Source organism: Pseudomonas sp. UMAB-08, assembly GCF_900095225.1.
Taxonomy (GTDB): Bacteria; Pseudomonadota; Gammaproteobacteria; order Pseudomonadales; family Pseudomonadaceae; genus Aquipseudomonas.
In genome coordinates this window covers 216,518-326,652 of the sequence record NZ_LT607417.1, presented here as the reverse complement: position 1 = coordinate 326,652, position 110,135 = coordinate 216,518, and the positions used below count along the sequence as shown (strand labels likewise).

Genomic DNA, 110,135 nt, shown 5'->3' with positions numbered 1-110,135 from the left:
GGTGCCTTGCCCGGCAATGGTGTCCGGGTCGTCATACGGGTGGACGTAGACGTAGCCTTTTTCTTCGACCAGCTTCAGGGAAAACGCCAGCGCCTCGGGGAACGAATCACCGTGCAACACCACCTTGCCGCCGCGTGAACGCACACCTTCGACCTTGATCTCGGGGGTGGTTTTGGGCATGACGATGGTGGCTTTGACCCCCAATACCTTGGCCGCCAGCGCCAGCCCCTGCGCGTGATTGCCGGCCGACGCGGTGACCACGCCCTTGGCCCGTTCGGCTTCGCTCAGTTGCGTCAGCTTGTTGTACGCGCCGCGAATTTTGAACGAGAACACCGGCTGCAAGTCTTCGCGCTTGAGCAATACCTGATTGCCGAGGCGCTCGGACAGCTGGCGGGCCTGCTGCAAGGGGGTTTCAACGGCCACGTCGTAGACGCGCGAGGTGAGGATTTTTTTGGCGTACTGCTTGAGCAAATCGCTCATTGATGGGCTCCTGGTGCGAGAGGTGTTGCCCAGGAGACAGAAAAAACCCGCCTCGAGGGCGGGTTGGGTGCAGCCGTCAGCTAGCCCGCCAAGATAGGAATGGCGGTAATAATAATCGGGCGGACGACATGCGGGGTCAGGTTCATGTCTCGAAGATTATTTCGGATGGCGTAGGCAAGTCAAGCCTGCACAGGCCGTGTCGAGGTGTTCGATGCATTCATTTTTCCGTCACGTTGGCACTTTAAGGTGAAGGCCGTGGTCAGTAATAAAACCAACAGTGAGCATCAGCCAAAGAGGGCATGCGTAATGGACGAATATCAGGAAGAACTGCTTGAATATCAGGCCTTCGAACTCGATCCACTGGAACCGGCCGACGACGCTACCGAGCTGTAAGCGTCAACCGGCTTGACGCTGGCTGCGGCGGAACTCTCCCGGGGTGTGCCCGTTCCAGCGTTTGAAGGCGCGTTGAAAAGCCTCGGCCGAGGCAAAGCCGAGCAAGTAGGCGATTTCACCGAAGGCCAGCTCTGTATCACGGATATAGGTCATCGCCAGGTCGCGGCGGGTGTCATTGAGAATGGCGCGGAACTGCGTGCCTTCGTCGGCCAATTTGCGACGCAATGTCCAGGTCGGCAGCTTCAGTCGTGCGGCCACTTCTTCCAGATTCGGTTCCCGCCCCCCATTCAATAACGGCCCGAGCAACTGAGTGATGCGCTCTCGCAGGCTGCGGGTGCGGGTGAGCTGTTCCAGTTCCTTCTCACACAATTGCAACAAATGCCGCCAAGTGCTGGGGCAGTGGTCCGGGTTGCGTAGCCCGAGGCTCGACTGGCTCAGGCGCAGTTGATTGATGTCGGCAGCAAAACTCACAGGGTTATCGCTCAAGTCGTTGTAAGACACGGCGTAGGCCGGCGCAGGAAACTCGATGTCGACCTTTTCCGCCCGCAGGCGGCAACCGGCCAGACTTGAAAGCTGCTGAATCCAGCTGGCGAGAATCGAATCCACCACAAAGCGGTTGTAGGCGTTGTACGGGCTGATGGAATAGAAACGCAGCCATGCGCCTTGGGCGTCCTCATGAAAGCTCGACTGCCCTCGGTAATTCGAACCGTACAGCGCTTCAAAACGGATCAGGCAGCGTGCCGCCTCGCGCACGGTGGGCGCCTGCGCGGCAGTGACGCCCGCCAGTCCTGCCTGGCTGATACGACTCAACCGGCCCATGCGCAGGCCCAGCCCCGGTTCGCCGGTCAGCTGGATGGCGGCATGCCCAAGGCGCATGTAGCGCGGGATCGACAGGCGTGCACCCGGCTCAGCCAGGCGTGCCGGGTCCAGCCCGTATTGTTCCAGCAACGGCTCCGGGTCCTGGCCGAAACTGCGCACAGCGTCGGCCAGGCTGTGCACGAAGCCTACTGACAAATCACCCAAGCGCACCCGTGGCGAAGTCATCGACTCACAGCCAGAGGTTGATCAAGCGCGCACCATGCCCAGGCTGGTTGGCGCTGATTTGATCGGTGCCGGTCAGCCCTTGGCGATTGGCAAAACTATCGCCGGAGCTGCCCTGATCCCAGAACTGGCCACGCATGAACACACTGATCCCCGCACGTGCGGTACTGGCCGCTGCATGGCCAGTCAGGGTCAGGCGGCGCCAGGCTTCGCCTTCGCTGGTTTCTCCCGGCTTGAGGCTGACGCCCTCAGGTGTCGAGGCACTTTTATAACCCCGCCAGGGTTTGGACCAGAGGCCATGGCCCACGACGAACGCCGGTATGGCAATCAATTCGGCGCCGTTGTTGTTCAATTGTGCGTAATTACGCGGATACCAGCTGTCACTGCCGATCAGCACCCCCAGACGTCCGGCCGGGGTGTCGACGACATTCAGCGCAGCCGGTGTCGCTGGCTGGATGTAATTGCGCTCCGCGAACGTCGGATACAGCTGACGTTGCGGCTGGCCAATTGGCAGGCCGTCGCTGCCGAACACCAGGCTGCTGTTGTACAGAGGGCCTGCGCCGATGTGCAGTTGGCCGTTATCGATGCTCGGTTCGGGCAAAACGATTGAGCCTGCCACCAGTGTCACGGCGAACTCTTTGGCCAGACCGCCGAACAGTGCCTGGTAATCCTTGGCCATGGCCCGTGCTTTCATGCGCAGATGAGCGTCGTCGAGCCGGTTGCTGCCCTTGGCCCGTATCAGCGCGTTGAGGAATTGCAGGGGGTTGCTGACCGACAGCCAGTTCATGGCTTCATTGATCGTCGTGGCTTGATACAACTCATCTTTTTCGCCTCTGGCAAACAGCCAGGTACCGATGTGCTCAGGCAACACCACGATGGTTTTGTCGTTAAGCAGGCCTTGGTCACGGGCTTGTTGCAGGTAGGCCGCCAGCTTGCGGTGCAGATGCTCGAGGCTTTGGTAATCGGTGGGGAACAGCTCTGGCTGGATACCCAGCAGGTTGCCGCGCTCGCCGGGTTGGCCGTCATTCACTGCCAGTTGAATGCGCAGATCCGAAAGATAATGGCCTACGGGGCGTTGCCCGGTCCAAATGGCATAACCGGTGATCATGGCGATCAGCAGCAGGGCAATGGAGACACTGAAAATTTTGCGCATGGGAGACACAGAGAGCAGCCGTGAGCAGGATTCACCGACTAGGGTAGGGCGATGAGCCGCGCTTGCCAACCCTCGCTGTACGTTTGGATCAATAATTTGTCACTTTCAGTCATTGAGTGTGACCGGGCGGCTCTTTAATGTTTGCGCTATGAACAGGTCAGTGGCGTTTGCCTCCTGCCTGAATAATTGACGGGAGCCCATAGAGGCCCCCGCATCCGTGATGACGTTCGATGGAGTTTCTATGGCCGCCGCTCTCTACCCGCACCTGTTGGCCCCGCTGGATCTGGGATTCACCACGCTGCGCAACCGCACCCTGATGGGCTCGATGCACACAGGCCTTGAAGAAAAGCCCGGCGGATTCGAACGCATGGCGGCTTACTTCGCTGAGCGGGCCCGTGGTGGTGTTGGCCTGATGGTGACCGGCGGTATCGGCCCCAACGATGAAGGCGGGGTGTATTCCGGCGCGGCCAAGTTGACCACGGTTGAAGAAGCGGACAAACATCGCGTCGTCACCAAGGCCGTGCACGAGGCGGGCGGCAAAATCTGTATGCAGATCCTCCACGCCGGACGCTATGCCTACAGCCCCCGGCAAGTCGCTCCAAGCGCGATTCAGGCGCCGATCAACCCGTTCAAGCCCAAAGAGCTGGACGAAGAGGGCATCGAAAAACAAATTCAGGATTTCGTCACCTGTTCGACCCTGGCGCAGATCGCCGAGTACGACGGCGTTGAAATCATGGGCTCGGAAGGTTATTTCATTAACCAGTTCCTGGCCTCTCACACCAACCATCGCACCGATCGCTGGGGCGGTAGCTATGAAAATCGCATGCGCCTGCCAGTGGAAATTGTCCGTCGCGTGCGCGAGGCGGTAGGCCCGAACTTCATTATTATCTATCGCCTGTCGATGCTCGATCTGGTGGAAGGTGGCAGCGTCTGGGAAGAAATCGTGCAGTTGGCCAAAGCCATCGAGGCGGCTGGCGCAACCCTGATCAACACCGGCATCGGTTGGCACGAGGCACGAATCCCGACCATCGCGACCAAGGTTCCGCGCGCGGCTTTCAGCAAGGTCACGGCTAAATTGCGCGGCTCGGTGAGCATTCCGCTGATCACCACCAACCGCATTAACACCCCGGAAATCGCAGAGCAGATCCTCAGCGAGGGCGATGCCGACATGGTGTCCATGGCGCGGCCGTTTCTGGCGGATGCGGATTTCGTCAACAAGGCCGCCGCCGGTCGCAGTGACGAAATCAACACCTGCATCGGCTGTAATCAGGCCTGTCTGGACCATACATTCGGTGGCAAATTGACCAGTTGTCTGGTCAATCCGCGCGCCTGCCACGAGACTGAGCTCAATTACCTGCCCGTGCAGCAGATCAAGAAAATCGCGGTGATCGGTGCTGGTCCCGCCGGTCTGGCTGCGGCAACGGTGGCCGCCGAGCGTGGGCATCAGGTGACATTGTTCGATTCTGCCAGCGAGATCGGTGGTCAGTTCAACGTTGCCAAACGGGTGCCGGGCAAGGAAGAGTTCTCCGAAACCCTGCGCTATTTTTCTCGCAAGCTGCAAACCACGGGTGTCGAGGTCTGCTTGAACACCCGGGTGGCGGTCAGCGATCTGCTGGGTGCCGGTTACGACGAGATAATTCTGGCGACGGGCATTGCCCCGCGTACTCCGGCTATTCCCGGCGTCGAGCATGAAAAAGTGCTGAATTACCTCGACGTGATTCTGGGGCGTAAGCCAGTAGGGAAAAGCGTCGCAGTGATCGGCGCGGGCGGTATCGGTTTCGACGTGTCGGAATATTTGGTGCACAAGGGTGTGTCCACGAGTCTTGATCGCGCTGCGTTCTGGAAAGAGTGGGGCATCGACGCGACGCTGGAAGCGCGTGGTGGCGTCGCCGGAATCAAGGCCGAGCCGCAGGCTCCGGCGCGTCAGGTGTTCCTCTTGCAGCGCAAGAAAACCAAGGTCGGTGATGGCCTGGGTAAAACCACTGGCTGGATTCATCGCACGGGCTTGAAGAACAAGCAGGTGCAAATGCTCAACGGTGTCGAATACCTGAGCATCGACGATGCAGGCTTGCACATCCGCATCGGTGAAGGTGAACCGCAGCTTTTGCCTGTGGATAACATTGTCATTTGCGCGGGTCAGGACCCGTTGCGCGAGCTGTATGACGGCTTGGTCGAAGCCGGACAGAACGTGCACCTGATCGGCGGCGCGGACGTCGCTGCCGAACTGGACGCGAAGCGCGCGATCAATCAGGGTTCGCGGTTGGCGGCCGAGCTCTAATGCCCCTTTGTCGCGAATGAACCCGAGTCGCCGCTCTGCCTGAAAAAACCAAAGAGGCCGCAATGCTAGACTGCGGCCTCTTTGGTTCACCGACTCAATCGCAATGTTCCCGCCACTCCCCAGCCCACCGAGCGCTCCCCTTGAACCCTTGCATCTGCCCTGGCTAAAACAGGCCGGTGTCGAGGTGGCTGTCCTGCGTCTGGACTTGATCGACCCGCTGATTTCCGGCAACAAGTGGTTCAAGTTGACTCATCATCTGGCGGCGGCAGCCGAGGCCGGTGCTGAAGGCGTGATCAGCCTGGGTGGTGCGCATTCCAACCATCTGCATGCCTTGGCCGCCGCGGGCAAACGCTTCGGTTTTCCCACCGTCGGCCTGCTGCGCGGCCATGCGCAAGACACCCCGACAAGTCTTGATTTGCAAGCATTTGGCATGCAGTTGCACTGGCTGGGTTACGCCGGTTATCGCGCTCGGCATCAGGCGGATTTCTGGTTGCCATGGCAAGCCCGTTACCCGCACCTGCACCCGGTACCCGAAGGCGGCGGTGGATTGCTCGGTGCTTTGGGGTGTGCCGATTTGGTGGTTCAAGCGCGCCGCCAATTGAGTCAACTGGGTTGGGACGACTATCACGCCTGGTGGTTGGCGGCAGGCACCGGAACCACCCTGGCCGGGCTGGTCCTGGCCGAAGCAGGCGCCCACCCGGTCTATGGCGCGCTGGCGGTGCCGGACGACCACGGTGTCGCCGAGCACGTCTCTGCTGTCATCGAGCAGGCTAACGAGCGCCATTGCAGCTATTACCTGCAGGACGCGAGCCGCGGTGGCTTTGCCAAGACCGATCCGCACTTGCTGGACTTCATCTCCGCCAGCGAAGCCGACAGCGGCCTGCCACTGGAGCCGCTGTACACCGGCAAAGCGCTACTGGCTTTGCATGATCAGGTGGCGGCGGGGTTATTGGCCCGAGGCACTCGCTTGATTTTTGTGCACTCCGGCGGCTTGCAGGGGCGGCGCGGGATGGAGGCGAGGACCCCGCTCTGATTCTCATGGCATGAATCCTGCGACCTTCATTCGGTCACGGGTCGGCCCTGAGTACGCGGATGACACTTCTGGAGTCAGTAGATCTCGGCGCGGCCCCGATAATCGATAACGTGTAATCGATACCTTCCTGATGAGCGCGCCGAGGTCAGTATGACAACCCAAGCAATGAAGGCGGTAGACCCTGCTACCTTGAGACGCGTGATCTGTGCGGCGGCCATCGGCAACTTCGTCGAGTGGTTCGACTTTGCGGTGTACGGCTTTTTGGCGACGACTATCGCTCAGCAGTTTTTCCCCAGCGGTGACCCCAGCGCCGCGTTGTTGAAGACGTTCGCTGTCTTTGCCGTGGCGTTCGCTTTTCGGCCCTTGGGCGGTATTTTCTTCGGCATGCTCGGTGACCGGGTAGGGCGCAAGAAAACCCTGGCCTTGACCATTCTATTGATGGCGGGTGCGACCACGCTGATCGGCGTACTGCCCAATTACGCGGCAATTGGCGTGCTGGCGCCGGTGTTGTTGACCTTGATCCGCTGTGCCCAAGGGTTTTCTGCCGGGGGCGAATACGCAGGCGCCTGTGCTTATCTGATGGAGCATGCACCGCGCACCCAACGCGCCTGGTATGGCAGCTTTGTGCCGGTCTCGACGTTCTCCGCCTTCGCCTGCGCGGCGGTGGTGGCCTATGCGCTGGAGTCGTCGTTGTCGCTGGATGCCATGAGCACTTGGGGCTGGCGCTTACCGTTTCTGCTGGCGGCTCCGTTGGGGCTGGTCGGGTTGTATCTGCGCTGGAAGCTGGATGAAACCCCGGCGTTTCAGGCCGTCGCCAATGAGGCGGCGGTGGCCCATTCCCCATTACGCGAAACCTTGCGTACCCACGGTGCTGCGATCTGCTGCCTGGGCGCGTTCGTGTCGCTGACGGCGCTGTCGTTTTATATGTTCACCACCTACTTCGCCACGTACCTGCAAGTCGCAGGCGGCCTGAGCCGGGCCACGGCATTGCTGGTGTCGGTGATCGCGCTGATTTTTGCCGCGGCGATCTGCCCATTGGCCGGGATGTTTTCCGACAGGGTCGGGCGGCGGGCGACAATGGCGAGCGCTGGCGTGTTGTTGCTTGTGGTGGTGTATCCCGCATTCCTGATGGCCAGTTCCGGCTCGTTCATTGCGTCGATCATTGGCGTGATGTTGTTGGCGGTGGGGGCGGTGCTCTGTGGTGTGGTCACGGCGGCCTTGCTCTCCGAAACGTTCCCTACACGTACGCGTTACACCGCCTCGGCGATTACCTACAACATGGCCTACACGATTTTTGGCGGTACCGCGCCGCTGGTTGCCACCTGGTTGATCACCACGACCGGTAGCAACCTGTCCCCGGCTTTTTACCTGATGGCCGTTGCGGTGCTGGCGCTGGCGGGTGGATTGGCGCTGCCGGAGACATCGAAGATTTCACTGCACGGCGCTGATGGCTCAGATGAATTTGAAGTGTCGCCGCTGGGATCTGTCGCTTAGCGAATACCCCTACTGATGCTTTTGGATGCACTGGCATCAGGGAGAATAAACCTTGCCTGCCAGGCAAAGTCCGCAACAAAAAATGGCATTCATGCGCTAAAAAGTGGCACATTGGCGCCGCCACTGTCGGCGGCATCCTTTGCAATCACGGTTGTAAAGCGCATACCCATTGTTACGGATGATCTTCATGGCTATCAGCAATACTCAGTCCAGCCCGGTCCCGCCCTTGGCCGCGAGCCAAAGCAGTCCGCTGGTCATGCGCATCATTGGTGCCGTGGCCCTGGCGCATTTGATCAACGACCTGATTCAGGCAGTACTGCCGTCGATCTATCCGATGCTCAAGGCCAATTACGGGCTGAGTTTCACTCAGGTTGGATTGATTACCCTGACCTTTCAGATCACTGCATCGCTGTTGCAGCCGTGGGTGGGTTATTACACGGATCGTCATCCGAACCCGCTGTTATTACCGGCCGGTGCTATTTGTACGTTGGTGGGGATTGTCATGCTGTCGATGGTCGGCAGCTTTCCGCTCATTCTGCTGGCGTCGGCATTGATCGGCGTCGGTTCTTCGACGTTTCACCCGGAGGCGTCGCGTATCGCCCGACTGGCCTCGGGTGGCCGCTTTGGCCTGGCCCAGTCCACTTTTCAGGTCGGTGGCAACGCAGGGTCGGCATTTGGCCCTCTGCTGGCAGCCGCCATCATCATTCCGTTTGGTCAGGGCAATGTCGCCTGGTTCGGGCTGTTTGCGGTGTTTGCCATCGGCTTGCTGTACGCGATCAGCCGCTGGTACCGCGCGCACCTGAACCTGTTCAAACTCAAGGTAGGGCAGCAAGCGACCCACGGCCTGTCGAAAAACCGGGTGATCGGCGCGTTGATGGTCCTCGGCTTTCTGGTGTTTTCCAAATACTTCTACATGGCCAGTTTCACCAGTTATTTCACGTTTTACCTGATCCAGAAATTCGACCTGTCGGTGGCCAGCTCGCAACTGCACCTGTTCCTGTTTCTCGGTGCGGTGGCCGCCGGTACGTTCTTTGGCGGCCCTATCGGCGACAAAGTCGGGCGTAAAACGGTGATCTGGTTCTCGATTCTTGGCGTGGCGCCGTTCACCTTGATGCTGCCTTACGCGGACCTGTTCTGGACCAGCGTGCTGAGCGTGATCATCGGCTTCATTCTGGCCTCGGCGTTTTCGGCCATTGTGGTGTTTGCTCAAGAGCTGGTGCCAGGCAACGTGGGGATGATCGCCGGGGTGTTCTTTGGCTTGATGTTCGGTTTCGGCGGGATTGGCGCGGCGTTGCTCGGTTACCTGGCGGATATCCACGGGATCATCTACGTGTACTCGCTTTGCTCGTTCCTGCCACTGCTGGGGATTTTTACGGTTCTGTTGCCCAACACCAGGAAAGTCTGATCACCGATCACTGCATAGATTCCGGTCGAACGCTCAGACGGACGGCATTGGCACGGCGATTGAGGCGACGGCATTAGTGGTGTTCCCCAGATAGGGCCACTGATCCGAGACCAGAAACAGGCGCTCGGCCTCTTCCCAATCGCCGCCACCGTTTTCGGTCAAACGCACCAAGAGCTGTGCTGGCGCCAGCGGGTCCAGTTGCAGCAGCCACTCCTGCAACTGATCGGCCTGCCAGGTCTGCGCTTCGCTGTAATGAGCCGGGGCCAGCCAGGCATGGCGCGGCAGGGGTTGCCAGCGGCCTGCGGGGCTTTGCGCGATGAAATCCGGCCAGTCATGCTGATGCAGCCAGCGTCCGTTCAGGTGCTGACGGTGCGCGCCCGCCGGTGATTGTGCTTTTCCGGGCCATGGATAAAGCAGGTAACCCCCCAGCCACAGTTCAGCGCTGAACTGGCGAATGTCCAGCGCATCAAGGGCTTCACGGGCTTCGGGTCGTGCCGAGATCGGCAGTTGGTGCTGGCTCAGGTGCGCGAGCTTGCGGTCCAGCCGGTCATGACAACCCGGTCCCAGCCATTGTGCGGGGTCCTTGCCATTGCCCCGTTGCGGCCCCAGATAGAGTTTGATCGCCAACTCCACGTGGTGCACGCCGTCCCGGTCACGCAGGAGCATGTCCAGCTCCCCCAGCGTGTGACCGGCCAGGCGAATGGGTAAATTGGCGGCGATCATTTCAACGCCGGGTGCCTGCTGCACGGCAAATTGCCAAAGCCGCTCGTAATACAGACCCAGGCGTCGGGTGGCGCCCAGTGCCAGCCAGTGATTCAGGGCGCTGCTGTTCTGATCCAGGCGCAATAACCAGTCGGCCAGCACGTGCGGCGCCTGCACCCAATCACTGCCGGTCAATGGGTGACGTTGCGGCCAGGGCGTTTCGGCGAGCATCGGCGGCGCGAGGATGACCCACGCCAGGTCGCGCACTTCGGGGTGGCGCAACTGGCGGGGCAGGTCGAGTAGGCTCGGGAATAAAGTCATTCAGCGAGAATAGCCTGTGTTGACGGGGTTGCGTCATTCGCGAGGATGGCCGGGCAGGCAAATAATCCGCGCCGGTTTGCCGCTGGGCAGGCCTTTCACCCATAATCGCTTTCTTTGAGTCGTATCGAATCCCGCAGGAGCCCCATGGAGCAATTTCGCAATATCGGCATCATTGGTCGCCTCGGCAGTTCGCAGGTGCTTGATACCGTTCGCCGACTGAAGGCGTTTCTGCTCGAGCGGCACATGCACGTGATCCTCGAAGACACCATCGCCGAAGTCTTGCCGGGGCATGGTCTACAGACATCGACGCGTAAAATGCTCGGCGAAGTCTGCGACATGGTCATCGTCGTCGGCGGTGATGGCAGCCTTCTGGGTGCCGCCCGGGCCTTGGCGCGTCATAACGTGCCGGTGCTGGGGATCAACCGGGGCAGCCTGGGGTTCCTCACCGATATCCGTCCCGACGAGCTGGAAGTGAAAGTCGCCGAAGTGCTCGACGGCCACTATCTGGTGGAGAATCGCTTCCTGCTGCAGGCTGAAGTGCGGCGCCATGGCGACGCCATCGGTCAGGGGGATGCGCTCAACGACGTGGTGCTGCACCCCGGCAAATCGACACGGATGATCGAGTTCGAGCTGTATATCGACGGCCAGTTCGTCTGCAGCCAGAAGGCCGACGGCCTGATCGTTGCCACGCCGACCGGCTCGACTGCCTACGCGCTCTCGGCGGGCGGGCCGATCATGCACCCCAAACTCGACGCTATCGTCATTGTGCCGATGTACCCGCACACCCTGTCGGGCCGGCCGATCGTGGTCGATGGCAACAGCGAATTGAAGATCGTCGTGTCCAAAGACATGCAGATCTACCCGCAAGTCTCGTGTGACGGGCAGAACCATTTCACCTGCGCGCCCGGTGATACGATCAACATCAGCAAGAAGCCGCAAAAGCTGCGGCTGATTCATCCTCTGGATCACAATTATTACGAAGTCTGCCGCACCAAGCTTGGCTGGGGCAGCCGGCTCGGTGGTGGAGGCGATTGATGCTCGATCCCGCGCGTAGCTATGATCTGATCGGTGACGTGCATGGTTGTGCCCATACCCTTGAGCACTTGCTCGACACCCTCGGTTACCGTTTTCAGGCGGGCGTCTGGCGCCACCCTGAACGTATCGCGCTGTTTCTTGGCGACATCATCGACCGTGGCCCGCGGATCCGCGAAGCACTGCACATCGTTCATGACATGGTCGAAGCGGGTCAGGCCCACTGCATCATGGGCAACCATGAATTCAATGCGCTGGGCTGGAGCACGCCGGCTTTGCCGGGCAGCCACAAGCAATTCGTGCGCGAACATACACCGCGTCACGCGCGGCTGCTTGAGGAAACCCTGAGCCAGTTCGACCAGCATCCTCAGGACTGGCATGACTTCCTCGCGTGGTTCTACACGATGCCGCTGTTTATCGATGCCGGCCGGTTTCGCATGGTTCACGCCTGTTGGGACGCGGGTTTGATCGAGCCGCTGCGGGCGCAGTACAGCGACGGTTGCATTGATGAGCACTTTGTTCAGGCATCCGCCGAGCCAGGCAGTTTCGCCAGCAACGTTTTCGACCGTCTGCTGCGTGGGACAGACATGCGCCTGCCGCATGGCCTGACCCTGACCGGCGGCGATGGCCTGACCCGTGCGTTTTTCCGCACCAAGTTCTGGGAAGACGACCCGCAAACGTACGGCGACGTCGTGTTTCAGCCGGACGCCTTGCCGGATCTGGTCGCGAAGACACCGTTGTCGCCTCTCGAAAAAAATGCCTTGTTACGCTACGGCATCGACGAGCCCTTGCTGTTCGTGGGTCATTATTGGCGCAGTGGCAACCCCGCCCCAATCCGGCCGAACCTGGCCTGTCTGGATTACAGCGCCGTGCTTTACGGCAAACTGGTCGCCTATCGGCTGGACCAGGAAACCTGCATCGACCCACGCAAATTCGTCTGGGTCGATGTTGAACGTCCAGAGGCTGTGCAATGAGTCCTGTTGCAGTACTACGCTTGCCGTTGACCACTGATTTGAGCGGCTTCGTCGGCTTGTTGCGACGTCTGCGCGTGCCTCATCGCGTCAGTGAAGAGGCGGGCGAGCAAGTCTTGTGGGTGCCAAATGCGCAGTTGGCAGATGACATTCGAGTGCTGTATCAACGCTTCCCCGAAGGCGATCCTACCTACGAATTGCCCGCTGCCGAGCTGGGGGCTACCTACGCCCGGCCTGGCTTTGTCCAACAATTGCGCAACAGCCCGGTTACAACCCTGGTGTTGCTGCTGTGCCTGGTGGTGGGCGCCGTTACCCTGCTCGGTGATCAGTTCGACACCCTGAGCTGGCTGACTTTTCTCGACTTCCGCGTGCGGGGTGACTACATCACCTTCATGCCACTGGCCGACAGTCTGGCAGCGGGGCAGTGGTGGCGGCTGGTCACACCGATGCTGGTGCATTTCGGTATTCTCCATCTGGCGATGAACGGCATGTGGTACTGGGAACTGGGGCGGCGGATCGAGTCGCGCGAGGGCAGTTGGCACTTGCTCGGGCTGACGTTGCTGTTCAGCCTGGTGTCCAACTACACCCAATATCTGGTCAGTGGGCCGACCCTGTTTGGTGGTCTGTCGGGAGTGCTCTACGGCTTGCTCGGCCATTGCTGGATCTTCCAGTGGCTGGCGCCGAACCCTGTTTATCGTCTGCCCCGTGGCGTGCTGATCATGATGTTGGTCTGGCTGCTGCTGTGCCTGTCGGGTCTGATCAGCATGCTGGGCTTCGGCGCCATCGCCAACGGCGCTCATGTCGGCGGCCTGATCATCGGTTGTATTACGGGCCTTGTAGGCGGAGCTTTAGCTCGCCGGGCTGGTTAAAATTGCGTCCTTACTGTGGAGAGTGGTATGTCCTCTTTTGTTGAAATGATCGAAAACATTACCCCGGACATTTACCAAAGCCTGAAATTGGCAGTGGAAATCGGCAAGTGGTCCGACGGTCGCAAGCTGTCCCAGGAGCAGCGTGAGTTGTCCCTGCAAGCGTTGATCGCCTGGGAAGTCCAGAACTTGCCCGAGGAACAACGCACCGGCTACATGGGGCCGCAGGAATGCAGCTCAAAATCGATAACAGTGCCTAACATCCTGTTCAAATCGGATGCTATCCATTGATCGAGATTGGCCGCGGTGCAATCAGCAAAATGTCGGTGCGCCTGGACGCGCCCTTAGTGCAGTACGGTTTTCGTCTGGGTGACGCGGACATACCGGTCAACCCCATGATCGGCAAGACCGTGCGCCTGGAATACCTGGGCGCGATCAATTGCACCCATTGCGGGCGCAAGACCAAGACCAGCTTCAGCCAAGGGTATTGCTACCCGTGCATGACCAAACTGGCGCAATGCGATATCTGCATCATGAGCCCGGAGAAATGCCACTACGAACACGGTACCTGCCGTGATCCGGCATGGGGCGAGCAGTTCTGCATGACCGATCATGTGGTTTATCTGGCCAACTCTTCCGGGGTCAAGGTCGGCATCACCCGCGCCACGCAGTTGCCCACCCGCTGGCTCGATCAGGGTGCCAGTCAGGCGGTGCCGATTGTGCGCGTCGCGACGCGTCAGCAGTCCGGTTTCGTCGAAGACCTGTTGCGCAGTCAGGTGGCCGACCGTACCAACTGGCGCGCCTTGCTCAAGGGCGATGCCCCGCCGGTGGACCTTAAAGCCGTTCGCCAGCAACTGTTCGACACCTGCGGCGAAGGCTTGCTCGGCTTGCAAGAACGATTCGGCCTGCAGGCCGTCCAACTCTTGCATGACGTCGAGCCGATTGACATTCGTTACCCGGTCGAGGCTTATCCGACCAAGATCGTCAGCTTCAACCTGGACAAGAACCCGATCGCTGAAGGCACGCTGATGGGGATCAAGGGGCAGTACCTGATCTTCGATACCGGCGTGATCAATATTCGTAAATACACGGCTTATCAGCTCGCCGTGCATCAGTAAGGACTCCAGCATGCGCACAGAACAACCGAAAATGATCTATCTGAAAGACTATCAGGCGCCTGAGTACCTCATTGACGAGACGCACCTGACCTTCGAACTGTTCGAGGACCACACCCTGGTCCATGCGCAACTGGTGATGCGTCGCAACCCGGCGCGCGGTGCCGGTTTGCCGCCGCTGGTACTGGACGGGCAGTTGCTCGAACTGCTGTCGCTCAAGCTCGACGACACTGAACTGGGTATTGGCGACTACCAACAGACCCCCGATCACCTGAGCGTGCAACCCAAGGCTGCGAAGTTCACTCTCGACACCTCGGTACGGATCCACCCGGAAACCAATACCGCGCTGGAAGGCCTGTACAAGTCCAGCGGCATGTTCTGCACCCAGTGCGAGGCCGAAGGCTTTCGCAAGATCACCTATTACCTCGACCGCCCTGACGTGATGAGCAAGTTCACCACCACCGTAAGCGCCGAGCAGCACAGCTATCCGGTGCTGTTGTCCAACGGTAACCCGATTGCCAGTGGTCCGGGAGAAGACGGTCGGCATTGGGCGACCTGGGAAGATCCGTTCATGAAACCGGCGTACCTGTTCGCGCTGGTGGCCGGTGATCTGTGGTGCATCGAAGATGTGTTCACCACCATGAACCAGCGCGACGTGACACTGCGCATTTATGTCGAGCCTGAAAACGTCGACAAGTGCCAACACGCCATGAACAGCCTGAAGAAGTCCATGCGCTGGGACGAAGAGACCTACGGTCGTGAATACGACCTGGACATCTTCATGATCGTAGCGGTCAACGACTTCAACATGGGCGCGATGGAGAACAAGGGCCTCAACATCTTCAACTCCAGCTGTGTGCTGGCCCGTGCCGAAACCGCCACCGATGCCGCGCACCAGCGGGTCGAAGCGGTGGTCGCCCACGAATATTTCCACAACTGGTCGGGCAACCGCGTGACCTGCCGCGACTGGTTCCAGCTGTCGCTCAAGGAAGGCTTCACGGTCTTCCGTGACGCTGAGTTCTCGGCCGACATGAACTCGCGCACGGTCAAACGCATCGAAGATGTCGCTTACCTGCGTACCCACCAGTTCGCCGAAGATGCCGGCCCGATGGCCCACGCCGTGCGCCCGGCCAGCTTCATCGAGATTTCCAACTTCTATACCCTGACCGTGTACGAAAAGGGCTCGGAAGTGGTGCGAATGCTGCGCACCTTGCTCGGTACCGAGGGCTTCCGTAAAGGCAGCGACCTGTACTTCGAGCGCCATGATGGTCAGGCCGTGACCTGTGACGACTTCATCAAAGCCATGGAAGACGCCAACAGCGTCGAGTTGACCCAGTTCAAACGCTGGTACAGCCAGGCGGGCACCCCACGGTTGGCGGTCAGCGAGGCGTATGACAGCGCGGCGAAAACCTACAGCCTGACCTTCCGCCAAAGCTACCCGGCGACCCCGGACAAGCAGGAAAAACAACCCTTCGTGATCCCGGTGGAACTCGGGTTGCTGGATGCACAGGGCGGCGAAATCGCCTTGCGCCTGTCCGGCGAAGCAGCGGCGGCGGGTACCTCGCGGGTGATTTCGGTGAGCGAAGCCGAGCAGACCTTCACCTTCGTCGACATCGCTGAAAAGCCGCTGCCGTCGTTGCTGCGTGGTTTCTCGGCGCCGGTAAAACTGAGCTTCCCGTACAACCGCGATCAACTGATGTTCCTGATGCAGCATGACAGCGACGGCTTCAATCGCTGGGAAGCCGGGCAGCAGCTGTCGGTACAGGTGCTGCAGGAATTGATCGGCCAACACCAGAAGGGTGAGGCCCTGGTGCTTGATCAGCGTCTGGTCACTGCGTTGAACAGCGTGCTGGCTGACGATCAGCTTGATCAGGCCATGGTCGCCGAGATGCTGTCGTTGCCGGGCGAGGCCTACCTGACAGAAATCAGCGAAGTCGCCGACGTGGACGCGATCCATGCCGCCCGCGAGTTTGCCCGCAAGCAATTGGCCGACAGCTTGTTCGAAGGCTTGTGGCAGCGTTATCAGGCAAACCGCGCGCTGTCGAAAAAGACCGCTTATGTCGCCGAGGCCGAGCATTTTGCCCGTCGTGGCCTGCAAAATATCGCCCTGTCGTACCTGATGCTCAGTGGCAAACCGCAGGTGCTCGCGGCGTGCCTTGAGCAATTCGATACCTGCGACAACATGACCGAGCGCTTGACCGCACTCGCGGTGTTGGTGAACTCGCCATTCGCCGAAGAGAAAGCCAAGGCCCTGGCCACGTTCGCCGACAACTTCAAAGACAACCCGCTGGTCATGGACCAATGGTTCAGCGTCCAGGCTGCAAGCACCTTGCCCGGTGGCCTGCAACGGGTTAAAGCGTTGATGACGCACCCGGCCTTCACGATGAAAAACCCGAACAAGGTTCGTGCGTTGGTCGGCGCGTTCGCCGGTCAGAACCTGATCAACTTCCATGCGGCGGATGGCTCGGGCTATCGCTTCCTGGCGGACCTGGTGATTCAACTGAACGCCTTCAACCCACAGATCGCCTCGCGCCAATTGGCACCGCTGACACGCTGGCGCAAATACGACAGCGCCCGTCAGGCGCTGATGAAGGCCGAACTGGAGCGCATCCGTGCTTCGGGCGATCTGTCGAGCGACGTGTATGAGGTGGTGAGCAAAAGTCTGGCTTGATTCATCGCCTTCGCCAGCAAAGGGCATAACAGAAAGTCCCCTCTGAAAAGTGTTACCCGCAAACAATGGGGTAGCACTTTTTTATTGCGTAAAGAAAATATTGGCTGTCTGTCTCGGGCGGATAACTTACATTCAGTTACTAACTTTTAGGGGTGTGTCGGATTGTATTCTCTCCTGAAACACTCCTCGGGATATTCCCTGCGCGTTGAGCTGCGCATGTTATTGCTTTAATGATTGGTTTTTTGTTCTGTAACACTTATCCTCGCTTTTATTATTACATTTGGCATCCGGGTTGCGGGTTTTCAACTTGAAAGCGGCTCGCGTACGTTTAACTTGTGAAATTTCCTACAAGCTAAAGGGATGTTTCTTATGGAAATAATTAATGTATAAAAATAAGTAACTTCAGGGAGCAAGTCATTATGGAGATGAGACCTTTCAGTGCGCGGCTGCGTTTCGCGCCAAAGGTTGCGGGCTTCACCTTGGCTGGGCTTTTGCCCTTGCTGGGCGGCGTCGAGGTCGAGGCTGTCGAGTTCAGTTTTGCCGATGATGAAATCAAAGGCTCGTTCGATACCACATTGTCTTATGGTCAGTTGTGGCGAGTGCAAGGCCAGGACAAAACTAATGATGACGTCAATATCAATGACGGTAATCGTAATTTTGATACCGGATTGGTTTCGGAAGTTTATAAAGTTACGAGCGACTTGGAAGTTTCCTACAAGAACTATGGAGCTTTCGTACGCGGCTCAGCGTTTTATGACACACGGATTATGGATAAACGTACCGATTACTCCGGTAGCAATAACCCGTCGCAACCCAGTCAGAACTTTCCGGATAACAACAGCTTCACCTATGACACTCGTCACAGTGCCGGGCGCGATGCGCAAATTCTCGATGCTTATGTCTACGGTAATTGGGAGATCGGTGATTTGCCGCTGACGGCGCGTCTGGGCCGACAAGTATTCAATTGGGGCGAAGGGCTGTTCTATCGAGGTGGAGTCAACACCACCAACCCGATCAATGCTGCGCAATTCCGTTTGCCGGGCTCTGAACTCAAGGAGGTACTGGTGCCCATCGAGGCGCTGAACTTCAACGTGGGGTTGAGCGACAACCTGTCGATGGAAACCTTTTACCAATTCAACTGGAAGGAAACCCAGGTTGATCCGGTAGGCACCTATTTTTCGGAGACCGACCTGTTTGCCGATGGCGGTAATACGGCCTATGCGGTGATGCCGCAGTTGACTGCACTCAACGGTTTGTATCAGGGCCTCAGTGCCGCGGGTGCCGGGGGCCTGCAAGGCGGGGGTGGTGCTGACGCCGTCGGCAATTTCAAAGTGGCCTCTATCGGGCCGGATATCAACGCAAAAAATGACGGGCAATACGGCGTGGCTTTCCGCTATCTGGCCGAACAGCTCAACGCCACCGAGTTCGGCTTCTACTTCGTCAACTACCACGCCAAGGAACCGACCATTTACGCGGACCTGGGCAGCTACAGCGGGTTGAATCTGGCCGAACTGACCGCGGCGACCACACCTGCGATTCAACAGGCGGTGGCCGCGCAGGCCGGTATCAGCGTGGCGCAATTGCAGGCTGCCCTGGCTGCCGCCCCCAATTCGCCACTGGCCCAGGCCTATCGCAGCACCCTGACCTCTGCGGTGGGCGGGATAGCCACCATGGACGTCGCCAATCAGGTCCAGGGGCGTCGCGAATACGCTGAAGACATCCGCATGTTCGGTGTCAGCTTCAACACGACGCTGGGTGACGCCTCGTTGTTCGGGGAACTGGCTTATCGGCCGAACATGCCGATCGGTATCGCCACCACCAGCGATTTGCTCGGCGATTTGCTGATGCAGGCCCCCCAAATGGCCTCGGGTGCCCACGTCAATATCGGCGGCAATGACGTGGGGCTGGGGGACAAGATCCATAACGCCGAGCGCGTCGAAATGTTCAACACCTCATTGGGCACCATCTACAACTTCGGCCCACGAATGAGCTTTGATTCGTTGACCGGCGTCGCCGAGCTGTCTTCCGAGCACTTGCGCGGTAGCAGCTTGAAATATACCGCTTGGGATGGCAGCACCCGCTATTACTCCAGCCGCGGCAACGTTCCGTACATCAACGGCCATGACCGGAACGATCAGGTCAACAAAAACGCTTTTGGCTACACGTTGATGCTCCAGGGCACCTGGAACGATGCGTATGCGGGGGTCAACCTGTCGCCCTTCGTGATCTACAAGGATGACTTCGAGGGCAACTCCCACCAGACCGGCAACTTTATCGAGGGACGCAAGGCTTACACCCTCGGCGTCAGGGCCAGCTACCAGAACCGCCTGGAAGCGGAGCTGCAGTACACCGAATTCTATGGGGCAGGGCAGAACAGTGCCATTCGCGACCGGGACAACATCGGGTTGAACGTCAAATATTCGTTTTGAAATCAAGGAGAGCGCAGATGTTCATGAAACAGATGCTCAAGACGCATCGGTCAATGGCAGTCGCCTTTGTCCTGACGCTGACGGCCAACACTGCCCAGGCCGCGGACGCTGCTGCATGGGATAAAAGCCTGACCCCATTGGGTGCTGAAAAGGCTGGCAACGCTGCGGGCACCATTCCGGCCTGGAGTGGTGGTCTCACCCAAGCGCCTGCGGGTTACAAAGGCCCCGGCAAACCGCATGTCGATCCCTTTGGCACAGACACGCCGTTGTTCACGATCACCAAGGCCAATCTGGATCAATACAAAGCAAGCCTGACGCCGGGCCAGATCGCGATGTTCGAGGCATACCCGAACAGCTACCAGATGCCGGTTTACACCACTCGCCGTAGCGGGGCGGCGCCGCAATGGGTTTATGACAACACCCGCAAGAACGCCGGCAGCGCCAAATTGATCAGTGGCGGCAACGGCTTTGTCGATGCATACGGAGGTATTCCGTTCCCGATGCCGCAAAGCGGGGTTGAAGCGCTCTGGAACCACATTGCCCGCTACCGCGGTACCTATGTGGTGCGTCGTGCGTCGGAAGTGGCTGTACAGCGTAATGGCAGTTTCAGTCCGATCACGTCGCAGCAGGAGGCCAAGTTCAAGTTCTATGAACCCGATGGCTCGTACGCCGGCTTGGGCAACGTGATGTTCTATTACCTGTCGTTCACCAAAAGCCCGGCGCGCCTTGCCGGTTCTGCGGTGCTGGTGCATGAAACCCTTGATCAGGTTAAGGAACCGCGTCAGGCCTGGGCGTATAACGCCGGCCAGCGCAGGGTGCGACGCGCGCCGAATCTGGCTTATGACACGCCCATCCCCGCTGCCGACGGTTTGCGCACGGCTGATGACACCGACATGTTCAACGGCTCGCCGGACCGTTACGACTGGAAGCTGATGGGCAAGAAGGAAATTTACATCCCTTACAACAATTACAAGGTGTCCAGCCCTGAGGTCAGCTACAAGCAGTTGTTGCAGACGGGCCATCTGAACCCTGCCTATACGCGTCACGAGTTGCATCGGGTGTGGGTGGTGGAGGGCACGCTCAAACCCAACGCACGGCACATCTACTCCAAGCGGACCTTGTATCTGGACGAGGACAGCTGGCAAGCGGCGGTGGTCGATCAGTACGACAGCCGCGGTGAGTTGTGGCGGGTATCGATGGCCTACCTGAAGAACTTCTACGAGCTGCCCACCACCTGGTCCGCACTGGATGTGTTCCACGATCTTCAGGCCCGTCGCTATCACGTGCAGAACCTGGACAACGAGGAGCCCAATACCATCGACTTCAGCCAGATCAGCCCTGAGGAAAGCGAGTTCACACCCGCGGCCTTGCGCCGGCGCGGTACCCGGTAGGGGGCGGCGAGACTGCGCTGGCCCCTTCATCGCAGTCTCGCGTGCCACCCCAGAGATACGCGATCTGCCGGGATGCGCAGGCTTGCGATCAGATGTGCCCTTGTCGGTACGGTATGTCTGCTCGCACCTCGGTCATCAGGCAAACGAATAAGCCATCAATCACGCACGCCCGGCTTAACAAAAGATAACGTCATGTCGATTGTCATACGTTTCTAAAGCTGGATAGGATAGGTCTGCTTCCAAAGGGTTTTTCTAGAGCGGTTGCGGCCCTCTGGGACACCTTGAGGTCGACCTAATAACAATAACGGGGGAGAGGTCTATGAGTGAGCCTGTAAATCGGCGCACCCAGTCCGGTGTGGATGTGGCTATAAGCCGTCCATCGGCGTTACGTAAAGGCAAGTCCCTGGCGGCAGCACTCTCAGTGTCCATCTCGCTGCTCGGCGCGCTGTCGGTATCTGGTTTTGCCGCGCCCTTGCAGGCTGCGCAAAGCACGGCTGAAGACTCTACTTTTTCCATCGAATCGCCCAAATCCTCTCGCGGGTTATTGCTCGACGTGACCCATGCCGGTGCGCGGCTGGTCGTCGTGGGCGACCGGGGCCACATTCTGTATTCCGATGATCAGGGCAAGACCTGGACTCAGGCCAAAGTGCCGAGCCGGCAGTTGCTGACGGCGGTCTATTTTGTCGACGACACGCATGGCTGGGCGGTCGGGCACGATGCACAGATTCTTGCCAGTGCCGATGCAGGCGCGACCTGGACCAGGCAGTTCGAAGACCTCAACCGCGAAGCACCCTTGCTGGATGTCTGGTTCAAAGACTCCCAGACAGGTTTTGCCGTGGGTGCCTATGGCGCCTTGCTGACGACCACTGATGGCGGCGCGCATTGGGCCGATGTCAGCGACCGCATCGACAACCAGGACCAGTACCACTACAACGGCATCGCCGAGATCAAGGATTCCGGTCTGTTCATCGTGGGGGAAATGGGCAGCATGTTCCGTTCTGCCGACGAGGGACAAACCTGGGAGCGCGTACAGAGCCCTTATCAGGGTTCCCTGTTTGGTGTGATCGGCACTGCCAAGTCCGGCACGCTGTTGGCCTATGGCCTGCGCGGCAACCTGTTTCGGTCCACTGACTTCGGCACTACCTGGACTGCCATTGAGCTCAAGGGCGCACGCGGCCCGCTGGAGTTCGGCCTGTCGAATGCGGCCTTGCTGCCGGACGGCTCGCTGGTGGTGGTGGGCAATGGCGGCAGTGTGATGCGCAGCACTGACGACGGTGTTTCGTTCAAGGTGTCCAATCGCCCTGACCGCATCTCCCTGGCAGGTGTGACCGCCGACGACAAGGGCGATCTGATTCTGGTAGGACAAGGTGGCGTTCGCGTTACCTCGCCAACCGGCGCTGAGCTGGTCCAACAATAAGACCTATTAAGGCGAGGAAGTTTTCGCATGACCAATCATCAACCACTTCATCATCAAGACAAGGCGACGCTCCTTGAACGGTTGATTTTCAACAATCGCCCGGTAGTGGTCTTCATCTGCCTGCTGGTCAGTGCCTTCCTGTTCTATCAGGCGACGTTGGTCCGGCCCTCGACCAGTTTCGAAAAAATGATTCCGCTCGAGCATCCCTTTATCCAGAAGATGCTTGAGCACCGTAACGATCTGGCCAACCTCGGCAATACCGTGCGCGTTTCCGTCGAAGCGGTGGACGGCGACATCTTTACGAAGGAGTACATGGAGACCCTGCGACTGATCAATGACGAGGTGTTCTACATCTCCGGCGTTGATCGATCCGGGTTGAAGTCGCTGTGGAGTCCCAGCGTGCGCTGGACCGAAGTGACCGAAGAAGGGTTTGCCGGTGGTGAAGTCATCCCGCAAAGCTACAACGGTTCCGAAGACAGCCTCGATCAGTTGCGCAACAACGTGCTCAAATCGGGTCAGGTCGGTCGACTGGTGGCCAACGATTTCAAATCGAGCATCGTGGACATTCCGTTGCTCGAGTCCTACCCGGACCCGAATGATCAAGGCAAGCTGCTTGCCCTCGATTACCGGCAGTTTTCCCATCAGCTCGAAGAGAAAATTCGCGACAAGTTCCAGGCGCAGAACCCTAATGTGAAGGTGCACATCGTCGGTTTCGCCAAGAAAGTCGGCGACCTGATCGATGGCCTGATCATGGTGGTCCTGTTTTTTGGTGTGGCTTTCCTGATCACCCTGGTGCTGCTCATCTGGTTCACGCGCTGTATCCGCAGCACGATCGCGGTGCTCAGTACCACGCTGATTGCGGTGGTCTGGCAATTGGGGTTGATGCACGTGGTGGGCTTCGGCCTGGACCCGTATTCGATGCTGGTCCCGTTCCTGATTTTCGCCATCGGTATTTCCCACGGCGTACAAAAAATCAACGGTATCGCCATGCAGTCCAGCGACGCCGACAACGCGTTGACCGCTGCTCGACGGACGTTCCGCCAACTGTTTTTGCCGGGGATGATCGCGATCCTTGCCGACGCAGTGGGTTTCATCACCTTGCTGATTATCGACATCGGCGTGATCCGCGAGCTGGCCATCGGCGCGTCGATTGGTGTGGCGGTCATCGTTTTCACCAACCTGATCCTGTTGCCGGTGGCGATTTCCTATGTCGGCATCAGCAATAAAGCCGTTGAGCGCAGCAAAAAGGATGCGGTGCGTGAGCATCCGTTCTGGCGCCTGCTGTCGAATTTCGCCAGCGCGAAAGTTGCTCCGGTGTCTATCGTCCTGGCGCTGTTGGCCTTCGGTGGTGGGCTCTGGTACAGCCAGAACCTGAAAATCGGTGACCTCGACCAGGGTGCGCCGGAACTGCGTCCGGATTCGCGCTACAACAAAGACAACAGTTTCATCATCAAAAACTACTCCACCAGCTCGGATGTCCTGGTGGTGATGGTCAAGACCCCGCCAGAAGGCTGCTCGGCCTACCCGACGATGTCTGCCATCAACGAACTGACCTGGAAGATGGAGAACACCCCAGGCGTGCAGTCGGCGATTTCCCTGGTGACTGTGTCCAAGCAGATGATCAAGGGCATGAACGAGGGCAACCTGAAATGGGAATCCCTGTCGCGTAACAAGGACGTGCTGAATAACTCCATCTCCCGCGCTGACGGCCTGTACAACAACGATTGCTCGCTGGCCCCGCTGTTGGTGTTCCTCAATGACCACAAGGCCGAAACCCTTGACCGCGCGGTGCATGCAGTCAAGGACTTCGCCAGGGACAACGACAGGGACGGTCTGCAATTTCTCCTCGCCGCGGGCAATGCCGGGATCGAGGCGGCCACCAACGAAGTGATCAAGGAGTCGGAGCTGACGATTCTGATCCTGGTCTACATCTGCGTGGCGACCATGTGCATGATCACCTTCCGTTCGTGGGCGGCGACCTTGTGCATCGTCTTGCCGCTGGTGCTGACGTCGGTACTGGGCAACGCCTTGATGGCCTTCATGGGCATCGGGGTGAAAGTCGCGACCTTGCCGGTGGTCGCGCTAGGTGTGGGTATCGGTGTGGATTACGGCATCTACGTTTACAGCCGTCTGGAAAGCTTCCTGCGTGCGGGTCTGCCCCTGCAAGAAGCGTATTACGAGACCTTGAAGTCCACCGGTAAGGCGGTGCTGTTTACCGGCTTGTGCCTGTCCATCGGGGTTTGCACCTGGATCTTCTCGGCGATCAAGTTCCAGGCCGACATGGGCCTGATGCTGACCTTCATGCTCCTGTGGAACATGTTCGGCGCTCTGTGGCTACTGCCAGCACTGGCGCGGTTTCTGATCAAACCGGAGAAAATGGCGGGCAAGGTCGGGAACTCGTTGTTCTCTCACTGAAGTCGTCCGCAATAAAAAAACCGCAGCTCAAGGGCTGCGGTTTTTTATTGCCGAGTCAGGATTGGTTTCTGTTACAACGCCACATCCTGCCCCAGGACCACGTTCAGGGCGCTTCTTGCGTCATCCAGTTGCACCAGCGTGGCATGGCGTGCGCCGAGGGCGTCGCGGCTTTCGATGGCGGTGAGAATCGCTTTGTGACGAGGCATCGCCAGTTCATGCAGGTTCGGCCGTTGGTTGGAGTGTTTCAACGCTTCGCGCAGGGCCAGCGACAGCATGTTGCACAGGTGTGCGAGCAGGTCGTTATGGGTGGCGTCGGCGATCCGGCTGTGGAAGTCCAGGTCTGGCTGCAACAGTGCTTCAGGCGTCGGCGCGGCTTCCATGCGTTGGTAGGCTTCACCAATCGATGCAATGTCCTGATCGGTCGCGTACTGGGCGGCGAGGGCGGCCGCAGCGGGCTCGATGATGCTGCGTACGCTGGTCAGCAGGTTGAAAAATTCATTTTGCGGGCTGCTTTGCATGACCCAATGCAGCACGTCCGGGTCAAGCAAATGCCATTCGCGACGTGGTTTGACCACCGTGCCGACCCGCGGCCGGGAATACACCAGACCTTTGGCAACTAACACCCTCGTGGCTTCACGTAGCACTGGCCGGCTAACCGCGTACTCTTCGCACAAGGTCGTTTCGGCAGGCAGTTTATCGTCGGGCTTGAAGCGGCCGGATACGATCTGCATGCCGATGTCCTGAACGATTCGGGCATGCATGCTTTTGCGGACGGAGGGCTTACGGTAGTCCATGAGGGGCGGGTCGTTCCTGAGCAATAAGTGCTGCGCATAATAGCATCGCGCAGGGGGCCAGACAGGGCGACGATAGTATCGTCGCCCTGTTATTTATCCCGCAGACTCAGTGCGAATGACGCGGTACTTCGGCGCCACGACAGCCAACCAGAAAGTCGAAATCGCAACCTTGATCGGCTTGCATCACGTGGTCGATGTACAGCTGGCGATAACCACCCAGCAGTAATTTCTCTGGCGCCTGCCAGTCGGCCAGACGCCCGGCCAGTTCGGCATCGGAGATGTCCAGGTGCAAACGGCCGTTGGCGCAGTCGAGTTCGATCCAGTCGCCTTCATGCACCACCGCCAATGGTCCGCCCGCGGCGGCTTCCGGTGCCACATGCAAGACCACCGTGCCATAAGCGGTGCCACTCATGCGCGCGTCGGAGATGCGCACCATGTCGGTCACGCCCTGAGCCAACAGTTTCGCGGGCAAGCCCATGTTGCCGACTTCGGCCATGCCTGGATAACCCTTCGGTCCGCAGTTTTTCATCACCATGACGCAGCTGGCGTCGATGTCCAGTTCAGGGTCGTTGATCCGTGCCTTGTAGTGGTCGAAGTTCTCGAACACCACGGCACGGCCACGGTGCTGCATCAATTCGGCGCTGGCAGCCGACGGTTTGAGTACGGCCCCCAGTGGTGCAAGGTTGCCGCGCAGCACACAGATGCCGCCGTCGGCGCGAATCGGGTTGTCGATCGTGCGGATCACTTCGTCCTCGCCATAGATCGGCGAGGCTTTGTTGTTGTCGCGGAGGGTTTTACCGTTGACGGTCAGGGCGTCCGGGTTGGGCAGCAAATTGGCTTCATCGAGACGACGCAGCACCGCAGGTAGACCGCCCGCGTAATAGAACTCTTCCATCAGGAAGCGCCCCGAGGGCTGCAGGTCGACAATGGTCGGTATACCGCGACCCATGCGGGTCCAGTCGTCGAGGTCCAGTTCGACGCCGATACGTCCGGCAATCGCCTTCAAGTGAATGACCGCATTGGTCGAACCACCGATGGCGGCGTTGACGCGAATGGCGTTTTCGAAGGCTTCTTTAGTCAGGATTTTCGACAGGCGCAGGTCTTCACGGACCATCTCCACCGCACGCATGCCGGACATATGCGCGAGCACGTAGCGTCGGGCATCGACTGCGGGAATCGCCGCGTTATGGGGCAGCGACGTACCGAGTGCTTCGGCCATGCAGGCCATGGTCGAGGCGGTGCCCATGGTGTTGCAGGTACCTGCCGAACGGGACATGCCGCCTTCTGCTGCAAGGAAGTCGTCAAGGCTGATCTGCCCGGCTTTCACTTGTTCACTGAGTTGCCAGACCACGGTGCCGGAGCCGATGTCCTTGCCTTTGTGCTTGCCGTTGAGCATCGGCCCACCGGTGACGACGATGGCAGGCACGTCGCAACTGGCGGCGCCCATCAGCAGTGCCGGGGTGGTTTTATCGCAGCCGGTCAGCAGCACTACGCCATCGATAGGGTTCCCACGGATCGCTTCTTCGACATCCATGCTCGTCAGGTTGCGGGTGAACATGGCGGTAGGGCGCAGGTTGGATTCGCCATTGGAAAACACCGGGAACTCCACCGGGAAGCCGCCAGCTTCGATCACCCCACGTTTGACGTGCTCGGCGATCTGCCGGAAATGCGCGTTGCACGGCGTCAGTTCCGACCAGGTATTGCAGATACCAATGATGGGCTTGCCATGGAATTGATGATCGGCGATGCCCTGGTTCTTCATCCAGCTGCGGTACATAAAGCCGTTTTTGTCGGCAGTACCAAACCATTGGGCAGAACGCAGGGGTGGTTTTTTTTCGGAATCAGACATGATCATCACTCTTATTGTAAGACTTAATGGCGTTTACTTTGGTTAAAGTAAGCCTAAAAACCTGTATTTGGAAGAGTTGTGGCTTAAATAGTAATACTATATAGTCGATTTCCAGTGAGGGACGACCCTGCCAGTGCTGTAAGGTGCAGAGGCGATCCCCGAGGTTCCATAACAAAAACAATTGGAGACCACCTTCATGAGCCAGGAACTCCGGCTTATACGCCGCATCACCCTGAAACTGATTCCCTTCCTGATCCTGCTGTACCTGATCGCTTACGTGGATCGCTCTGCCGTCGGTTTCGCCAAGCTGCACATGGGCGCGGACCTGGGCATCGGTGACGCCGCCTACGGGTTGGGCGCCGGGCTGTTTTTTATCGGCTACTTCCTGTTGGAGATCCCCAGCAACCTGATGCTTGAACGCTTCGGTGCCCGCCGCTGGTTCGCCCGCATCATGATCACCTGGGGCGCGATCACCATCGGCATGGCGTTTGTTCAAGGGCCGCACAGTTTCTACCTGATGCGCTTGCTGCTGGGCGCGGCGGAGGCGGGCTTCTTTCCGGGGGTGTTGTACTACATCACTCAATGGTTCCCGGTTCGCCATCGCGGCAAGATCCTCGGCTTGTTTATCCTGTCGCAACCCATCGCCATGATGATCACCGGGCCGGTTTCCGGTGGCCTGCTGGGGATGGATGGCGTGTTGGGTCTGCACGGCTGGCAGTGGCTGTTCATCGTCATCGGCACCCCGGCGATTCTGCTGACCTGGCCGGTGTTGCGCTGGTTGCCGGATGGTCCGAAGCAGGTGAAGTGGATGGACCAGGCCGAGAAGAACTGGTTGGCCGGTGAGCTGAAAAAGGACCTGGAAGAGTATGGCCAGACCCGCCACGGCAATCCGTTGCATGCCCTTAAAGACAAGCGCGTGTTACTGCTGGCGCTGTTCTACCTGCCCGTGACCCTGAGCATTTATGGACTGGGCTTGTGGCTGCCGACCTTGATCAAGCAGTTCGGCGGCAGCGACCTGACCACCGGTTTCGTCTCGGCGGTTCCCTATATCTTCGGCATCATCGGTTTGTTGATCATCCCGCGCAGCTCCGACCGATTGAATGACCGCTACGGGCATCTGGCGGTGCTGTATGTGCTCGGCGCCATTGGCCTGTTTCTCAGCGCCTGGCTGACGATGCCGGTGCTGCAACTGGCTGCTCTGTGCCTGGTAGCGTTTGCGCTGTTTTCCTGTACGGCAGTGTTCTGGACCTTGCCGGGACGCTTCTTTGCCGGGGCCAGTGCAGCGGCCGGTATCGCCCTGATCAACTCGGTCGGCAACCTCGGCGGCTACATCGGACCGTTCGTGATCGGCGCGCTGAAGGAGTACACCGGCAACCTTGCCTCGGGCCTGTATTTCCTGTCTGGCGTCATGGTCTTCGGCGTGTTCCTGACCGGCGTCGTCTACCGCCTGCTGGAGCGTAAACACGCTCTGGCTCCGACCGAATTTGCTGCCAGCGCCCGAAGCCAAAGGGCTCAGCCTGCCAGCCGTCCTTGAATCCTGCAAAGAGGGGAGCATGCACATGCATTTAGTACAGTTCGAATTGAGCAATGGCCAGCGTCGAGTTGGCGTGGTGGATGGCGAGCAGGTGCGCGAAGTGGTGGGTGCTGCCAGCGTTCGCGAACTGGCGTTGGCCGCGATTGAGGCGGGCGTCAGTCTGGTGCAGCAGGTCGAGCACCAAGGGCTGGGCGCCGACCACGATTACCCGCAACTGCTGCAAGAGCTGCGCATTCTGCCGCCGCTGGACCATCCCGATCCGGCGCACATGCTGGTCAGCGGTACCGGCTTGACGCATTTGGGCAGCGCTGCGACGCGGGACAAAATGCATCAGCACACAGTTGACGACGCAACGCTGACCGACAGCATGCGCATTTTCCAATGGGGTCTTGAGGGGGGTAAACCGGCCGCCGGCCAGGCAGGGGTGCAGCCGGAATGGTTCTATAAAGGCGACGGCAGCATCGTCGTTCGCCCTGGGCGTTCATTCCCGCTGCCGCCGTTCGCTGAAGACGCTGGCGAAGAACCTGAGTTGAGCGGTTTGTATGTGATTGGTCCTGACCATAAGCCGTACCGTCTGGGCTTCGCCATCGGCAATGAGTTTTCCGACCATGTGATGGAGCGCAAAAACTACCTGTACCTCGCTCACTCCAAATTACGCGCCTGCTCATTTGGCCCGGAATTGCGGGTGGGTGAACTGCCGCAACACCTGTCAGGCACCAGCCGGATCCTCCGTGACGGCACGGTGCTCTGGGGAAAAGAGTTCCTCAGTGGCGAGGCCAACATGTGCCACAGCTTCGAGAACCTCGAATACCACCACTTCAAGTACAGCCAATTCCTGCGTCCGGGCGATGTGCACATTCATTTCTTCGGCACTGCGACCCTGTCTTTTGCCGACGGCGTGTGCGCCCGGCCGGGGGATACGTTCGAAATCAGTCAGGCCGACTTCGGCGCCCCATTGATCAACGGCATCGCCCCGGCTGAAGCGGCTTTTCAGCCCGGCGCCATTGGCACCCTTTAAGGAGCATCGTTCATGTCCCACATTCTTGGTCACAACTACATCGGCGGCCAGCGTAGCGCTGCCGGCAAAGTCATCGTGCACAGCGTCGACGCCAGCACCGGCGAAAAGCTGCCCCATGATTTCTATCAGGCCACCCTCGAAGAAGTCGACAGCGCCGCCAAAGCCGCCGCTGCTGCGTACCCGATCTATCGTCAATTGAGCGCAGTGAAGCGGGCTGAATTCCTCGACGCCATCGCCGATGAACTCGACGCGCTGGGCGATGACTTCGTTGCCGTGGTTTGCCGCGAAACCGCGCTGCCTGCCGGGCGTATCCAGGGCGAACGCGGGCGCACCAGCGGCCAGATGCGCTTGTTCGCCAAGGTCCTGCGCCGTGGAGACTTCTACGGTGCGCGAATCGATCAGGCGTTGCCGGAACGCAAACCGTTGCCACGCCCGGACCTGCGTCAGTACCGCATCGGCCTGGGCCCGGTTGCCGTGTTCGGCGCCAGTAACTTTCCGCTGGCGTTCTCGACGGCCGGTGGCGATACCGCGTCGGCCCTCGCGGCCGGTTGCCCGGTGGTGTTCAAGGCCCACAGCGGGCACATGGCAACCGCCGAACAGGTCGCTGATGCGATCATTCGCGCGGCGGAAAAAACCGGCATGCCGGCGGGCGTGTTCAACATGATCTACGGCGCTGGGGTGGGTGAAGCGCTGGTCAAGCATCCGGCGATTCTGGCTGTGGGCTTCACTGGCTCGCTCAAAGGTGGCCGCGCCCTGTGCGACATGGCCGCAGCGCGCCCACAACCGATTCCGGTGTTCGCCGAGATGAGCAGCATCAATCCGGTGATCATTCTTCCCGAGGCCTTGGCTGCACGCGGCGAAAGTATTGCCAGTGAACTGGCCGCGTCAGTGGTTCAAGGGTGCGGTCAGTTCTGCACCAATCCCGGTCTGGTCATTGGCTTGCGCTCGCCCGCGTTCAGCGAATTCGTGCAACAACTCAGCGTGCAGATCAACGATCAAGCGCCGCAAACCATGCTCAATGCGGGCACGCTAGGCAGCTATGCCAAAGGCTTGCAGGCATTGCAGGCGCATCCGGGCATCGCGCATCTGGCAGGCAGTGAACAGCAGGGCCATCAGGCCCGGCCGCAACTGTTCAAGGCCGATGTCAGCCTGTTGCTCAAGGGCGATGCGGTGTTGCAGGAAGAAGTGTTCGGCCCGACCACCGTGGTCGTCGAAGTCGCCGATCAAGCCCAACTCAGCGAAGCCCTGCACGGTTTGCACGGTCAGCTCACCGCCACCTTGATCGCCGAACCGGGCGACTTGCAGCAGTTCGGCGAACTCACTGCGCTGCTGGAACTGAAAGTCGGCCGTATCCTGCTCAACGGTTATCCGACCGGGGTCGAGGTGTGCGATTCGATGGTGCACGGCGGTCCTTATCCCGCGACTTCCGATGCCCGTGGGACGTCGGTGGGGACGTTGGCGATCGATCGTTTCCTGCGCCCGGTGTGCTTCCAGAACTACCCGGACAGCGCACTGCCCGATGCACTGAAAAACGCCAACCCACTGGGTATTCAGCGCTTGGTGGATGGGGGGGCGTCAACGGCTGCGATTGGCTTGTAGCCTGACGCGTACATAAGACCTGTAGGAGCGCGCTTGCCCGCGGTGGCGGTATGCCTGATCCACCGCATCAGGCTGATCGCTGGCGAGCCAGCGCCTACGGTCTTCGGCCAAAATCGACCCAAAATTTCGTCGCGCTCCGTACAACCATAACAATAATGAGGTACGCCATGACCGCTAATACAGTGCCGGTAGAGCAACCGTATGCCGAATCGTTCGAAGACAGCATCTATCGCAAAGTGAACTGGCGGATCATTCCGCTGTTCATTGCCTGCTTCCTGTTCGCTTACCTGGACCGGGTGAATATCAGTTTTGCCAAGTTGCAGATGCAGAGCGATCTGGGGTTCAGCGAAACTGTTTACGGGCTGGGCGCGAGCCTGTTTTTCGTGGGTTATTTCCTGTTCGAAGTGCCGAGCAACATGCTTCTGCACAAGATCGGCGCGCGCGTCTGGATTGCGCGGATCATGGTTACGTGGGGGATTACCTCGGCCTGCATGATGTTTGTGCAGAATGAATTCTGGTTCTACACCCTGCGCTTTCTTATTGGGGTGATGGAGGCCGGTTTCGTCCCCGGCGTGCTGTATTTCTTCACTCAGTGGTACCCAGGCACGCGTCGGGCGCGGGTCAATTCCTACTTTAAAAGTTCGATCTGCCTGTGTGGGATCGTCGGTGGCCCGATTGCCGGTTTGATCCTTGGTCATTTTGATGGTGCCTTGGGGATTGCCGGCTGGCGCTGGCTATTTCTGCTTGAAGGTATTCCTTCGATCCTGCTCGGTGGGGTGGTGTTCTGGCTGGTCTGCGACCGCATTCAGGATGCACCGTGGCTCAGCGCCGAAGAGAAGCAGGTGATGCTCGACCGCATGGCCAAGGAGGCAAAACCGGAGGCCTCGCACACGTTTGCAGACATCTGGAAACAACCGACCACGTACGTCATGTCGGGCATCTACCTGTGCCTGGTAATGGCCTTGACCGGGCTGCTGTTCTGGATGCCGCAGTTGATCAAAACCGCAGGCGTGGCCGATACCTTGAATATCGGCTTGCTTACCGTGATCCCGTACGTGGGCGCGGTCATCGGCAATCTGTTGATTGGTGCCAGTTCCGACCGGCATGGCGAACGCCGTTGGCACATGGCCGGTTGCGCCTTGTTGACGGCAGCCGGTTATCTGGTTTGCGCTGTTTATCCCGGGCAGCTCACGCCGCTGATGATCGGCATGACGATGATCCTTACCGGCATCATCGCCTGGATGCCTATTTTCTGGACCATTCCACCGCGTTTTCTCAGCGGCATGGCTGCGGCTGCCGGGATCGCCCTGATCAACTCTCTCGGCCAGCTCGGCGGGGTAATTGCGCCCTTCATGGTCGGGCGCATCAAAGACCTGACCGGCACCGCGACCCCGGCACTGTACCTGCTCGGCGCGGTTTGTCTGGTGGCGACAGCGCTGATTATCTGGGGCATACCGACGCGCTATTACGTGCGCGAAACGATTCACGATTGAGGAACCGGTAATGAAGCAGAATTTAGTGATTTTCAGCCGCGTGTCCTCGGCTGAGGTAGTGGCCGAGCTGGAGCAGCAGTTCAATGTGACGATCTGCGAAGCGCCGCTGGGGCGTGACAAGGCACGCTTTTTCGACGCATTGCCCGAGGCCGACGCGATGCTCGGCGCCAGTCTCAAACTGGACCGTAGCATTCTAGAGCTGGCACCCAGGCTCAAAGTGATCGCCAGTGTGTCGGCCGGTGTTGACAATTATGATCTCGATTACCTGCGCGAGCGGGGCATTCAATTGACCCATACGCCAGATGCCGTGACCGAGACCACTGCCGACACCGCGTTTCTCCTGTTGATGATGGTTGCGCGCCGCGCGCTGGAGGTTGCCGACCTGGTGAAAACCGGTCAGTGGCTGGAAAAGAACATTAGCGACTCACTGTTTGGCGTCGATGTGCATGGAAAACGCCTGGGCATCATTGGTCTGGGCCGAATCGGCGCGGCGATTGCCCGTCGTGGTCACTTTGGGTTTGGCATGCCGATTTTCTACAGTGGTCGTTCACATAAGCCCACGCTGGAGCAAGAACTGGGCGCGCAAAAGCTCGAGTTGGACGCGTTGTTGGCAAGCGTCGATATCATCTGCGTTTGCGTACCCTTGTCGGCCAAAACCGAGCAGCTTATCGGCCCTCGAGAGTTCGGGTTGATGCGTCCGCAGACCCTGTTTATCAATGTGTCGCGCGGTCAGGTGGTGAACGAGTCAGCGTTGATTGAAACCCTGCGCGCGCAGAAAATTCGCGCTGCCGGGCTGGATGTGTTCGAAAAAGAGCCGTTGCCTGCTGATTCGCCGCTGTTGAACCTGAAAAACCTGGTGGCATTGCCGCATATCGGCTCCGCCACCGTGGAAGCGCGAGCCTTAATGGCGCGTACGGCGGCAGACAATTTGCGTCAGGTACTGGCTGGCAGGGAACCCGATCATCGTGTTCTCTGAGGAATTGGGAAGCCGTTTGGCCTATCATTCGTCCTTTAACTCAGGCGATTGAACGTTATGACCAGCACTAACCAAACCCTGCTTGCGGCCTTGCAAACGTCTAACATGCTGGAAATTGACGGGCTGCATGCCTGGGAGTTTTCCCTGGGCGACGACCATCTGGAGATCGAGGCAATAGACGGTCGCGAGCGCAAATTCTGGCGTTTCAGCCTGGCGCAGGTGCAGGCTGCGACGTTTGATACGCAATTGCAGAGCTGGACCCTCAGCGATGACAACGCTGATCACCGGATCGTGTGCCTGAGCGCGTTTACGCCAAGCGATGATGATGCGGACGAAGACGTCGACGTCGACGACGCTTCCGGGCGGGACTGATTCGCGTCGGTGGGGGTCGAATCTCCTACGGCGGCTATACTGCGTTTCACATCGGCCCAAAGGATTTGAGCCACAAACGATAGGGAGATCCACTATGAGCACCCAAGGTGCAACAAAAAATCGCGCGGGCCTGTTACCGACTCTGGTCGGGATGGTGTTGCTGGCGTTAGGACTGGTCATGGTGACCGGGGGCGTCAAGCTGGCGCAGTTGGGCGGGTCGTTTTACTACGCACTTGCCGGGGCTGGCTTTGCGTTGAGCGGGGTGTTGCTGATTCTGGCGCGGCGTGCGGCGATTGGGCTGTACGCCGTGCTGCTGCTCGTCAGCACGCTGTGGGCGTGGTGGGAAGTCGGGCTGAATTGGTGGCAGCTGGTTCCGCGCTTGTCCTTGTGGTTTGTCCTCGGCATCGTGCTGTTGCTGCCGGCAGTCCGGCGTCCTTTGAGGCCGGACTATCAACGGTTTTCAACTGCCAGCTTGAGCCTGGCAGTGTTGGTTGCCGGTGCTGTAGCGTGGGCCAGTCAATACACACAGTACGATGAGATCAAGGGTGAGTTGGCACGTGCTGATGCGGGTGTGCAGGAGAGTGCGCCAAAGCAGCCTGACGGCGATTGGCAGTCGTACGGACGCAGTGCGTTCGGTGACCGGTATTCACCCCTGGCGCAAATTACCCCGGACAATGCGCATCAACTGCAACTTGCGTGGACTTTTCGCACTGGCGATCTGCCGGGCCCCAACGATCCGCAGGAAACCACTGCCGAGAACACCCCGCTCAAGGTCAACGGCATGCTCTACCTGTGCACGCCGCACAGTCAGGTGATCGCCCTGGACCCGGATTCTGGCAAAGAAATCTGGCGCTTCGACCCCAAACTCAGTACGCAGAATGCCGCCAACTTCAAAGGTTGGGCGCACATGACCTGTCGTGGCGTGGCCTACCATGACGTCGGGGCGTATCCCTCACTCCCTGATGGTAAAGCGTCTTCTGGCAAAACCCCCTCCGGCAAAGCTGTCGCGGCTGTGACGAACACCTGTCCCAGGCGCATTTTCGTGCCCACCGCAGATACCCGGTTGATCGCCCTGAACGCGGATAACGGCACGCTGTGCGAAGCGTTTGGCGATCAAGGCTCGGTCGATCTGACCCGCAATATCGGGGACTTCACCCCGGGTGGGTATTACTCGACATCGCCACCTGCGGTCACCCGCGATCTGGTGATCATTGGCGGACATGTGACCGACAATGAATCCATCGACGAGCCGTCGGGGGTGATTCGTGCCTTCGACGTGCGCAGCGGCAAGCTGATGTGGAACTGGGACAGCGGCAACCCCGACAACACCGAGCCGATCCTGCCCGGCCTGACCTACACCCGCAACTCGCCCAACATGTGGTCGGTGATGAGCGTCGACGAAAAGCTGGGCATGCTCTACCTGCCCATGGGCAACCATACGCCGGATCAGTGGGGCGGTGATCGCCAGCAGCCTGAACCGTACAGCGCTGGCGTGACCGCGCTGGACATTGCCACGGGCAAGGTGCGCTGGACCTTTCAGTTCACTCACCATGACCTGTGGGACATGGACGTCGGCGGGCAGCCGACGCTGATGGACCTCAAGACCGAGAGCGGGATCAAGCCTGCACTGCTGGCATCGACCAAGCAGGGCAGCATTTATGTCCTCGATCGTCGCACGGGTACGCCCATCGTGCCCATCAAGGAAACCGCTGTGCCGCAGGGCGCCGTGGAGGGTGACTTCACCTCGCCGACCCAGCCCATGTCGGCGTTGAACATGATGCCGCCGCGCCTGCGCGAAGCGGACATGTGGGGCGTGACCCCGATTGATCAGATGCTGTGTCGCATCACGTTTCGTTCGCTGCGCTATGACGGGATTTACACGCCACCCTCGACTCAGGGTTCGATCATCTATCCAGGCAATGTCGGCGTCTTCAATTGGGGCGGCATCTCCGTCGATCCTATGCGGCAGGTTGCCTTTCTCTCGCCCAATTACATGGCCTTCGTCTCGACACTGGTGCCACGCTCCGCCGTGCAGGGCGGCCCGGCACGCAAAAGTGAAACCCAAGGCGTGCAGCCGAACAAAGGCGCGCCGTATGGGGTGATCCTGTCGCCACTGCTTTCGCGCTTGGGTTTGCCGTGCCAGGCACCTGCCTGGGGTTACGTTGCGGCGGTTGATCTGACCACCCACAAAGTGATCTGGAAACACAAGAACGGTACGGTCCGCGACAGTGCGCCGCTGCCGATTCCCTTGCCCATGGGCGTGCCGAGCATGGGGGGCACGATCAGCACCGCCGGTGGCGTGTCGTTCCTCGGCGGTACACTGGACCAATACCTGCGGGCTTACGACATCCGCAACGGCAAGCAGCTATGGGAGGGCCGTCTGCCAGCGGGCGGTCAAGCCACGCCCATGACCTACACCGGTGGAGACGGTCGCCAATACGTGCTGATTGTGGCCGGCGGTCATGGTTCGCTCGGCACCCGGAAGGGCGATTACGTGATGGCCTTTGCGCTGCCCAAGCCTTGATAGCACGCCGCGATAAAACGATTGCATCACGGGCGCTGTCATAGAACCGATGGCCATGGCGCGATTGGCCATGTAGGGCGCCCAACACCTCCAACAATTAGAGAACTGCTCATGAACCGTAAAACTCTGCCCTGGCTGGTGATGGTCTGCGGGATCAGCGCTTTCCCCGTTCTAGCGCAAAACGTCGCTGACTACGATGTGCTGGTGGGGTCATACACCCAAGGTAAAAGTGAAGGCATCTACCGCTATCGTTTCGACAGTCAGAGTGGAAAGATCGATCTGCAACCGCGGCAAGTGATCAAAAGCGAAAACCCGTCCTGGCTGACGCTCTCCAAGGATCAGCGCCGCCTGTTTGTGGTCAATGAGAACGGTCCAGGCCAGCGCGACACGGTGGGCAAGGTCAGCAGCTTCGCCATCGATGGCAAGAGCCATGAAGTGACACCGATCAATCAGGTCGAGAGCAAGGGCGATGAGCCGACCCATTCCAGCCTGAGCCCCGACGGACGCTTTCTGTTCGTGTCCAACTACGCCGTGCACCCCGATCCGGGCGGCGCGCTGGCCGTGGTGCCGGTGGATACGTCCGGCAAGCTGTCCGCCGTGGCGCAAACCAGCACCCATCCGGCCAGCCACGTCGATCCAGAGCGCCAAGCGTCGTCCCATGTGCACTCGGTCGTACCGACACCGGACGGCAAGTACCTGATAGCCAGTGATCTGGGAGCCGACAAGCTGTTTGTCTACCGCTACGACAGCAAGGCCAGGCAACCCCTTCAACCCGCCAGAAACCCGGCGGTGGAATTACCTGCGGGCAGCGGGCCTCGCCACGTGCTGTTCAGTCACGACGGCAAGCATGCCTACCTGACATTGGAGATGTCGGCGCAGGTGGCGCTGTTCGACTACCACGACGGGGTTTTCAAGCGCACCCAGCTGATTGATCTGGCGGACAAGAGCGCGCAGCAGAAAAACAGCGCAGGTGGCCTGCACAGCTCGGCGGACGGTAAATTTTTGTACGTCGCCAATCGGGGAGAGGCCAATCAGTTAGTGGTGTTTGCCATTGCCCCGGCCACCGGCCAGCTCAAGGAAATCCAGCGGCGCTCGGTCGAGGGCACCGAGCCGCGTGAGTTCAGCATTGACCCCACTGGTCATTTTCTGTTGATTGCCAATCAGAAAAGCAACCAGGTCGTCATTCTCCGCCGCGATACGAAGACCGGTCTTTTGGGCGAAACCGTGCAAAAAATCGACGTCGACTCACCTTCGGACTTCAGATTCCTCACCCGCTAACCCGCGTATAACAGGCTTGAGCCCCGGTTTTCGGGCGCTGCAGCCTGTTATTAATTGAGTTGATATGGGCTACCAGTACAAAGCATTTCTGAGATCGGACCCCCGGGCGTAAGTTTGAGTCACGGCCTAAAACGGCAGCTACCCAACCCGAACATCCGAGGCTTACGACATGAACTTCAATATCTTCTCTGTCATTGCAGCGTCCGCCATCTCTGCCACTGTCGCCCTGCCTGCCAGCGCCAGTGTCGAGATCAGCGATAAAAAATCGAACATCACCCAAAGCTACACCACCAAGTATCTGCAACAGAGCGCCCATTTCTACGCGGCACTGGATCACAAAACCCAGCAATGAACACCTCTCTGAAATGAATCCATTCCCCGTTAACGATAAGACCGATAACGGGGAATGGATTCGTCCGCGTTTTTATGGATGCTGCGTCATCCGTCCTCTCTGCAATGCCAACGGCTACGCGGTCTATCAGGCGGTCATCGCGAAAGTCACGCAATGCCTGCTCGATCTCTTCACGGGTGTTCATCACGAACGGGCCGTATTGCACGATGGGCTCACGCAACGGCTTGCCTGCGATCAATAACACCTTCGCCCCCGAGGCACTGTGCAGTTGCAACTCACCGATGTCAGATAAACGTGCCAGACGGCAGGTGTCGATTGTTTGTGGCTGACCTGCAAGTTCAAGGGTGCCCTCGTAAACGTACAGCAGCACGCGGTGACCCTGTGGAATCTGCGGGCTGACGCTCGCGCCTGCGGGGATGTGCAGGTCGAAATAAAACGGTTCGGTATCCGGGCGCTGCACCGCACCCGCCTGTTGCACCTGACCATCGTCGAACTGCCCGGCAATCACGACCACTTCCACGCCAGCCTGCGTGGTCAACCGGGGAATGTTCTGCGGTTGAATGTCTTGATAGCTGGCGGGGTTGAGCTTGGACTTGGCCGGCAGGTTGAGCCACAGCTGAAAACCGCGCATCACGCCTTCCTCTTGCTCAGGCATTTCGCTGTGGATAATCCCGCGGGCTGCCGTCATCCATTGCACGCCACCCCCTTCGAGCAGCCCTACGTTGCCCAGATGATCCTCGTGGCGCATCCGACCTTCAAGCATGTACGTGACCGTCTCGAAACCACGGTGCGGGTGCGCAGGGAAACCGGCAATGTAATCGTCGGGTTTGTCCGAGCCAAACTCATCGAGCATCAGGAACGGGTCGAACAGCTCCATGCTTTCGCCGCCGAACACCCGTGTCAGGCGCACGCCGGCACCGTCGGAAGTAGGCTGACCGGCTTGAATCGCCAGCACGTTGCGAAATTGAGTCATCAAGGCAGCTCCTGTTCAGGTGGGAATGGCAACCATGCTATGCCTGTCTGGCCGAGGGAAGGGTGCGATTTTTATGTCTTGGTTATCAATTATTCTGATGCTTTCCCCTGTCAGCGGCAGTTGATCGTGATGGGCAATAAAAGGCGGGCAATAAAAAGGCCAGCCTGTTACTCAGGCTGGCCTTTTTGTGACGCTTGCTCAGTTGCTCAGTTGCTTACTCGGCAATTTGCAACTTACGCGCTTCGGTGTAGACGTAGCGCACTTTCTCGTACTCGAACGGTGAGTTCGCCTGACCATAGCGGAAGCTGTTGGTGTAGCGCCGGTCGATAGCCCGCAACAGGTAGATTTCCGGGTGGTCGTCGCTGACCTGGGCGACGTTGAGGAAGTTGATCTGCGATTCGGCCGTAAAGTCGAAAACCAGGCCCGCGGTGTCACGCAGGTTCGATGGCCCGAGGATTGGCAGGATCAGGTACGGACCACTTGGCAAGCCATAGAAGCCCAACGTTTGACCAAAGTCTTCGCTCTGACGCGGCAGGCCCATCATGGTTGCCGGATCCCACAGCCCGGCGACGCCGATCGTGGTATTGAGCAGCAGTCGGCCCGTGGTGTTCAGCGAGCGTTGGCCCTTGAACTGGAACAGGCTGTTCAACAGGTTCGGGATATCGCCCAGGTTGCTGAAGAAGTTGCTGACGCCGGAGCGCAAAAAGTTCGGTGTGATGTAGCGATAGCCGTTGACCACCGGCAGGAATACCCACTCATCGAAGCGATAGTTGAAGTGATACACCCGACGGTTCCACGACTCCAACGGGTCATAGACGTTGAGGGCGTTGAGGGTTGCGCGTTCGAACTCTCGCTGGTCCAGGCCCGGGTTGAATTTCAGCGACTTCAACGGTTCGGTGAAACCGTCCGGATTGGAGACCCTGGCAACAGTCGGGGGGTGGGCGGCGGGTGGTACATCGGCGGCATGGGTTACGCCTGCGCACAACAAAGCAGCGACAAACAAGAGATGTTTAGCCACGGAAGAACTCCAGCATGGCGTCGCTGTTGACGCGGTAGTTAATGTTGCCGCAATGGCCGCCGTAGGGATAAACAGTCAAGCGGTCACCAAACGTCTTGCGCAGGAAACCGAGGTCGCCAGGGCCGAGAATCACATCGTCGGCGTTATGCATCACGGCAATTTTCGGGCTGTTGTGCAGGTAATCCTTGAGCGCATAGAGGCTCACTTGATCCACCAGTTGCAGCAGACTGCCGCCGTCGGTGCGGGCACGCCACATCGGGATCACCTGTTCGGTGATGTAACAATTGAAATCACATTGCAGCGCTCGCTTGAGGAACGGGGTCAGGCTGGTCCCTTCACTGATCGGGTATTTGGGCGGAGTGATCAACCCACGGCGGTTGATCAGGTCGGAGGTGAAGGCGATGTCGGCCACCGAGAAACGGAAGGTGCTGCCGATCAGCATCGCCATCTGTTCATTGGTCAGGTGCTGCTTGGACTGCTGGAAGTCAAAAAGGACCGCGTCGTTAAGATCGACGTAACCTTTTTGTTTGAAGTAGCGGGTCAGCTTGGCCAGTACCAGTTCGTAGAACGTGGTGCTGTTATTGATGCCCTTGACCTCGGTCTGTACCAGTTTGTCGAGGTTGGTGATCGAGGTGTAGAGGTTGACTGGCGGGTTGAGCAGCAGCACCCGCTTGAAATTGAAGCTGCGTCGGGTTTCGTCCAGGTGGGCGACGAAGGCCGCATCCAGTGCGCCCAGGCTGTAACCCGTCAGGTAGTAATCAGTGATCTGCAAGTTTGTTTGTTGGGCACGCACGGCCTGCATCACCCGATACAAGTCTTCCGCGTCGTCCCTGGAAACCCCGGGTGTTGCAAAGCGCGAGGCGGCACTCATGAAGTCGAAGCTGGTGGGCGACGATAACTGCACGACGTTATAGCCAGCGCCGTAGTACAGCTTCTTCAGGAATTCGTTGAGCGTGCTGGTGTATGGCGCGCCGGTGCCCGCAATCAAAAAGACCAACGGAGCCGGATGATCTTGCTTGGCCAGACGATAACGCAGTTTTTTCACCGCCCAGAAATTGTCAGGCAGCGTGAAGTCGCGCTCAGGGCGCAAGTTAAGGGTGTAATCGGTTTGATCGATATCGGCATCGGCCGGCAGGTCTGGACGCAGCTCCAGAGGCGTTGTGGCAATGGTCGCTTCGAAGGGGTTGGTCAGGGGAAAGCCATAACTGGTCGGGTCGACATCGACCGCCAGAGCGGACGCACTCAAAATGAGGCCGCCGAAAACGGCAGCGCAGCGCAGAAAACGGAGCATGACTAAATCCCTTGGGAAAAGTGCTGAGTGAGGTACGCAGGCTATGACCACGGGTGTAGTGCCAAAGTGCCGCACTTTCAAGCGAACGCCGTGTATAGGTTTGAGACGATACACGTTCTGTACCATTAACTGACAGTACAGCTAGTCTTATTATTGGTGGAGCCCCTTGCATACGGGTGTCGGGCGATTATGCTGGGCGCCGTTTTCGGCTTCGGCCGCGCTGGTTTCTGGAGTATTGCATGTCCCGTCGTCTGCCACTGATTGCGCTGCTGATCGTTCTGCCGCTCTGGCTTGCTGCCAGCTATGGCTTACGCTATTCGTTGATGGAAGATGCCCGCTGGGTCGGCCTCTGCGCCAACGAGGCATTGAACTGGGAATGCCAGATGCGTTCGAGCCTTGGGTTGATGATTCATTTCGGGGTGATCGCCTGGGCGGCGTTGGTGACATCGGTCATCGCGTTCTGTGTGCCAGGTCGCGCCGGATGGGGTTTGGCAGTGCTGGCGGTACTGCTCGGGATTCCGGCACTGGTGCTCTACAGTGCGAGCCTTGCCGTGTTTGCCGTGGTGATTGCCGGGTTGCGGTTGGTCAGAGCGCCGCGCGCTGTGCGCTGATTCCACATCCAGAATCTCAAACCCTAGACAGCACTGAGGGGAGCCTAGGCTCCCCTCTAATCGTATTGCGTGCTCTTTTTTTATTATTGTAGGGCGGCCTGTTCTTGTTTTTGGCGACCTGTCCCTTTACTGCTGTTTTGTGCGATCCCCATTGGGGATCAAGAGCAAACGTATTTTTTTGAGCGCTGACTTGCTTTGATCACTGATGCGATCCAACCCGTTGGTAGCTACCTGAGGTAGTTTTATTGTTCTCTGCCAGGTTGCGGGATCGAAACCCCGGTAAAGCCTTTCCACTCCAAAAAAATCTGTTAGCTGCGTCTCTGTCCGTGTTGTTCTTGTTATGTCAGAGCCGATACGTATTGTTTTTATTGGGTTGCTGCTTAGTTTTTATTTTTGTTGTGCAAGAGATATAGCATGAGCCGTGCCAGTTTTTAAAATTCGTTTAAAAACAGTGACTTAGATAAAATCGTATTGGTGCGGTCGATAAAAATCATCAGCATTTGTTTCCGTGTTACCCGATTGGGTACCGGCCTTTGTGTGGCCGGTAACACAATGGGTACACTCAAAGGCTGTTCAGGCGTGGCGGACCCGCAAGCAACGCCACAGCGCAGCGGTCATCAGCAGGCTGACCAATGCCCAGCCCAATGCCTGTTGGCTGGCGAGCCCTTCCTGGAACAACTGCGGCGCGATACCGACACCGACGATGAACGTCAGCAGCGCGACTTCCCGACGCGGAACACGCACCGGCCGGAACAGATAGAACAAGGCGGGCAGCAGCAGGGTCGGCGTGGGGAAGCTGCGGTAGCGCGGGTCAAACACCATGGCCAGCATCATCACCGCCGCGGCAAACCCGGTGGCGGTTACCCACCAACCGGCACGGGCCTCAAACCACAGGAATGCGCGAGTCCGCCAGCCGTCTTTGGCCGAGAGCGCCAGCGCGGCATGGGTCAGCACCAGCAGGTTCAAACCCACCAGCAGCACGGCCCAGACCCATTCGCCCGCAAAGCGATTAGTAATCCGTGCCAGCTCGCCCCAAGTGCCGATGCAGCAAGCACCCAGCGCGGCCAGCAGCGGTAAGACCAACGCCGCGCGTGTGGTGGACACGCGGCCAGCAACCGTCAGCGTCATCGCAAATAACAGCCCGCTGACGGCCAGCCAGAAAGGCCAGTAAGGCAGGTTGGAAACAGGGCCTGCCAGCACGCCTTTTTCCTGGCGGTCTGCATCGAACAATCCCCAGTAACCGCCAACCGCGCCTTCGGCGGCACGTTTCCACGGCTGGTCAAAGGCTTCGATCAGGTTGTAGTGCCAGCCGTTCTGTTCGGCCATGGCGACAAAACCGCGAATGAATCGCGCTTCGTTGGCTCGGCTCGGCACAGCGGTTTCTCGCTGACGACCCTCGCTGGGCCAGCCGGTCTCGCCGATTACGATGTCTTTGGGCGCAAAGCGACTGCCGAAGATCTGACGAATCTGTGCGACATGCTCCAGGGCGTCGTCGATGCCCTTGGGATCATCTTCCCAATACGGCAACAAATGGATGGTCAGAAAATCCACTGCAGGCGCGACTTCCGGGTACTGCAGCCAGAACTCCCACACGTCGGCGTAGGTCACCGGTTGCTTGACCTGGCCCTTGACCTGAAGAATCAGCTTTGCCAACTGCGAGCCGGTCACTTCCTTGCGCAACAGTGCTTCGTTGCCGACGATCACCGCAGTGACCACGTCAGCGTTGGCATTGGCCGAAGCGATCAGTGCGTCGACTTCCTTGGCGGTGTCCACGGGATTGGCGTTAACCCACGCGCCTAGCATCAGCTTCAGCCCGTGTTTGCGCGCGAGCGCCGGAATGGCTTCCAGGCCGGTCATGGAATAGGTGCGAATGCATTGGAAGCGGGTGGCGAGCAGGGCCAGGTCGGCATCCATCCGTTCTGGTCGCAGCTTGAAGGGCTGGTCGAACGGCGATTGATCCTTGTCGAACGGGGTGTACGAGGCGCACTGCAGTTTGTGCGTGGGCGTGGCCGCGTCCGGCAGAATCACCGGCTTCCCCAGTCCATACCAGAAGCCGCAAAGGGCGAACAGACCAAGCAGGCAAGCGAACAGATAAGGTGCAACGGGAAAGCGGGAAATCGCAGGCATGATGGGGCCGTAATGGGGCTGAGGCCGGCATGTTACCTGTATTTTTCCAGGGCAGGATAAGCTCTTTGGCGCTGACCTGAAGAGGGACATGCAAAGTTCGGGCGGACTTGGCCACTTATTTAGAGTCGTTTGTCGTTGATGGATTGGTGATGTCGTTTCTCGGTGCCTTGAGGTCGCTGACAGAGCAGGAGGCATCCCCCCGCAGGTTGATTATCAAGGTGCCAGCACGGTACATGTGTCTGTGCAGGTGAACAGGCGAAGCGTGAAGGGGCGGCAGCGCTCCAAAGCCGGGCATGAACTGCGGTCCCTAAAAACAACGTTAAACATGCTCGACAGTCGTCGGGCTTAGCACTTTCGGGGAAGTAACGATGAAGATTCGACGAATCCTTGGCGCAGGTGCCGCTCTGGTACTTGCGATCAGTTCCACGCTGGCGATTGCAGAAACAAAATCAACCCTGAGCATCGGCTATGTCGATGGTTGGTCCGACAGCGTCGCCACGACCCATGTGGCCGCTGAAGTGATCAAGCAGAAGCTCGGTTATGACGTCAAGCTGATGCCGGTTGCGACCGGGATCATGTGGCAGGGCGTTGCGACCGGTAAACTCGACCTGATGCTGTCTGCCTGGTTGCCAGTCACGCACGGTGAGTACTGGACCAAGAACAAGGACAAGGTTGTCGACTACGGTCCTAACTTCAAAGATGCCAAGATTGGTCTGATCGTTCCGGAATACGTCAAAGCGCAAAGTGTTGCCGACCTGAAAACCGATGACTCCTTCAAGAAAAAAATCGTGGGTATCGACGCCGGTTCAGGCGTGATGCTGAAGACCGATCAAGCGATCAAGGACTACGACCTGGATGGCTACAAATTGCAGGCCAGCTCCGGCGCTGCAATGATTGCCGAGTTGACCCGTGCTGAAGAAAAGCATGAATCCATTGCCGTCACTGGCTGGGTTCCGCACTGGATGTTTGCCAAGTGGAAACTGCGCTTCCTTGAAGATCCAAAAGGCGTTTATGGCGCAGCCGAGACGGTGAACAGCATCGGCAGCAAGGGTTTAGAGAAAAAGGCACCTGAAGTGGTGGCCTTCCTGAAAAAATTCTCCTGGAACTCCAAGGATGAAATCGGCGAAGTCATGCTCGCGATCCAGGACGGCACCAAGCCTGAAGTCGCCGCGAAAGACTGGGTTGCCAAGCACCCGGAACGTGTTGCCGAGTGGACTAAGTAAAAGCGCTTAAACACGTCTACGTCGCACCTTTCAAGGCCATCTGGCATCGCTGCCAGGTGGCTTTTTGCCTTCCTTTTGCTGTGCGCTTTCCGACCTCCCTCGCTGAATCATTCCCTGCGTTATTCATATAGACGTGCATTGTCGCGCGCCGTTAGCTAATGTCGTTCTAATACTAAGGTCGTCTGGAGTGCGCTCACGAGCAGACTAAAGTGTAATTCGTTCAAACTCATCTGTGCTGCGAGGACAAAAATAATGAACGACAGCATTTACATCTCGATTCAAAACAGCCCCCTGTTTAAGGAGCTGGTCTCCAAAAGAGAGCGGTTCGCCTGGATTCTTTCAGCGATCATGCTTGGGTTGTATGCGGGCTTTATCTTTTTAATCGCTTATGCACCAACGGTTCTCGGGGGCAAAATCAGCCCCGAATCATCAATCACGTGGGGAATCCTGATCGGGGTCGGGCTGATTCTTTCAGCGTTTGTCCTCACCGGGATCTATGTATACCGTGCGAACGGTGAATTTGATGACCTGAACAAAGCGATTCTGAAGGAGGCCAAACAATGATCCGGCGACTACTATCGGCCCTTGGCCTTGCTGTGTTCGCGCCGACTCTGTGGGCGTCTGAAGCGCTGACAGGCGCAGTGCAAAAACAACCGCTGAACGTTGCCGCTATTGCCATGTTTGTGGTGTTTGTCGGTTTCACCCTGTGCATCACCTACTGGGCGTCCAAGCGCACCAAGTCGGCGGCAGACTATTACTCGGCGGGCGGTAAAATTACCGGTCTGCAAAATGGTCTGGCGATTGCTGGTGACTATATGTCGGCAGCTTCGTTCCTGGGGATTTCCGCGCTGGTGTTCACCACCGGCTACGACGGCCTGATCTACTCGATCGGCTTCCTGGTGGGTTGGCCGATCATTCTGTTCCTGATCGCCGAGCGCCTGCGTAACCTGGGCAAATACACCTTCGCTGACGTGGCGTCCTATCGCCTCGGCCAGACACAGATTCGCACGCTGTCTGCCTGCGGCTCTCTGGTGGTGGTTGCGTTCTACCTGATCGCGCAAATGGTCGGTGCCGGCAAGCTGATTCAGCTTCTGTTCGGTCTGGACTACTACATTGCAGTGATTCTGGTGGGCGTCCTGATGTGCATGTACGTGCTGTTTGGCGGCATGTTGGCAACTACTTGGGTTCAGATCATCAAAGCGGTGTTGCTGCTGTCGGGTGCAACCTTCATGGCTGTCATGGTCATGAAACACGTTAACTTCGACTTCAACACCCTGTTCTCCGAGGCGATCAAGGTTCACCCTAAAGGTGAAGCGATCATGAGCCCGGGCGGCCTGGTGAAAGACCCTGTGTCGGCGTTCTCTCTGGGTCTGGCACTGATGTTCGGTACCGCTGGCCTGCCACACATCCGGATGCGCTTCTTCACCGTGAGCGACGCTAAAGAAGCTCGCAAGTCGGTGCTCTACGCAACAGGCTTCATCGGCTACTTCTACATCCTGACCTTCATCATCGGCTTCGGCGCGATCCTGTTGGTAAGCACCAACCCGGCCTTCAAAGACGCTGCTGGCGCGCTGTTGGGCGGTAACAACATGGCAGCGATTCACCTGGCCGATGCGGTCGGTGGCAGCTTGTTCCTGGGCTTCATCTCTGCGGTGGCCTTCGCTACCATCCTGGCGGTGGTAGCAGGCTTGACCCTGGCCGGCGCAACAGCGGTGTCTCACGACCTGTATGCCAGCGTGATCAAGGGCGGCAAAGCCAACGAGAAAGATGAGATTCGGGTATCGAAGATCACCACTCTCGCACTGGGTGTCCTGGCTATCTTCCTGGGCATTCTGTTCGAAAACCAGAACATCGCGTTCATGGTTGGCCTGGCGTTCTCCATCGCGGCAAGCTGTAACTTCCCTGTCCTGTTGCTTTCCATGTACTGGAAAAACCTGACCACCCGTGGTGCCATGATTGGCGGCTGGATGGGCTTGGTTAGCGCAGTAGGCTTGATGATCCTTGGCCCAACCATCTGGGTAACGATCATGCACCACGAGAAAGCCATCTTCCCGTATGAATACCCGGCGCTGTTCTCCATCGCCATCGCGTTCATCGGTATCTGGTTCTTCTCCATCACCGACAAGTCCAAAGCGGCAGAGGGAGAACGTGCCTTGTTCCTCCCACAATTTGTCCGCTCGCAGACTGGCTTGGGTGCCACCGGCGCCGTTGCTCACTAACGTCTGTTGATGTCATGAAAAAAGCAGCCTTCGGGCTGCTTTTTTTATGGGCGTGAAAAATGATTGTTTTTGCTAAACCATAAAAAACCCCGCTATAAAAGCGGGGCGTTCTGCAGCCAGAGGACTAGATCCTGCCGAGCAGGACCAGTATCAACAGGATGACCAGAATAGTCCCGATGATGCCCGATGGCCCATAACCCCAGCTCCTGGAGTGCGGGAATACCGGCAGACCGCCAACGAGTAGCAGTATCAGGATGATGATAAGAATTGTGCCGATGCCCATGACGAGTTCCTTCTTGGTGAGTGGCTTCCGCAGTTCACGCATTTAACGCCCAATGCGTAAAGTGTGTGCTGCTTAAATGATCCGACTGCGGCTGTTTAAAAAAAGTCCGTGGACGGTGTCGTAATATTTCACGAAGGGCAGAACGATGCTGTATCGCATTGCCGCCGATGCCGTTGTCCTCATGCATGTGCTGTTTATTGTCTTTGCCTTGTTCGGTGGATTACTGGCAATACGTTGGCGCGGGCTTATTGCGCTGCACCTTCCGGCGGTTGCATGGGGCGCGGCTGTCGAGGTATTTCATCTGTACTGCCCGCTTACGCCGCTGGAAAATGGATTGCGCGTGAAGGCCGGTGATCAAGGTTTCAGCGGTGGGTTTATCGAGCATTACCTGATTCCGCTGATCTACCCCGCAGGGCTGACGCCGCAGACCCAGTTGTGGTTAGGCGCCGGGGTAGTGGTGATCAACGGGGTGGTCTATTTCTGCGTGGTAAGGCGCCATCGGCGTCAGCGCAACGCCTTATAATCCGTGGGTTTGCCCTTGGTATTCAGCAATTGGATGGTGAGGTGTTACGGGGATGACCTTCGCTACACTGCGACTCATCTTCCCCAGAACAACAAGGCATTTTCCTATGCAAAATCGCATGATGATCACCGGCGCCGGGTCAGGCCTGGGTCGCGAAATCGCGCTGCGCTGGGCCCGCGAAGGCTGGCAGTTGGCGTTGTCGGACGTCAATGAGCCTGGCTTGCAGGAAACCCTTAAATCAGTACGCGAGGTCGGTGGCGATGGTTTTATCCAACGCTGTGATGTGCGGGATTACAGCCAGCTGACCGCCTTCGCCCAAGCCTGCGAAGAAAAGTTTGGCGGCATAGACGTTATCGTCAACAACGCGGGCGTTGCTTCCGGTGGATTTTTCAGCGAGCTGTCGCTTGAGGATTGGGATTGGCAGATCGCGATCAACCTCATGGGCGTGGTCAAGGGCTGTAAGGCGTTTTTACCGTTGCTGGAAGCGAGCAAGGGCAAGATCATCAATATCGCGTCAATGGCTGCCTTGATGCAGGGCCCGGCCATGAGCAACTACAACGTGGCCAAGGCCGGCGTCGTGGCGCTGTCGGAAAGCCTGCTGGTCGAACTGCATCAACAGGAAGTCAGTGTTCACGTGGTATGCCCGTCGTTTTTTCAGACTAACCTGCTCGATTCTTTCCGTGGTCCAACCCCGGCGATGAAAGCCCAGGTTGGCAAACTGCTGGAAAGCTCGCCGATTACTGCCAGCGATATTGCCGACTACATCTTTGAGCATGTCGCCCAAGGTGAATTCATGATCCTGCCCCACGAGCAAGGACGCATGGCCTGGCAGCTGAAACAGAAGAACCCGCAGATGCTCTACGACGAGATGATTTCCATGGCCGACAAAATGCGCAGCAAGGCCAGGCAGGGTCGCGAGTAAGCAGCAACCGGGGCGCGCTTTACTGATGCGGTATCGCCGACTTGCTCCAGCCCCGGCATGCAGTTAGGGTTGCCGGAATCTGCCCCAGCAACCTTGACGAGATGCCGACGTGCTCAACTATCTGTGGTTTTTTCTTGCGGCGTTGTTCGAAATCGCCGGTTGTTATGCATTCTGGATGTGGTTGCGCATGGGCAAGAGCGTGTTATGGGTGCTGCCGGCGCTGCTCAGCCTGACACTGTTTGCGTTGCTGCTGACCCGAATCGAAGCCACTTACGCCGGACGCGCCTATGCGGCTTATGGCGGCATTTATATCGTGGCATCCATTGGTTGGCTGGGGCTGATCGAGCGGGTTCGGCCACTGACGTCCGACTGGCTGGGTGCTGCACTCTGCGTGATCGGCGCCAGCATCATCTTGTTCGGCCCGCGATTGTCCAACGCCTGAGAAACCCAAAACCTGCCCGCGCTGCGGACTTCTCCTATAGTTTTGGTCGGCAGTTGGGCCGATTCCGTAGGATCGGTCTGGCGGGCATGAAGGGCATTACTGATTTACTTCAGATGCATTGAAGAGGCCGATTTCGCCGTGCAATCTTTGCTCTTTGTAACAAAAAAGGGTGGGGAAAATGCTTATATTGACGCGAGAAGTTGGAGAGACCTTTTCAATTGGTGATGACATCACCGTGCAGATTCTGAGCGTGAACGGCAATCAGGTCCGGCTAGGTATTACCGCACCCAAGCACATCAAAATCAATCGAGCGGAAGTCTTCATGCGCATGGCCAGTCGTCTGGCGGAGCAAGAGCCGGAGCCCACGGCGTGACCGGTATCAGTCGAACCATTCCTTGGGCACGTCGTGTTTGAGCATCAGTTGACACTGCTGGCTTTCCGGTTCGAATACGATCACCGCCTGACCCTTGCCCAAGGCATGACGCACCCTCAGTACGCGGGTTTCCAGCGGTGTCTCGTCGCCATTGTCGGTGCCGTCACGGGTGACGAAATCTTCGATGAGGCGGGTGAGGGTGTCGGCTTCAAGTTGGTCGTAGGGAATCAGCATGGTGTTCTCGCATGAATTCCCGCGATGCTAGCGCGGTTGAGGTCGGCAGGCTACATCCCTGGGCGGTGCTTCCATCCGGGCGGCAGGAGGTTTCCCACCGCCCAACGCCTCAAACCTCCTCGGCGCGCTGACCGATCAAGCTCTCCACCGCCGGTACCCGGGTGTCGGATTCCATCTGGGCATCATGTTCGAGCTGGTGGCTGAAGCGTTCCAACGACCCTTTTGCCGGTTGTGCATCGCTGGCGAACACCGGCGGGCTAAGCATGTAGGCGCCCAGCAGACGGCTCAGGGCACTGAGGCTGTCGATGTGGGTGCGTTCATACCCATGGGTCGCATCGCAGCCGAAGGCGAGCAGGGCGGTACGAATGTCATGCCCGGCCGTGACGGCAGAGTGTGCATCACTGAAGTAGTAGCGGAATAAATCCCGGCGTACCGGCAGTTCGTTCTCGGCCCCCAGACGCAACAGGTGCCGCGACAGGTGGTAGTCGTACGGACCTCCTGAGTCCTGCATCGCGACACTCACCGCATGTTCGCTGGAGTGCTGACCCGGGGCGACCGGGGCAATATCGATCCCGACGAACTCACTGACATCCCACGGCAGTACACCTGCCGCACCGGTACCGGTTTCTTCGGTGATGGTGAACAACGGATGGCAGTCGATCAACGGCTCGGCGCCACTGTCGACAATCGCTTTAAGTGCAGCCAGCAAGGCCGCGACGCCAGCCTTGTCGTCCAGGTGTCGCGCGCTGATATGCCCGCTTTCAGTAAACTCCGGCAGGGGGTCGAACGCGACGAAATCACCGATGCCGATGCCCAGCGATTCGCAGTCGGCACGGGTGGTGCTGTAGGCATCCAGACGCAGCTCGACATGGTCCCAACTGATCGGCATTTCATCCACCGCAGTGTTAAACGCATGCCCTGATGCCATCAAGGGCAGGACACTGCCGCGTATCACCCCGGTGTCAGTGAATACGCTGACCCGGCTGCCTTCGGCGAAGCGGCTCGACCAGCACCCTATCGGTACGAGGGACAGGCGCCCATTGTCTTGCACGGCTCGTACGCTGGCGCCGATGGTGTCCAGGTGTGCTGAGACGGCACGGTCGGGGCTGTTTTGCTTGCCCTTCAAGGTGGCGCGAATGGTCCCGCGCCGGGTCAGCTCGAAGGGAATGCCCAGTTCTTCCAGACGTTCGGCGACGTAACGCACGATGGTGTCGGTGAATCCGGTCGGGCTGGGGATCGCGAGCATTTCCAGCAGGACTTTCTGCAGGTAATTCAGATCCGGTTCGAGGATTTTTGCAGGGGTCATGAGGGGCGCTCCTGAAGCGATGCGGTTAGCTGTGTGCAGGCAGGCTGTGTGGAAACAGCAGGTCGACGAAACGTTCGGCGGTCGGTTGGGGTTCATGGTTGGCCAGCCCGACCCGTTCGTTGGCTTCGATAAACACGTACTCCGGCTGGTCGGCGGCGGGCACCATCAAATCCAGGCCCACCACCGGAATGTCCAGCGCTCGGGCCGCACGGACTGCCGCATCGGCGAGTACGGGGTGCAGGATTGCAGTTACATCTTCCAGGCAACCGCCGGTGTGCAAATTGGCGGTGCGTCGGACCGCCAGGCGCTTACCCGGTGGTAACACGGTATTGAAGTCGAACCCTGCGTCGCGCACTGTGCGTTGGGTTTCTTCATCTTGCGGAATGCTGCTTTCCCCCGATGTAGCGGCCTCTCGGCGTCTACTTTGTGCCTCTATCAGCGCGCCAATTGCATGGTGGCCATCACCGATGACTTCGGCCGGTCGGCGGATGGCGGCAGCCACCACCTCGAAGCCAATCACCACGATGCGCAGATCCAGCCCCGGGTGATAGCTCTCGAGTAACACCCGGCTGTCGAACGGGCGGGCGCGCTCGATGGCTTTCTGGACGTCTTCAATCGTGCGCAGGTCCACGGCGACGCCATGACCCTGTTCACCATCGAGCGGCTTGACCACGATCTGCCCGTGTTCGTTCAAAAACTCCAGATTGTCATCGACGTTGCCCGCCAATTGCTGGGCCGGCAAATTCAAACCTGCTGCCTTGAGCGCTCGGTGGGTCATGCTCTTGTCCTGGCACAGGGTCATGCTGACGGCGCTGGTCAGGTCACTCAGGGATTCACGGCAGCGCACACGCCGTCCGCCATGACTGAGGGTGAACAGGCCGGCATCGACATCATCGACCTGTACGTCGATACCCCGTCGATGGGCTTCTTCGACGATGATCCGCGCATAGGGGTTGAAGTCCGCCTGTGGTCCTGGCCCGAGAAACAAGGTTTCATTGATACCGTTCTTGCGCTTGATGGCGAAGGTCGGCAGGTTGCGAAAACCGAGCTTGGCGTACAGGTTTTTGGCTTGCAGGTTGTCATGCAGCACCGAGAGATCAAGGTAGCTCAAGCCACGGCTCATGAAGTGCTCGATCAAATGCCGCACCAGTACTTCGCCCACACCCGGCCGGGTGCATTGCGGGTCCACCGCCAGGCACCACAGGCTGCTGCCGTTTTCCGGGTCATGAAAGGCTTTTTGATGATTGAGGCCCATCACGCTGCCGATCACCGCATTGCTGCTCTCATCTTCGGCAATCCAGTACACCGGCCCACCGTGATGGCGTGGGGTCAGCAGGGCGGGGTCGATGGGCAGCATGCCCCGCGCCAGGTACAGGTTGTTGATCGACTGCCAGTCCGCATCGTTCTGCGCACGGCGAATGCGAAAACCACGAAACACCCGCTGTGCCGGACGGTAATCGCTGAACCACAGACGCAAGGTATCGGACGGGTCGAGGAACAGCTGTTGTGGTGATTGCGCCAGCACCTGCTGGGGCGCCGCGACGTACAGGGCGATGTCACGCTCACCGGGCTTCTCATTGAGCAAGTCGTTAGCCAGCGTCGCGGGGTCAGGGTAGGTGTGCCCGATCAGCAGCCGGCCCCAGCCGCAATGCAGGGCCAGAGGTTGGGCGTCAGGCTCGCTGCCGTCTTCCGCGAAGCGTGCTTGCAGGCGCTCATAAGAGGGCGCCTGACCGCGCAACAGGCGTTGGCTAAAAGCCGAAGCATTCTGTTTCATCAATCAAAGTCCTTGTTCGCTGAGCCACAGGTTCAGCGCTGCGAGCTGCCACAGTTTGGAGCCGCGCAAGGGGGTCAATCCGCCCTCGGGATCGGTCAGCAGTTTGTCGAGCATGGCCGGGTTGAACAGGCCACGGTCCTGGCTCGGGTCGAGCAACAGGTCGCGTACCCAATTCAGCGTGTCGCCCTGCAAATGCTTAAGCCCCGGCACCGGGAAATAGCCTTTTTTGCGGTCGATCACTTCGGCCGGGATCACCCTCCGCGCCGCTTCTTTCAGTACCTGCTTGCCGCCATCGGGCAACTTGAAGCGCCCCGGCACTCGGGCCGACAGTTCGACCAGGCGATAGTCGAGAAACGGCGTACGCGCCTCCAGACCCCAGGCCATGGTCATGTTATCGACACGTTTCACCGGGTCATCGACCAGCATGATCGTGCTGTCCAGACGCAGTGCTTTATCCACTGCGGCGTCAGCGCCGGGTTGGGCGAAATGCTCGCGAACAAAGTCGCCCGCCGCATCATTGGCGGTCAGCCATTGGGGTTGCACGGTGGCGGCGTATTCGTCATACGTGCGGTCGAAGAACGCCGCGCGATAGGCCGCATAAGGGTCGCTGGCGCCGTCCACTTGTGGGTACCAGTGATACCCCGCGAACAGCTCATCAGCGCCTTGCCCGCTCTGCACCACCTTGCAGTGCCTGGCCACTTCACGCGACAGCAGATAGAAGGCAATGCAGTCGTGGCTGACCATCGGCTCGCTCATGGCGCGGAACGCCGCAGGCAGCTGCTCGATGATTTCGCTTTCGTTGATGCGTAACTGGTGATGTTGAGTGCCGTAGTGTTTAGCGATCAGGTCGGAATACTGAAATTCGTCACCGCGTTCGCCGCCGGCATCCTCAAAACCGATGGAAAAGGTCGACAGCTCCTTGACCCCGACTTCACGCAGCAGGCCGACCAGCAGGCTGGAGTCGACGCCGCCAGACAGCAAAACGCCGACCTCCACCGCGGCACGTTGACGAATCGCCACGGCATCACGGGTGCTGTCCAACACCCGGTCAGTCCAGTCTTCGAGGGTCAGATTCGCTTCGTCGGCGCGTGGGCCATAGGGCAGGCGCCACCAGACTTTTTGCTCTGACTTGCCGCTGGCGTCGATGCGCATCCAGCTGGCAGGTGGCAGTTTTTCAATGCCCGCGAGCAGGGTACGCGGCGCTGGAACCACTGCGTGGAAGTTCAGGTAGTGGTTCAGCGCGACCGGGTCGAGCATCGGGCTGATATCGCCGCCTTTGAGCAGCGCAGGCAGCGATGAGGCAAACCGCAGACGCTTGTCGGTGTGTGACAGGTAGAGCGGCTTTACGCCCAGCCGGTCGCGCGCCATGAACAAGGTCTGGGTGTCACGCTCCCAGATGGCGAAGGCAAACATGCCGTTGAGTTTGGGCAGCAGATCGACGCCCCAGGCGTGATAGCCCTTGAGCAGCACTTCGGTGTCGCCGTCGGAATAAAACGGATAGCCGAGTGCTTCCAGTTCAGCGCGCAGTTCCGGGAAATTGTAGATGGCACCGTTGAACGCCAGCGCCAGTCCGAGCTGATTGTCGACCATGGGCTGTGCCGAGCCTTCGGACAGGTCCATGATTTTCAGTCGACGGTGACCCAGCGCGATAGGCCCCTGGCTATGAAAGCCCCAGGCGTCCGGGCCGCGAGGGGCCAAATGATGGGTGATCCGTTCAACCGCCGCGAGGTCTGCCGGTTGATGGTCGAAACGTAACTCTCCAGCTAATCCGCACATGGTGCTTAAACCCTATGTGTTCCGGACCTTCCAGGGCTATGGGTGCTTGGCACATACCCACTGCGATACCTCAACCAGGTGTTCGCAGCACGCTCAACCCATAGCGGTCAGGTCCTGTTTTGGAACGGACATAGTGCTCTGATCTTTCACCCGTTCCTTCCGGCGCAAGCACATCATCAGAGCGCGCCGCCGTAAGTGGTCGTGTTTTTTCGAGTACATGCAGCGCCCGATCGTTCAATAGAACTTCCCGAGTGGTCTTGGTTGGGGGCTTTTTCCAGACGCTTCCATTGATGAGTCTCCGGCAAGGTCGGGCGGTTCGCTGTCGTCGGTCGACCTCGCTACAGCACAGGGCCGTCAACGCCTCCGGGCACATACCGGTATAAGAAAAAGCGTGGAAATTACGTAAGGTGATGGGGAGGCATATGCATCGGAAAATTAATCAACACGCTCCGCTGCTCTGGCCCCGGAGCTTCGGGGTGGAGCTTGTTTTCTGATGGCGCTGAGGGGGGCTTCGCTGAGTGGCGTGATTCCAATTCATGGTCTATTTGTGTATTCCGGCGCGGGGCCGGCTCAAGGAGATTGCCATGCATTTGGTTGTGGAAAGACCTTATCCCGTGGACTACATCCATCCAAACGGAGAGCAAGCAAAGATCGACTTCATTTGGGGGGATCCAAAAAGTATGGCGCCTATCGGAATTACTATCTGGCTCAGGGCTGGCAATGACAGCGTAAAACTCGGCGAGGAAATGGGCGAGTGGCGCACCTTTGGCGAGGCCTTGCGACACGGCATCAATCTCGCGTTCACCTGGCTTAGTCGCTGAAACTGAACGCTTGATGACAGTGCTCATGCCGCCAGCAGCTGTGCTTGCTGGCGGGGTCCCTGCTGGACGGCTCGATGATTGAGTCGGCCTTTTCCGTGGCCGACGACAAGAGGGGACCCCGGTCTGACTTAAATATGTAACCACGCCAGTGTGCCCAGCACGACGCTGACACCCACCGCACTGTACGCCACCTTTTTGAGCCACTCTTTGCGCGTCAACAAGGTAATCGCCGCCAGCGAAATAGCGATCTGAATCGCCGTCATCGCCTGCGCCCAGCGGTGATGCTGATGCAGTGCCAACTCTGACTTTTCATCCCACGCTCGCGCCTCTGTCTCTAGGGCTTCAGCGTTCTTGCGCACGGTTTCTTTTTCATTTTTGTAGCGCAGGGCTTCGGCGGTGTAATGCGCGGCATCCAGGCCGGGGATATGGATCGCCAGTTCAGAGAGGTTTTGCCGACTGGATTTAGCCTGGTAGTAATTCCACAGGTTGGACGCTTCGGTTTTTTTGATCGCGGCGTTGTTCTTGTCCATTGCGGCTTCGCTCTCCGTGGAGCCGGCCTGATAGCTGAGCAATGCGCCGAGGGTCGCCATAATCGCCGTCATCACCGCTATCTTACCCGCGAAATTGTCGCCGCTGGCATGGGCGTGTTTGTTGACGTGTTCCAGATGATGTTCGTGCGGGCTGGGGACTTCGAAGCCTTCAGACATGGACGTTGATCTACGCGAATGGATAAGTGTCGAAGTGTAAACGCAGGATCGACGGAGGCGCCATGTCTCGATCTGCGATTTGCCCCCTTTTCATCGCTGGATGAAAGCGCCGCCCCACAGAGCACACAGCAGCAGTATTTGGCCCGGTATCACGTGCCGGGAAAACATTGTCCCGCCACTGGTCCACGCGACCAGGCATTTTGTGCAGGCATTGCTGCTCATGGCCGCTAGAATCGGCAGAACAGCACTGGCCACCGGCAGTTGACCGGCGGCTACCAACGAGGCGACAGAGGCAGAAGGGGCGTGGGTGTCGGCAAAGCCACCCAGAACCGTGGCAATAAACACGCCGCCTTGACCGAACCAGGCCAATAGCGCTGCAGACATCATCGAGATGCCCGCAATACTCACGGCGACCAGCAGCGCCAGCTTGATGCTGAAAGCACCACCGACATCATCGGCAGGACTGCTTTCGGTGTTTCTCCCCAAATAAATGAATATCAGGGCATAGACCAGGGTGGTCGCGAATCCCAGGGACAGGGGCAGCCACATCAGTTCGAGGGTCGGGAGGCTGACTGCGGCCAGGACCAGGCTCATCTGTACGAGGGTGGCGAGCGAGGACAGAATGGCGGCGGTGCTGGCCGGCAGCATCAGTGCCGGTTCTTTGCGCGCACGACTTCCCATGACCGCGATGGTCGCAGCGCTTGAAGCGAAGCCCGAAGCGATGCCGGTGATGGCGAGTCCATTGCGTGTGCCGAGCAAGCGCATGGCCACATGACCGGCGGCTCCAACCGCCATTATCAAGACGGTGAGTGTCCAGACTGTGCGCAAGTTGATCGCCGCGAACGGACCGATAAATCGATCAGGCACAAGGGGCATTATGACCAGCGCGGCGGTGGCCAGGATCAGACCATCACGGACCTCTCTCTCGGACAACTGCGTGCGGACAAAGTGATGCAGGCCCTGACGATAGGTGAGCAACAGTGACAGGACGACGCCGAAGGCAATGGCCAGAGCAGGATCGATTGAGCACAGCCCGCCCAGCACCAGAACCAATAGCAGGGCAATCTCTGTGGTCAAGCCAGGGTCCTGACTGCGAGCTTTGAAATAGGCAATGGCCGCCAGTACGGTCACGCCAAGCAGCGTAATGGCAAGCAACAGCTCCCCACCCAACAGCATGCTGACGTAGCCAAGCAATGAGGTAATGGTGAATGTCCGCAGGCCAGCAAAGCTACGGTCCTTGCCCTGGCCTTTCCTGCGCTCGCGCTCCAACCCCACCCATAGACCAATGCCCAAGGCGGCGGCGAAATTGGCAATACTGTCGAAATCATCCACAGCGTGTTATTTCCTTTTGGCTGGATGCTGTGCACGCACCCCAATGGTTGTGCCGCTAAGAGAGTAAGCCATTGTTTATCCCTTGGCGGCCCGCAAATCCACACCTTGCTGTTCAAAGCAGAAGGGCTGACCTCGTCGGTGCTAATTGTTTACCTCAGTTGAACCCTCCAAATACATAACGTGGTCAGTCCTATTTATGCCAGCAGGTTGTGTTTTATGACTGTTTCACTCCGTTCAAACCCTAAAAAACCGGTTCAACCCAACCTCGATTTCATCAAGAGCAAGATCCCCGCCTGGCTAAAAGAGGCAGACCCCACGCTGCGTGAAACCCTGAGGGTGCAAATGGCAGTCAGTAGTTTTTCGAGAAAGCGGGTCGCCGAGGTACTTAAAGAACTGCAGAGCATCGACACATTCGCCGAGCCGTTGTTGACCAAGGCGTTGCACGACTGGTTCAACGTGAAGGTCGATGTGCGCACCGCGATGTTCTTTAACCGCAACGTCGACTACAGAAGGTCCAGCAGCAGTCTGCTGGAGGCTGCGCTGCAAAACTTCGAAGCGCACGAGGGTAAAGACGGTGCCTTCAAAACAGGCTCTGGCGTGTTCCTCAATGAGCACTCTGGAGAGCGTCTGCCCATTACCCCTGAACAGTTCGCCCGTGCTTGTCGCAATCTGAACCTGGGGCAGCTTTATCAGGATCACCTTGATTCGGTATTTCAACCCTACACCGGGCTGGATGAAAATCCCGCAGCGGTACGCGCTAATCGTCGAGCGCTGTTCCTGATCAGTGAGCAGGATGCGCTATCGGTGGAAATCACTGTCGCGCGCATCAAGGGGGATATCAGCGAAAGCGCTCATCAGATGATGTTGCAGGTGGCCGCTCAGCGCTCGGAGACTTCACCGGCGAGCGTCGTACGATTAACCCTGTTCGAGACGCCGATCCATAAAATAGTGGTGATCAGCGCGGATCGAAGCCATGAGGATGGAAAGGCGTTGCCCTGCGTGGCGTATATCCCGGGAGACCCTCTGCACCCATTGAAGGAGTACGCCTCAACTGCGGATTTCGCCAAGGCGCTGACCGAGCGTTTAGGGTCAGCGGATTATCAGCAGTTCTTCAGTCGTTTTATTACTCAACGGCAGCGGCCTGCTTTTTTCAAAGCCCTGAACACGCGGCTTTTTCCTTCGCTGCCTTACCGCGTCTTCACACCAGACCCTGTTCTGCAGAAGGGCGCTGCTGACACGTCCTTGATCAAAAGACTGTTCCCCAGTCCGAGTGCCGTCTGGACGCAAACGCTGGATAAAAATGCCACCCTGAGCTTCGGTGAAACAGCACTGGTGGGTAACCTGTTCGTGACGCTTTACCGTCAGCAACTGCAACAAGTGCTCGATGATGCGCGCTACTTGGCGGTGCGCACCGACGATGAGGATTTCAAGAGCAGCCTGGCCTTCTACGATGAGTTTCTGGGCATTGGTTTGAGTGTCCTGAATCTCGCGGCCTTTTTCGTTCCGGGTGTGGGCGAAATCATGATCGTGGTGGCCGGCGCGCAGCTGTTCAATGAGTTCTTCGAAGGCGTCGAGGCCTGGAATCACGCTGAAATGGAGGAAACGCTGGCGCACCTTTTTGGTGTGGCAACTAATGCGGCCTTGATCATTGCATTGGGGGCAAGCGGGGCGTCCCAAGTGCCGGCCGTTGAAGGTTCGGCTTTTATCGACTCGCTGATCGAAGTGAAACTGGCCAATGGTCAGAGCCGTCTGTGGAAGGTCGACCTCAAGCCGTTTGAATCTGACGTACTGCTGCCTGATTGGGTCGCGGCGGATGCCGAAGGGCGCGTCACTCACGAGGGCAAGGACTACCTGCCATTGAGCGACAAACTCTATCGGATAGCGCTTGATCCGGCGATCAACGCCTGGCGGATCAAACCCCCGGTCTATACCGAAACGTATTCGCCCCTCCTTGAACATAACGGCGCAGGCGCATGGCGGGTCGAGGGCGAAAGCCTGCACAGCTGGCAGATCAACACTTTATTCAAGCGGTTGGGGCATTCGGTAGATTCCCTTTCCGAAAAAGCAGCCGAGCACATTCTGGCACTCACAGGGACCGATGAAGCGCTGCTGCGCAGGATCCACCTGGGAAACCAGGCCCCGACACCACAGTTGGCTGACACCATAAAGCGGTTTCGACTGGACCAGGCGTTGGTGCAGTCCGGTACGCATGAGGACTTGCCTGCGGTATTCAACGCGCAGTATCAGGCCAGCGAGGCCACCGCCGATCCGCTCGTCAACGTGATCAAACGAGACTTTCCAAGCATTACAACGGCAGCCGCCAAGGAGATCGTAGCCGAGGCCAGTGCCGCCGAAGTTGCGCAGATGACCGGACAGCAACGCATACCTGTGCGTCTGGCAGGACAGGCTCGTGTTTATGTGCGGGAAACACAACTGAACCGTGCCTATGAAGGGTTTTTCCTTGCCTCGGGCAGTGCTCACCCAGACACCCTCAAGCTCGCGCGGGTCTCGCTTGAAAAGCTGCCGGGCTGGCCGGCGGACCTGACGATCGAGGTCCGACAGGGCTCGACGGGTGGTCAGGTGCTGAATCGTGTCGGCAGCCCGACGGCGTCCCAGGTTAAAGCGCTGGTCAAGCGTGGCAAGACGTATCAGGCTCATGACCGCGAGGGCAACGAGCTACACGCGCCTGCTGATTTTTTTACTGCGGTCATGCGGGCGCTGCCGGACTCGGCTCGCGAGTCTATTGGTGTGCCCAGTGTCTGGGATATCAGCCCGTTCAAGGAGCGCCTGGCCATGGTCGCCATGGGGCCGCGCGATCAAGCTGCCCGGGTTCTCGGCCAATCGCGCGTCAGACAGATATTCGCTCTGCCGTCCCGTCTGTCCAATAGCCGAATCGGCTATCCGTTGAGTGGGCGTGGGGCGATGGCAGCGGCTGTTGTGTATCAGCAAGAGAGCGTAGAGGCACTCAGTGAAAGACTGCGCACGTTTTATCCTGAAAGCGCTGATGTGGGCTACATCGACCGGTTGGGTAGCCGGGATGTAGCGCGGGTCAGCGAGCGTTTGAATGAGCAGATTCAAGCATTCGGCACCTTGCGCAATGCACTGGATGGCTGGGTCGATATTTCGGAGTCCAATCCGCTGTTGACTGCGCTGGAACGTCAAACAAGAGGGCGAATCGCAGACGAACTTTCTCGTGCCTGGCGCTACAGCGAGCATGTGATAGGTGCCATGCCAGAGCCGCGAACCACGTTTAGTCTCGATTCCTTTACCTTGCCTGACCTCTCGGATCTGCCGGATCTGCCGGATTACTACAGCAAAATTAAAGAAATCATCCTGAGCAATGTGACGGCTGACGCCGGGCAACTCGATGTGTTCTTGAGCAAATTTACAGGGCTAAAAGAACTGTCTATCACTAACGGCGGACTTTCACGTGTGCCCCCGGGGCTGACCGGATTCACCCAACTGAATTATGTGTCTATTGCCTGTCAGGACATGGTGATTGACCAGCAGGCCATGGACGTATTCATTGCGATGCCCCGGTTGCTGACGCTGGATCTGTCGGGCAATACACTGGGCAGTTTTGCCGGTAGCAGCGGGTTGAGGCTGGACACGTTGGCCCTTGAGTCGATGGGGTTGACCGAGTGGCCGCAGTGGGTCGAGGACATTCCACTGCAGGAACTCGACATATCCGATAACCAGATCGTGCATTTACCCGATCACATCGTGCAGAACCAACGCTCCAGCGACCAACATTTGACTGTCAGGGCGTATGGGAATCCGATTTCCCATGACGATCTGCAGACCGCATGGGTCAATGACAGTGGCTGGAATCAGCGCTATTCGTTGCTTGCGGATTACCCCGACGACATCAGGCGGCTCCCCTCGCGGCGTGTGTCGTCCTCTGGCTCTGAGACTTCGGACAATGAACCGTCAGAATCCGAGCCGCCTACTCCGGATCCGCAGGTGGCAGAGGGTGTGCATCTCTGGCAGGTGCCGGGAAATGATTCACTGAACAGTCGAATCGAGCTCGCCTGGCAACGGGTTGAGGAGGCCAACGATGCCCCCTACCTGCTATCGCTGATTCAACAATTGCAAGGCAGCGAAGACTTCCGTCGGGTCCATGAAGAACTGACCATTGAAGTACTTGGGGTGCTGGAGGCCGTGGTAGAAGACGCTGTGTTGCGAGGCACTCTGAATGCGAGAGCGGCACAAGGCTGTGAAACCTGCACGGACGGCGCGCGCTTGCTGTTCAGCGATGTTCAGGTAGAGGTCTACAGCCGAAATGCCTTGTTGAACGTGCCCGAGGAAGGAAAAGGCGGCGTTTTGTTCACGCTGGGCAAGAGTCTGTTTCGTCTCGAGGCCGTCGAAGCAATCGCCGAGAAAGATATCGCCACCAGGAAGAGCATGAGATTGCTCGTCGATGAAGCCGAGGTACGTTTGGCTTATCGAACGGATCTGGCTGACCGGCTGGGTTTGCCTGCACAGCCCCACGGCATGAATTATCGGCGGATAGCGGGGGTGAGCGCGGAGGCGATCATCAACGCTGAAGGCACCATTTTGCAGCGTGAGCAGGCGCTTGAGTACGTTGATTCCATGATCCAAAAGCGCTTCTGGAGCGATTACTTGCACCAGCACTATGCAGCTCGGTTTGAGGAAAGGCTGACTTCGTTCGATGAGCGACTCGAAGACCTTACAGCGTCACCCCCGGCAATGGAGGGTGAGTATCTCAATCAGATAAATACCTTGCGCCAGGAGCGAGAGGAGGAAGAAAAACGCGTGTTGAGCGAGTTGACCCTATTGGAGCGGTGGACGTTGGAAGGCATTTGATCACGGTCATTTGATCGTTTCCCGCAGAGTGCCCGACAGCCTAAGTGCATTCGGCTGTCGGGCTGTGTCGGGTGTGAGCCCCGTTCGACTTAATACCCGGTCATTTCCAGGTACCCGGTGCCCGAATGACTTCCGCTCAACTGCACCGGACCTTCCCAGTACGGGATGCGCAGGTTCATCCAGGCATTGGGGTTTAGCGCAGTCGTGGTGATGTCGAGGTGTTTTTCGGGGATTTTCACTGCCCAGCGGGTTGGCAGCGCGTGCCCGGCGACGTCACTCGAGGCCAGTGGCGTGAGCTGGATCTCTTGCCCCTTCAATACCTGTGTCTGGCCGTCAGCGCTGATCCAGGTGCCTGTCAGATACGGCTCGCCGTTTTTCTGCCGCATGCGGTACAGCATCAGTTGTTCGCCGCTGTCCAGGTGCATGGAAAACCAGTCCCAGCCAGTTTGACTGGCTGTCAGTGGCTGGCTGCTCCACTCGCGGTCCAGCCAGGCGGGGCCTGCTACCTGATACGTCTTGCCGTCTATTTCGACGGTGCCTTTTGCCTGGAAATACGGCTGGCTGTAGTAATACGAAGCCTGGCCCTGTTCTGACTTTTGACTGAAGCCTTGCTCGCCTTGCAGCACCAGCGGTTGGCTGGACGTCAGTTGCAGTCGATAACTGAACGCCTGTCCACGGGCGTGCAGTTGCATGTTCGCCAGCGGTTTTTCAGCGCTTGACTGGCTGTCGAACGTCCAGTCATCGATCCACGCCTTGAACGGCGAGGCGTTAACCCCGGCCTGCTCGACGCCGCCACGGGCGTAGCGTTCGGCGGCATAGTGCTGGCTGGCCGAGGTCACTGCGGCATGGCCCATCCAGATCGTCTGATTGCTCCAACCCTGCGCCTGGGTGTCGGCATGCAGCGCGTTGCGGAACAACGTCCATTGCACGCCGAATAGCCGGCCCTGGTCATCCTTGAGGTTGGCGGTGACGTACCACCACTCGATGCGAAAACCGTCGTGGGCGCCATGATCCTGCGGGAAACTGAACACCTTGCCTCGGACGACCTGGGCAAACGTAGTGGCCTCGTTACTCAGCCCGGCAAAACCATCGGCAGGTGGTTTTTGATCATCGCAGGCACTCAATAGCAGGGTGCCCAGCAAGAGCAGCAGCCATCTAATCCTCATTGGCAAAGGTCCTCAGCAGGTCGGCCGGGCGACTGCGATACAGTTTGATCAACGGCCACGCCGAGGCCAGCAAGGTCGCCAGCAGGGCCAGCGCCATCAACTGCACCAGTTGGGCAGGGAACACCTGCAACGGCAAGCGCCAGCCAAAGGCCTGCACATTGATCACCGCGTCCAGGCACCAGGCCAGCAGGAGGCCCAATGGCAGGGCGAACAACAGCGTCAGCACCGCCAGCAGCCAGGTTTGTCCAAGATTGAGCAGCATCAGTTGGTGCCGGGTCACGCCCAGCGCCCATAGCGGCGCCAGTTGCCCGAGCCGACTCTGGCTTTGGGTCAGCAGGCTGATGAACAGCGCCACTCCCGCGACCCCCAACGTCAGGCTATTGAGCGCGGCGGTGGCGGCGAAGGTGCGTTCGAAGACCTGTGTGGACCAGCCCTTGAGCCGACTTTGATCGACGATGCGACTGTCTTCCAGGGCAAAGCGCGACTGAAGTTCGCGCACCAGCGGCGGCACCGACGCAGGGGCGATGCGCAGATTGAAGCGATTGGGCGATAGCTGCGGCCAATAGCGCAGCAGGTGCTGAGCGTTGACCAGCAGATGGCCCTTGGGATTGCCGTAGTCGGCGTAGATCGCGACGATGCGCGGCGACCACTGGCCTTGTGGTGTTGGAATCGCCAACTGATCGCCGACCTGAACCTTGAGCCTGCGCGCCAGTTGCTCGCTGAGCATCAGGGTGTCGTCCAGGGCCAGTTGATCCCAGGGATCGCCCGCCTGAGCGTCCAGCAGCGGCCAGTGCTGACGGTAGGTCGGGTGGTCGATCACGCCGATTGCATCCACAGGCCAGCCCTGTAGCTGGATCGAGACCTGCCAGGTGGGTAACACGGCCTGGACCTGTGGCTGCTCGTTGAGCCAGGTCTGAAGACTGCGTGCCTGGGCCGGGTTCTGTGGGTTGAGGTACAGCTCTGCGGTCAGCCGTTGCTCCAGCCAGTTATTGAATGTCTGACGAAATCCCGAGGTCATGCTGCCCGCGCCGATGTTGGCGGCCAGGGCCAACAACAGCGCCATCAGCGCCAGGCTCAACGCCGGTAACTGCTGGCGGCAATCGGCAAGAAACCACTGGCCCAATACCGAGCGACTGCGGCCCAGCAAAGCTTCAAGCAGCGCATTGAGCAGCACCGGCAGGCTCAGTGCAGCGCCCAGCATCAGGGCGGCTATCAGCACAAAACCGCTGGACAGGCTGTCACCCAATAATAAGGCCAACAACGCCGTCACGCCTGCGATGCCCGCCACCCACGCCTGACGGCGCAACCAGCGAGCATAGGCTTCGTGCCAGGCCTGTGCGTTGGCCAGAGCCAGCAGTGGCAACCGCGCTGCCCGCAACAAGCTGCTGGCCCCGGCCAGCAATGCACCGAATAGACTCAAACCCACACCACTGGCCCACCACAGGGGGTTCAAGCTCAATTGCCCGGCCACTTCGGCGCCGTACAGGCCCCGCAGGCTGGCGGCGACATCGGGTAACAACAGGCTGGCCAGGCAGTAACCACTGACGACCCCGGCGACGCCACCCAGCAAGGCCAGGCCACCCAGCTCCACGCCCAGGCTGAGAATTAACATACGGGCGCTGACACCGCAGGCGCGCAGGGTCCTGAGCAGTCCGCGGCGCTGCTCGAGTGCCAGGCCAATGGCGGCATGCACGATAAATAAACCGACCACGAACGACAGAAAGCCCAGCGCATCGAGGTTCAAGTGAAAACTCTCGGTCAGGCGCGACAGGTTGTTTTCTTCACCGCTGCTCTTGAGCACCAGTTGCCCGACCCGTTCGGCAGGCAATGCCGGTTGTGTGGCCGCAAAGTCTTTAGGCAACAACAGTCGCGAGACCTGGTTAGGCATGCCCAGCAGGTGTTGGGCAAAGCCGATATCCACCAGCAGCAAACCCGGGGCCATGTCGGCCTGACTGTGCAGCGGTGGCAAGGCGTGTCCATTCTCGGTCAGCGGTTGCTCACCTTCGTGATAACCCAAGGCCTGCAAGGTTTGCGGGGCGATCCAAGTGCTGCCCGGTGGGCTGAAAAATCCAACGATCTGCGCCATGTCCAGAGCTTGCCCGGCCACCGCCGAACCGCCCGGCAGCGACACCGGTTCGATGCCCATTAATTGCAGGCGCTGATCGTCATGCCCCTTGAGCGAGAGGCGCGCTTGCAGCACCGGAGACACCGGCCAACCCGCGCGGCGCAGGCTGACAAACACATCCTGAGAGAAGGGCGCGCCATTCGGCGCGCTCAGACTGGCCTGGGGTTCGCCGCCGATCAGTTGGCTGGCACGGGCGTAACTTTCCCGCGCCTGACTGTTCAGCGCTTGCACGCCGGTCAACAGGCTGGTCGCCAGCCACAGCCCGGTCAGCACGCTGAAAAACTGCACCGGATGCTGACGCCAATGGCTGAGCAGGGCGCGTAATGTCCAATAAAATACGCGCATCTCAGCGCTCGCCGGCGTCGGCCAGTCGCCCGCAATGCAGTACCACTCTGGTTGCCAGTCGAGCCGCGACTCGCGGGCTATGGGTGACCATCAACAAACTGGTCGGGGTGTTTTTCAGCAGATCCAGGAGCAGTTGCAGGACGTCATCGCTGGTGGCTTCGTCCAGATTGCCCGTGGGCTCATCGGCCAACAGCAGGCCGGGGCGCGAGGCCAGCGCGCGGCCGATGGCGACGCGCTGTTGCTGGCCGCCTGACAGTTGTTCCGGGTAGCGCTTGAGCAGCGCGCCGAGTCCCAGCCGCTCGATCAGCTGTGCTTGCCAGGCCGGATCATAACGTCCGGCCAGGCGCGCCTGAAATGCCAGATTGTCTTCGACGGGCAGACTGCTGATCAGGTTGAACTGCTGAAACACCAAGCCGATCTCGGTGCGCCGCCAATGGGCAAGCTGTGCTTCGCTCATCTGATCCAGGCGATGTCCGCCGGCGCGGATACTGCCGCGATCGATCTGGTCCAGCCCGGCCACCAGGTGCAGTAGGGTGCTTTTACCGCTGCCCGACTCCCCCATCAGCGCCAGACTGCTGCCGTGTTCGAGCTGTAAATCGACCCCCTGTAACACCGCCAGCGGGCCTTGTGGCGTCGCGTAGCTCTTGAATACGCCTTGCACCTGAAGCATGAAGTCACTCGCCTGACAAAGGGGTAGGCAAAGAATAGCGGGTGTCCACCATCCTGTGTCAGGCAGATTACGCTGCCCCCCCTGTTCTGATTCAGCTCAAACTGACATGCCGACTCAACAATGCCCGCAGCGCCGCCGGTTTGACCGGTTTCGACAGGTAATCAAGGCCGGCGGCGTGAATCTGCGCGATCAGCTCAGGTCGACCGTCCGCGCTGATGACCACGCCGGGCACCGGCTCACCCAGTCGCGTGCGCAACCAGGCCATCAGTGCGGCGCCGGTATCACCTTCATCCAGGTGATAGTCCACCAGCGCCAGCTGCGGATGCACGCCTTTGCCTAGCAGGGCTTCGCACTCACTGCGATTGCGCGCCGTCCACACCTGGCATCCCCAACGCGTGAGCAAGCTGTTCATACCGATCAGAATGCTGTCCTCGTTGTCGACGCACAGTACTTGGGTACCGCTCAGTGGCTGGGACTTGGGCTCGGCTGGACTGGCGGCCAATGGCATTTGATGAGTGGCCAGGGGCACAGTGACGCTGAACACGCTGCCTTTGCCAGGCCAGGAGCGCACTTGCAGTTCATGACCCAATACGCGGCAAAGCCCGTCGGCAATGGCCAGCCCGAGGCCCAGACCTTTTTCGGCGCGGGTCTGATGGCTGTCGAGGCGTTTGAACTCCTCGAAGATCACCTGACGTTTGTCTTCCGGAATACCTGGGCCACGGTCCCAGACCTCAAGGCACAGTTTCGCGCCCCGACGCCTTACGCCCAGCAGTACCGGGCCCTTGCCGTAGCGGAACGCGTTGGTCAGGAAGTTTTGCAGAATCCGCCGCAATAACTTTATGTCGCTGTCGATCCGCAGGTTGCTGCCGCGTACCCGGAATTTCAAGCCTTGTTCCTGGGCCAGTGCCTTGAACTCGGCGCCGAGGGTGTCGAACAGCGCACTCAGGGGGAACGGCTGGGGATTGGGTGTGATCTTGCCGTTTTCCAAGCGAGAAATGTCCAGCAGGTCGCTGATCAGGTCTTCTGCGGAGCGCAGCGAACTGTCCAGATGGTGCACCAGTTGCTGGGCCTCGCTGGAAATCTCGTCTTCCTGATGGGACAGGGCTGCCGAGAACAGTCGCGCCGCATTCAGCGGTTGCATCAAGTCATGGCTGACCGCTGCAAGAAAGCGGGTTTTCGACTGGTTGGCGGTTTCCGCAGTACCCTTGGCCTCGGTCAGCGCCACGTTCAGTTGTGACAGCTCATGGGTACGCTCGGCAACGCGTTGTTCAAGGCTTTCGTTGGCGCCTTTGAGCGCCTGCTCGGCTTCACGGAACGCGGTGATGTCGGTGAAACTCATGACGAAACCGCCGCCGGGCATCGGGTTGCCGATCAGCTCGATGACGCGTCCATTGGGGAACAACCGCTCTGAGGTATGCGCTCGACCCTGGCGCATCCAGTGCAGCCGGCGCGCCACATGCACTTCAGCTTCACCGGGACCGCACAGGCCGCGTTCGGCGTTATAGCGGATGATGTCGGCGATCGGCCGGCCAACGCTGATCAGGCCGTCCGGGTAATTGAACAGTTCCAGATAACGATGATTCCAGGCCACCAGTTTCAGCGATTGATCGACCACGCTGATGCCTTGGGTGATGTTTTCAATGGCCCCTTGCAACAGCGCCCGGTTGAATTGCAGCACCTCGGAGGCTTCGTCGGCGATGCGCACTACGTCTTCGAGCTGCATCTCCCGTCCTTCGATGGCGGCCTTGACCACTGCGCGGGTCGAGGACGCGCCGAGCACACCGGCCAGCAAGCGCTCGGTGTGGGCTATCCACTCACCGTCGGCGTTCTGGTTCGGGCTGAAGCCCTTGCCCTGACGATAGGCGAAGCGAATAAAACTCTGCCGCGCGCGCTCCTCACCCACGAAGCGCGCCGACAGGCTCAATAAGTCCTCGATCTGCACCGCCAGCAACGAACGGTTGCTGGGGCGCGCACTGATTTCCTGGCCGATGAAACGTCCGGCCTGCCAGTGTTCGGAGACCCGTGTGCGTGACAGCACCGACACCCAGGCGAACAGGGTGAAGTTACCGGCAAGCGACAGCACCACGCCTTGGGTCAGCGGGGTAATCGGTAAATGCAATGGGTTACCGTGCAGCCAGGCCAGCCCCGGGAACAGGGTGAGCGCCCAGCCCAGGCTGTTGGCCGCAATGGGCAGCACCAGGGTGTAAAACCAAATAAAGGTGCCGGCTGCCAGCCCAGCGAATACGCCTCGGCGGTTGGCTTGTTTCCAATACAGCGCGCCGAGCATGGCCGGGGCCAGTTGAGTGATGGCGGCGAAAGCGATTTGGCCGATGGTTGCCAGGCTCGCTGTTGAACCGAGCAACCGGTAGCAGACGTAAGCCAGCAACAGGATCGCCACGATGCTGATCCGACGTACCGACAGCATCCAGTGGCGGAACACCTCGAAGGGGCGCTCTGCGGTTTTGCGGCGCAACAGCCACGGCAGCAGCATGTCGTTGGAGACCATGGTCGACAGTGCGACGCTGGCGACAATCACCATGCCGGTGGCCGCCGAGGCGCCACCGATAAACGCCAGCAGGGCCAGCGCCGGGTGAGCCTGGGCCAACGGCAGGCTGATCACGAACGAGTCGGGCAGCACCGAACTGGGCAGCAGCATTTGGCCGGCCAGGGCGATGGGCACTACAAACAGCGCCGCCAGGGCCAGGTACGTCGGAAAAACCCACCGGGCGAGCCTGAGATCCTGCGGCTCGATGTTTTCGACCACGGTCACGTGAAACTGCCGTGGCAGGCAGACCATTGCCATCATTGCCACGCCGGTTTGAACCACCATCGACGGCCAGTTGACGGTTTCCTTCCAGTATTCATCCAGGCGAGGGGCGATCATCGCTTGACTGAACAGGTCATCGAAACCGTCGTACAGGCCGAAGGTGACGAACGCGCCCACTGCGAGAAACGCGAACAGTTTGACCAGCGCTTCGAAGGCAATTGCCAGCACCATGCCGCGGTGGTGTTCGGTGGCGTCGAGGTTGCGAGTGCCGAACAGGATGGTGAACAGTGCCAGGATCAGCGAGACGATGAGTGCGGTGTCCTGGGCGCGGGTGCCCGTGGATTCGGCGACGGCACCGATCAGCAGGTTCACCCCGAGGACGATGCCTTTGAGCTGCAAGGCAATGTACGGTAAAACGCCGACCAGACAGATCAGTGCAACCACCACCGCCAACGATTGCGACTTGCCATAGCGCGCGGCGATGAAGTCAGCGATAGACGTGATGTTCTCTTGTTTGCTGATCATCACCATCTTCTGCAGCACCCAAGGCGCCAGCATCAGCAGCAATATCGGGCCCAGATAGATCGGCAGGAACGACCAGAGTTGTTCGGCCGCCTGGCCCACGGCGCCAAAAAATGTCCAGCTGGTGCAGTACACCGCCAGCGACAGGCTGTAGACCCAAGCCCGCAGGCGTGGCGATAGAGGCGCACTGCGTCGATCGCCATAAAAGGCGATGGCGAACATAACGGCCATATAGGTCAGGGCGACGGCAGCAATCAGCCCACTGGACAGCGACATGTAAAACTCCAGATAGCGCTAGATAGCTCTCAACAGCGCTCGTTAAAAAATGACCGACCGGAAGCGATCCTGCTCCGGCTGGACAGTCTCGCATGATGTTCAGGGTTCGTCAGTGCCGACCAAGGTCTTGGCGCGGCCTGGTGCCGCAGGACGAGGTCTGCGGTGTTGCATATAGGTAAAGCAGATGACCTATAGAGAAATTACCCGTTATATAGATATGCAATCGAACTATAAGCTCATTTCACCTCATCGGAGGACTGGAGAAGAGCATGCCTTGCCCTGATACGCCTGCGCCACACACCGTTGCCAACCCACGTAATCTGCCGTTGAGCACGCTGAGTCATCCGCGAGAAGAGATTCGTCAGTTCACCCCGAATTGGTTCGCCGCGACCATGGGCACCGGCATTCTGGCCCTGACACTGGGGCAATTGCCCGTGCAGATCCCGGGTTTGCACCTGCTGGCCGAGGGGCTGTGGCTGTTCAATATCGGTTTGTTCGTGCTTTTCAGCATGGTGTATATGGCGCGCTGGGTGCTGTTTTTCAATGAGGCGCGGCGGGTGTTTGGGCACTCTACGGTCTCGATGTTTTTCGGCACCATCCCCATGGGGCTGGCGACCATCATCAACGGCTTTCTATTCTTCGGCCTGCCTCGATGGGGCGGGGCTGTCGTGCCCATTGCCGAGACCCTCTGGTGGCTGGACGTGGCCATGGCGCTGGCGTGCGGGTTGGCCATTCCGTTCATGATGTTCACACGCCAGGAACACAATATCGACCAGATGACGGCCGTGTGGTTGTTGCCCGTGGTCGCGGCTGAGGTGGCGGCGGCCAGCGGTGGTCTGCTGGCACCGCATCTGGCCGACGCCTCCGCGCAATTCAGCGTGCTGATCACCAGCTACGTGTTGTGGGCGTTCTCGGTACCCGTAGCGTTCAGCATCCTGTCCATTCTGTTGTTGCGCATGGCCCTGCATAAATTGCCCCACGAAAACATGGCTGCTTCGAGTTGGCTGGCATTGGGTCCGATTGGCACCGGAGCGTTGGGCATGCTGTTGATGGGCGCAGACGCACCGGCGATTTTTGCGGCCAATGGTTTGCCCAAGCTCGGTGAAATCGCTGACGGCATAGGTCTGGTGGCAGGTATCACACTCTGGGGCTTCGGCTTGTGGTGGATGCTGATGGCCGTGCTTATCACTGTGCGCTACCTGCGCACCGGCATCCCGTTCAACCTCGGCTGGTGGGGGTTCACCTTTCCATTGGGCGTCTACGCGCTGGCGACCCTGAAGCTTGCAGCAAGGCTGCACCTGACATTCTTCTCGCTGGCCGGTTGTGCGTTGGTGTGCTGTCTGACGATATTGTGGCTGATCGTCATGAGCCGGACCGTGCGCGGTGCCTATAAAGGAGAGCTGTTCGTTTCACCCTGTATTGCGGGGTTGGGTGCCGGGGGCAAGTGAGTATTAAAGACGTGGGAGACGATCAAACCAGACGCATCTATCGACATCTGCTTGCGTAACGTTTCCAATGTGGCTCGGAGTCGACATAGACACTCCAATTAAAAAGCCGACCCCGGCGCTATTCGAGTACACGGACGATGAGTCAGTCGCAATTCAGTTTGCTGGGAAAGCGGCGATTTCTGCCGTTTTTCATCACCCAGTCCCTCGGGGCCTTTAACGACAATATCCTCAAGCAATCGCTGATCCTCGCCATCCTCTACAAGCTGAGCATCAACGGTGATCGCTCGATTTGGGTCAACCTGTGTGCACTGTTGTTCATTCTGCCGTTCTTTTTGTTCTCGGCACTGGCGGGTCAGTTTGGCGAGAAATACGCCAAGGATGCATTGATCCGTCTGATCAAACTGGGCGAGATCGCGATCATGCTGGTGGGCGCGGCGGGGTTCATGCTCAACCACCTGTGGATGATGTTGCTGGCGTTGTTCGCCATGGGGACGCACTCGGCGTTGTTCGGGCCGGTGAAGTACTCGATCCTGCCGCAGCACTTGCATGAGGATGAATTGGTCGGTGGCAACGGGTTGGTGGAAATGGGCACCTTCCTGGCGATTCTGGCCGGTACCATCGGCGCGGGGATCATGATGTCTTCCGCGCACTACGCGCCCATTGTCGCGACAGCGATCTTGCTGGTGGCGTGCCTGGGTTATATCGCCAGTCGCAGCATCCCGCGTGCAGCGGCCGCCTCGCCGGAAATGCGCCTGAACTGGAATATTTTCAGTCAATCCTGGGCCACCTTGCGTTTGGGACTGGGTCAGACGCCCGCCGTGTCACGCTCGATTGTCGGCAACTCCTGGTTCTGGTTCGTCGGCGCAATTTACCTGACGCAGATTCCGGCTTACGCCAAAGAGTGGCTGTATGGCGACGAGACTGTGGTCACGCTGATTCTCACCGTGTTCTCCATCGGCATCGCGCTGGGTTCGATGCTGTGCGAGCGCTTGTCCGGGCGCAAGGTAGAGATTGGCCTGGTACCGTTCGGCTCGATGGGCCTGACCGTGTTCGGGCTGCTGCTGTGGTGGCATTCGGGCGGCTTTCCGCAAAACGTTCAGGCCAATGACTGGCTGACGGTGCTGTCTTATGGTCAGGCGTGGTGGGTGCTGAGCGATGTGCTGGGCATTGGTATTTTTGGCGGCTTCTATATCGTGCCGCTGTACGCGCTGATCCAGTCGCGCACCGCCGAGAACGAACGTTCGCGGGTCATCGCATCCAACAACATCCTCAATGCGCTGTTCATGGTGGTGTCAGCCATCGTCTCGATCGTGCTCCTCAGCGTGGTCAAACTGTCGATTCCGCAGCTGTTTCTGGTGATCTCGCTGATGAACATCGCGGTGAATGCCTACATCTTCAAGATCGTGCCCGAGTTCACCATGCGCTTCATGATCTGGCTGCTCGGCCATTCCATGTACCGTGTCGAGCATCGCAACCTGGAGCTGATTCCGGACGAGGGTGCGGCGCTGCTGGTTTGCAACCATGTGTCCTTTGTCGATGCGCTGTTGATTGGCGGGGCTGTGCGGCGGCCGATTCGGTTCGTGATGTATTACAAAATCTACAACCTGCCGGTGCTCAACTTCATTTTCCGCACCGCTAGCACCATCCCGATTGCCGGGCGCAACGAAGACCTGGCGATCTACGATCAGGCCTTCAAGAAAATTGCTGAATACCTGAAAGACGGTGAGTTGGTGTGCATCTTCCCCGAAGGCAAGCTGACCGCTGACGGGGAGATCAACGAGTTCAAAGGTGGCTTGAACCGGATTCTGCAAGAGACCCCGGTGCCAGTGATTCCGCTGGCCTTGCAAGGTTTGTGGGGTAGCTTCTTCAGCCGTGATCCGAACAAGGGGATTTTTCGTCGGCTGTGGTCGCGCATCACCGTGGTGGCCGGGCCCGCCGTTGCAATGGATGCGGCGTTACCGGCGAGTTTGCAGGCGCGAGTTGCGGAGTTGCGGGGCACCGTTCGGTAGTACACAGCGCCCCGTGGATACTCCGTGATCGACTGCATCGCGGTGGTGGAAATGGTTGGTTTCACGGGCCCCGGAAGGCCGTGCCGATCTTTTCGCGGGCAAGCGCGCTCCTACAATATGAGCTGCTTCTGGCCGCCAGGCCGTAGGAGCGGGCTTGCCCGCGATTAGTTTAATGCGGCGTGTGGCTGCCTCAAGCACTCAGCTTGAGCCCTGCCAACCCGCACAGAATCAAGCCCACGCTGACCAGGCGAAACAGCGCCGCGGATTCACCGAACAGGATGATCCCGGCGATCACGGTGCCTACCGCACCGACACCGGTCCAGATCGCGTAGGCAGTGCCCAGTGGCAGTTCTTTCATGGCCACGCCCAGCAAGCCCAGGCTGACCAGCATGGCTGCGACGGTGAGGGCTGTAGGCAGGGGGCGGGTGAAGCCTTCGGTGTATTTCAGGCCGACGGCCCAGCCGACTTCGAACAGACCGGCGAAAAACAGAATGATCCAGGACATGATGACCTCCTATAAAAGGGGTCGTCCCCGAATCGTTTTTCCTGATGGATCAGTCAGGTCGTCCTGGCTGTGCGCAGTATAGTGCACATAAAACGATTCGGGGGCAAGTCAGGGTATCGACAAAGCGGCTAGTCGGTAACGGATCGAGTGGCTAGTTCGCGGTCCGCTTGTTCACTCATGCGCCGGAAATACGTCGAAAGCAACGCGCCGGAAATGTTGTGCCAGACGCTGAACAGCGCGCTAGGCACGGCGGCCAGTGGCGAGAAGTGGGCACTGGCCAATGCGGCGCCCAGCCCGGAGTTCTGCATGCCGACTTCCAGTGCCAGGGATTTGCGCTGCGCCAGCGGCAGCTTGAACAGCTTGCCGGTGAAGTAGCCGAGCACAAAACCGAAGCTGTTGTGCAGCATCACCACTGCCATGATCAACAGGCCTGACTCGGCGATTTTCGCCTGACTGGCGGCAACCACTGCGGCGACGATCAATACGATGCTGACCACCGACACCAGTGGCAATACGTCTACCGCTGCTTTTACTCGATGGCCGAGCACGCGTTGCGCGACGACGCCGAGCACGATTGGGAGCAAGACCAACTGCAGAATCGACCAGAACATGTCCATGAAAGACACCGGCAACCATGCCGAGGCCAGCAACCAGATCAACGCCGGTGTCAGCAGCGGGGCGAGGAGGGTGGTCACTGCGGCAATAGCCACCGACAACGCCAGGTCGCCACGGGCCAGCCAGGTCATGACGTTGGAGGACGTGCCGCTCGGGCAGCAACCCACCAGAATCACGCCCACAGCGATTTCCGCGGGCAGATGAAACGCCTGGCACAACAGCCAGGCGACGCCGGGCATGATCACGAAATGCGCGACCACCCCTAAGGCCACACGCCAAGGATGGCGAGCGACTTCAGAAAAATCATCGAGCTTGAGCGTCAGACCCATGCCGAACATCACCAAGCCCAAGAGTGGCACGATGGCGCTTTTCAAACCGATAAACCATTCGGGCAGCGCAAACGCCAACACTGCAAACAGCAGCACCCAATAGGCGAAGGTATTCCCGACAAAACGACTCAACGCAGCCAGCGCACGCATGGCTTGTTCCTTTTTTATTAGAGGAGAAATGCGCTACCGCAGCCGGTAGCGCATAACAGCCGATGGCTTAGATGCCCTGTGGCAGTTCTTCGCCGCCCAGCGCTTCAAACAACTCAGGCAGGAATTCGCCGAAGGTCAGCATCATCAAGGTGAAGCTGGCGTCCAGTTGGCCGAGGGCTTCCTCGCCACCGTCCTGTTCGGCCTGATCTTGCAGCAGGTCTTCGAACTTCAGGCGTTTGACCACCATCTTGTCGTCCAGCACGAAGGACAGTTTGTCCTGCCAGGCCAATGACAGCTGAGTGACCACCTTGCCGGTGCTCAAGTGCAGCTGGATTTCATCGCTGGTCAAATCCTGACGCTTGCAGCGCACGATGCCGCCATCTTCATGGGTGTCACGCAGCTCGCACTCGTCGAGGACGAAGAAGTGGTCAGCTGCTTTCTGGGACTTGACCCATTCGGTCATGGTTGCGCTTGGCGCGACTTTCACCGTCAGAGGGCGTACCGGCAGCGAACCGATCACTTCACGCAGGGTGGAGAGCAGGTCTTCGGCGCGTTTCGGGCTGGAGGCGTTAACCAGGATCAGGCCCTGTTTCGGCGCGATGGCAGCAAAGGTCGCCGAGCGACGAATAAAGGCGCGGGGCAGAAAGGCCTGGATGATTTCATCCTTGATCTGATCACGTTCCTTCTTATAGACCTTGCGCATTTGTTCGGCTTCGATCTCTTCGATCTTTTCCTTTAATGCATCACGCACCACGCTGCCAGGCAGAATGCGTTCTTCCTTGCGTGCGGCAATCAGCAGGAAGTCCTGACTGACGTGAACCAGAGGAGCGTCCTCACCTTTACCGAACGGTGCGACGAAACCGTAAGTGGTCAACTCCTGGCTGGCACAAGGGCGCGCCTGTTTGGTCGCCAATGCGGTTTCCAGCGCCTCGGCATCAAAAGGCAGATCTTGGGTCAGGCGATAGATAAGCAGGTTTTTGAACCACATGGGGTGAATCTCTCCTTTGTACAAAGTGGGGGCATTATTCGCTCCTCGGCCTCTGCGGCCAACCCTGTGCTAAGCCTTTGGCAGGATTATAAAAATTATTTAAAAAAGTGCTTGCCAGAGATAGGGTCGCTATATAGAATGCGCGCCACACCGAGAGTGAAGGGTGATTAGCTCAGCTGGGAGAGCAGCTGCCTTACAAGCAGCGGGTCGGCGGTTCGATCCCGTCATCACCCACCAATCCTTCTCAGTGTTACGCGCAGCGGTAGTTCAGTCGGTTAGAATACCGGCCTGTCACGCNAGAATACCGGCCTGTCACGCCGGGGGTCGCGGGTTCGAGTCCCGTCCGCTGCGCCATATTAAGCTTCAAGGCCCTTGAACTCCTTGAAGCAACAGAAAGCGACCTTAGGGTCGCTTTTTTTTGTTCAAAATTTAGTGGCCTCATCTGACTGAGGTCACGGCTCCAGGTATCTATGAGTGTGCCGCCGGCACTCTAGATACCGCAATGAAGTGATGCGGGCGTTAGGGTTTTTTATTCAGCACTGATGGCCAGTCCTGAACATTCACAATGCCTAGCACGTTGGGCTTGCCATCAGTGCCGACAGACACAAACAGCGCACTGCTGTATTCACTGGTCGCGGCATGTTTAAACCCCAGTTGATGTTCAAATTTGCTGATGCATCCGCTATGGGTAACCAATACCAGGTTGCGATGGGGCGTTTTGTGCGCGATCACATCCTGAAGCATGGATGTCTCGCAGTTGACCAGCCAGTCCTGTTCGGCACTGGCTTTACCAAACATATAAAGTGAAGTCTGTGCCGTGCGGGTCAATGGGCTGCTGAATACGTCAGCGTTGCTCATGCCCATGGTCATGAACGCTTTACCCAGCTCGGCAGCGGTATCGCTACCCAATCGGGTGATCCCGTCTGCGGGCCCGAGGCACGGGTTGCTGGACCTGTCGCAGCGCTCGGCATGCCGAACCAACACCACCACGTCGCCTGCATCCCAGCGGGCATAGACCCCGGCGGCTTTCATGTTGTCGCCTTTGCCCAGGTTAGTGGGCGATTTTTGCCACACTCCAAAGCCTGCAATCAGCAGTACCGCGAGGGCGACCACGGCCCACAGCACCTGCTTCTTTCGCCGGGTTTTAGCCTTGGGCTTTGCTGGCGTGGGTGTAACGACAGGCGTGGTTGTGCTTTCCTGCATCTTGTTGCTCCGGGATTATTAGTATTCGATGCGAAACAACTGCGAGACGGGTTAGCACCTTCATGGTCGGAGAAATCTAGAGCAGGCCAGGTAGGTGGCCTGTGAAAAAGATGTGAAAATTTAGAGAGAGCGTTGATCTGGTTAGTGTTGAGGGTTGTTCAAAGGGGGCTCAAGAGGGGCTGAAACAGTGCGAGTCGGGGGCGATCTCGTTTGAATAAAGCCTGGAATCAACAAAGTCTGGTTTACAGCATCGTCTACGCTGTAGATCACGAAATAATCAGCCTGGCCGTATGGGCTCTTGTTACGCAGCTGAACCAACGCTGTACGACATGCATGCGGCGCAAGAAAACGTTTGGATACCTGAACTTATCTGACTTTTCTGCCTCTCATGCCGGTAGCCACTGATCGCGGCAGCCTGATAAGCTCGCGGCTTTACTCGTTTGCCCTATTGGCGCATGAACAAGGAATTAGTATGAAACAGCATCGGTTGGCGGCGGCGGTAGCCCTGGTAGGTCTGGTACTCGCGGGTTGTGACTCGCATACCAACGTAGAGCTGAAAACCCCGGCGCAAAAAGCTTCTTACGGTATCGGCTTGAACATGGGCAAAAGCCTGGCTCAGGAAGGTATGGATGATCTGGACTCCAAAGCGGTAGCCCAAGGCATCGAAGACGCCGTCGGCAAGAAAGAACAGAAGCTCAAGGATGATGAGCTGGTCGAAGCCTTTGCTGCCCTGCAAAAGCGCGCTGAAGAGCGTATGGCCAAAATGAGCGAAGAGTCGGCAGCTGCCGGCAAAAAGTTCCTCGCTGAGAACGGCAAGCGTAAAGAAGTGACCACCACCGCTTCTGGCCTGCAATACGAAATCATCAAAAAAGCCGATGGCCCTCAGCCTAAGCCGACTGACGTAGTGACTGTTCACTACGAAGGCAAGCTGACTGACGGCAAAGTCTTCGACAGCTCCGTTGAACGCGGCAGCCCGATTGATCTGCCGGTAAGCGGCGTGATCCCTGGTTGGGTTGAAGGCCTGCAACTGATGCACGTTGGCGAGAAAATCAAACTCTACATCCCTAGCGACCTGGCCTACGGCGCGCAAAGCCCAAGCCCGACGATCCCTGCCAACTCCGTTCTGGTCTTCGATCTGGAACTGTTGGCGATCAAGGATCCTGCCGCTGCAGCTGCAGAAGCGCCTGAAGAGCCAGCCGCCAAGTAATTGAGCGCACTGGTTTGAGCACAACGCCCCGCATTGACGGGGCGTTGTTGTTTGTGGCGTTTGGAAACGAACGGATCCCCTTCGACGCAGTCGTAATACCGTTGGCTGATTGGCAATCGCGGGTAGATTGTAGGACGATCGATTGCGACCCACTGCAATAGGGTGGGGGTAACTTCAGTCAGGCCCCAAGTCAACGAATTTGTCGTATTTTTAATGTGAGTAAAAAACGCCCGATTTGAGCCAAAGCCCTATAGGGCGGGCGTCTCAGGCCTGAAAACAGGCTCTGTTCACAAGGTTATCCACAACTTGTGTGGATAACATTTTGTACAGCATAGTGGTGACACCTGTTGCAACCTCCGTTGGGAGCGATCATGAAAACACCGTGGAATTTGATTCGTTTTTTGCCCATGGCTCAGCGCTTGCTAAGCCGTGGGCGTTTGCCAGCCTTGATCTTTGCTGTCGCACGCAAGGGCGCCGGGCAGGGTGACCGTTTGGGCAAGCTCAAGGATGACCTGCGCTTGCTGCAGGCTCTGTGCCTGGCCTATTGGCGCGGTGAGTACCGAGCCGTCAGCACCAAGACGATGCTCTCGGTGGTGGCGGGGTTGATGTATTTCCTCAGCCCGTTCGATGCCGTGCCGGACTGGATACCCGGGATCGGCATGCTCGACGACATCGCAGTGCTGGCCTGGGTCATGAAAAGCCTGGAAAGTGAGCTGAATGCCTTTCGGGCGTGGCGAGCCAGGCAGGCACCGGAGAAACTTGCCGTCGTCGAACGATTGCCAGCAACACCGGAGCTCCTTGCGCTAGAGCATCAGAAACCCTGAAACACCCGGATTTATTGGCGTAATCGTCGTTTTGAGTGATCGTCTGTCGATTCAGAGGACGCAAGGTGCCTCTGTCCGCTGTTAAGATATCAACACAGGGAAAAAGCCTACTCGCAAAGTGTTGTAGTCCTACAGGGGGTTGTATGGATCTTCAGATAATTACACGTGATGGAGAGCCAGAGTACGCAGTTTTGCCTTGGGCTCAGTATCAGGCTCTGCTCAACGCGGCCGGGATCTCGGACACAACCACTCAACACCCGCCGCAACCGCCTGAGGCCGCGCCTGTCGATCATCCCGGCTTTGATCAGCTGGGTGCCTTGCGTGCCGCCAAAGGCCTGGAGGTTGCGCAGTTGGCGCGTGCAGTGGGGATAAGTCCGTCGTACCTGGACTTGATCGAAAGTGGCGAGCGACTGCCGGATGCGGCCATTCGCCGAAGCCTGGCCTGGGAATTGGGTGTCCCTGGCTGGGGAGGTGAGTCATGAGTGTGCGCATCAGTCGTCTGCACTGGGAAGGGCTGCTGACTGAGTTGGACCAGGCGCGCCGGCAACGGCACCTGTTGACCTACCGTGCTTTACTTGAGCGGTTGCAACTTCCCAGTCCCGCGATGCTCACCCTCACTGCCGCACTTGAGCACTTGGCAGCGCTGGATGCTCGCGCCGAACAGCCGTTGCGCAGTTCATTGGTCATCAGTCAGGGCGCGAGTCGTTTGCCGCGTACCGGCTTCTTTGAATGCGTCGAACGGCTTGGACGATTCTCGGGCCCTTCCGACGGCGTGGCAGCAGCGTCATGGCATGCGTCTGAAGTGGCGCGGGTCTTTGAATACAGCTATCCGGAGAGCGTGTGAAACCAAGTCTGTGGCGTTTACGAGCACGATTGAGCTACTTGCTGGCTCGACGGTTATTCCATTGGTCGTGGTTCGTGCAACAACCTCGAGGCTGGCAATGGCTCGAAGGTCAATTCTCGCGTATGGCGAATCTGGGAGATGTTGGCGCTCAGAGCTTTTACGGCCATATCCTGACGTTTCGCGGTCAAGGTTTGGGTGCTCGCGAGGAAGGCGTGCGTCTGTTGCGTCTGGCGGCGTTGGGGGGAGATGGCAAGTCGGCTTACCAGCTCGGCGTGTTGAGCCTGGCGGGTGACACACGCAAGGCTCCTGATGCTGTCGATGCCGCCCAATGGTGGGGCATGGCAGTCGAGGCCAGGCATCCACTGGCGGCCATCAAACTGTCGCAGTTGTACCAACAGGGCGGCCCCGGCTTACCCCCTGATCTGGAGCGCGCCAAAGCGGTTCAGGCCCATACCCGGCAGTTGGGTATTTAGCTTGCCAGGAGTGCACCGCAGTCCATTGTGTCGATAACGTGCACGCTGGCACCCGCCACGTTCTTTGCGTGGTGCTTGGCTTGTGACGCCATTTCTGCGAGTTGACTGGCATCCAGATTCGCACAGGCATCGGGGTGCAAGTGGACGACGCCAATGGACAGCGATAACAGTGCGAAGTCCTGACGCTGGCCCTGACGATTGAGGGCCGTGAAACAGCCAGACTCCAGATGCTCGGCCCGGTAGAAGCGCCGACACTGATTCTGAAAATCTTCGAGCAAAAGATTCAGGCGTTTGCGCCAGTCTTCGGAGCCCAGCACCATCAAGAAGTCATCACCGCCGATGTGCCCGACAAAGTCGCGGCTCGGGTCGATCCGGTCGTTCAGGCACTGCGCCAGGCAGAGCAATACTTCGTCGCCACGCCCGTAGCCATAGATATCGTTGAACGGCTTGAAACTGTCGATATCCACGTAGCAGATCATTGACTCGTGGCCCTGTTGCAGCAGGCGGGTCAGGCACTGCTGGATCGGCACGTTTCCGGGCAACAAGGTCAGCGGGTTGGCGTAGCGGGCTTGCTGTATTTTCAGTTCAGTGATCAGTTTCAGCACATCAATCACCCGCCCCAGACCCAGGTAGCAGCCATTGAGGGTGATGATGAAATCCTCTTCGATACGCTGCCGGGCGCGACTGGTCAGCAGGCGGCTGACTTGCTGCAAGGACTGGTTCAGCTCGACAGCAAGAAAGTCGTCGCTCATCAGGCGGCTGATCGGTTTGCGTGCGAACAGGTCTGTAGCGAAAGGCTTTAGCAGGGCCTCGGACAGCGAGTGCCGATGCACAATGCCGCAAGGTTGCGAGTGCTCGTCCAGCACAGCCAAGGAGTTGAGGTTGGCTTGCTTGCGAAAGTATTCGAGGACGGCGGCAGTCGGTGTGGACTGATTGACCGCGGGTTGTTCGTTGAGCAGGGCGCTTAGGTCGCAGGCGTCTTCGTTCAGCGCCGGTGCCGTTGGATCGAGCTTGGGCAGCAGCGCGCGGGCATCACGCGGCGGATGTTCTTGCGGACGGCAGAGCAGATAGCCCTGAACCAGATCCACGCCCATGTCGATCAGCACCGCGAGCTCTTCCGGCAGCTCAATGCCTTCGGCGATCACAATCGCTCTGGAGGCCCTGGCCATTTGCAGCATGGAACCGACGAACTCGCGCTTGACCGCATCCTGATGAATGCCGTCGATAAAGTGTCGATCGATCTTCACGTACTCCGGGCGCAGTTCCGACCACAGACGCAGGCTGGAGTATCCCGCACCCAAGTCGTCCATAGCGATGGAAAAGCCCATGTCCCGATAGTGATGCAACGCCGTATACAGCAGCTCAAAATCTTCAGTGGGTGTCTGCTCGGTCAGCTCGATCACCACCTGGCTGGGAGAAATGCCGTAGGCGTTCAGCAATTCCAGGGTGCGACCTGGCGGGTGAGCCGGTTCCAGCAGCGACTCAGGCGAAACGTTGAGGAACAGCTTGCCTTCAAGTTTCTGCTCGCTGAAACGCCGACAGGCACATTCGCGCGCGGCCAGCTCCAACTCGCTCAGCCGTCCGGCTTGGCGGGCCACTGCGAACAGGCTGATGGGCGAATGCAGGGGGCTGTTGGACGGGCCTCGGGTCAAGGCTTCATAGCCGAGAATCCGGCGGTCCGATAGCGACAGTATCGGTTGGAACAAGCTGTGCAAATCGCGGTGAGCCAGGATTGAACTCAGTGCGCTCAGCTGTTCAGTGACGGTCATGGTGATCTCTGCGCAAAAAAAAAGGGGCTGAGCGCACTAGCGCTCAGCCCCTCTATTTCACGACAGATTGATGACTGTTTGATGACTGAACGCCACTAGAGAGAACTAAATGGCCAGCATTTTACGATCATCCATCCTGTCTTTTTACTTCTTTGCGATAGCGGCGTTCAAACTCAGGTAGTCGAGCAGGATGCGCCCGGTTTCGGCCAGGTAGGCGTCATCCTCGGGTTTGGTCTTGTCTTCTACCGGCAGCGCGTCTTCATCCTCTTTCTTCAGCTCTTTGAGTGGCTCTTCACCTTTGGCCTTGCGGCGGGTGTTTTCCAGAACCAACTGCTTGCCTTCGATGTCGGCGTGTTGAGCGCGACGTTCAGCTTCGTTGAGGCTAACCGTCTTCTCTGCCATCAGCTTCTGCGCCAGGTCCAGACGGTTCTCGATGAAGATGAACTCAGGGTCCTTGGACGAGCGCTCATCGTGCCGCGACTTGAGTTGTGCAAGGAACGGTTTGAACGGATCGACAACAGGCTTGATGGCCGGTCTGATGGTGTCGTACGACATGGCCTCGGGCAGGGCGCTCTCGCCGATTTCCTTGGTGTCGATGATCGACGGGTACGCGATGTCTGGCAGTACACCCTGGTGCTGGGTGCTCTGGCCGGAAACCCGGTAGAACTTGGCCAGCGTCAGTTTCAGTTCGCCATGGTTGAGCGGCTGAATGGTCTGCACGGTGCCTTTACCGAAGGTCTGGCCGCCGATGATCAATGCGCGGTGATAGTCCTGCATGGCGCCGGCGAAAATCTCCGAGGCCGAGGCAGACAGACGGTTGACCAGCAACGCCATCGGGCCTTTGTAGAACGCGCCTTTGGCTTCGTCTTCAAGGACATCGACCTTGCCGTCGCTGTTGCGAACCAGCACGGTAGGGCCCTTGTCGATGAACAGGCTGGTCAATTCCGTGGCTTCCTGCAACGAGCCGCCGCCGTTGTTACGCAGGTCGATGACCACGCCATCGACTTTGTCGGCTTGCAGTTCAGTCAGCAGTTTTTTCACGTCACGCGTGGTGCTCTTGTATTCCGGATCGCCAGCACGATAGGCCTTGAAGTCCAGATAGAACGCCGGAATTTCGATGACGCCGAGTTTGTAGTCGTGGCCATCCTGCTTGAGGTTGAGGATCGACTTCTTCGCCGCCTGTTCTTCAAGCTTGACCGCTTCGCGGGTGATCGCGACGATTTTGCTGGTCTGGTCATTCGGTGCATTGCTGGCTGGAATCACTTCCAGGCGCACGACCGAGCCTTTAGGCCCGCGAATCAGTTTGACCACTTCGTCCAGACGCCAGCCGATCACGTCGACCATCTCTTTGTCGGCCTGGGCAACGCCGATTATCTTGTCCGCCGGGGCGACTTGCTTGGTTTTGGCGGCAGGGCCAGCCGGAACCAGGCGCACGATCTTGACGTTGTCGTTATCGCTCTGCAACACGGCGCCGATGCCTTCCAGCGACAGGCTCATGTTGATGTCGAAGTTTTCCGCGCTGTCGGGCGACAGGTAGTTGGTGTGCGGATCGTAAGACATGGCGAAGGTATTGATGTAGGCCTGGAACACATCTTCGCTGCGGGTCTGCTCCAGACGCGACAGCTGATTCTTGTAGCGCTTGGTCAGCAGCTCTTGAATCGCTTTGGGTTCCTTGCCGGCAATCCTCAACCGCAGGACTTCATCCTTGACGCGTTTGCGCCACAGATCGTCCAGCTCGGCAGTATTTTTGGCCCACGGGGCATCCTTGCGTTCTACGAGCAAGGTTTCCTGGGTGGTGAAATCGAACTTGCCGACGCCCTTGTCCAGTTCCGCCAAGGCAAAATTCAGGCGCGATTTGACGCGATCCAGATAGCGCTTGTAGATGGTGAAGCCGGGATTCAGGTCGCCGCTCTTGAGAAAGTCGTCGAACTGCGTGCGCCATTTGTCGAATTCGGTAATATCACCGGCCATGAAGTAGCTACGGGACGGATCCAGCAGCTTCAGATAGCTCTCGTAGATGATGACCGAACGCTTATCGTCCAGCGGCGGCTTGCTGTAGTGATGCCTTTTGAGCAACTCTACAACGTTAAGACTGGCAATGACCTCTTCGCGATCTGGCTGAAGGTTATCCCAGCTATTGGCTGCGAACGTATTGGCGGACAGCGGCAACACGCTGAGGCCAATGAAAAAGGCAAGCGCGGTGCTGGGGAAAAGATGCTTCATGCTGATTCGACGCGGGGACAATTGATAACGCATATTAGGCCGTCTTTGAAGTCGCCGGTTCCGTCGGATCCGGTCGCATAATGCAAAAAGCCCGTGCGTCTATAGCACCGGCTCAGTCCAGACTTACTATGGAGGCACTGTGAAGGCATTGCAAGGCGTTGACGGACATGTGGAATGGGTAGAACAACCCGACCTGACATGTGATGTAGGGCAAGTTCGCATTCGGATCGCTGCGGCGGGTCTCAATCGCGCGGATCTATTGCAGCGGGCCGGGCTGTATCCGCCACCGCCGGGAGCCAGTAAAACCCTCGGGATGGAGTGCTCCGGGGTGATCAGCGAAGTCGGCTCGGGTTCGTCCTGGCACGTGGGGGACAGAGTCTGCGCGCTGCTCGCAGGCGGTGGCATGGCTGAAGAGGTCGTAGTCGACGGACGGCATGTGCTGCCGGTTCCCGAGGGCATGTCGTTGCCGGAAGCGGCGGGTATCCCCGAGGTGTATGCGACTGCGTGGCTGAATCTGTTTCAACTGGCTGCATTGAAGCCGGGTGAAAAGGTATTGCTGCACGCCGGGGCAAGTGGTGTTGGTTCAGCGGGCATTCAGCTTTGCAAGGCATTCGGCAACCCGGTCTGGGTGAGCGTCGGCTCTGCCGAGCGTCTGGCGTATTGCGAAGCGCTGGGTGCCCAGGGCGGGGTCGTGCGCAGTGACAACCTGGAAAGCTTGAAAGACCTCGGTCCGTTCGACGTCATTCTCGATCCGGTGGGCGCCAACTACGCGGCCTTGAACATCAAAGTGCTGAACCTTGATGGGCGATTGGTATTGATCGGTCTGATGGGCGGGCGCGAAGCGCAACTGGACCTGGCGCAAGTGCTGGTCAAACGTGTGCAGATACTGGGTTCGACCCTGCGTAGCCGTGATGACCAATTCAAAGCGGATTTGCTCAGTGACCTGAGTCAGCATGTGTGGCCGTTGTTTGTCGAGGGACGCCTCAAGCCGCAACTGGCCAGGACGTTCCCGATCAAAGACGCCGAAGCGGCCTTCGCCGAGCTGGCGACCAATCAGGTGTCAGGCAAACTGGTGTTGGTGATCGACGAAAGTCTGGTCTGATACAGGGTGTGAAGTCATTCGCTTAAGCGGCCTGCCTGCCAGGCCGCTTACTCAGCTATCACTTCCAGCTATGAATTGGCCAGCCGGCCTTTTCTGCATGCTCGCGCAGTACAGGGTCCGGGTTGACGACACGGGGGTATTGGACCTTGAGCAGCAGCGCCATGTCGTTGCGTGAGTCCGAGTAGAAACTGGCGCCTTCCAGCGTCTCGCCTTCGTTTTGCAGCCACTCCAGCAAGCGCGTGACCTTGCCTTCGCGGTAGGTCAGTACGCCCAATGTTGCACCGCTGTAGACGCCATGTTTGACCTCCAGTTCGATCCCCAGTATTTCGTCAATGCCCAGCCGTTCGGCGATGGGTTTGACCAGGTGCGTGCCTGACGCCGAGATCACTAAAATCCGGTCACCGGCCGCTCGATGGGCGGCGATGGCCCGGCAGGCCTCGCTGAAGATGATCGGCTCGATCACGTCTTCGACCCAAGGGCCTACCAGATGCGCGACCTCTTCCGGCGTGCGCCCGGCCATGGGCTCCAGGCTGAAGGTCATGTACTCCTCCATCGCCAGTTCGCCTGCGCTGTACGCGGCCATCAGCTCATCGTTACGGCGCATGAACGACTCAGCGTCCACCCAGCCGAGTCGACCCATTTGTTCGCTCCACAAGCTGGCACAGTCGCCGTGGATCAAGGTTTCGTCCAAATCAAAAATCGCTAAAGCCATTACTGCTGTCCTCTGAATATTTTGGCTAGGCTACTTCACACAGCGCCGACGGATCGATAGCCAAGGCCACTCGTTGGCCATTGGGGTGCAGATCCGCAGCCGAGCGATTAAGCACGTCCACTACCAATTCCACACCGCGCGCTTCGATCCGGTAACGGATCACGTTGCCCAACAGGCTGTGGCTGCGCACTTCGCCGTCCAGGTCGCCGGTCAGGCTCAGCTCGATGGCTTCCGGGCGAATCGCGAGGCGGCTGTTGATCGGCCGTTGCAGCAGGCGGCTGGCGCTGTCGGCGTCGAGCAGGTTGTAGTTGCCGATAAAACCGGCGGCAAACACGTCGATCGGTGCGGTGTACAGCGTTTCAGCATCGCCACTTTGCACGATCCTGCCCTGGTTCATCAGGAAAATCCGGTCTGACATGGTCAGCGCTTCTTCCTGATCGTGGGTCACGAAAATCGTCGTCAGTCCCAATTCACGCTGGATTTGACGAATTTGTTCGCGCAGGTGTTTACGAATCCGTGCATCCAGCGCCGACAGCGGCTCATCGAGCAGCAGCAGGCGTGGTCGGGTCACCAGTGAACGCGCCAGCGCAACCCGTTGGCACTGGCCGCCGGACAGTTGGTGCGGGTAGCGTGCGGCGAAGTCGTTCAGTTCGACCAGTTTCAGTACTTCGGCGATTCGCGTGCGGCTGTCGTCGGCGTTGACTTTTTGCATGCGCAGACCGAATGCGATGTTTTGCTCGACGGTCATGTTGGGGAACAGCGCATAGCTCTGAAACACCATGCCGATGCCGCGCTTCTGCGGGCTGAGCGGGACAATGTCCTGGCCGTCGAGCAGGATCTTGCCGCCATCAACCGCCGTCAGGCCGGCGATACAGCGCAACAGGGTGGATTTGCCGCACCCGGAAGGGCCGAGCAGGGTCACGAACTCGCCTTTCTTGATGTCGCAGTTGATGTCGCTGAACACGGCGGTGCCGGCGTAGCTCTTTTGCAGGTGATCGACGCTGACGAAGCTCATTGGCTTTTGTCCTTGTTCATTAGATTGGCCGCCCAGGTCAGCACCAGCACAAAGAAGAAGTAGGAAACCACCAGCGCACTGGTGAAGTGACCGCTGCTGTTGCGCATGTTGTTCAGGTAGACCTGCAGGGTTTCGTAGCGCGTACCGACCAGGATGTTGGCGAACACGAACTCACCGAACAGGAAGGAGAACGACAGCAACAACGCGACCATCAGACCTTTGCGCAAGTTTGGCAGCACCACCAGGAACGCAGCCTGCCAGGTGCTGGCACCGAGCAGTTGCGCGGCGTCCATCAGGTCGCGCAGGTTAATCGCTTGCAGGTTGTTGGTAATCGCCCGGTACATAAACGGCAGCGCCACGGTGAAGTAGCAGCCGATCAGAATCCACGGCGTGCCAACCATCGCAAAAGGCCCGGACCCATAGAGCTGCAACAGGCCAACGGAGGACACCACGGGAGGCACGGCGAAGGGCAGCAGGATCAGGATATTCATCAGCGCATCAAGCTTGGGGAAGTGGTAATGCACGACGAACAGCAGCGGCAGGATCAGGACCACTGACAGCACCAGGGAGCCGACACATACCAGCAGCGACTGGCCGAATGCATGGAGGAAACGCGGGTCGCTCCACAGTTCGACATACCATTTGACGGTAAAGCCGCTGGGCAGAATAGTTGCCGACCAGCTGGTGGCAATCGAGTAAATCAGTGTCCCTGCCAAGGGCAGCAACAGAATGATGAACAGCAGGTACACCACGACGCGGTGGTAGAGGACGGCGGAGCCCGGTTCAGCGCGAGACATGGTAACTCCTCTTCAAAAGCCACTGATGCACGAGGGTCACCAGGGTCATCAGGCCCACCAGCACTACGGCCAGGGCGCTGGCCATATTCGGATCGAGGCTGATGTCGCCTGAAACCATGGCGGCAATACGGATGGGCAGCACGTTGAAGTTGCCTGTGGTCAGGGCGTACACGGTGGCGTATGCGCCGAGGGCATTGGCCAGCAGAATCACGAAAGTACCGATCAGCGCCGGGGTCAGCACGGGCAGGCCGATATACCGCCAGAACTGCCAGCTGTCGGCCCCGAGCAAGGCCGCGGATTCGCGCCAGTCTTCGCGCAGCGCGTCGAAGGCCGGGTAGAGCAGCAGCACACCCAATGGAATCTGGAAGTAGGTATAGAGGATGATCAGCCCGGTTTTGGAATACAGGTTGAAGTCCTCAATGATCCCGGCTTGCTTGAGCATGATTGTGATACTGCCGTTGAACCCCAGCAGGATGATGAAGGCGAAGGCCAGCGGCACACCCGCGAAGTTGCTGGTCATGTTGGCGAAGGCGTTGACGAAGTTACGCAGTCGCGAGTCGACCCGGCGCAGCGAGTAACTGCCGAGCACAGCAATGATGATCCCGAACACGCTGGACCAGAAGCTGATCTCCAGGCTGTGCTGGATCGCTTGCAAGTAGAACCTGGAGCTGAACACTTCAGTGAAATTGGCCAGGCCCCAGCCGTTGTCTTCCGATTGCAGGCTGTGGATAACGACCCAGGCCAGCGGGGCAATCTGGAACACGATGAAAAACACGGCGAAGGGCACCAGGCACAGGGCCGCCAGCCATTTGCCTCGGGTGATTGAGTTCACTTCAACAACCCCCTGCATACAGGCTTGTCATGAGGGACGCCGAGCAGTTCGCAGACCGTGCCACACAGATCAGTCTGTTTCGGTTGGGCATTGCTATCGAAACTGAAGGCATCGCCGAGCACGAACAGGGGGACTTCGCGTTCTTCCGGGAGCAGGCCATTGTGCGAGCGGTCGTTGTTCATGCCGTGATCAGCGGTCACCAGCACCTGGTAGCCGGCGTCTAGCCAGCCTTGCAGGTAGTCGGCGAGGATGATGTCGGCAGCGCGCGCACTGTTGCGGTATTGCGGGGTATCGAGGCCGTGCTTGTGCCCGGCGTCGTCAATGTTCATAGGGTGTACCAGCATGAAGTTCGGCGCGTGGCGCAGGCGCAGGCTTTCGGCATCGGCGAACAGGTGTGAATCCGGATAGTGATCGGCGTAGTAGAAGTGCCCGTACTGGATAGGCAGGTGTGTGTCGTCAGTGTGGCGGTCGCGAGCGGCAACGAACGGTGAGCGGTTATACAGTTCGCTGACCCAGTGATAAGCCGCGGCGGCAGTGCTGAGGCCGGCGTCGGTGGCATAGTGGAACACACTGCGCTGATTCGACAGGCGTGAGACGTTGTTGTGCACGATGCCGCTGTCGATCGGTTTCACGCCGGTAAGGATGCACTCGTACAGCGGTCGGGACAGCGACGGTAGCTCGCATTCCAGTCTGTACAGGGCGGCGCGTTCTGCACCTGCGTATGCCTGAAGGTGTCCCATGGCATGTCGGGCGACTTGGTAGTTAAGACCATCGAGCACGACCAGGATGACGTTGTGTTTCATGGGCAAGGCTCCGGGTTCGCGGGTGTATTGGCGCATGAATGCAGCTGTCTGTAGGCGCGCGCTTGCCCGCGATAAGGGCCGTAGGACGCTTCTGCGTCTGACAAACCGCCATCGCGGGCAAGCGCGCCTACACGTGTGGAGGCGGGCCTGCCTGCGAACAGACGTCTTATTTCATTTCAATGATGACTTGCTCGTTCCACTTTTTCGGCAGGCTTTTCGAGGTTTTTTCCCAGGCATCTGCGTCGGCAATCGGCTTCACGTGTTTGTACTGCTCGTTAGGCAGCAGCTTGGCTTGTACTTCTGCCGGCAGCGTGAGGTGCTCAGCACGAATCGGACGGGCATTGCCCCGCGCCAGGTTGGTCTGGCCGGCATCGCTGAAGATGTATTCGCGCGCCAGTTTGGCGGCGTTCGGGTGTTTGGCGTATTTGTTGATGATGGTGGTATAGCCGGAAATCACCGAGCCATCGGAGGGGATCAGCACTTCATAATCGTCAGGATTGACCATCTTGTCGCGGTAGCTCAGGCCGTTGAAGTCCCAGACCACGCCCACTTCGATTTCGCCTTTTTCCATTGTGGCGATTGTCGGGTTGGACAGCGACAGGCGCCCCTGCTTGGCGATTTCAGCGAACATCAACAGTGCCGGTTCAATATTCTTTTCATCGCCACCTTTGGAAATGGCAGCAGCCAGCACGCCGTTGGCGGCCTGGGCGGCGGTGCTCACGTCACCGATGGAGACCTTGTACTTGCCTTTCTCCAGGTCAGCCCAGGTTTTGGGGGCGTCGGAGCCATGGAGCAATTTCTTGTTGATGATGAACGCGATGGTGCCGGTATAGGCCAGTGCCCAGTTACCGTCTTTGTCTTTCGCCCAATCCGGGATTTGAGCCCAGGTGCTTGGCTTGTACGGCTGGGTCACGCCCTGTTTTACCGCGATAGGACCGAAGGCTGCACCCACATCGCCGATGTCCGCGCTTGCGTTGTCTTTCTCCGCAGCGAATTTAGCGACTTCCTGGGCCGAACTCATGTCGGTGTCGATATGGGTGAGGCCGTAGTTTTTCAGCAGGTCGTCCCAGGTGCCTTTCCAGTTGGCCCAGTTATCGGGCATGCCGACGCTGTTGACCGCACCTTCCGCTTTAGCCGCGGCCTCCAGGGTTTTCAAGTCGGTATCAGCAGCCATGGCTGCTGTGCACAGGGCAATGGTCGAACCTAACAGTGATGCCAGGAAAAGATGTTTCATCCGAAGCTCCTTTTGGGCGTTTTCAACGCTACGTTTTTATCGACGTTAGTGCGGTTGGGTTGGTCTAGGTCAGCAATACCTGAGCCAATTTAAGCCTGCTGAATGACACTTTGATGTCGGCATCACTCCTGCAAGGGTATCCATCAGCTAAGGCAGGTCAGTGCCAGGTAAGCGTAGACCATGGCTAAAATATTGATATTCATCGTTTTTGTTAATCTGGAACAACCGTCTCAGGCCGCGGCTCAGCAGCTTTGTCATTGATCAGTCATGTGCTTTGTCTAGGCTGACCGATACTCACAGGAGCGATATTCATGCTCGGTCCTGCTCATAAACAGCGCTGGACTAGTCCAGATAGGTAACGTTGATGCGCGAAGATGCACCAAAGGCGGTGACAGCCATCGGTCTGGCCTTGCAGGAACAGATTGAGCATGGCTTGTTGCCGGCCAGTAGCAAGCTGCCCGCCGAGCGCAAACTCAGCGAGTTGTTCGGCACCACGCGGATCACCGTGCGTGAAGCGCTGTTGCAGCTGGAGGCCCAGGGGCTGGTTTATCGCGAGGAGCGACGAGGCTGGTTTATCTCGCCGCCGCGCCTGGCTTACGACTTGATGCGCCGCAGCCATTTTCACGCCATGGTCAGTGCCCAGGGACGAGTGCCTTCGACGGAGGTGATTTCAGCGCGTCTGCAGCCTGCGTCGGCGGCGGTATGTGCCTGGTTGCAGCTGCCAGCGTTGTCCAGCGTGATCCAGATATGTCGCGCGCGGCGCATTGATCAACGACTGGTGTTGTACGTTGAGCACTACCTCAACCCGGAGTTCTTTCCCCAGATACTTGATGTCGATTTGAGCCAGTCGCTGACCGAGTTATACGCCAGCCGTTACGGCTTGCGGTATGGCCAGGTGCGTTTCGAGATGGTGCCGACGGCCTTGCAGGTCGAGGCGGCAGCAGCATTGAAAGTGTCTGTTGGCAGCCCGGGCCTGCGCATTGCCCGGGTCAACTATGATCAGCAAGGCCGTTTGATCGACTGCGACCTTGAGTATTGGCGCCATGATGCGATTCATGTGAGCGCGGTGGTGCCGGGGTAGGGCGCGATTATGTCGTCACGCCTTGCCTGGTAGCGATCATTGCCTTTCCTTGACCGCTCCAACGCCAATCACGCTACCGCCGCCGGTGCTCACCTGCACGCTTAAGCGTGGGGTTGCCAAATCGAGTCCGGCTTCATCCAGATGGCGTTTAAGCGACAAGTTGAAGGCGCGCGAGACTTCCCACTGTTTGATCGGCGCAGTCTTGAAGCGCGCCCGCAGGACTGCGCTGCCGGATTCGAAACTTTCGACCCCCTGAATCTCCAGCGGCGACCATATGTTGCGCCGCTCCAACGGGTCGCTGTGCATTTTATGCCCGACCTCACGAACCAGTTTGATCGCGTCGTCGATGTTCATGCTGAACGGAATCGCAATCCGGAAAATCGCATAGCCGAATTCCCGCGAGTAGTTCTGGATGCTTTTGATCTCGCTGAACGGAATGGTGTGGACGATGCCATCGATGTCCCTCAAGCGCACCGTGCGGATGGTCAAACCCTCGACCGTACCCAAATGCCCGCCGACATCCACGTAGTCGTCGATGGCCAATGAGTCCTCGATGATGATGAACAGGCCGGTGATCAGATCCGCCACCAATGACTGCGCGCCGAAACCGATGGCCAGGCCGATAACCCCGGCACCGGCCAGCAGAGGAGTCACGTTCATGCCCATGTTCGCCAGTGCGACGATCAGGGCGATGATGAAAATCGCCACGAACAGGACATTGCGGATCAGCGGCATCATGGTTTGCGCCCTGGCATTGGCCAGGCCTTTGCGTGACCGGGTCAAGGCATGATGCACGGCGGTGTCACTGAGGATCCATACCAGCCAGGCGAACAGCAATGTCGCGCCCAGGCTGAACAGCTTGACGCTGACTTCGTGGCCGTCACCCTCGGCGAAACGAATCAGCGACAAGCCCCACACGCGAAGGCCGAGCTCGATGAACAGCAACCAGACCAGCAGATGCGCCAGGGTATAGAAGAAGTTTCTCAGTCTGTCCGAATACAGCGCGTGACGTTTTTGCCCATGGTACGGCCGTTGCGCATGACGGCGCACCAGGCCATTGATGACCATGCACAGCACCAGCAATACCGCGCAGATCAAGGCCTGACGCAGCGCAGTACTGGTATCGCCAGCAGAGAAGAACGTGGCGAACAGTGACACCGCCACCAGCATCAATGCCGGTACATACCAGAACGAACCCAGGATATAGAGGCTGTCGCTCAAGGCGCGACGGGTCAGGCGACGGGACAGCGGCTGGTTGCGGATCAAGTGGCCGATGGGGCGGCGGAATCGCAGGATGAACAGCCCCGTGGAGATCGCAGCCAGCACGTTGGCCAGGGTTGCGGCGGTGTGTGCCAGGTGCTCGCCCAGACTGGCGATCAGGCGCGGGTCGCTCAACGCTTGGCCGAAGGCGGCAAAACTGCCGATCAGCCACAGCGGGCGAAACGCCTGATGACGCAGAATATACAGGGCTCGGCGGCGATGAGGGCCGTCGACAACGGAAAAGGCAATTACGCAAATGGCCGAGAACAGCGTGCCGACTACCAAGGCATATGCCAGCACCATGGCCAAATCCTTGCCCAGCGAAGAGGGCAGGGAATAGCTCAAGTACACCGTGATCACCAGAGCCACCAGCCACGGCCCCAGTTTGCGCAGGGCAAAGCGCAGCATGTCCCAGGTGCGAGGGTGTTGTGGCAGCTCTTCAGGCAGACCAAAGCGCAGGCGCACCCGATGGCTGAGCCAGATCAGCGCGGCAGCCAGCAGGCTCCAGAGCAGTATGACCAAGGCGAAACCGAAGATGACCGGCAGCCACTGATTGGCGGGCAGCATCAGCCCCCGCAGCTCTTCCTGCGCCAGGCTCAGCTCGTCGGACCACCGTTGAATCGGGCTGTCATCACCGCTGAACTGCTTCTCGAAACCGGACAGGGTGCTTCCGATTAGCCCAAGCACGCCTTCTTCGGCGGTTGGTTGAGCTTTTTTGGTGGTGTCGCGGAGTTTTTTCAGGTCGTCGAGGAGTTTGGTGCGCTGTTGATCGTTTTCCAGCGTCTTGATCACTTCATCGAGCGATTGTCTAAGAGGTTCCTGAGCTTGCGGCTGGCCTTTCTGCGAGCCACCCAGCGCCCCGGGCAGGCTTAGGGCTTGAGCCGCACCAATGGGTATCAAGGCCAGCAGACAGATCAGAAACAGGCGCGGGAGAGCGAACAGGCGGACAAAAACAGGCACTGGGCGGTGAACCTCAAATCAACACAAAAACGCCCGGTGTCATCAGGCAATGACTGGCGAGTGTACGAGTGACGCTTAGGCTTGGCGAGCGCATTGTATAGACGGCTTGTGGCTATGCACGCCACACGCCTCGCGGCTTACACCAGTTTGTCGAGGAGTTTGTAAACCACCGTCCCGAGGATGCAGACCATGCCCAGCCACAGCAAGAGCACACCGACACCGCGCTCCTGATAAGAGAAGCCCACACACAGCATGAGCATGCCGGCGACTATCGGTATTAGCATCGAGTGGAACGGATCCATGAGCACTGCACCTGTCTGGTTCGATAGTCTCAGTCTAGGTGGGTTTTTGCAGACGGACCAAGTGATCGTCTTCGCAGGCCAGCCCGCGAAGACGATTTGCCGGATCAAGGCAGTTCGTGGCTGGCGTAGAACGCGGTAAGCACTTTCACCAAATGCGCCAGATCCTGGCTGCCTGCCAGCTCGCGGATCGAGTGCATGGCGAAGGTAGGCAGGCCGATATCGACGGTGCGCACACCCAGGTGGCTGGCTGTGATCGGGCCGGTGGTCGAGCCACAGGCCATGTCGCTGCGTACCACAAAACTTTGTACCGGGACTTCTTCGGCCATGCACAGATGGCGGAAGAAACCGGCGGTTTCGCTGTTGGTCGCGTAGCGCTGGTTACTGTTGACCTTGATCACCGGGCCGGCGTTGAGTTTCGGACCGTGATTGGCGTCGTGCTTGTCAGCGTAGTTCGGGTGGACGCCGTGGGCGTTGTCGGCCGAGATCAACAACGATTTTTGAATGGTGCGCACATAGTCATCGCCTTCAGGCAGCAGGCGTTGAAGAATTTGTTCCAGCATCGGACCGTCTGCACCACACGCGGAGCTGGAGCCAACTTCTTCGTGATCAGTGCAGATCAGCAGGCAGGTTTCGTCGGTTTCGGCGGTGAGCAGGGCTTGTACGCCGGCAAAGCACGACAGCAGGTTATCCAGGCGTGCGCCGGCGATGAAATCACCGTGCAGGCCGACGATCGCAGCACTTTGAGTGTCGTAAAAGCTCAGCTCGTAGTCGAGCACCACATCAGCATTCAAGCCGTGTTCGCGGGCCAATTGATCGGTCAGCAGGGCGCGGAAATCTACACGCTCATCGCCTGCCACCTGCGCCAGAATGGGCGGTAACTCGTTCTGGGCGTTGATCGCCCAGCCTTCATTGGCCGTGCGGTTCAAGTGGATCGCCAGATTCGGGATCACGGCGATGGGCAGTTTGAAATCGATCAGCTGGCTTTCAACCTTGCCATCACGGCGGAAGGTCACGCGCCCGGCCAACGATAAATCACGGTCGAACCACGGCGCTAGCAGTGCCCCGCCGTAGACCTCGACACCCAGCTGCCAGAAACCCTGGCGTTGTAGCTCGGGCTGCGGCTTGACCCGCAGGCACGGGCTATCGGTATGGGCACCGACCAGGCGGATGCCGCCGTTCAAGGGCGATAGGCGGCCCAGCTTGAAGGCGACAATCGACGAATCATTGCGGGTAACGTAATAGCGCCCGCCAGCCTCGGTGGCCCATGTTTCGCGTTCATCCAAACGTAGATAACCCGCCGCTTCCAGGCGTTGAACAAGGCTGGCGGTGGCATGAAAGGGGGTGGGGGAGGCCTTGAGGAAATCGATCAGGCCTTGGTTCAACTCTTCGCGCATTAGGTTACTCCAGACAGCAGTGGCGCGAGTTTACCGTATCTTGTGACTGGCGCCGACCTTGTGGGGATTTGCATGTGCGTCCAGTCCGGATTGCGTGCAATCAAAACGGCGCAGGGCACTCGAAGCGCATCCGCTCACCCGTTTGTGGGTGAGTGAAGCTGAGCATGCTGGCGTGCAGACACAGGCGTGGGTAAGCAGCCAGCGCTTGCGGGTGTGCATACAGCCCGTCGCCCAACAGCGGATGGCCGATGGACAGCATGTGAACGCGCAGTTGGTGTGAGCGACCGGTAATCGGCGTCAACTCGACACGGGAGTAATCACCGCAGCGCTCCAGCACTTTCCAGAATGTCAGTGCGTGCTTGCCGAATTCGTGATCGACCACGTGCCGGGGTTTGGTAGGCGGGTCATAGCGCAGAGGCAAATCGATGCTGCCACTGTCCAGTTCCGGCTGGCCCCAGCACAGGGCGGTGTAGGCTTTTTCAGTTTCACGGTCGTGAAACTGCCGTGACAGCTCGCGGTGTGTGTCTGCGTCGCGGGCAAGCAGGATGATGCCGGAGGTTTCCCAGTCCAGGCGATGGACAATGCGGGCCTCGGGGTAACCGTTTTCCTGCAGGCGGGTAATCAGGCAATCCTTGTTGTCCTCGGCACGGCCGGGAACGGAAAGCAGCAGGGTCGGTTTATCGACCACCAGAACGCCAGCGTCCTGATGAATGATGCGGATGTTCGACAACGGCATGTGCAACGGGCCTCGAAACGCTGGAAACGCCAACGGCGGTATTCAGACCCTTCTGTTCAAAAGGTCCGAAATACCGCCGCAGGCACCCGCCGGATCAACGATCTGGCAGGGTGATATTGAGTTCGAGGATCGAGCAGCTGCCCTGGTTTTCCAGAGCGACATGCACTTGTTCAGACTCGATGTTGACGTATTTACGGATGACTTCAACCAGCTCTTTTTGCAAAGCCGGCAGGTAATCCGGGGTGCTGCGTTGGCCGCGTTCGTGCGCCACGATGATCTGTAGACGCTCTTTCGCTACCGAAGCTGTACTTTCCTTCTTACGGTCACGAAAGAAGTCAAAAATATTCATTCACGGCCTCCAAAGACTCGCTGAAACCATCCCTTTTTCTGCACATCGATGAAACGGTGTGCAACTTCCTTGCCCAGCAAGCGATCCACGGCATCGCTGTACGCCTGACCGGCGTCGCTCTGGTCATCAAGGATGACCGGGATACCCTGGTTAGAGGCTTTCAAGACTGCCTGCGACTCAGGAATCACGCCCAGCAGACGGATCGCAAGAATCTCTTCGACGTCTTCGACGCCAAGCATTTCGCCCTTGGTGACACGCTCTGGGTTGTAGCGGGTCAGCAGCAGGTGTTCCTTGATCGGGTCTTCACCCTTCTCGGCACGACGGGACTTGCTCGCCAGCAAGCCGAGCATGCGGTCCGAGTCACGTACCGAAGACACTTCCGGGTTGGTCACAACGATCGCTTCGTCGGCGAAATACATCGCCAGATGCGCGCCTTTCTCGATGCCCGCAGGGGAATCGCAGACCACGTATTCGAAGGTTTCCTTGAGTTCCATCAAAATCTTTTCAACGCCGTCCTGAGTCAGGGCGTCTTTATCACGGGTCTGGCTTGCGGCCAGCACGTAAAGATTTTCCAGGCGTTTGTCTTTGATCAGTGCCTGGGTGAGGGTTGCTTCACCGTTCACGACGTTGACGAAGTCGTAAACCACGCGGCGTTCGCAGCCCATGATCAAGTCAAGATTACGCAAGCCGACGTCGAAGTCGACGATCACTGTTCTGTGGCCGCGCAAAGCGAGACCGGTACCGATAGCGGCGCTGGTGGTGGTCTTACCCACACCACCCTTGCCGGATGTAACCACGAGAATCTTGGCCAAGGTGTTTCACCCCTAGAGGAAAAGGACGGTTAGTCCCTGAAGGGCATCCCTTGAAACGACAACAGTCGAGCAATGCTGGAAATCGAGAACCCCTGAATCAGAGGTTTAACCGTTGGGAAACCTTGGCTTTTCCGACTTCCGACTTCTTTTGCTACGTTTTCGCGACGAATCAGGGATGCTTTAAAATGGCGGCAGTATCCGTTAAAGACGGGTGATGTTCAACACTTCACCGGACAGGCTGACCTGTACCCCGGCCCCCCACAGCGGATCTCTGCGCAGGTCTTCGGAAACCTTGTATTGCCCGGCGATCGAGACCAGTTCGGCGCCCAACTGCTGGCAAAAAATCCGTGCCTTGGTATCACCTTTGATCCCGGCCAATGCTCTTCCGCGCATAGGGCCATATACATGGATGTTGCCATCGGCCAGAAGTTCCGCACCGGGACTGACCGGGGCGATGACTACCAGGTCGCAACCCTGGGCATAAATCTGCTGACCGCCACGCACGGGAGAGGTGATGATTTTGGTCGGTTTAAGGGTCGGCTCAGGTGGCTTTTCCGCTTTTTTCTTCGCGGCTTCGCCTTCGACCGGTTCCAGCGGACGCTCCCGCGCACCCGAAGGGGGCAGGACGGGCAGGTCAATAGCGATGGCGGCAGCGATGTCTTCGATGCGGTTGGCACGAATCGCCAGGGTGCGCAGGCCGTGTTGCCGGCACACACGCATCAACGCAGGCAGATCGACCGCGCCTTCACCCGCGGGCAGTTTGTCCAGGGCCAGCACCAGCGGGGTGTTGCTGAAGAAGTTCGGTGCCAGGGCAACCTTGGCCGCCAACTGGCGATCAAGGCTTTCAAGATTGTTTCGGGCCAGCTCAAGCACGGTAATGGCAAGCATGCTGCCCTTCAGCTGGAACACAGGATCCTGGTCTTGCAATTCGATTTGGCTCATGGTCGGCACAAAGCAGCTTGTCGCTAAAAGTGCCGAGACTTATAACGAGAACGCTCGCTTGTCGCAAGCCAAGCCGAACCGATGTCGCCGAACCGATGTAGAATGCGCGGCCCTTATCTTTACGGAAGCTGTAATGGATCGCCCGCGTTTTCGAGCTTGTTTTCTTCTACCACGTTTCTGGCCGCTATGGCTGGGGCTGGGGCTGCTCTGGCTGATCGTTCAGTTGCCGTTTCGCACACTCATAGCCGTTGGTCGGACGCTGGGTGCGGTGATGTATCGTTTTGCCGGTGACCGTCGGCGTATTGCGGCGCGCAATCTGGAATTGTGCTTCCCTCATTTGTCGAAAGCCGAGCGCAAACAGCTGCTCAAGGAAAATTTCGCTTCCACCGGGATCGCTTTTTTCGAGATGGCCATGAGTTGGTGGTGGTCGCGCCAGCGATTGGCCAAACTGGCCCATATCGAAGGCCTGCAGCACCTCAAACAGGCGCAGTTGGAGGGGCAGGGTGTGATTCTCATGGCGCTGCACTTCACCACGCTGGAAATCGGCGCGGCCTTGCTCGGCCAGCAGCACACCATTGATGGCATGTACCGCGAGCACAAAAACCCGCTGTTCGACTTCATTCAGCGTCGCGGCCGTGAACGCCATAATCTGGATTCCCTCGCCATCGAGCGTGAAGACGTGCGTGGCATGCTCAAGCTGCTGCGCGCTGGCCGGGCCATCTGGTACGCGCCTGATCAGGATTATGGCGCCAAGCAGAGCGTGTTCGTGCCGCTGTTCGGGATTCAGGCGGCGACCGTGACCGCCACCAGCAAGTTCGCTAAGCTGGGTCGTGCTCAAGTGGTGCCGTTTACCCAGCAACGCCTTGCCGACGGCAGTGGTTATCGACTGGTAATTCATCCACCGCTGAGCGATTTCCCCGGCGAAAGCGACGAGGCGGATTGTCTGCGGATCAATCAGTGGGTCGAACGCGCCATCATCGAGTGTCCGTCTCAGTACTTATGGGCGCATCGACGCTTTAAAAGCCGACCAGCGGGCGAGCCGAAGCTGTATAAGAAGCGTGGCTGACACTAAACAGGCTGAATAATAAAAATGCGTTCACGCGTCATAGAAGGGCGGTCATGAGTGCCGCTGAAATCTCTTCCGCAGAACCGATCACCGGGCTGATTCTTTCCGGTGGCGGTGCACGGGCGGCTTATCAGGTCGGCGTACTGGCCGGGATAGCTGATTTGTTGCCTGCCGGTGCTCCAAATCCGTTCCCGGTGATCGTCGGCACCTCGGCCGGCGCCATCAATGCCGTGAAGTTGGCCAGCGGTGCTTCGCACTTCTGCGCCGCCGTTCACCAATTGACCGAGTTCTGGCAGGGCTTTCGCAGTCATCAGGTGCTGCGTAGCGATTGGGCGGGGGTGGTCCATCAAGCCGGCCGCTTCGTCGGCCACCATCTGATGGGCATTGGCTCGCGAGTCCCCGTGGCGTTGCTCAACAGCTCGCCCTTGCGCGACCTGCTCAACGCCCGTCTGGACCTTGGCGGTATCGACCACGCCATCGAAGCCCGGCACCTGCGTGCCGTGGCGGTGACAGCGTTTGGTTATGAGTCGGGACAAGCGGTGACCTTTTATCAAGGCAAGGACTCCATCGACTCCTGGCTGCGTCATCGGCGTATCGGCTTGCCGGCGCAACTGACGGTCGATCATTTACTGGCCAGCTCAGCGATCCCCTTGCTGTTCGCACCGATCAAGATCGAGCAGGAATATTTCGGCGACGGAGCTGTACGTCAATCAGCGCCTATCAGCCCGGCGCTGCACCTTGGCGCGAATCGGGTGCTGGTGGTCGGGGTCAGCGGCAATCCGCGCAGTGTCGAAGTAAAAGGTCCGCTGCACCGGCCAACACGGGGCGCGCAGCCGAGTCTGGCTCAGATTGGTGGGCATATGCTCAACAGCACCTTTATCGACAGCCTGGAAAGCGACATTGAATTGCTGGAACGGCTCAATGAGTTGAGTCATTTGTTGTCTCTGCAACAGCCTGTGCACAGGTTGGGGCTGGCGCCGGTCGACGTGCTGGTGATTGCGCCCAGTCAGCCGCTGGATGAAATCGCCGCACGTCATCGGCACGAGTTGCCAGCCGCCTTGCGCATGTTCTTGCGCGGCCCGGGCGCCACTAAAACCAGCGGCGCCGGCGTGCTGAGTTACCTGCTGTTCGAAACCGGGTATTGCAGTGAATTGATCGAACTGGGCCGACGCGACGCCCTGGCGCAGAGTGACCAGTTGAAGCGGTTTTTAAGGCTGGCTTGAGGAAGCGCCCCGGCGGGCGCTTTCACCGTTCAAACCGTCTTCCCCCTTTATCCTGTTGACCTCCTGAAACCTCAGGTATGTCGTTAAACAACGTCAGGTTACGGGTAACATTTTTGCGTTTATTCATAGTTGCCCGACTGGGGCGGTAAAAAGTAGTTATACGTCCAGAGTGTGGCTCCCCAGATGTTGATGCGCGAATAGTATGACTTAATGCAACTTCTCCGAATCGATAATTATATATTTACAGGCGTGCACTCAAATGAGCAGTGTCTTGATGCGCAATACACTCCGAAGGAGGTTGTGGGGAAGTTTGTTTATGACATCATTCGCACGCGCAAATAAATAAAACGTATGGACAATGCGCTCTCTGATAGAGGCATATAAAAACCGATATTGTTAATTGACGTCAATTTAAAGTCGCTATTACCGGCTTGTCCAAGGCTGAGTGATAACGGGTAAAAGGTTAACTGCTGTTCCGTCATTTATTACATTACGGAACGGGGCGGTTGAAATATAAGAATAACTCCAGCACTTACCGAGTTACCTATGCGCCAAAATCTTCCCGTAACAGGTCGTAACCTGGAACTGCCTCTGCACGCAAATATTCTGTCCACGACCAATCCTGAAAGCCATATCTCATACGTTAACCACGACTTCATCAAGATCAGCGGCTTTACCGAAGCTGAACTGCTGGGGCAGCCCCATAGCATCGTCAGACACCCGGACATGCCCCCGGCCGCTTTCGCGCACATGTGGGCCACGTTGAAAGCAGGCCGCTCATGGATGGGGCTGGTAAAGAACCGCTGCAAGAACGGCGACCACTACTGGGTCAGCGCCTTCGTCACGCCCATCAGCAAAAATGGTTCAACAGTCGAATACCAGTCCGTAAGAACCAAACCAGAACCTGAGCATGTTCAGGCAGCCGAAAAACTATACGCGCAGCTGAGAGAAGGAAGATCCCTTTCAGGGAAAAGGTCGATCGGGCTGGGTTTAAAGCTGGCGTTGCTGGTGTGGGGCGGCATTCTTGTCTGCATGGCGGGGGCGAATCTTATTGTGCCCATGCCACTCAGCACGCTACTTGCGACGCTCCTGGGCGGTGGTTTGAGTTCAATTGCGATCGCGACCCTTTTGTCTCCTCTGAATCGTCTTGCGCTCAGGGCTCGAGCCATTGCAGACAACCCCCTCAGCCAGTTGCTCTACACGGGACGTAGCGATGAGTTCGGCCAGATAGCGTTCGCCCTGCATATGATGGAAGCTGAAACAGGGGCTGTTATTGGGCGTATCGGTGATGCCTCCAATCGACTGGGGGAACATGCCAACAGCCTTCTTCGTGAGATTGAATCAAGCAACGTATTGACTGCCGAGCAACACACCGAGACAGACCAAATTGCGACTGCGGTTAACGAGATGGCTGCGAGCATTCAGGAAGTGGCCGCCAACGCTCAACATGCTGCCGAGACAGCAGGAAAAGCTTACAGCGAGACCTCATCGGGACAACGCCTGGTTGCTCATACTCGTCAGTCTATTACCGAACTGGAGGATGAGATTCGGCAAGCGGCGCACGTTATTCATGAGCTTGAAGGCCAAAGCAACGAAATATCGAAGGTATTGGACGTGATTCGCAGTATTGCCGATCAGACCAATTTACTGGCCCTGAATGCCGCCATCGAGGCAGCTCGCGCCGGAGAGCAGGGCCGGGGGTTTGCCGTGGTGGCAGATGAGGTGCGCAGCCTTGCGTCCCGTACTCAGCAGTCAACGACAGACATTCAAAGCATGATCAGCGCATTGCAGGAAAGGGCACGCACCGCCGTGACCGTCATGGAACAGAGCAGTCAGCAAGCACTCTCCAGTGTCAGTCATGCGCAGGACGCCGCCACTGCGCTCAACGGCATTGGTCTGCGAGTGAACGAGATCACCGATATGAATGCACAGATAGCGGCAGCCGTTGAGCAGCAGGGAGAGGTTAGTGAGGATATCAACCGCAGTATCAACAATATTCGTGATACGGCTAATGTTAACGTCCAGACAGGACAGAGCAATTTCGAAAGTGCGGCAGCCGTAGCACGGCTATCCTCGGCACTGAGCGAACTGGCTAAGCAGTTCTGGGAGAAACGTCACTAAATCTATTGCCTCAAGGCGCCGGGCTCCACGTAATTAGCACAGTGGCCCGGTCAGCGTGTGAACTGCGCCCCAGAAGTTGGACAGCCATCCGATCTCTGGGGTGTTTTTCATGGGCAAAGACTCATCCGCGACTGTCCAGATTCCCGCCAAGATATGGATATTGATAGTGTCTGGACACTCCCACGTCAACGTACGTAGGACCCATCCTTAAACTTCGCAAGACAACTCCCTACCTGCGCCCACCTTATTGAAACCGCTCCTGTGTCGCCGCATCTTGCAGTTCTTCCGAACTTTTTTGTGGGCGACACACTGCCATGTCAACGGCCAAACACCCTGTACTCGATCAAACCGAACCCTTGCGTGCCGCCGCTAACCGACAGCAGTTGGGGTGCCTGGAAAGTACGTGGCTGGGCTGGAACGAGCTGCATCGTTTTGTCTGTTCTAAAGGGCATGTTTTTCTCAAGACCCCGAGGCGGATGAGCCGAAGCCAAGAGAGTTGTCATGCGTGCATTCAGGATCGCTTTACTGAGCGGGTCCGCGCCATTGCCCTTGAAGCCGGGGTGACCTGGCTGGATGAGCAGTGGCTGGGTTATGGCGTGCCCCATAACTTTCGTTGTTCGCAGGGGCACACGTGGCAGCGTAAATCTTCGACCATGAGCTTGCATCCGGATTGCAGCGTCTGCAAACGCGACAAGGCCAGAAACCTCAAGGGGTTCTCCGACGGCCTTACCCGTTTGCAGCAGATCGCGGCGCAGCACGGCGGGGTATGTTTGGCTGATGCTTACACCAGTACCCGTCAACGGTATGGTTTTCGCTGTGCCCAAGGGCACGTCTGGGAGTCTCTAGGCGTCAATATCATGGGCGGTGCGTGGTGCCATGAGTGCGCGATTCAACCCAGACTTATCCATGAAAAGGGGGGGGAATGGACTGGCACGTTTGCGTGAAGTGGCTGAACGCCATGGCGGGCTCTGCCTTGACCAGGAATACCTGGGCGTAAAGCATCACTATCGCTTTCGTTGCGATGCCGGGCATGAGTGGACGAGGTTGGGGTCGAGCGCCTTGCATGGCAGCTGGTGTGTGAAATGCCACCTGAAGGCGAAGACGCTCACACTCGATGACGCGCATCGGGCCGCGGCGGCGAAAGGAGGGCAATGCCTGTCCACTGAGTATGTAAATGCCCAAATCAATCTTCAATGGCAATGCCAGAACGGGCATCGCTGGCTTGCCCGTATGGGGGGTATACGACAGGGTGGTTGGTGCAAGCGGTGCCCAAAGAGCAGGCTAAGCCTCGACGATGCCCATCAGGCCGCGCGCGCGAGAGGCGGGGAATGCCTGTCCACCGAATACGAGAACTGCTACACAAAAATGCATTGGCTGTGCGGACGAGGGCATGGCTGGCACACCAGCCTGGCAATCATACGTAATGGCCATTGGTGCCCTGAGTGCTCTTATATGGCAAAGGTCACTACCCAGAAGACCATGAAACGTTATTTATCGGCCAAGTAAGGGCTTGGTCATCACACTCATGAATAACGCCGACTCGAGAAAGCGCTGTAACCAGGCCCGCAGGCGAGGGTAGGGGCTTTGCCAGAACCAGTCGGGGTCGACGTAGCAGAATTGCCGCACAAAGGGCGCCAGAGCGATGTCGGCCAGCGTCACGTGCTCAGCGGTGAGGAAGGTCCGTTGTTGCAGGCGCTCTTCAAGTGTTTGCAAAAACACCGCACCCAGGTCGCGGTAGTGTTCCTGCGAGTGTTCAGGATGGCGGACCGCGTATTTGTAGTGGTCCAGATGGCGCTTGAAGACGTGATCGTTTTCTTCGATCAATGCCCCGATGTCTTTCTGGGCCTGCGGGTCGTTTGCCAGCAGCCAGTCATCGGGGTCGTTGAGCGCCAGTGCCCAGCGCATGATGCCCAGACTCTCGTCGATCACGCGTCCTCCCTCACAGATCAGGACGGGCACAGTGCCTTTGGGTGAACAGGCGAGCATGTGCGGCGGCTTTTCTTTGAGGCTGACTTCGCGAATGTCCAGTGCGCAGCCCGCATAAAACAACGCCATGCGCGCACGCATGGCGTAGGGGCAGCGCCGGAAAGAGTAAAGAATCGGCGTCGCGGTGTTCACTGCGCTCGACAACGGGTCTCTTTACGCTTCGGCAGTCAGTTGACCGCAGTCGGCGATCACGACTTTTTTGCTGGTTTTGCCTGATTGCGAGCCCAGTGCTTCGATGGCTCGCACGACGTCCATGCCTTCGATGACTTTACCGAATACCACGTGCTTGCCATCCAGCCAGCTGGTGACGATGGTGGTGATGAAGAACTGGCTGCCGTTGGTGTTCGGGCCGGCGTTGGCCATGGACAGGTCGCCTGGCTCGGTGTGCTTCAGGGTGAAGTTCTCGTCCTTGAACTTTTCGCCGTAGATCGACTTGCCGCCGGTGCCGTTGTGGTTGGTGAAGTCACCGCCTTGCAGCATGAAGTCTTTAATCACGCGGTGGAACGAAGAGCCTTTGTAGTGCAGGCCGTCGCCTTTCTCGCCGGTGCACAGGGCACGGAAGTTCTCAGCGGTTTTCGGTGCCACGTCTTCGCGAAGTTCCATCACGATGCGACCCATTGGCTCGTCGTTGGCAGTGATGTCGAAAAATACTTTTGAATTGGACACGGGTAGTTACCTTCTCATTTGAGGTGGCGCAACGGGTCGCGCCGTGGGTGTGTAGGGTACAGAAATTCCGCTTGGCAGTTCTGTCTGACACAGAAAATGGGGGCTGCCTGTCGGTTTATCAATTGCTGACCTCAATCGTACTCAAACCATTGCCCTGGCGCCGCACCTGAATCTGTACCGGGATTCGCTCGTGCATTTCCTGCACATGGGAAATCACCCCCACTTTACGCCCTTGGGCTTGCAGGCCATCGAGGGCATCCATGGCCAGTTGCAGGGATTCGGGGTCGAGGCTGCCGAAGCCTTCGTCGATGAACAGGGATTCGATTTTCAGCGTGCTCGAAGCCATTGAGGCTAGGCCCAGGGCCAGGGCCAACGACACAAGGAAGGTCTCGCCGCCGGACAACGAATGCACCGAGCGCAGTTCGTCGCCCATTTCGGTATCCATTACCAGCAAGCCCAACATGCTGCCGCCGCGCTTCAGGCGATAACGGCGCACCAGTTGGCGCAGTTGCGCGTTGGCATGGTGAACCAGCAGGTCAAGGTTGTAGGCCTGAGCGATCTTGCGAAACTTGTCGCCTTCGGCCGAACCGATCAGCGTGGCCAGACGCGCCCAGCGTTGATACTGAGCATAGGCGTCGGCAATCTGTTGCGCCAACGCCTGATTGGCGTCTTGGCGGCGTTGATCGTCGGCTTGTTGGGCGCGCAGGTCGGCATTGAGGTGTTCATTGGCGGCGAACAGACCTTGCAGCTCGCTCAATGCGCTGTCCAGTTGCTCGGGGTCAAGGTTGCCATTGTGTTGCGCTTGATGGCTTTGCAGACGCTGTTCGCGCTCGTGCAGCAGGACCTTGGCTTGCTCGATGGCTTTTTCACTGTGCTGCAGGCGCTGGCGCAGTTGGCTGACGTGTTCATCGTCGATGCTCAGTAACTGTTCAAGAGCACTGTCATCCAGCTCGCTATGGCGGCTGCGCCATTCGGCAATCCTGGCGCTCAGCTCGCTGCGTTCTTGCTCCAGGCTTTGCAGGCGTTCCTGCCTGGCTTTGAGTTCGGCGGCGAGTTGGATCAGTTGGCTGCGTACGTCCTGCAACGCTTGGCCTGCAGTGCTTTCGACGTGACGCGCTTGCTCGACGGCGTGTTCCAGTTGTTGCTGCCAGCGTTCAGCGCTGCGTTGTTCACCGGCTTGGCCACCCAGCAGTTCAGCGAGCGTTTGCTGGCTGGTGTGCTGCTGCTGGGTGAGGGCGGCGAAACGTTGTTGCAGGTCTTCCAGGTGCTTGGCGCGGGCGTGTTGCTGGAACTGCTCCTGCTCGATTTTTTGCTGACGTCCACTCTGTTCAAGCAGCTCATCGCGTTGCTGCTCCAACTGGTCCAGGCGCTGGGTCACTTGCTGATCGAGCTGCATGACCGTCGCTGCGGCTTCGTTGCGCAAGCCATTGAGGATCTCGGCGGGCAGCAGTGGGGTGAACGCCGCGAGTTCTTCTTCCAGGCGCTCATGGTCGCTGGCCAGTTGCCGCCGCTGTTCGGCCACGTGTTGCGTGGCGGTCTGGCTGGCCTCGGTGGCGCTTTGCAGTTGTTGCTGCAGGCGTCCGGCGTCTTGTTGCAGTTTGAGCAATGCGCTCTGGCGCTGCTCATCCTGGGTGATGTTTTGAGACAGCTGACTTAACTGCTGGCTCAACCAACCGTCGCGCTTGGCCGCGTCCTGCTCCAAGAGGCGGGCGCTGAGCGGATGAGCCTCGAGACTCGGGGTCAAGGCGTGTTGCTGTGTGGACAGTTGTTCCTGTTGGTGCAGGAACTCTTTTTGCTGAGCGATCAACCCACTGACGCTGGCGCGCAGGTCGACCAGCTTTTCCCGCAGGACATTTACGGCTTTCAGGGCGTTGGCTTCTTCGCTTTCGTCATGCCGGGTCAGGCTTTGCAGCAGGGCTTCAGGCTGATGATATGGATGCTCGTGACTGCCACACACCGGGCACGGCTGGTCGTCCTGCAACTGTTCGCGCAACTCTTCGACACTGGCGCTACGGGCGAGGCGTTGGCGCTCCAGCAGTTGCTGGGTGACTGCCAGGGTTTGCTCGGCGACCTTGAGTTCATCCTTGGCCTGAATCCCCTCGCGGTTGAGGTGCTCGCGCTGTTGTTGGGCGTGCTGCTGTTTCTGTGCAAGCGCCAGCGAACGGGTGTCGAGTTCCTGCTGCTCTGTCCATAAACGCGCAAGGCCTTCGAAGGCGCGCTGCTGTTTGCGATTGTCTTGCAGCAGGCTGCCAAGGATCTGGATTTGCTCACTGACGGCATGCGCTTCAGCACCGGCTTCGCTGTACAGCAACTCCAGGGCGTTGCGTTGCTCGGTGAGGTGTTGGCTGGCGCTGGCGGCACGCTGCTCAAGCTGTGGCAACTCGATCTGGCCCTGTTTCAAGCGGCTGCCGATCTGCATCACTTGCTTCAGACGTTCGCGGTAGGCATTCCAGGCTTCGCTGAGCGGGGCCAATGCGCTGCTCTGCTCAAGATGTCCGGCAATTCGTTCCAGCCGCTCGACCACCTGACGTTGCTGGTCGAGCAGGCCTTGCAGGGCGCTTTGGCCCTGCGCGCATTGTTGCTCGGCCTGTTGCTTGAGTTCAGCCGCCTGGCTCAGCTCGTCGATCAAGCGCGCGACAGTGCTTTGGGTTTCGAAGGCTTGACGCAACAGCGGCGTGGCGTCGGTCTGCTGCTGCTGAGCGTTGAGCAACGCTGCGTGGGCATCGACTTGGGTTTTCTCGAGCTGCGCCTGCTGTGCCTGACGTTCGATCTGCTGCTGTTGATGTTGCTGAATCTGCGCCGCCAGCGGGTTGAACTGGGCATTCAGTTCGGCCTGACGGGCGAACTGGTGACGTTGTGGTGCCAGGTGTTCCAGCCGGGCCAGCTTCAGACGTTCGGCGCTCTGGCCGTCCCACTGCAATTGGGCCTGCTGCACCTGTTCGGCAGCGCTTTGCTGTTCGTCCTGCAACTGACGCAGGACGTTGAGCCATTGCTGCTGAAGCTCAAGTTGCTTGAGTTGCGCTTGCTGAGTCTTCAGCTGTTGTTGGGCTTCGTTGAAACGCTGGTCGAGTTCGGCGCGGGCCTCTGGCGTTAGCGGTGTTACGCC

The 110,135-nt window shown here is 58.6% G+C and carries 89 protein-coding genes, 2 tRNA genes and 1 pseudogene (1 of these 92 cut by a window edge); 49 read left to right on the top strand and 43 right to left on the bottom strand.

What is annotated here, in order from left to right:
* The coding region (locus K0F75_RS09390) for a pyridoxal-phosphate dependent enzyme (RefSeq protein WP_219061693.1) at window positions 1-471 on the bottom strand (471 nt) is incomplete at its 3' end.
* A gap of 264 nt (window positions 472-735) precedes the next feature.
* Between K0F75_RS09390 and K0F75_RS09385 the strand changes: the two genes are divergently transcribed.
* The gene (locus K0F75_RS09385) at window positions 736-873 is read left to right on the top strand and encodes a hypothetical protein (RefSeq protein WP_219061700.1); all 138 of its coding nucleotides are present in this window, start codon (window positions 736-738) and stop codon (window positions 871-873) included.
* Window positions 874-876: 3 nt separating this feature from the next.
* Here K0F75_RS09385 and K0F75_RS09380 read toward each other — a convergent pair whose 3' ends face one another.
* Window positions 877-1,917 (bottom strand): AraC family transcriptional regulator, encoded by a 1,041-nt coding sequence (locus K0F75_RS09380; RefSeq protein WP_219061596.1) that lies wholly within the window; start codon window positions 1,915-1,917, stop codon window positions 877-879.
* 4 nt (window positions 1,918-1,921) lie between these two features.
* The gene (locus tag K0F75_RS09375; protein ID WP_219061595.1) at window positions 1,922-3,067 is read right to left on the bottom strand and encodes a carbon-nitrogen hydrolase family protein; all 1,146 of its coding nucleotides are present in this window, start codon (window positions 3,065-3,067) and stop codon (window positions 1,922-1,924) included.
* A gap of 241 nt (window positions 3,068-3,308) precedes the next feature.
* Here K0F75_RS09375 and K0F75_RS09370 point away from each other — a divergent pair, with 241 nt between their 5' ends.
* The 4 genes from K0F75_RS09370 (at window position 3,309) to K0F75_RS09355 (ending at window position 9,277) form a co-directional block, all read left to right on the top strand.
* Window positions 3,309-5,345 (top strand): NADPH-dependent 2,4-dienoyl-CoA reductase, encoded by a 2,037-nt coding sequence (locus K0F75_RS09370; protein WP_219061594.1) that lies wholly within the window; start codon window positions 3,309-3,311, stop codon window positions 5,343-5,345.
* Between the two features lie 103 nt (window positions 5,346-5,448).
* Window positions 5,449-6,378, top strand: coding sequence for a 1-aminocyclopropane-1-carboxylate deaminase/D-cysteine desulfhydrase (locus K0F75_RS09365; RefSeq protein ID WP_219061593.1), 930 nt, complete (start codon window positions 5,449-5,451; stop codon window positions 6,376-6,378).
* Window positions 6,379-6,528: 150 nt separating this feature from the next.
* Window positions 6,529-7,872 carry an MFS transporter gene (locus K0F75_RS09360; RefSeq protein WP_219061592.1) on the top strand — a complete coding sequence of 448 codons (1,344 nt, stop codon included), beginning with the start codon at window positions 6,529-6,531 and terminating at the stop codon, window positions 7,870-7,872.
* A gap of 187 nt (window positions 7,873-8,059) precedes the next feature.
* Complete coding sequence (locus tag K0F75_RS09355) at window positions 8,060-9,277, top strand: MFS transporter (RefSeq protein ID WP_219061591.1); 1,218 nt, start codon at window positions 8,060-8,062, stop codon at window positions 9,275-9,277.
* Window positions 9,278-9,310: 33 nt separating this feature from the next.
* On the opposite strand, the gene K0F75_RS09350 is transcribed toward K0F75_RS09355, so the two are convergent.
* The gene (locus tag K0F75_RS09350) at window positions 9,311-10,300 is read right to left on the bottom strand and encodes a DUF1853 family protein (protein ID WP_219061590.1); all 990 of its coding nucleotides are present in this window, start codon (window positions 10,298-10,300) and stop codon (window positions 9,311-9,313) included.
* Between the two features lie 144 nt (window positions 10,301-10,444).
* On the opposite strand from K0F75_RS09350, the gene K0F75_RS09345 reads away from it, so the two are divergent.
* The 10 genes from K0F75_RS09345 (at window position 10,445) to K0F75_RS09300 (ending at window position 24,607) form a co-directional block, all read left to right on the top strand.
* Window positions 10,445-11,335, top strand: a complete 891-nt coding sequence (locus K0F75_RS09345; protein ID WP_219061589.1) for an NAD(+) kinase — start codon at window positions 10,445-10,447, stop codon at window positions 11,333-11,335.
* Window positions 11,335-12,306, top strand: a complete 972-nt coding sequence (locus K0F75_RS09340; RefSeq protein WP_219061588.1) for a metallophosphoesterase — start codon at window positions 11,335-11,337, stop codon at window positions 12,304-12,306. The genes K0F75_RS09345 and K0F75_RS09340 overlap by 1 nt, the downstream gene beginning before the upstream one ends.
* Window positions 12,303-13,172, top strand: coding sequence for a rhomboid family intramembrane serine protease (locus K0F75_RS09335; RefSeq protein ID WP_219061587.1), 870 nt, complete (start codon window positions 12,303-12,305; stop codon window positions 13,170-13,172). The genes K0F75_RS09340 and K0F75_RS09335 overlap by 4 nt, the downstream gene beginning before the upstream one ends.
* 27 nt (window positions 13,173-13,199) lie before the next feature.
* The gene (locus K0F75_RS09330) at window positions 13,200-13,460 is read left to right on the top strand and encodes a YeaC family protein (protein WP_219061586.1); all 261 of its coding nucleotides are present in this window, start codon (window positions 13,200-13,202) and stop codon (window positions 13,458-13,460) included.
* Window positions 13,457-14,287 (top strand): DUF2797 domain-containing protein, encoded by an 831-nt coding sequence (locus K0F75_RS09325; protein WP_219061585.1) that lies wholly within the window; start codon window positions 13,457-13,459, stop codon window positions 14,285-14,287. Before K0F75_RS09330 ends, K0F75_RS09325 begins: the two co-directional genes overlap by 4 nt.
* A gap of 10 nt (window positions 14,288-14,297) precedes the next feature.
* Window positions 14,298-16,955: an aminopeptidase N gene (pepN, locus tag K0F75_RS09320; protein WP_219061584.1), complete on the top strand. Its 2,658-nt coding sequence runs from the start codon at window positions 14,298-14,300 to the stop codon at window positions 16,953-16,955.
* A 419-nt stretch (window positions 16,956-17,374) separates the two neighbouring features.
* Complete coding sequence (locus K0F75_RS09315; RefSeq protein ID WP_219061583.1) at window positions 17,375-19,384, top strand: DUF1302 domain-containing protein; 2,010 nt, start codon at window positions 17,375-17,377, stop codon at window positions 19,382-19,384.
* Window positions 19,385-19,416: 32 nt separating this feature from the next.
* The gene (locus K0F75_RS09310; protein ID WP_219061692.1) at window positions 19,417-20,775 is read left to right on the top strand and encodes a DUF1329 domain-containing protein; all 1,359 of its coding nucleotides are present in this window, start codon (window positions 19,417-19,419) and stop codon (window positions 20,773-20,775) included.
* A 319-nt stretch (window positions 20,776-21,094) separates the two neighbouring features.
* Entirely contained in the window at window positions 21,095-22,192 is a 1,098-nt protein-coding gene (locus K0F75_RS09305; protein ID WP_219061582.1) for a YCF48-related protein, read from the top strand.
* 27 nt (window positions 22,193-22,219) lie between these two features.
* Window positions 22,220-24,607: an RND family transporter gene (locus K0F75_RS09300; protein ID WP_219061581.1), complete on the top strand. Its 2,388-nt coding sequence runs from the start codon at window positions 22,220-22,222 to the stop codon at window positions 24,605-24,607.
* Window positions 24,608-24,678: 71 nt separating this feature from the next.
* On the opposite strand, the gene K0F75_RS09295 is transcribed toward K0F75_RS09300, so the two are convergent.
* Together K0F75_RS09295 and K0F75_RS09290 are read right to left on the bottom strand one after the other, a co-directional pair.
* Window positions 24,679-25,401, bottom strand: a complete 723-nt coding sequence (locus K0F75_RS09295) for a FadR/GntR family transcriptional regulator (protein ID WP_219061580.1) — start codon at window positions 25,399-25,401, stop codon at window positions 24,679-24,681.
* A 106-nt stretch (window positions 25,402-25,507) separates the two neighbouring features.
* Window positions 25,508-27,250: an IlvD/Edd family dehydratase gene (locus tag K0F75_RS09290; RefSeq protein ID WP_219061579.1), complete on the bottom strand. Its 1,743-nt coding sequence runs from the start codon at window positions 27,248-27,250 to the stop codon at window positions 25,508-25,510.
* A gap of 196 nt (window positions 27,251-27,446) precedes the next feature.
* On the opposite strand from K0F75_RS09290, the gene K0F75_RS09285 reads away from it, so the two are divergent.
* The 9 genes from K0F75_RS09285 to K0F75_RS09245 all read left to right on the top strand — a co-directional run bounded on the left by K0F75_RS09285 (window position 27,447) and on the right by K0F75_RS09245 (window position 38,396).
* On the top strand, window positions 27,447-28,784 hold the full coding sequence (locus K0F75_RS09285; RefSeq protein ID WP_219061578.1) for an MFS transporter: 1,338 nt from the start codon (window positions 27,447-27,449) through the stop codon (window positions 28,782-28,784).
* 25 nt (window positions 28,785-28,809) lie between these two features.
* Complete coding sequence (gene araD1 / locus K0F75_RS09280) at window positions 28,810-29,802, top strand: AraD1 family protein (RefSeq protein WP_219061577.1); 993 nt, start codon at window positions 28,810-28,812, stop codon at window positions 29,800-29,802.
* Between the two features lie 12 nt (window positions 29,803-29,814).
* Complete coding sequence (locus K0F75_RS09275) at window positions 29,815-31,401, top strand: aldehyde dehydrogenase (NADP(+)) (RefSeq protein WP_219061576.1); 1,587 nt, start codon at window positions 29,815-29,817, stop codon at window positions 31,399-31,401.
* A gap of 167 nt (window positions 31,402-31,568) precedes the next feature.
* Window positions 31,569-32,894, top strand: coding sequence for an MFS transporter (locus K0F75_RS09270; RefSeq protein ID WP_219061575.1), 1,326 nt, complete (start codon window positions 31,569-31,571; stop codon window positions 32,892-32,894).
* Window positions 32,895-32,904: 10 nt separating this feature from the next.
* On the top strand, window positions 32,905-33,870 hold the full coding sequence (locus K0F75_RS09265; RefSeq protein WP_219061574.1) for a D-glycerate dehydrogenase: 966 nt from the start codon (window positions 32,905-32,907) through the stop codon (window positions 33,868-33,870).
* A 57-nt stretch (window positions 33,871-33,927) separates the two neighbouring features.
* Window positions 33,928-34,242, top strand: a complete 315-nt coding sequence (locus tag K0F75_RS09260) for a DUF5629 family protein (RefSeq protein ID WP_219061573.1) — start codon at window positions 33,928-33,930, stop codon at window positions 34,240-34,242.
* A 94-nt stretch (window positions 34,243-34,336) separates the two neighbouring features.
* Window positions 34,337-36,766, top strand: coding sequence for a glucose/quinate/shikimate family membrane-bound PQQ-dependent dehydrogenase (locus K0F75_RS09255; RefSeq protein WP_219061572.1), 2,430 nt, complete (start codon window positions 34,337-34,339; stop codon window positions 36,764-36,766).
* Window positions 36,767-36,877: 111 nt separating this feature from the next.
* Entirely contained in the window at window positions 36,878-38,044 is a 1,167-nt protein-coding gene (locus K0F75_RS09250) for a lactonase family protein (RefSeq protein WP_219061571.1), read from the top strand.
* A 169-nt stretch (window positions 38,045-38,213) separates the two neighbouring features.
* Complete coding sequence (locus K0F75_RS09245) at window positions 38,214-38,396, top strand: hypothetical protein (RefSeq protein WP_219061570.1); 183 nt, start codon at window positions 38,214-38,216, stop codon at window positions 38,394-38,396.
* A 127-nt stretch (window positions 38,397-38,523) separates the two neighbouring features.
* On the opposite strand, the pseudogene K0F75_RS09240 reads toward K0F75_RS09245, so the two are convergent.
* From K0F75_RS09240 to K0F75_RS09230, 3 genes and pseudogenes are all read right to left on the bottom strand, one after another.
* Window positions 38,524-39,369: pseudogene (locus tag K0F75_RS09240) on the bottom strand (pirin family protein); the annotation flags it as partial.
* A gap of 214 nt (window positions 39,370-39,583) precedes the next feature.
* A complete protein-coding gene (locus K0F75_RS09235) occupies window positions 39,584-40,387 on the bottom strand; it encodes a VacJ family lipoprotein (RefSeq protein WP_219061569.1) in 804 nt (267 codons plus the stop codon).
* On the bottom strand, window positions 40,380-41,678 hold the full coding sequence (locus K0F75_RS09230; protein WP_219061568.1) for a serine/threonine protein kinase: 1,299 nt from the start codon (window positions 41,676-41,678) through the stop codon (window positions 40,380-40,382). The genes K0F75_RS09235 and K0F75_RS09230 overlap by 8 nt, the downstream gene beginning before the upstream one ends.
* A 239-nt stretch (window positions 41,679-41,917) precedes the next feature.
* On the opposite strand from K0F75_RS09230, the gene K0F75_RS09225 reads away from it, so the two are divergent.
* Window positions 41,918-42,289: a hypothetical protein gene (locus K0F75_RS09225; protein WP_219061567.1), complete on the top strand. Its 372-nt coding sequence runs from the start codon at window positions 41,918-41,920 to the stop codon at window positions 42,287-42,289.
* 573 nt (window positions 42,290-42,862) lie between these two features.
* On the opposite strand, the gene K0F75_RS09220 is transcribed toward K0F75_RS09225, so the two are convergent.
* Window positions 42,863-44,416: a glycosyl hydrolase family 17 protein gene (locus K0F75_RS09220; protein WP_219061566.1), complete on the bottom strand. Its 1,554-nt coding sequence runs from the start codon at window positions 44,414-44,416 to the stop codon at window positions 42,863-42,865.
* 368 nt (window positions 44,417-44,784) lie between these two features.
* Between K0F75_RS09220 and K0F75_RS09215 the strand changes: the two genes are divergently transcribed.
* From K0F75_RS09215 to K0F75_RS09205, 3 genes are all read left to right on the top strand, one after another.
* Window positions 44,785-45,639, top strand: coding sequence for a glycine betaine ABC transporter substrate-binding protein (locus K0F75_RS09215; protein ID WP_219061565.1), 855 nt, complete (start codon window positions 44,785-44,787; stop codon window positions 45,637-45,639).
* Between the two features lie 252 nt (window positions 45,640-45,891).
* A complete protein-coding gene (locus K0F75_RS09210) occupies window positions 45,892-46,203 on the top strand; it encodes a DUF485 domain-containing protein (RefSeq protein ID WP_219061564.1) in 312 nt (103 codons plus the stop codon).
* Window positions 46,200-47,858, top strand: coding sequence for a cation acetate symporter (locus tag K0F75_RS09205; RefSeq protein ID WP_219061563.1), 1,659 nt, complete (start codon window positions 46,200-46,202; stop codon window positions 47,856-47,858). Before K0F75_RS09210 ends, K0F75_RS09205 begins: the two co-directional genes overlap by 4 nt.
* 124 nt (window positions 47,859-47,982) lie before the next feature.
* Here K0F75_RS09205 and K0F75_RS09200 read toward each other — a convergent pair whose 3' ends face one another.
* Window positions 47,983-48,141, bottom strand: coding sequence for a DUF3309 family protein (locus K0F75_RS09200; RefSeq protein WP_020290439.1), 159 nt, complete (start codon window positions 48,139-48,141; stop codon window positions 47,983-47,985).
* Window positions 48,142-48,286: 145 nt separating this feature from the next.
* On the opposite strand from K0F75_RS09200, the gene K0F75_RS09195 reads away from it, so the two are divergent.
* From K0F75_RS09195 to csrA, 4 genes are all read left to right on the top strand, one after another.
* Window positions 48,287-48,664 carry a DUF2784 domain-containing protein gene (locus tag K0F75_RS09195; protein ID WP_219061562.1) on the top strand — a complete coding sequence of 126 codons (378 nt, stop codon included), beginning with the start codon at window positions 48,287-48,289 and terminating at the stop codon, window positions 48,662-48,664.
* Between the two features lie 106 nt (window positions 48,665-48,770).
* Window positions 48,771-49,586 (top strand): SDR family oxidoreductase, encoded by an 816-nt coding sequence (locus K0F75_RS09190; protein ID WP_219061561.1) that lies wholly within the window; start codon window positions 48,771-48,773, stop codon window positions 49,584-49,586.
* A gap of 109 nt (window positions 49,587-49,695) precedes the next feature.
* Window positions 49,696-50,028: a YnfA family protein gene (locus K0F75_RS09185; protein WP_219061560.1), complete on the top strand. Its 333-nt coding sequence runs from the start codon at window positions 49,696-49,698 to the stop codon at window positions 50,026-50,028.
* 178 nt (window positions 50,029-50,206) lie between these two features.
* Complete coding sequence (csrA, locus tag K0F75_RS09180) at window positions 50,207-50,401, top strand: carbon storage regulator CsrA (RefSeq protein WP_219061559.1); 195 nt, start codon at window positions 50,207-50,209, stop codon at window positions 50,399-50,401.
* Window positions 50,402-50,407: 6 nt separating this feature from the next.
* Here the strand turns inward: csrA and K0F75_RS09175 are convergent, their stop codons facing one another.
* The 4 genes from K0F75_RS09175 to K0F75_RS09160 form a co-directional block, all read right to left on the bottom strand.
* On the bottom strand, window positions 50,408-50,635 hold the full coding sequence (locus tag K0F75_RS09175; RefSeq protein ID WP_219061558.1) for a YheU family protein: 228 nt from the start codon (window positions 50,633-50,635) through the stop codon (window positions 50,408-50,410).
* A gap of 109 nt (window positions 50,636-50,744) precedes the next feature.
* On the bottom strand, window positions 50,745-51,941 hold the full coding sequence (locus K0F75_RS09170; RefSeq protein ID WP_219061557.1) for an osmoprotectant NAGGN system M42 family peptidase: 1,197 nt from the start codon (window positions 51,939-51,941) through the stop codon (window positions 50,745-50,747).
* 25 nt (window positions 51,942-51,966) lie between these two features.
* The gene (gene ngg / locus K0F75_RS09165) at window positions 51,967-53,715 is read right to left on the bottom strand and encodes an N-acetylglutaminylglutamine synthetase (RefSeq protein WP_219061556.1); all 1,749 of its coding nucleotides are present in this window, start codon (window positions 53,713-53,715) and stop codon (window positions 51,967-51,969) included.
* Window positions 53,716-53,718: 3 nt separating this feature from the next.
* On the bottom strand, window positions 53,719-55,491 hold the full coding sequence (locus K0F75_RS09160) for an N-acetylglutaminylglutamine amidotransferase (protein WP_219061555.1): 1,773 nt from the start codon (window positions 55,489-55,491) through the stop codon (window positions 53,719-53,721).
* A 584-nt stretch (window positions 55,492-56,075) separates the two neighbouring features.
* Here K0F75_RS09160 and K0F75_RS09155 point away from each other — a divergent pair.
* Window positions 56,076-56,312, top strand: coding sequence for a hypothetical protein (locus K0F75_RS09155; RefSeq protein WP_219061554.1), 237 nt, complete (start codon window positions 56,076-56,078; stop codon window positions 56,310-56,312).
* 128 nt (window positions 56,313-56,440) lie between these two features.
* Here K0F75_RS09155 and K0F75_RS09150 read toward each other — a convergent pair whose 3' ends face one another.
* Window positions 56,441-57,019, bottom strand: coding sequence for a DUF4337 domain-containing protein (locus K0F75_RS09150; RefSeq protein ID WP_219061553.1), 579 nt, complete (start codon window positions 57,017-57,019; stop codon window positions 56,441-56,443).
* Between the two features lie 90 nt (window positions 57,020-57,109).
* Complete coding sequence (locus K0F75_RS09145) at window positions 57,110-58,351, bottom strand: MgtC/SapB family protein (RefSeq protein ID WP_219061552.1); 1,242 nt, start codon at window positions 58,349-58,351, stop codon at window positions 57,110-57,112.
* 216 nt (window positions 58,352-58,567) lie between these two features.
* On the opposite strand from K0F75_RS09145, the gene K0F75_RS09140 reads away from it, so the two are divergent.
* Window positions 58,568-63,178 (top strand): NEL domain-containing protein, encoded by a 4,611-nt coding sequence (locus K0F75_RS09140; protein WP_219061551.1) that lies wholly within the window; start codon window positions 58,568-58,570, stop codon window positions 63,176-63,178.
* An 89-nt stretch (window positions 63,179-63,267) separates the two neighbouring features.
* Here K0F75_RS09140 and K0F75_RS09135 read toward each other — a convergent pair whose 3' ends face one another.
* The 4 genes from K0F75_RS09135 to K0F75_RS09120 form a co-directional block, all read right to left on the bottom strand.
* Complete coding sequence (locus K0F75_RS09135) at window positions 63,268-64,344, bottom strand: lipocalin-like domain-containing protein (protein ID WP_219061550.1); 1,077 nt, start codon at window positions 64,342-64,344, stop codon at window positions 63,268-63,270.
* On the bottom strand, window positions 64,334-66,814 hold the full coding sequence (locus K0F75_RS09130) for an FtsX-like permease family protein (protein WP_219061549.1): 2,481 nt from the start codon (window positions 66,812-66,814) through the stop codon (window positions 64,334-64,336). The genes K0F75_RS09135 and K0F75_RS09130 overlap by 11 nt, the downstream gene beginning before the upstream one ends.
* Window position 66,815: 1 nt before the next feature.
* Window positions 66,816-67,484, bottom strand: coding sequence for an ABC transporter ATP-binding protein (locus K0F75_RS09125; RefSeq protein WP_219061548.1), 669 nt, complete (start codon window positions 67,482-67,484; stop codon window positions 66,816-66,818).
* 91 nt (window positions 67,485-67,575) lie between these two features.
* The gene (locus K0F75_RS09120; RefSeq protein ID WP_219061547.1) at window positions 67,576-71,049 is read right to left on the bottom strand and encodes a PAS domain-containing hybrid sensor histidine kinase/response regulator; all 3,474 of its coding nucleotides are present in this window, start codon (window positions 71,047-71,049) and stop codon (window positions 67,576-67,578) included.
* 269 nt (window positions 71,050-71,318) lie between these two features.
* Between K0F75_RS09120 and K0F75_RS09115 the strand changes: the two genes are divergently transcribed.
* Window positions 71,319-72,497, top strand: a complete 1,179-nt coding sequence (locus K0F75_RS09115; RefSeq protein ID WP_219061546.1) for a TDT family transporter — start codon at window positions 71,319-71,321, stop codon at window positions 72,495-72,497.
* Window positions 72,498-72,634: 137 nt separating this feature from the next.
* A complete protein-coding gene (locus tag K0F75_RS09110; RefSeq protein ID WP_219061545.1) occupies window positions 72,635-74,506 on the top strand; it encodes an MFS transporter in 1,872 nt (623 codons plus the stop codon).
* 190 nt (window positions 74,507-74,696) lie between these two features.
* On the opposite strand, the gene sugE is transcribed toward K0F75_RS09110, so the two are convergent.
* The 3 genes from sugE to rdgC all read right to left on the bottom strand — a co-directional run bounded on the left by sugE (window position 74,697) and on the right by rdgC (window position 77,093).
* Window positions 74,697-75,011 (bottom strand): quaternary ammonium compound efflux SMR transporter SugE, encoded by a 315-nt coding sequence (gene sugE / locus K0F75_RS09105; protein ID WP_219061544.1) that lies wholly within the window; start codon window positions 75,009-75,011, stop codon window positions 74,697-74,699.
* A 128-nt stretch (window positions 75,012-75,139) separates the two neighbouring features.
* The gene (locus K0F75_RS09100; protein ID WP_219061543.1) at window positions 75,140-76,105 is read right to left on the bottom strand and encodes a bile acid:sodium symporter family protein; all 966 of its coding nucleotides are present in this window, start codon (window positions 76,103-76,105) and stop codon (window positions 75,140-75,142) included.
* 67 nt (window positions 76,106-76,172) lie between these two features.
* Window positions 76,173-77,093 (bottom strand): recombination-associated protein RdgC, encoded by a 921-nt coding sequence (gene rdgC / locus K0F75_RS09095; protein WP_219061542.1) that lies wholly within the window; start codon window positions 77,091-77,093, stop codon window positions 76,173-76,175.
* A 161-nt stretch (window positions 77,094-77,254) separates the two neighbouring features.
* On the opposite strand from rdgC, the gene K0F75_RS09090 reads away from it, so the two are divergent.
* Window positions 77,255-77,330: transfer RNA gene (locus tag K0F75_RS09090), tRNA-Val, on the top strand.
* Window positions 77,331-77,349: 19 nt separating this feature from the next.
* Window positions 77,350-77,447: transfer RNA gene (locus K0F75_RS09085), tRNA-OTHER, on the top strand.
* Between the two features lie 165 nt (window positions 77,448-77,612).
* Here the strand turns inward: K0F75_RS09085 and K0F75_RS09080 are convergent.
* Entirely contained in the window at window positions 77,613-78,296 is a 684-nt protein-coding gene (locus K0F75_RS09080) for a histidine phosphatase family protein (protein ID WP_219061541.1), read from the bottom strand.
* Window positions 78,297-78,768: 472 nt separating this feature from the next.
* Here K0F75_RS09080 and K0F75_RS09075 point away from each other — a divergent pair, with 472 nt between their 5' ends.
* The 5 genes from K0F75_RS09075 (at window position 78,769) to K0F75_RS09055 (ending at window position 81,644) form a co-directional block, all read left to right on the top strand.
* Window positions 78,769-79,503: an FKBP-type peptidyl-prolyl cis-trans isomerase gene (locus tag K0F75_RS09075; protein WP_219061540.1), complete on the top strand. Its 735-nt coding sequence runs from the start codon at window positions 78,769-78,771 to the stop codon at window positions 79,501-79,503.
* 371 nt (window positions 79,504-79,874) lie between these two features.
* On the top strand, window positions 79,875-80,327 hold the full coding sequence (locus K0F75_RS09070) for a YkvA family protein (protein WP_219061539.1): 453 nt from the start codon (window positions 79,875-79,877) through the stop codon (window positions 80,325-80,327).
* Window positions 80,328-80,470: 143 nt separating this feature from the next.
* Complete coding sequence (locus K0F75_RS09065; RefSeq protein ID WP_219061538.1) at window positions 80,471-80,809, top strand: helix-turn-helix domain-containing protein; 339 nt, start codon at window positions 80,471-80,473, stop codon at window positions 80,807-80,809.
* Window positions 80,806-81,171: a hypothetical protein gene (locus tag K0F75_RS09060; RefSeq protein ID WP_219061537.1), complete on the top strand. Its 366-nt coding sequence runs from the start codon at window positions 80,806-80,808 to the stop codon at window positions 81,169-81,171. Before K0F75_RS09065 ends, K0F75_RS09060 begins: the two co-directional genes overlap by 4 nt.
* Window positions 81,168-81,644, top strand: a complete 477-nt coding sequence (locus K0F75_RS09055; protein ID WP_219061536.1) for a tetratricopeptide repeat protein — start codon at window positions 81,168-81,170, stop codon at window positions 81,642-81,644. The genes K0F75_RS09060 and K0F75_RS09055 overlap by 4 nt, the downstream gene beginning before the upstream one ends.
* Here K0F75_RS09055 and K0F75_RS09050 read toward each other — a convergent pair.
* Window positions 81,641-83,413 carry a bifunctional diguanylate cyclase/phosphodiesterase gene (locus K0F75_RS09050; RefSeq protein WP_219061535.1) on the bottom strand — a complete coding sequence of 591 codons (1,773 nt, stop codon included), beginning with the start codon at window positions 83,411-83,413 and terminating at the stop codon, window positions 81,641-81,643. The genes K0F75_RS09055 and K0F75_RS09050 overlap by 4 nt on opposite strands.
* A 144-nt stretch (window positions 83,414-83,557) precedes the next feature.
* Window positions 83,558-85,636, bottom strand: coding sequence for a carboxy terminal-processing peptidase (locus K0F75_RS09045; RefSeq protein ID WP_219061534.1), 2,079 nt, complete (start codon window positions 85,634-85,636; stop codon window positions 83,558-83,560).
* Between the two features lie 139 nt (window positions 85,637-85,775).
* Between K0F75_RS09045 and K0F75_RS09040 the strand changes: the two genes are divergently transcribed.
* Window positions 85,776-86,738: a zinc-binding dehydrogenase gene (locus K0F75_RS09040; protein ID WP_219061533.1), complete on the top strand. Its 963-nt coding sequence runs from the start codon at window positions 85,776-85,778 to the stop codon at window positions 86,736-86,738.
* Window positions 86,739-86,796: 58 nt separating this feature from the next.
* Here the strand turns inward: K0F75_RS09040 and K0F75_RS09035 are convergent, their stop codons facing one another.
* From K0F75_RS09035 to K0F75_RS09010, 6 genes are all read right to left on the bottom strand, one after another.
* Window positions 86,797-87,450, bottom strand: a complete 654-nt coding sequence (locus K0F75_RS09035; protein WP_219061532.1) for an HAD family phosphatase — start codon at window positions 87,448-87,450, stop codon at window positions 86,797-86,799.
* 25 nt (window positions 87,451-87,475) lie between these two features.
* Window positions 87,476-88,465: an ABC transporter ATP-binding protein gene (locus K0F75_RS09030; RefSeq protein WP_219061531.1), complete on the bottom strand. Its 990-nt coding sequence runs from the start codon at window positions 88,463-88,465 to the stop codon at window positions 87,476-87,478.
* Entirely contained in the window at window positions 88,462-89,262 is an 801-nt protein-coding gene (locus K0F75_RS09025; protein ID WP_219061530.1) for an ABC transporter permease, read from the bottom strand. Before K0F75_RS09025 ends, K0F75_RS09030 begins: the two co-directional genes overlap by 4 nt.
* Window positions 89,249-90,112 carry an ABC transporter permease subunit gene (locus tag K0F75_RS09020; RefSeq protein ID WP_219061529.1) on the bottom strand — a complete coding sequence of 288 codons (864 nt, stop codon included), beginning with the start codon at window positions 90,110-90,112 and terminating at the stop codon, window positions 89,249-89,251. Before K0F75_RS09020 ends, K0F75_RS09025 begins: the two co-directional genes overlap by 14 nt.
* Window positions 90,091-90,897 carry an alkaline phosphatase family protein gene (locus tag K0F75_RS09015; protein ID WP_219061528.1) on the bottom strand — a complete coding sequence of 269 codons (807 nt, stop codon included), beginning with the start codon at window positions 90,895-90,897 and terminating at the stop codon, window positions 90,091-90,093. The genes K0F75_RS09020 and K0F75_RS09015 overlap by 22 nt, the downstream gene beginning before the upstream one ends.
* A gap of 166 nt (window positions 90,898-91,063) precedes the next feature.
* The gene (locus tag K0F75_RS09010; RefSeq protein WP_219061527.1) at window positions 91,064-92,131 is read right to left on the bottom strand and encodes an ABC transporter substrate-binding protein; all 1,068 of its coding nucleotides are present in this window, start codon (window positions 92,129-92,131) and stop codon (window positions 91,064-91,066) included.
* A 364-nt stretch (window positions 92,132-92,495) separates the two neighbouring features.
* Here K0F75_RS09010 and K0F75_RS09005 point away from each other — a divergent pair, with 364 nt between their 5' ends.
* The gene (locus K0F75_RS09005) at window positions 92,496-93,212 is read left to right on the top strand and encodes a UTRA domain-containing protein (protein ID WP_219061526.1); all 717 of its coding nucleotides are present in this window, start codon (window positions 92,496-92,498) and stop codon (window positions 93,210-93,212) included.
* A gap of 36 nt (window positions 93,213-93,248) precedes the next feature.
* Here K0F75_RS09005 and K0F75_RS09000 read toward each other — a convergent pair whose 3' ends face one another.
* The 7 genes from K0F75_RS09000 to minC form a co-directional block, all read right to left on the bottom strand.
* Window positions 93,249-95,432: a mechanosensitive ion channel domain-containing protein gene (locus K0F75_RS09000; protein WP_219061525.1), complete on the bottom strand. Its 2,184-nt coding sequence runs from the start codon at window positions 95,430-95,432 to the stop codon at window positions 93,249-93,251.
* Between the two features lie 137 nt (window positions 95,433-95,569).
* Window positions 95,570-95,734: a hypothetical protein gene (locus K0F75_RS08995; protein WP_219061524.1), complete on the bottom strand. Its 165-nt coding sequence runs from the start codon at window positions 95,732-95,734 to the stop codon at window positions 95,570-95,572.
* Window positions 95,735-95,838: 104 nt separating this feature from the next.
* A complete protein-coding gene (locus K0F75_RS08990; protein ID WP_219061523.1) occupies window positions 95,839-97,128 on the bottom strand; it encodes a M18 family aminopeptidase in 1,290 nt (429 codons plus the stop codon).
* A gap of 100 nt (window positions 97,129-97,228) precedes the next feature.
* Window positions 97,229-97,864, bottom strand: a complete 636-nt coding sequence (locus tag K0F75_RS08985; protein WP_219061522.1) for an RluA family pseudouridine synthase — start codon at window positions 97,862-97,864, stop codon at window positions 97,229-97,231.
* A gap of 94 nt (window positions 97,865-97,958) precedes the next feature.
* Window positions 97,959-98,213 carry a cell division topological specificity factor MinE gene (gene minE, locus K0F75_RS08980; RefSeq protein WP_219061521.1) on the bottom strand — a complete coding sequence of 85 codons (255 nt, stop codon included), beginning with the start codon at window positions 98,211-98,213 and terminating at the stop codon, window positions 97,959-97,961.
* Complete coding sequence (minD, locus tag K0F75_RS08975) at window positions 98,210-99,025, bottom strand: septum site-determining protein MinD (RefSeq protein ID WP_219061520.1); 816 nt, start codon at window positions 99,023-99,025, stop codon at window positions 98,210-98,212. The genes minE and minD overlap by 4 nt, the downstream gene beginning before the upstream one ends.
* A gap of 201 nt (window positions 99,026-99,226) precedes the next feature.
* On the bottom strand, window positions 99,227-99,967 hold the full coding sequence (gene minC, locus K0F75_RS08970) for a septum site-determining protein MinC (RefSeq protein WP_219061519.1): 741 nt from the start codon (window positions 99,965-99,967) through the stop codon (window positions 99,227-99,229).
* Between the two features lie 133 nt (window positions 99,968-100,100).
* Between minC and K0F75_RS08965 the strand changes: the two genes are divergently transcribed.
* From K0F75_RS08965 to K0F75_RS08950, 4 genes are all read left to right on the top strand, one after another.
* Window positions 100,101-101,033: a lipid A biosynthesis lauroyl acyltransferase gene (locus K0F75_RS08965; RefSeq protein ID WP_219061518.1), complete on the top strand. Its 933-nt coding sequence runs from the start codon at window positions 100,101-100,103 to the stop codon at window positions 101,031-101,033.
* 53 nt (window positions 101,034-101,086) lie between these two features.
* Window positions 101,087-102,256 carry a patatin-like phospholipase family protein gene (locus tag K0F75_RS08960; protein ID WP_219061517.1) on the top strand — a complete coding sequence of 390 codons (1,170 nt, stop codon included), beginning with the start codon at window positions 101,087-101,089 and terminating at the stop codon, window positions 102,254-102,256.
* Window positions 102,257-102,802: 546 nt separating this feature from the next.
* Entirely contained in the window at window positions 102,803-104,377 is a 1,575-nt protein-coding gene (locus K0F75_RS08955; RefSeq protein WP_219061516.1) for a PAS domain-containing methyl-accepting chemotaxis protein, read from the top strand.
* Window positions 104,378-104,691: 314 nt separating this feature from the next.
* On the top strand, window positions 104,692-105,321 hold the full coding sequence (locus K0F75_RS08950; RefSeq protein WP_219061515.1) for a hypothetical protein: 630 nt from the start codon (window positions 104,692-104,694) through the stop codon (window positions 105,319-105,321).
* A gap of 547 nt (window positions 105,322-105,868) precedes the next feature.
* Here the strand turns inward: K0F75_RS08950 and K0F75_RS08945 are convergent.
* The 3 genes from K0F75_RS08945 to K0F75_RS08935 form a co-directional block, all read right to left on the bottom strand.
* The gene (locus K0F75_RS08945) at window positions 105,869-106,507 is read right to left on the bottom strand and encodes a glutathione S-transferase (protein WP_374028619.1); all 639 of its coding nucleotides are present in this window, start codon (window positions 106,505-106,507) and stop codon (window positions 105,869-105,871) included.
* A gap of 9 nt (window positions 106,508-106,516) precedes the next feature.
* Window positions 106,517-107,029: a peptidylprolyl isomerase gene (locus K0F75_RS08940; RefSeq protein WP_219061514.1), complete on the bottom strand. Its 513-nt coding sequence runs from the start codon at window positions 107,027-107,029 to the stop codon at window positions 106,517-106,519.
* Window positions 107,030-107,147: 118 nt separating this feature from the next.
* A protein-coding gene (locus K0F75_RS08935) for an AAA family ATPase (RefSeq protein ID WP_219061513.1) crosses the window boundary here: on the bottom strand, window positions 107,148-110,135 show its 3' portion. The gene runs 669 nt beyond the window's last position; only the last 2,988 of its 3,657 coding nucleotides appear in the window; the start codon falls outside the window, past its right edge; the stop codon is at window positions 107,148-107,150.

Excerpts from the sequence above, each read along its gene's own strand:
- K0F75_RS09380 (WP_219061596.1), bottom strand. The coding sequence starts at position 1,917 with ATGACTTCGCCACGGGTGCGCTTGGGTGATTTGTCAGTAGGCTTCGTG.
- K0F75_RS09375 (WP_219061595.1), bottom strand. The coding sequence starts at position 3,067 with ATGCGCAAAATTTTCAGTGTCTCCATTGCCCTGCTGCTGATCGCCATG.
- K0F75_RS09370 (WP_219061594.1), top strand. The coding sequence starts at position 3,309 with ATGGCCGCCGCTCTCTACCCGCACCTGTTGGCCCCGCTGGATCTGGGA.
- K0F75_RS09365 (WP_219061593.1), top strand. The coding sequence starts at position 5,449 with ATGTTCCCGCCACTCCCCAGCCCACCGAGCGCTCCCCTTGAACCCTTG.
- K0F75_RS09360 (WP_219061592.1), top strand. The coding sequence starts at position 6,529 with ATGACAACCCAAGCAATGAAGGCGGTAGACCCTGCTACCTTGAGACGC.
- K0F75_RS09355 (WP_219061591.1), top strand. The coding sequence starts at position 8,060 with ATGGCTATCAGCAATACTCAGTCCAGCCCGGTCCCGCCCTTGGCCGCG.
- K0F75_RS09350 (WP_219061590.1), bottom strand. The coding sequence starts at position 10,300 with ATGACTTTATTCCCGAGCCTACTCGACCTGCCCCGCCAGTTGCGCCAC.
- K0F75_RS09345 (WP_219061589.1), top strand. The coding sequence starts at position 10,445 with ATGGAGCAATTTCGCAATATCGGCATCATTGGTCGCCTCGGCAGTTCG.
- K0F75_RS09340 (WP_219061588.1), top strand. The coding sequence starts at position 11,335 with ATGCTCGATCCCGCGCGTAGCTATGATCTGATCGGTGACGTGCATGGT.
- K0F75_RS09335 (WP_219061587.1), top strand. The coding sequence starts at position 12,303 with ATGAGTCCTGTTGCAGTACTACGCTTGCCGTTGACCACTGATTTGAGC.
- K0F75_RS09330 (WP_219061586.1), top strand. The coding sequence starts at position 13,200 with ATGTCCTCTTTTGTTGAAATGATCGAAAACATTACCCCGGACATTTAC.
- pepN (WP_219061584.1), top strand. The coding sequence starts at position 14,298 with ATGCGCACAGAACAACCGAAAATGATCTATCTGAAAGACTATCAGGCG.
- K0F75_RS09315 (WP_219061583.1), top strand. The coding sequence starts at position 17,375 with ATGGAGATGAGACCTTTCAGTGCGCGGCTGCGTTTCGCGCCAAAGGTT.
- K0F75_RS09310 (WP_219061692.1), top strand. The coding sequence starts at position 19,417 with ATGCTCAAGACGCATCGGTCAATGGCAGTCGCCTTTGTCCTGACGCTG.
- K0F75_RS09305 (WP_219061582.1), top strand. The coding sequence starts at position 21,095 with ATGAGTGAGCCTGTAAATCGGCGCACCCAGTCCGGTGTGGATGTGGCT.
- K0F75_RS09300 (WP_219061581.1), top strand. The coding sequence starts at position 22,220 with ATGACCAATCATCAACCACTTCATCATCAAGACAAGGCGACGCTCCTT.
- K0F75_RS09295 (WP_219061580.1), bottom strand. The coding sequence starts at position 25,401 with ATGGACTACCGTAAGCCCTCCGTCCGCAAAAGCATGCATGCCCGAATC.
- K0F75_RS09290 (WP_219061579.1), bottom strand. The coding sequence starts at position 27,250 with ATGTCTGATTCCGAAAAAAAACCACCCCTGCGTTCTGCCCAATGGTTT.
- K0F75_RS09285 (WP_219061578.1), top strand. The coding sequence starts at position 27,447 with ATGAGCCAGGAACTCCGGCTTATACGCCGCATCACCCTGAAACTGATT.
- araD1 (WP_219061577.1), top strand. The coding sequence starts at position 28,810 with ATGCATTTAGTACAGTTCGAATTGAGCAATGGCCAGCGTCGAGTTGGC.
- K0F75_RS09275 (WP_219061576.1), top strand. The coding sequence starts at position 29,815 with ATGTCCCACATTCTTGGTCACAACTACATCGGCGGCCAGCGTAGCGCT.
- K0F75_RS09270 (WP_219061575.1), top strand. The coding sequence starts at position 31,569 with ATGACCGCTAATACAGTGCCGGTAGAGCAACCGTATGCCGAATCGTTC.
- K0F75_RS09265 (WP_219061574.1), top strand. The coding sequence starts at position 32,905 with ATGAAGCAGAATTTAGTGATTTTCAGCCGCGTGTCCTCGGCTGAGGTA.
- K0F75_RS09260 (WP_219061573.1), top strand. The coding sequence starts at position 33,928 with ATGACCAGCACTAACCAAACCCTGCTTGCGGCCTTGCAAACGTCTAAC.
- K0F75_RS09255 (WP_219061572.1), top strand. The coding sequence starts at position 34,337 with ATGAGCACCCAAGGTGCAACAAAAAATCGCGCGGGCCTGTTACCGACT.
- K0F75_RS09250 (WP_219061571.1), top strand. The coding sequence starts at position 36,878 with ATGAACCGTAAAACTCTGCCCTGGCTGGTGATGGTCTGCGGGATCAGC.
- K0F75_RS09245 (WP_219061570.1), top strand. The coding sequence starts at position 38,214 with ATGAACTTCAATATCTTCTCTGTCATTGCAGCGTCCGCCATCTCTGCC.
- K0F75_RS09230 (WP_219061568.1), bottom strand. The coding sequence starts at position 41,678 with ATGCTCCGTTTTCTGCGCTGCGCTGCCGTTTTCGGCGGCCTCATTTTG.
- K0F75_RS09225 (WP_219061567.1), top strand. The coding sequence starts at position 41,918 with ATGTCCCGTCGTCTGCCACTGATTGCGCTGCTGATCGTTCTGCCGCTC.
- K0F75_RS09220 (WP_219061566.1), bottom strand. The coding sequence starts at position 44,416 with ATGCCTGCGATTTCCCGCTTTCCCGTTGCACCTTATCTGTTCGCTTGC.
- K0F75_RS09215 (WP_219061565.1), top strand. The coding sequence starts at position 44,785 with ATGAAGATTCGACGAATCCTTGGCGCAGGTGCCGCTCTGGTACTTGCG.
- K0F75_RS09210 (WP_219061564.1), top strand. The coding sequence starts at position 45,892 with ATGAACGACAGCATTTACATCTCGATTCAAAACAGCCCCCTGTTTAAG.
- K0F75_RS09205 (WP_219061563.1), top strand. The coding sequence starts at position 46,200 with ATGATCCGGCGACTACTATCGGCCCTTGGCCTTGCTGTGTTCGCGCCG.
- K0F75_RS09200 (WP_020290439.1), bottom strand. The coding sequence starts at position 48,141 with ATGGGCATCGGCACAATTCTTATCATCATCCTGATACTGCTACTCGTT.
- K0F75_RS09195 (WP_219061562.1), top strand. The coding sequence starts at position 48,287 with ATGCTGTATCGCATTGCCGCCGATGCCGTTGTCCTCATGCATGTGCTG.
- K0F75_RS09190 (WP_219061561.1), top strand. The coding sequence starts at position 48,771 with ATGCAAAATCGCATGATGATCACCGGCGCCGGGTCAGGCCTGGGTCGC.
- csrA (WP_219061559.1), top strand. The coding sequence starts at position 50,207 with ATGCTTATATTGACGCGAGAAGTTGGAGAGACCTTTTCAATTGGTGAT.
- K0F75_RS09175 (WP_219061558.1), bottom strand. The coding sequence starts at position 50,635 with ATGCTGATTCCCTACGACCAACTTGAAGCCGACACCCTCACCCGCCTC.
- K0F75_RS09170 (WP_219061557.1), bottom strand. The coding sequence starts at position 51,941 with ATGACCCCTGCAAAAATCCTCGAACCGGATCTGAATTACCTGCAGAAA.
- ngg (WP_219061556.1), bottom strand. The coding sequence starts at position 53,715 with ATGAAACAGAATGCTTCGGCTTTTAGCCAACGCCTGTTGCGCGGTCAG.
- K0F75_RS09160 (WP_219061555.1), bottom strand. The coding sequence starts at position 55,491 with ATGTGCGGATTAGCTGGAGAGTTACGTTTCGACCATCAACCGGCAGAC.
- K0F75_RS09155 (WP_219061554.1), top strand. The coding sequence starts at position 56,076 with ATGCATTTGGTTGTGGAAAGACCTTATCCCGTGGACTACATCCATCCA.
- K0F75_RS09150 (WP_219061553.1), bottom strand. The coding sequence starts at position 57,019 with ATGTCTGAAGGCTTCGAAGTCCCCAGCCCGCACGAACATCATCTGGAA.
- K0F75_RS09140 (WP_219061551.1), top strand. The coding sequence starts at position 58,568 with ATGACTGTTTCACTCCGTTCAAACCCTAAAAAACCGGTTCAACCCAAC.
- K0F75_RS09135 (WP_219061550.1), bottom strand. The coding sequence starts at position 64,344 with ATGAGGATTAGATGGCTGCTGCTCTTGCTGGGCACCCTGCTATTGAGT.
- K0F75_RS09130 (WP_219061549.1), bottom strand. The coding sequence starts at position 66,814 with ATGCGCGTATTTTATTGGACATTACGCGCCCTGCTCAGCCATTGGCGT.
- K0F75_RS09125 (WP_219061548.1), bottom strand. The coding sequence starts at position 67,484 with ATGCTTCAGGTGCAAGGCGTATTCAAGAGCTACGCGACGCCACAAGGC.
- K0F75_RS09120 (WP_219061547.1), bottom strand. The coding sequence starts at position 71,049 with ATGTCGCTGTCCAGTGGGCTGATTGCTGCCGTCGCCCTGACCTATATG.
- K0F75_RS09115 (WP_219061546.1), top strand. The coding sequence starts at position 71,319 with ATGCCTTGCCCTGATACGCCTGCGCCACACACCGTTGCCAACCCACGT.
- K0F75_RS09110 (WP_219061545.1), top strand. The coding sequence starts at position 72,635 with ATGAGTCAGTCGCAATTCAGTTTGCTGGGAAAGCGGCGATTTCTGCCG.
- sugE (WP_219061544.1), bottom strand. The coding sequence starts at position 75,011 with ATGTCCTGGATCATTCTGTTTTTCGCCGGTCTGTTCGAAGTCGGCTGG.
- K0F75_RS09100 (WP_219061543.1), bottom strand. The coding sequence starts at position 76,105 with ATGCGTGCGCTGGCTGCGTTGAGTCGTTTTGTCGGGAATACCTTCGCC.
- rdgC (WP_219061542.1), bottom strand. The coding sequence starts at position 77,093 with ATGTGGTTCAAAAACCTGCTTATCTATCGCCTGACCCAAGATCTGCCT.
- K0F75_RS09080 (WP_219061541.1), bottom strand. The coding sequence starts at position 78,296 with ATGCAGGAAAGCACAACCACGCCTGTCGTTACACCCACGCCAGCAAAG.
- K0F75_RS09075 (WP_219061540.1), top strand. The coding sequence starts at position 78,769 with ATGAAACAGCATCGGTTGGCGGCGGCGGTAGCCCTGGTAGGTCTGGTA.
- K0F75_RS09070 (WP_219061539.1), top strand. The coding sequence starts at position 79,875 with ATGAAAACACCGTGGAATTTGATTCGTTTTTTGCCCATGGCTCAGCGC.
- K0F75_RS09065 (WP_219061538.1), top strand. The coding sequence starts at position 80,471 with ATGGATCTTCAGATAATTACACGTGATGGAGAGCCAGAGTACGCAGTT.
- K0F75_RS09060 (WP_219061537.1), top strand. The coding sequence starts at position 80,806 with ATGAGTGTGCGCATCAGTCGTCTGCACTGGGAAGGGCTGCTGACTGAG.
- K0F75_RS09050 (WP_219061535.1), bottom strand. The coding sequence starts at position 83,413 with ATGACCGTCACTGAACAGCTGAGCGCACTGAGTTCAATCCTGGCTCAC.
- K0F75_RS09045 (WP_219061534.1), bottom strand. The coding sequence starts at position 85,636 with ATGAAGCATCTTTTCCCCAGCACCGCGCTTGCCTTTTTCATTGGCCTC.
- K0F75_RS09035 (WP_219061532.1), bottom strand. The coding sequence starts at position 87,450 with ATGGCTTTAGCGATTTTTGATTTGGACGAAACCTTGATCCACGGCGAC.
- K0F75_RS09030 (WP_219061531.1), bottom strand. The coding sequence starts at position 88,465 with ATGAGCTTCGTCAGCGTCGATCACCTGCAAAAGAGCTACGCCGGCACC.
- K0F75_RS09025 (WP_219061530.1), bottom strand. The coding sequence starts at position 89,262 with ATGTCTCGCGCTGAACCGGGCTCCGCCGTCCTCTACCACCGCGTCGTG.
- K0F75_RS09020 (WP_219061529.1), bottom strand. The coding sequence starts at position 90,112 with ATGCAGGGGGTTGTTGAAGTGAACTCAATCACCCGAGGCAAATGGCTG.
- K0F75_RS09015 (WP_219061528.1), bottom strand. The coding sequence starts at position 90,897 with ATGAAACACAACGTCATCCTGGTCGTGCTCGATGGTCTTAACTACCAA.
- K0F75_RS09010 (WP_219061527.1), bottom strand. The coding sequence starts at position 92,131 with ATGAAACATCTTTTCCTGGCATCACTGTTAGGTTCGACCATTGCCCTG.
- K0F75_RS09005 (WP_219061526.1), top strand. The coding sequence starts at position 92,496 with ATGCGCGAAGATGCACCAAAGGCGGTGACAGCCATCGGTCTGGCCTTG.
- K0F75_RS08995 (WP_219061524.1), bottom strand. The coding sequence starts at position 95,734 with ATGGATCCGTTCCACTCGATGCTAATACCGATAGTCGCCGGCATGCTC.
- K0F75_RS08990 (WP_219061523.1), bottom strand. The coding sequence starts at position 97,128 with ATGCGCGAAGAGTTGAACCAAGGCCTGATCGATTTCCTCAAGGCCTCC.
- K0F75_RS08985 (WP_219061522.1), bottom strand. The coding sequence starts at position 97,864 with ATGCCGTTGTCGAACATCCGCATCATTCATCAGGACGCTGGCGTTCTG.
- minE (WP_219061521.1), bottom strand. The coding sequence starts at position 98,213 with ATGAATATTTTTGACTTCTTTCGTGACCGTAAGAAGGAAAGTACAGCT.
- minC (WP_219061519.1), bottom strand. The coding sequence starts at position 99,967 with ATGAGCCAAATCGAATTGCAAGACCAGGATCCTGTGTTCCAGCTGAAG.
- K0F75_RS08965 (WP_219061518.1), top strand. The coding sequence starts at position 100,101 with ATGGATCGCCCGCGTTTTCGAGCTTGTTTTCTTCTACCACGTTTCTGG.
- K0F75_RS08960 (WP_219061517.1), top strand. The coding sequence starts at position 101,087 with ATGAGTGCCGCTGAAATCTCTTCCGCAGAACCGATCACCGGGCTGATT.
- K0F75_RS08955 (WP_219061516.1), top strand. The coding sequence starts at position 102,803 with ATGCGCCAAAATCTTCCCGTAACAGGTCGTAACCTGGAACTGCCTCTG.
- K0F75_RS08950 (WP_219061515.1), top strand. The coding sequence starts at position 104,692 with ATGTCAACGGCCAAACACCCTGTACTCGATCAAACCGAACCCTTGCGT.